Genomic DNA, 114,247 nt, shown 5'->3' with positions numbered 1-114,247 from the left:
GGGCTGGGAGTTCACCTTGAAGACCTTCGCGGCGGTTGGCGCCTGCGGCGCGCTGACCAACCTGTTGCCACGCTGGGCCGACTACGCGCACATGAGTACCGCGTTTTCGGCGATCGTTGGCGGCGCGCTGTCCGGGCTGGGCATCCTGTTCTTCATCCGTCACCGCGGCAGCCTGGGCGGAATCGGCATCCTGGCCGTGTACCTGCAGCGCGAGCGTGGCTGGAGCGCGGGCAAGGTGCAGATGAGCTTCGATGCGATGTTGATGCTGGTGGCATTTGCCATCCTCACCCCGGACAAGGTGCTGTATTCGGCCCTGGGCGCCTTGATGCTCAGTCTGGTGCTGATGTTCAACCATCGCCCGCATCGCTACATGGGCGTGTGATTGGCGCACGCGTCAGACGCCGCCCGCGCGCGCCGGGCAATCGGTCGGCAGGTGCAGGCGTTGCAGCAGGCCGCGCGCGTCGAACGGGGCGTGCACCTTCATGTCGTTGTCGAAGTAGCAATACACATCGCGCGTGGCGCGTTTGAGCGCGCGCGGACCTGCACGGACTGCATCGTCCGGCTCGCTGCCATGCGCCCAGGCGTCGATGCGCGCGGCCCAGCGGTCCAGCGCGCTGTCGCTGTAGCCGCTGGCATAGAGCTGCGCATCGCCATGCAGGCGCAGGTAGACGAAGTCCGCACTCACGTCCTCCAGATACGGGAACTTGCCCGCGGTGTCGGCCACCACCACCGCCACCTTGTGACGGCGTAGCAGGCGCATGCAGGCGGGATCGCAGAAACTGGCGTGGCGCACCTCCAGCGCATGACGGATCGGCCGCTTGCGATCGATCGCAAGCGCACTGCGCCCGTGCATCAGCGCGCTGTCGCGTTTGCGCGCCAACGCCAGTGCGGCCTCGCTGTCGCGCGGCAGGCTGGCGAGAAACCCATCGAGCAACGCGGCATCGAAGCGCAATGTCGGCGGCAGCTGCCACAGGATCGGCCCCAGCTTGGAGCCCAGTCGCAGCACGCCGGAGGCAAAGAAATTGGCCAGCGCCTGCTCGCAGTCGCGCAGGCGCTTCATGTGGGTGATGAAGCGCGGGCCCTTGACCGAAAACACGAAGTCGCCCGGCGTCTCGTCGTGCCAGGCCTGGAAGCTGTCCGGCCGCTGCAGCGAATAGAACGAGCCGTTGATTTCCACGCTTGGGAAGCAGCGCGCCGCGTATTCGAGCTCGCGCCGCTGCGCCAGGCCGCTGGGATAGAAGGTGCCGCGCCAACGCGGGTAGCGCCAGCCGGAAATGCCGATGCGGATAGCCATGCACCCAGCATTTCGTCTGTGCCGTGGAGGAGGCGTCTAGCCGCGCTGGACCGTGCGTTTGGGTGAGGGCGTCTGCGCCCATGGCGGCGACAGCGCCTGGATCTGTGCAAACACCGGGCAATCGGGGTGATGCGCGCCGGGCAGGTAACCCAGGCTCATCAGGAATTCGCCAGTGATCTCGCCACCGGTAAACCGGAAGGTCTTCTTGAACAATTTGACCCAGGCGGGCTTGTCGAGCGGATGCTGTGCATCCAGCCATTGCGCAAAGCTGCCATGCGTGCGGCGCAGCGTCTGGATGACCTGGGCGTTGTGGATGGCTGCCAGGATCTTCAGACGATTGCGGATGATGCCGGCATCGTTCATCAGGCGAGCGATGTCCGCCTCGCCATAGGCCGCGACCGTATCTACGTCGAAGCCGGCATAGGCCCGCTGGAAATTGCCGCGCTTGCGCAGGATGGTCTCCCAGCTCAGACCGGCCTGGTTGATTTCCAGCACCAGGCGCTCGAACAGCTCGCGCTCGTCGCGTTGCGGAAAGCCGTATTCGTGGTCGTGGTAATGGCCGTGCACCGGATGGCCCGGGGCGATGCTGCAGTAGCCGCTCATATGGTTGCCCTTAGGCGCGCGCGCAGGCCGGAGCGCGGCCGCGCGTGGACCGCTTCGGCAGAGGGCGCACGTGCCGGCAGCGGGCGACGCCGTTGGCCCGCCAGCGGCCCGGTTGCACCGCGACGGCTGGCGTTCACTGCAGGGAGGCGCGCGGTCGCGCTGAGCATGCGGGCCTGGCGCGGCGGGCGCCTGCCCGCGGGGCAGCAACTGGCGGTAGGTGTGGTCTGCATTCGCGCTCCGGGGTCACGTCCGGGGCCAAGTATGGCAGCGGCTCTGCGCGCGGCGGAGCGAACGGCTAGAATGCGGGCATGTCCGTTGTTCCCACGCCGCTTGCCAACCAACTGCTGATCGCGCTTCCGGCGCTGTCGGACCCTACCTTTTCGCGCAGCGTCGCGCTGATCTGTCAGCACGACGAAAACGGCGCGATGGGAGTGCTGGTCAACCGCCCCTCCGAGTACACCCTGGGCGAGGTGCTGTCGCAGATGGGCATCGCGACCGAAGATGCGCAGCTGTGCGAGCAGATCGTGCTCAGTGGCGGCCCGGTGCACCCGGAGCGCGGGTTTGTCATCCACGACGACGCGCGCGAATGGGATTCCAGCCTGGAAGTGGGGCAGGGCGTGTTCCTGACCACCTCGCGGGACATCCTCGAAGCGATGGCGGCCGGCGAAGGCCCGCGCAATGCGCTGGTGGCGCTGGGCTGCGCAGGGTGGGGCGCGGGGCAGCTGGAGTTCGAACTGGGCGAGAACAGCTGGCTCACCGCGCCGTCGGACGCCAACGTGCTGTTCGCCACTGCACTGGAGGATCGCTGGCAGACCGCGGCCGGTCGCATTGGCGTGGACCTGTTCCGGCTGACGGATTACTCCGGGCATGCCTGAGGCGGGCACCATCCGCCCCGATGGCACGGTGCTGGGCTTCGACGTAGGGTCGCGCCGGATTGGCGTGGCGGTCGGTACCGCGCTCGGCGCCGGTGCACGCGCGGTCGCCGTCGTCCAGGTGCATGCCAGCGGCCCGGACTGGGCGGCGCTGGATCGCGTGCACAAGGAATGGCGGCCGGACGGTCTGGTGGTTGGCGACCCGCTCACGCTGGACGACAAGGACCAGCCTGCACGCAAGCGGGCGCATGCCTTCGCCCGCGAATTGCGCGAGCGCTACGCGCTGCCGGTCGTGCTGATCGACGAACGCTCCAGCTCGGTCGAAGCCGCGCAGCGGTTCGCCCGCGAACGTGCCGACGGGCGCAAGCGCCGCCGCGATGCCGAGGCGCTGGATGCCATGGCCGCCGCCGTGATCGTCGAACGCTGGTTGGCCGCGCCTGACCAAGCCACTCTTCTCCCTTGATTCCCGACCTGCGATGACCACCATGCAACTCGATTCGGACGGACGCCTGCGTCACCTGCTCACCCTGGAAGGACTGCCGCGCGCGACATTGCTGCAACTGCTCGACCGCGCAGGTCAGATCCGCGATGCCGCGGTCGGCCGCGTCGGCAAGCGCAGCGTGCTGGCCGGCACGGCGGTGTGCACCCTGTTTTTCGAACCGTCCACGCGCACGCGCAGCTCGTTCCATCTTGCTGCACAGCGGCTGGGCGCGGACGTGCTCAACTTCGATGCGTCCACGTCCTCCACCCGCAAGGGCGAGACCGCGCGCGATACCTTGAAGAATCTCGAGGCGATGGGCGTGCGCGGGTTTGTGGTGCGCCACCCCGACGATGGCGCGGTGGAAGCGCTGGCCGCCGCGGCGGGCGAGGGAACTGCATTGATCAACGCCGGCGACGGCCGCAGCGCGCACCCCACCCAGGGCCTGCTCGACATGCTCACCCTGCGCCAGGCCAAGGGCACCGACTTTTCCAAGCTCAAGGTGGTCATCGTCGGCGATGTGAAGCATTCGCGCGTGGCGCGTTCGGACCTGCATGCACTGCGCACCCTGGGCGCCGGCGAGATCCGCGTGTGCGGCCCGGCCAGCCTGTTGCCCGATGACGACATGCTGGACGGCTGCGTGGTTGGTCAGGATTTCGATGCCATGCTCGAAGGCGCCGATGCGCTGATGATGCTGCGCCTGCAACGCGAGCGCATGGAAGAGGGCCTGGTGCCATCGCTGGAGCACTACCACAGCCAATACGGCCTGACCCGCGAGCGCCTGGCGCGCGCCGGCCGCGATGCCGCCGTGCTGCACCCGGGCCCGATCAACCGCGGCGTCGAAATCACCGACGACGTCGCCGACGGCGCGCAATCGTGCGTGCTGCGCCAGGTCGCCAACGGCGTCGCCGTCCGCATGGCGGTATTGGAAACCCTGCTCGGTTAAGCGTTACCGGCAACGCGGCCGCCAGCTAGCGCGGTCGCGTCCGGCGTGTGAAGTCGTCATGGCAAACAGACAGGGTCCTGCCGCCAAGTGCGCCCCGCAGTCCGCTCTTACGATTCCCGATTCCCGATTCCCGAACGCGAGCACCACGCCATAACACCCGCTCGCCTATCGTGGCGGTCCCTTTCATCGCAGGAGACCGCAATGGGTATTTCGCGTCACGCCACCGCTCACTGGGAAGGCGACCTCAAGACCGGCAAGGGCCAGCTCAGCACGCCGCAGAGCGGCTTGATGGACAACACCCGCTATGCCTTCAGCAGCCGCTTCGGTGACGAGAAGGGCACCAACCCCGAAGAGCTCATCGCCGCAGCGCATGCCGGGTGTTTCACCATGGCACTGTCGGCGCAGCTGACCGAAGCGGGCTTTCCGCCCACCTCGCTGGATACCCGCGCCGACGTCGACCTGTCGATGGAAGGCGGCCCGCAGCTGTCGCAGATCCGCCTTAAGCTCACTGCCGTGGTACCGGGCATCGACGAAGCCAAGTTCCGCGAGCTGGCCGATACCGCCAAGAAGAATTGCCCGGTTTCCAAGGCGTTGAGTGCGGTGCCGATCAGCCTGGAAAGCGAGTTTTCCAACTGACCGGCAGCAGGCTGCGCGGCGCCGGTACGACGTGCCGGCGCACGCAGCTGGCGGCGACCTGAATAGGGCTTTCGCCACCCGGGTCGGTTCAGGGCGGTTTCACCGCAGCAGGCCGAGCATCGGCAGCGTGTCCTCCCTGTGAAGCTGCCGCAATGAAAACTCTTGTGCTTGGTGCTCTGGTAATGGGTCTGGCCGTGGCGGGCAACGCCACAGCGCAGCGCTACGACAGCGGCTACCGCGACACCTATCGCGGCGGCTACGAGGACGGTCGTTACGAATATGCGCGCGTGGTGCGCGTGGACCCGATCATCGTGTCCGATTCCTATAACGAACGCAGCAGCGAACGCTGCTACAACCGGCCGTCCGACGGCTACTACACCAGCAATGACGGCTACTACCGCGATGGCGGTAGCTACAGCGGGCCGAATGCGTCCAACCGCGGGGTCGCCGGCGTGATCGGCGGTATTGCCGGTGCGGTGCTTGGCAGCCAGGTGGGCGGCGGCAACGGTCGCCTGGTCGGCACTGCCGTGGGCACCATGGCCGGTGTCGCGGCAGGGCGTTCGATCTACGAGGCCAACCACCGCACCTATCAGGGCAATGTGAGCGTGTGCGAGCCGGTGTCGTACCGCACCACCCGCGAGCGTGTGGACGGGTATGACGTGACCTATGAATATGCCGGCCGCACGTACCACACCCGCAGCGATTACAACCCGGGCGACCGGATCCGCGTGCGCGTGGATGTGCGCCCCGACTGACAACGTGCGGTGTGGCGAATGCGAGAACGCTGCGGGAGACCGCAGCGTTTTTTTATTTCAGGATGACTCTAGCACCGCATTTCGCTGGACTACGCCACAGCCCGATACAACAGGTTTATCAAGGACTTAGGCGAGTTCAACATATGCCGGTGCTTTCTGAAACTTGACCCGGCTTCCCTTCCACTGGCTCCTACAAGGCTCCTGGGAATCGGGTCTTTCCGAGGAGTCATCATGGCTAAGATCAAGCTCACCAAGTCCGCAGTCGATGCGGCACAACCCCAAGCGCAAGCGATCGAGCTGCGCGACACCCTCGTTCCCGGCTTCCTCTGCAAGATTACGCCGGCTGGTCGCAAAGTGTTCATGCTCCAGTATCGGACGAACGCCGGCGAGCGGCGCAAGCCGGCCTTGGGCCTGTTTGGCGAACTGACCGTCGAACAGGCCCGCTCGCTGGCGCAGGAATGGCTTGCCCAGGTGCGCCGGGGCGGCGATCCGGGCGCGGACAAGGCCGAGGCGCGCCAGGCGCCCACCGTTGAGGAGTTGTGCAAGAAGTTCATGGAGGACTACTCCAAGAAGCGCAACAAGCCCAGCACCAGAGTCGGCTACCAAGGCGTCATCGACCGCTGCATCATCCCGCTGCTGGGCCGCAAGAAGGTTCACGACGTAAAGCGGCCGGACGTCGCCGGGTTGATGGAGAAGCTTTCTTACAAGCAGACGGAGGCGAACAAGGCGTTCAGCATCCTGCGCAAGATGTTCAACATGGCGGAGGTATGGGGCTATCGGCCAGACGGCACCAATCCTTGCCGCCATGTCCCGATGTTCCCTGCCGGCAAATCCACCCATCTCATCAGCGACGACGACATGGGCAAGCTGTTCCGGCAGCTCGACAAGATCGAGGCAGACGGGCTTGAGAAATACGTCATCCCCCTGGCGATTCGCCTGCAATTCGAGTTCGCCGCCCGCCGCTCCGAGATCGTCAAGCTCGAATGGCAATGGGTCGATCTGGAGAATCGGCGCGTCGTCTGGCCCGACAGTAAGACCGGCGGCATGTCCAAGCCCATGAGTGAGGAAGCCTACCGGCTGCTATTGACGGCACCGAGGCGGGAAGGAAATCCCTATGTGCTGCCGTCGCCACGACATCCGGGGCAGCACCTGACCACGGGCGAGTATTACGGCGGCTGGTGCCGCGCTCTCAAGGCAGCGGGTGCGGCGCACGTAGGGACGCATGGCATCCGTCATCGCTCTGCGACCGACATTGCCAATTCAGGTATCCCGGTCAAGGTCGGCATGGCGCTGACGGCGCACAAAACCGTCGTGATGTTCATGCGCTATGTCCATACCGAGGACGATCCGGTTCGCGAGGCAGCCGAACTGGTGGCGAACCGGCGCAAGACGATTACCAGCGCCAAGCAACCTCCAGCGGAGGCGACAGCATGACCAGGCGCAAGGTATCCGCACCTTCGCCCGCAGCGCCGGCGGCGCTGTTGGGCGACATTCGAGTGCTGATCGAGGCGGCCCGGCAGCGCGCCGCCTCGGCGGTGAATAGCGAACTGACGATGCTTTACTGGCGCATAGGCCAGCGTATCCACACGCAGGTCTTGGAGGGGCGACGGGCTGACTATGGCGAAGAGGTGGTGTCCACTGTGGCAGCGCAACTGGTACACGAATATGGCAGCAGCTTTTCGGTGAAGAACTTGCGCCGCATGGTGCAGTTCGCCACCACCTTCCCGAATGAGCAGATTGTCGTATCACTGATACGACAATTGAGCTGGACACACCTCATCGCCCTGATTCCGCTGAAAGACCCGCTCCAGCGGGACTACTACGCGCAGATGGCGAGCGCGGAACGCTGGAGCGTGCGGACACTGCGCGAGCGCATCGACTCGATGCTGTACGAGCGCACGGCGCTGTCCAAAAAGCCAGGCGAGATGATCGCGCGGGAACTGGCGACGATGCGCGATGCGCAACGTATGTCGCCCGCCCTCGTCATGCGCGATCCGTACATCCTCGACTTTCTGGGGCTGCGGGACACTTGGCAGGAAGGCGACTTGGAGGCGGCGATCATCCGTGAAATGGAAGCCTTCCTACTGGAGCTGGGCGCGGGGTTCAGCTTCGTGGCCCGACAGAAGCGAATCCCGATTGACGATGACGATTTCCACCTTGACCTGCTGTTCTACAACCGCAAGCTGCGGCGGTTGGTGGCGGTGGAGTTGAAGGTCGGTGACTTCAAAGCGGCTTACAAAGGGCAGATGGAGCTTTACCTTCGCTGGCTGGACAAGCACGAACGCGAGCCGGAAGAAGCCTCGCCGCTGGGGATCATCCTGTGCACTGGTAAAAAGCGCGAACAGATCGAGCTACTGGAACTGGATAAGTCAGGCATCCACGTTGCCGAATACCTGACGAGCTTGCCTCCGCGCGAAATCCTGTCAGAGCGGCTACAGCAAGCAACCGCACGTGCCCGGCTGCAAATAAAAAAGCGTGACGACATAGCTAAGCGATGATTCAGAGCCCAAGTCGATCAGGCTCAACATGCATGAAACACTCGCGCTGATCGGTGCAGGAATGGCGCCTATGATGATCGATATGGCACTCTGCCCAGCTTTATAAGTCTCTTCTTGTGTGGGGCACTTGACCTGCGGTCAGCACCGCAACGCAACGATTAGCGAAGGCGACTGGCACTGCAAGCGCCCCCAGATGCTGAGCACGCGTCAAACCCACGTATAGCACGCGCTTGGCCTCTGCGTCGGCGCGTGCTTCCCACGACCCGAACAGAGCCTCACTCCGGTTTTCAGGAGCACGATTGGGTGGAATCACGACGCACACTGCACCGTACTCACGGCCTTTCGCCTCGTGAATCTTGGCACATGCAATGCCAAGATCGATCGGCAATTGAAGATGGTTCGACCATTGCGCATTGGTTGGTCGCCGAAAAAAATTACGCACGGTCACACCGGCCGGTAGGGGAAGGTTCAGTCGTTCCGTCTCCGCATGCACACGGGCTATCCAGGTGAGCCGATCGGCGTCGGTATTTCCGCACTCTTTGGGAAGGCTCATTAGGAAACTCAGTACACATCTTCGATGCGCTCGGCGATCCATACCGAGGCGTTCGGCGGTTCTCAACAGATGCTCGTTTGGTTGGCGTAGCCCCATAAGGTCCAGTAGAACCGTCTCCACGACTTGAACCACAGCTTCCCTCGATCTCGCCGTCGCGGTTGGTGACCAGAACTCCGCCACTTTGCGAGCAAGCGACTCGATCCGCGAGCTACCGTTCGAATCGTTAGGAGCCGTGCCAGCGGCCCGCTGCGCGACCTTTCCTGAATGCGCCAGGATAATCGCGTCCGTTGAATCCAAGCCAAGTTCAGCAACCCGATCAAGGAAAGCCTGACCGATCGTCGCCGTAGGGCCTCGACCACCGTATGTCAGAAGCAAAATTGGGTGCTCAACATTCGCGGTGTCACCAACAGACTGGTCCACCTGGCCAGCGTCCCTAAGCGTGGCGGCTAACTGACAGACCGCAGGGCTGCTACGAAAATTGCCCGTTAACCTCCGATGCGATTCAACGGGGTACGTTTCCTTGAACTCCTGAATATCTGCAGGATTGCCGTTGCGGAATTCGTAGATCGCCTGGTCAGGGTCACACACGAAGGTGACATGCACGCCGTTTGCTCTTAGCCACGAGAGAATGTGTAGATCGAGCGGATTGCAATCCTGGCCTTCGTCCACCATAACTTCTTGGAAACGTGCAGCAAGTGCGCGGACTAGCGGTCCGCCATGCACTGGATCACGAATCAACCGCAGCGTTTGGACGCGGGCATCGCCAGCACTCAGATAGCCTGCCTGCAGCAAGCCGCGTCGCCGGAGTGCCGCGGCCTGTTGATATCGAGCTTGATGCTGGCGTACATGATTTTGCAATCCGGCGTGCCCGATCTTTGCTGGATCAATGACATTGGTTTCCGGGTCGAATAGATCCAGACTTACCGGATCACCTCGAAAGGCGAATTGTCCAGACAACCGGATCTCGATGCCGAGAGTATCCCAACTATCGAGGATGATCGGTCGCGTCGTGCTTGTTGCCGCGCAACTTGGCAGCACCACGAAACGCCTTACGAAGGCATCAAGCGTTCCCATGAAACTAGGATGCTTCAAGAGAGAGTCGAGCCCTGCGGCCTGGCAGCGTTCGCGAAACTCATCGACGGCGGTGTTTGTGAACGAGAGTACAGCCACACCACGCCGTGGTGGCAACGTAGCGGCGATCCTTGCTAGGCGAGCAATGATCGTGCGGGTCTTTCCGGCACCGGGGCAAGCATGAACGAAGGCACCGCCAACGTGTGCGGCGAATGCTTCCTGCTCTACTGTTAGGCCCTGAATGCCGGTCATGCTTGTGCAGCGCCACGAATCGCATCTGCGAGATAGGGCGGGACAACAAACGGCTCGCCCGCCGCAATGCGTGAAGCCATGGCCTGAGCCAAGTCACCCTTGCGGGTCTTCTTCGTCTCTAGCAGTCTAAGGAACGCATCGGGACGGTCCTGCATTGGAACTCTCTCGATCCGATCTTCCCAGTCACGCCGTGAGTTGCGATGCAGACGAAGAAACGCGCCCTTGAGAAAGGCTTCGTTTCCAGCGCTGAAAACCTCGTGCTCCAACGTGTGTTGATTGGTTAGCACAGTCAGTGCCTGCGGCGCACCATGCGTTGCAGCGAGGTTTTCCAGATCAACCTTCCGGTTGCCCAATACCGTTGGGTCAGCGTCGGTTATCACAATCAGCCGGTCGGCGATGCGTGCATCGCCATGTGGGCGTAGCAGCACCTCTACGTAGGGGCGGAAGTCCACTCCTTCGATCGGCACGATAACCGCACCCTTGAACCGGAGCCATCCATCGGCATCACCGACGAGAACAAGCTTCTGCGCCAACACGGGCAACAGTAGCGCTTCCGCGATTCCTTCCACTAGGATGGCCCTGTTGCCGAACAGCAGCGCGGAGCGCGTCACATCCAGATAGCGGCTGATCTTATCCAGTGTCTTTGGCTTGAGCCCGATTTCAGCAATGGGCACACTGACCGATTCTGACACTGCCACCCCGTTTTGGTCGCGACGACGCGAACGCATGACCACTAGATGCATCGGAGAGACCCATGCTGTCAGGTTCGGCGAATGGGTCGTCACAACGATCTGGATGCGGCCTTCCGGCTTGCCAGGCTCGATGGCGCGACTAGCCGATTGGCGTGCTTGATCCAACAGGAATTCGAGCACCAGCACCTGCAACTGCGGGTGCAGATGTGCTTCGGGTTCTTCAACGAGAAAAATCGTGAGGTCGGCTTCCTTGGCTTTGGCCAATTCGACGACCACCGTTGCCATGTAGAGCAGATTGGAGTAGCCCAGACCAGACGCCCGGATGTCCTCGGGCACTAGACCGGAATCGCCCAGACGAAACCTCAAATCGCGGGCGACATCAAGTAGGGATTCGGCGCCAAAGTCCAGAGCTGCTGTTTGCGGGCGGACCCCATTGGTCAGCAAACCTAAGGCGGTACCAATCTCCGTGTTCATCGTTGTCAGGATCTCAGGCCGATCATCCGCGCGCCTGACACCAGCGAGGAAATCTTGTTCTTGATCCTTTGGCAGGAAGTTGCGCAGTAGCGCCATGACCCGTGTACCGCTACCTGTGCCAAGCGCTTGATGCGCATCGCGTAAAGGAGGCAGATAGACATGCCGGATCAGTTCAGAGGAACCAGCCTCTGGTTCGTTGGCATCGAAGCGCCCGGCCCAAACAGTGGTCTTGCCACGCGGCGCGCGCTCGGACCGTGCCTCATACCGATAGCCGAAGACGGCTTCGTTCTTGGTGGGATCAGGGACCGCCGAGATCAGCAGTCCTTTCAGCGTGTCGCTGAGTTCTCGGAAAGCACCCTCGATCTGAAAGTTCGGGACTGTCGCGTGGCGTCGTACATCTTCATCCTCCGGATACCGCTCCCGGCGTCCGCTCAACGGCAAGGTGAGCAACCGAATCGCATCTACGACGTTTGATTTTCCACCATTGTTCTCACCGACCAAGACCGTCAGATCAGGACGGAGGCTGACGGTCACACTGTCGCAAGACCGAAAGCGCGAAATTGTTATGCCGCCCAAATACATCAAGCCTCCCTTGCCGACTCAAAAAGTAAAGACCAATTTTTAAATGCCTTTTCTCCCTCGCAGTTGGCGCCCAACCGTCATCGAGGCTGTCCTAACTGTCCTTCAAAACGCTTGAAAACATAACTCGATCAACCTCCCAGTAGTCGAGGAGGCAATAGAGCATGCTACGAAGCTCGGGCGTCGCCGTCGCGTCGGAAGAAAAATCCCTGCTCATCGCTAGTTGCTCGAACTCCTTCGCTACAGCGAAGAGCGTTCTGGCGACGTCATGCTTTGCAAAAAACTCGCCGAGGACGGCCGTGTTGAGATCCGCCAATTGGCGTTCAATGCTGGACCGAACTTGCCTGGCCGTGGCAGCCCCATCATTGGCATGCTGCTCGATGAGTCCCATCGAGACAGTCAATATCTTCTTGAGACCCGCACTACCTTTCGAGCCATAGGTGAATCCGTCCTTGATGAGTGCACTGCGCTCCGATTGCTCATGGAACGAAATCTCTTTCATGCAAAAGTCCACTGCGACCGCAATGAACGAACAAACCATGTACAGGCAGCGCAAAGCAACCTCGCGCTGATTGTTCTTCGTTATCGATTGCTCCACGAAGAACTTGCCTTGCATGAGCCATTCATTGCAACTGTCAAACGAAAGTGATTTCGCCAGCAAGCTCTTGGAGTGAGCCATGCGACCGCGCCAATCGCCATCGAGCTTACTCAGAGAGTATTCATCAATCTTTGAGAAGAATTCTTCGTCAGAGAGCCTCAACGCATTGGGGGCATCTGCCTTGTCTAGCTTGCTCAGAAAGGTGCCGTCGAGAACAAGGATTCCCAACTCTCGACCAAAATCCTTTACTTCCTGACGCTTCTCCGTAGTCGCGACAACCGCATTAGTAGCTTTGGTCGCAATGCGAAGCCCATGAACCCAGAATATCCGCTCTATAGCTTGTGGTGTCTTCTTGTTTTTGGCATCCACTAGGGTGATTTCACGTGACACGGATGACGTGCGACTATAGAGCCACAGATCAATATCGGTGACGTCAAAACCTTCATAGACAAACGGAACCCCTCTAACTACGTAGTAGCCGGCTTTGAGGAAATAGCTTCGCAACAACTCCTCCATCCGGGGGCCTTTGAGCAAAACTTGCTGTCCCTTGGTCATATGCCCCCTCCTGTGCGAAGGATAGAGAGCATGTCATTGGTAGCCTTGGGGCTTGCTTTGATTTGTGCTCGCCGAACTTTCTCACGATTGTGTTCAGGGCCGTTGAATATGGTGACTGCCGCAGTCGGAAGTGAGTTGAGCGAATGCTCGCTGACATCGCCTTGCCTGATGGCTTGCAGTGCAAGCTCACCAACTTCCGTTTTTAACAACTTCAGCATTGGGCCGCTGCGACCCTTTTTTGTGCCGTGCTTAACTTCGACAACGCCTTTCAATTCCAGAACTTTATAGTCTTGTGCAATGGCATTCACCGGTCCCACGCTTTCACCCCGAACCAGGGCGCTCAGTAGCGCGTCAACCATCTGAATCTGACCCCTGGCATAACTGCTCTTGGTCATCCCATAGGTCACGGAACTGACAAACGCCTTAGCCAGATCAAATGCATCATCGACCATCGAATTGCTGTACTTCGAGAATGCAGATGGCAGCGTTAGAAACCCGGCATCCTCGGTTGAATTACTGACAACGCTGATATCAAACAGCCCAATTGCCGCGACCTTCTTGAAAAGTGACTCCCCGAGAAGTTGTGTCGCGTAGTCCGTGCTGACGCAGGCGCGTTTTTTCAAAGTATCAGTAAGCTCATTGAGTTTTGCCTGCTCGGCCGATGAAAGCGAGTCAAGAACAGCTTTTATTTTCCGGGTCGTTTCACGACGGAAGAGATTCCCGTTAAATAACAATGTTTGTCCGGCACCGAGGTCCTCGGCGTCCACGAATCCAATTTGTTCAGCATCAGACATCAGTCGCTGAATATCTGGTTTTGCTAGCTTATAAAAGTCAGCCAATTCCGTGGAGACATGGCCGGACAGCACGGGCTCTACCGACGCTTTTTCCGCAAGAGCAATCGAAGCGACCTCAGATGCGCCTGGCATGAGAGCGTCGAATATATCTGATGTATGTTGGAGGGTCTTCGCAGTTGTGACGCCAAGAACAGCAACGCCACCGTTCGCGGTGTCAACCAGTTGCTGCTGCTTCAGAACTTCGATGAGTTTTGGAAGCTCAAAAGTCGTATTGATGTTTGCCGCTTGCGCTAAAACGTTCAGACGATCATTGTTGAGTGTTGCGTGGTTGTTTGACGATATTGCAGAGAGCAAAATGCCAGCCTTACCCGCTAGAAATGTCTTATCGTAGCCGGCTTGATTCGTTATTCCCTGGAGTTTATTGGTGTGGTGAATTAACCACGACCCCTTGGTCTTCTTGTCCATTTAGCCTTCCTATAAGAAAAATCTCGTGCAGCTAGCGGATTGCCGCCGGCCTCTAGATCTAGTCCACCTTGTATTCCTAAGTCATCCAAATCGAATTCCGAACAAGCCTCCGTCTTCAGTGGCGTCGGTTAGGCGCTTGGGCAGTACATAGTCGTTAAGGTCGAAACCATCAATGGTCTCTTTGAAGGCATCGTCCTCATTCATCGTCACGATGTACTGGAAGCCCAGCTCCTGCGCGATCTCCGACCCCAGACGCAACGCGCTGATGACTTGACGTCCATCGACGCCGTCAAACAGATGGCTGTCATGAATCAAGAATCCAGGCCCCATTTGCCGCTTGGCGCACAGCCGCATCAGCATCATGTCAAAGCAGAAAATCTGCATATTCTTGATGCCCTTGCTACGTTGACCCTGCATCGGAAACTTGAACATCGGTCCATTGGACGTTTCGTCCACCGTCATGCTGCCGGCCGATTCGTACAGGCGCTGCGAGGTCTCCTCAAAAGCAACGATGGCTTCCGCAAGTCGTTCTTTCTGCTCGGCGAAATCGCGCCGCAGGCGGATGGTGAGGCGATTGCGCTCAATCTCCAGTTCGTTCTTTGTACCTTCAAGCTGTTCGGCCGCCTCGAAGCGTTGCCGCAGCGACTCCACTTCGGACTCCAGCCGGCCCAGCTCTCCTTGCAGCTTGAGGAACTGTTCTAGCGCACCATGGCTCTTCAGAATGCCCAGCACTTCGCCACGCCGTTGGTCGAGCTGCGCCTTTTTTCCATCGCGCAGTTCGATACGCAACTTTGCAGCTTCGAGTTCACTGGAGAGATAGTCCTTGCGATTGCGGACCACTGATTCATGAAAACTCTTCACGTCTTCATAGCGGCGCTTCACCAGACCGGGAAGCACAACGCCCGCTTCTTGATAGACGGCCTGCAGGTCTTCAAGATCAGGAGGAACCTCGGACGCGAGTGCGCTTTCCAGATCCCGGATCGCTGAAAAGTCGATGGTGTTGGCGTTGGCCAATTCATTGAGCTGACGGGTCAGTGCGGCGCTTTCAACTTCCAGCTCACGGTATTCAGGCAGAACGTGGAACGTCTCTACTTCTGCATGAAGCTTCTTGAGACGTGCCTCGCGCAGCGTCAGCTCAGTGCGCAAGTCGGCCGCCTTGCCGATGATCGATCCGAACGCACCATTCCCAGCCGCCTTCTTCAACTCTTCCAGCGTCTTCTCTCGATCTCGAACTGCTTGCCAATCGCGCGCAATCTGCCAGTCCAATCCAAGCAGAAACATGAGCGCCATTTGCATGTCGCCAGTGCCCTGCATCGTGGCCTGCTTTTCCGGCGTCATGAAGGCTCCACTCGCTTGTCGGCGCACGAAGTAGGCGAACAGCGACCGGAACGACGGCGGCTTGCTGCCGGCAGCTTCCAGGCTGTTCAAACCAAACATCTGCTCGCCGAGGAATGCGCACCACTCAGTAGCCGAAAACTTGACCTTCGCAGCAGGCGGGGCAGTCACAAAGATTTTTGCTTTGGTGCCACCGCTGCGCTCAACGACGGTGCGCTCCGACTTCAGATCGAAGTCCATGCCGAAGGAGTGCTCAACCAGTTCCTGGGTGCGAAAGATCGATTCAGGACCAGCGTCGGCGCCGAGCAGGAAATGCACCAGCTCTACGAAGCTGGTTTTTCCCGCCCGATTGCGCGTCTGCTTGGTGCTTGCACCCTCGGTTTTCTGAGCAAGCAAGACATTCAGACCTGGCTTCAGGTCTTCAAGGCTCTTGAAGCTGGGTAGCGTGCTGAAAATGTGATGAATCAAGGCGCCCTCCGAGCCACGAGGCCGCTTTCGAGTTCGATGGTCCCCATGGCGTAAAGAAGGTCGAGCGCGAGCAAGTACCAGTCATAGGTAATTTTGCGAGGCATCGTGGCTACACTTGGTTCATGCTTGCTCAGTTCCTCCCACAACGCAGAGACGGTCTTTGGCCGCACGAGGTAGGTCAAAACGTGGGCGCCTACGGTCAACAGTGCTCGATCCTGTTGCAGATGCTTGGAGGGCAGAATCATGCAGCCCCCACTGCTTGAGCGTCTTCAAAAATCTCGCATTTGTCGAACAGATATGCCATGACGGCCAGCACTGCCGCCTTATGTGTCGGCGTGGTGTTGGCTGTGCCCCCGGCCCACGTTTCGAGCCGGCCGAATATCTCATCGGGATGCAGTGCAGGAACCTGGTCTCGCAGCATCACGTATTCACTTTTAAACGCCTGCGCGATCTGTTCGCCGTAGGTCGGGTTCTTCCAGTTATTGAAGAACTGCGCCACGAGCGTTGACTTCTGCATACCGATCTTCAGAAAGTCGGCGACGGCCTGCGATAGCAGGTTTGCTTCGATCTTGCCGCGCGATACATCTTTCACTTCGCTGGCCGTGGGCACGGGCGTGATGCTGATGTGCGTGAGGACGGCCACCAGGTCTCCAAATCCCAAATTGACATTCGCTTCCATCGTCAGCGACGGGCCGAACCAGGATTCGAGATCTTGTAAGCTCAACTGGCGAAACTTCGCCAGCATTTCCTCATAACCGCAGTGACCGATTTTGATACTTGGGTTGTCTTGCCTGAGTTTCGCCAGCGCTTCGATTATGTGAGGGCCCAAACGGCCATCCTGCGCATTGTGGACAAAGGTCCACTCATCGAAATATTTCTCCCAGTGCTCTTTGGCGCCGTCGAAATCCTCATTGATCTTCTTGATGGCTTCGGCGGCGGTCAATTCATTGGGAGCGTAACTCTGGTAGAGGATGCGCGCCGAGGGCAGGTACCCATCATTCTTCCGATCGCCAACATTGCCCCACGGGCGGCATGCCATGAAGTCATTGGGATGGGCTTTCGACATCAGCTTCTCGAACAGACGTTGAAAACCATCCCCTTTGGATTCCAGGAAGGCGATGCGGAAATCTTTTTCGTAATTGAGCTGCTGTAAGCGATCCATGGGTTCAAGCCTGTGATTTAGTGTTTTTAGTTATTTTCAGGCGATGCCTCATGGCTTCTTGGTATTCGTCTGCTGCTGCCCCCGGTTCACATCAAATGGGAGCGCCTTATCAGCCGCAATTCGCGTCAGCAGTATCCGGATGGCATCCGATACGGACAAGCCCATCCCGGCCAGCACGTTTGTGGCTTCCTCTTTGATATGCCCGTCAATCCGGGCGCGAACAACGTCACTGGATGCCATAACTGCCTCAAGCATTTTGTAGCTACATTGTGCCTCATTTGTGCCTCAATGTCATTTACATATTGACAAAGAAGGTTGAGCGCCCCGGCGTGCCGCCGTTGGGCTCGCTTGCTATCCCCGCCGCGCTGCGCCTGGTGCCCTGCAAGACCGCCCCGGCTGCGTCAGCGCCGCAATGCCGAAGTCGCAGAGGCCGCTTTTCCACCATCGAAGATCAACGCTGCATCTTCGCAAATGCATGGGCGTCTCCGGCCAAGAAACATGGCCGGTCGCGCTGTCGTGCTGCGCATCGAGCCTCGCTGCGCGAGTCTCGCCCCTGGCGGGCTTCCATCGTTCCCTCGCTCCGCTCGGCTGACGCCTCCGGCCCGGCTTCCAGCTTCGGGCCTGCGCGCTTCGCTTGCGTGCGGTTCGGCACACAGGGACGGCCGTTGCCATGTCCAGCCGTCTCCCCTGACTTCATCACCATCTCCGCGACCGTAGCCCGCTCCCGTGTGCCGTCAAGGCGCGCAGGGCCGTGTCCTCGGCTGCGCCTGCGGGCCGCACCAACCCTGCGCTTGTTTCCTTGACAGCCCCCGTCCGCGCGCTCCTGGCCGTCGCGGGCGATGAACTCAGGAAAGACGGTGGCAACAGGGCCAACCGGGTTCCTCGTGCCGACCGCACCGAACAGCCGAAAGGCTGGGCTCCGAATCTAGGAATCCGGTGTGCGGTGTGAACAGCAAACCTCTTTTGTCAGGAGAAAGACCATGCAACTCGCATCCCGTTTCGCTTCCCGCTCCCCCTCGCTGCGCAGCGATTACCCGCTGTCCGACGACCAGATTCACCGCGTGGCCCCGTCCATCTTCGCGGACGCGCCGCACGAGAGCCGTTCGCAGCGGTATGCCTACATCCCCACCGCCGCCGTGCTGACCGAGCTTCGCAAAGAAGGCTTCCAGCCTTTCATGGTGACGCAAACCCGCGTGCGCGATGAAGGCAAGCGCGAGCACACCAAACACATGATTCGCTTGCGCCACGCCAGCCAGATCAACGGCGCGGAGGCCAACGAAATCGTGCTGCTGAACTCGCACGACGGCACCAGCAGCTATCAGATGCTGGCCGGAATGTTCCGGTTCGTGTGCAGCAATGGCCTCGTCTGCGGCAACGCCGTGGCCGATGTGCGAGTGCCCCATAAAGGCGACGTGGCCGGTCTGGTCATTGAGGGCGCTTACGAAGTCTTGAGCGGTTTCGACCGGGTGAAGGAATCGCGCGATGCCATGCGCGGCATCACCTTGGACGATGGCGAATCCGAAGTGTTCGCCCGCGCCGCGCTCGCCCTCAAGTACGACGACCCGGACAAGCCCGCGCCCATCACGGAATCGCAAATCCTGATGCCGCGCCGCTTCGACGACCGCCGCCCCGACCTGTGGAGCGTGTTCAACCGCACCCAAGAAAACCTGACCCAAGGCGGACTGCGTGGCCGCAGCGCCAACGGGCGCCGCCAGCAAACCCGCCCGGTGCAGGGCATCGACCAAAACATCCGACTGAATCGTGCCCTCTGGCTGCTGGCCGATGGCATGTGCCAGTTGAAAGCCTGAATCCCTACGCGGCAAGGGCAGGCAGCAGCCCTTGTCGCTTTCTTCGCTGCTGCATCCCTGAACAGATAGGAGTTATCACCATGAACGCCGTTACCCAAACCGAAGCCCGCGCCATCAACACCGCCGCCGCTATCCCGCTGGAAGCCGCTGATCCGACCAAGAACCTGATTCTGGTTCCGCTGTCGCGGCTGGTGTCGCGCCCCACTGGCCGCAACGTGCGCAAGACCCCGCGCATGTCCATTCCCGAACTCGCCGCCAGCATCCAGCGTGTCGGCCTGCTGCAAAACCTCATCGTGATTGCCGCCGCCGATGGCGAGCATTACGAAGTCGTGGCCGGTGGCCGTCGCCTCGCAGCGTTGAAGCTGCTGGCGAAGAAGCACCGCATCAGCAAGGAATGGGACGTGCCTTGCCTGCTGGTGGCCGATGGCACCGCACGCACGGCCAGCCTGACCGAGAACGTGCAGCGAGAAGCCATGCACCCCGCCGACCAGTTCGAGGCGTTCGCCGCGCTGGTGGGCGAAGGCCGCAGCATCGAGGATATTGCAGCGGATTTTTCCGTCACGCCGCTGGTGGTGCAGCGCCGCTTGAAACTTGCCAACGTCTCGCCGCGCCTGCTGGCCGACTATCGCGCCGAGGTCGTGAGCCTTGACCAGTTGATGGCCCTTGCCATCACCGACGACCACGCCGCGCAGGAAGCCGCGTTCTACGGTGCGCCGACATGGCAGCGCAGCCCGCACAACCTGCGCGACCGTCTGACCGAACGCGAAATCGACGGCTACCGGCAGCCGCTGGCGCGCTTTGTCGGGCTAGACGGCTACGAGCAGGAAGGCGGTGGCATCCGCCGCGACCTGTTCGCGGAGGGCGACAAAGGCGTGTATCTGACCGATGCCGCACTGCTGGAACGGCTGGCGCAAGACAAGCTGGCAGGTATCGCCGCCATGGTGAAGGCCGAGGGCTGGGCGTGGGTGGATGCCACGCCGGGCATGACCCATGCGGATTTGCAAGCCTTCCAGCGTGCTCCAAGGGAACGCCGCAGCCCGAACAAGCGCGACGCGCAGCGCATCGAGAAGCTGCAAACGAAGCTGCACGAACTGGCCGAGGCGGTGGATGCCGCGCTGGATGACGAGGACGAGGAAAAGGCCGATGCCTTGCAGGAAGAAGGCGAACGCCTGGGCGAGCAGTTGCAGGCGCTGGACGATAGCTTGCTGGACTATGCGGCCAATGTGAAAGCCGCAGCCGGTGCCATCGTCACCATCGACCGCGACGGGCAGGCCGCGATTCATCGCGGGCTGCTGCGCGAAGCGGAGGCCAAGGCACTGCGCACGCTGGAACGGCTGCGGCAGGGTTTCGGCAGCGAAGGCGAAGCCGCGAACGAGGACGAAGGCGAAGGCGAGGACGACGAGCAGCCCAAGACCGCCACAATGTCCGACCGACTGGCGCAGCGGTTGAGCGCGCACCGTACCGCCGCGCTGCAAATCGAAGTGGCCCGGCATCCGCAAGCCGCGCTGGCCGCCGTGGTGCATGGCATGGTGCAGACCGTCTTGCAGGAAAGCCACTACGGCCACGAGCTGCCGCTGGGCGTGCGCCTCACGGTGCAAGACCGGCTGGAAGGCATGGCCCCGGACTGGCCGGAATCACCCGCCGCCGTGGCGCTGCGCGAACTGCAACAGGTGGCAGGCGAAACCTTGCCGGAGGACAGCGCCGAACTGTTCGCTGCGCTGCTGGCGAAATCACAGGATGAACTGGTGCGGCTGCTGGCAGTGTGCGCAGCTTCCACGGTGGACGTGGTGACGCCTCGCGCTACGCCGCACCAGCCCGGCGCGGAACTAGCGCAGGCCGTGGGGCTGGATATGGCCGCGTGGTGGCAGCCCACCAATGAGGGTTATTTCCGGCATGTGCCGAAGGCAGCGATTCTGGAAGCCGTTGGCGAGTTAGCGCCCTCGCACGTCACCCGACTGGCGAAGTTGAAGAAGGGCGACATTGCCAGCGAAGCCGAACGGCTGGCCGCTGGCACCGGCTGGATGCCCGCCATCTTCCGCACCGAAGGCCCGCAGCAGGCCGGGCAGGACGTGCCTGCGGATGGCGAAGCCGAAGCGCTGGAACAAGCGGCCGCCGTGGCGGATGACCAGCCGCAGGTCGAGGCTTTGGCCGCGTGACTTCGCACCGTAGATAGCGCCCCGGTTCCGGCTGGGGCGCTTCATGTCGAGGATGCCTGCCATGACCCACCAACCCGCAAACCGCCCCCGCATGGCGGCGACCTACGCCTCCGGCACGGTGCGTGCCCGCCGCTGGCATGGCGATGGCGACGTGCGCGGCTACCGTCCGTCGCGTGGCTGGACGGCCCGCGCCGACCTGACCGACCTGCATCCGATCACCGGCCGCGCCTTGCCGCGCGCCGTGTGGTGGATCATCGAAACCAAGGAATAACGAGCCGCACCGGCCCCAAGCCGTTCCGCCTTGGGGCCGGTGGTCAAAACTCCGGGCGCGGCGGTGGCCGCGCCCGGTTTCACTGCTCAAAGTCAAAACGCCCCTTCGCCGCCTTCGGTCAGGCGGCGAAGGGGCCGCGCACAACGGCGCTTGTGCGCGAAGAACCCACGAAGCCAGCAAGTGCTGGCGGCGCATCGCGCCGCAGACGATTCGACCGCGCCCCGCCGCAATGGGCGGGGCTTGCGCGGCTACGCCCCGGCTTGCCGCGGCAGGTTGCACGAAAGCGTGCCGTCCCCGACGCTGGCGGTTCGTTGTCTGTACGTCACGAAGGACGGTTCACCGACACGCCGCCCGGCCTCGCTTCTATGGAGCTTCCACACCACGCCTCAAGCATGTGGCCGCGAGCTGCGGCAGGGGCGCTCTTGCCTTGTCATGGGCATTGACCTGGCCGCGTCAGGGCGCAAGCCGGTGCAGCCGTCACGCGGGATGCCGAGTCGGCCACGTCTTCATTCGGGAGCGGTCGGCCTGTGCGTCCTTGTCTTGTTGTGAATCCTGGCGGTGGCGCGGCTGCGCCTTGGGCTTCATGGCCGCAACCTTGCAGCGAAAACAATTTCCCCTGCGCTGCGCGCATTCCTCGCGGGACAAATTCTTTTCGCTTCCAGGTTCTCCACGATGTTGCGACCGCTGCGCGGTGCGACCAGCCCATCCCCCGCCGGCCGGATCACAACAAGGACGCACTGGCGCGACCTTGTTCAACCCGAAAGGAGAAATCATCATGGCTAACATCGGCACCTTCACCGCAGAGAAAGACGGCTTCACCGGCACGCTCCGCACCCTGACGCTCAACGTCAAGGTCAAGCTGGTTCCCAACGACAAGGGCGACGCCGAGAGCGCCCCGGACTTCCGCCTCCAGGCGGTCGGCCACGACATCGGCGCGGCGTGGAAGAAGACCAGCGAGGCTGGGCGGGATTACCTGTCAGTGAGCCTCGACGATCCTTCGTTCCCGGCAACCGTTTATGCCCGCCTGATCGAGAACGAGGATGGCACGCACGACCTGATCTGGTCGCGCAACAAGCCCAAGGCGGCCTGACAGCCGCTTAGCGCGCCCCGCCCACTGCGGCGGGGCGCGATGCTGCTGATTGCAGCACCGCTCGCGCAGGATTTCTGCCGCTGCCGCGTGCTGGACACGCCCATCAGGGCGGGCCTGCATGGGTGCCTTGTGGCTCGCAATCCGTGTCAACGAGCGATCTATGGCGTGTCGGCGCTGTAAGCGCCACCGGGCTTTCGGGCTTCGCCCCGTGCCGGCAAGCCGTCACCGCCATACGGCTTCAATCCCTCACGTCTCCGCGCCTGTGGCGCTGCGCGCTCCGCTTGCTGCAATTCAGCGCCACACGCCAACGCGCTACGGCGTGTCGGGCTCTTCCCATAGCGCCCCAAGTTCCTGGCGCACCTGTGCCAGCAAAAGGTCGGCTTCACGGGTGCTGTCGCCGGCATAAGCCAATGTCAGCAGCGTGAGCGGATGCACTTCCATGACCTCGCACAGATCGGCTAGCTTCTGGATAGTTGGGCTTTTCAGGTCGCGCTCCAGCGTACTCATGTAGGTGCGACTGGACACGTTGGAGAACGCTTCCTGGCTCAAACCACGCGCCTTCCTTACCATCCGAATCGCCGCTGCCAATGAGTTCTTCGCTGCCACCTATGGTTTCCCCCAAAAACCAAGATGACAGCCCATTGCGCCCTATAGGGCTACAATCTATAGTGTTCATTTGGTGATGTTGTTTTCCTTTTCCGTGCTTTTACAGAGATCCGCATCTGCGGATTTCCTCAGACCCAGGGAACCGCATCCGTGTCTTTCCTGACTTCCACCCATACGCCTTCGTGCCTCTCCGCTTTTGCGGATTGGTGCACTTGCGCATCTGTGCGTCCGTCCGCACGCACAGATGCGCCTCGGCGATTGCGTGTATTCGTGGAAGGGGCGCGACCTTGACCACGCTTGTCACCGAGGAAGACCGGGTGCAGCTGCTGGCCCACGGCCTCACACGCACCACAGGGCAGGAATGCGACCCGCTGCCAGTGGTGCGCTTGTTCACACCGGACGCACATGCGACGTGGCTACTGGCCGCGCTCGATCCGACCGATGGCGATACGGCCTACGGCCTGATCGACCTCGGGATCGGAATGCCGGTGCTGGGGACGGTAAAGCTGTCTGATCTGGCGTCCATCATCGGGCCGCACAAGCAGCCGGTGATGCGAGATCGTATTTCCAGCCGACGCGGCCGCTGTCGGAATACGTTCGACTGGCTCAGGAGAACGGTTCAATCACCGATTGACACATTCCAGCGCGACCAGGCCAAAAGTATCGCATTGTGACTATTTCGGTCTTAGCCAAGACCTGGCAAGTCTTGATCCGCATGCTTGCACCAGGGTGGTGCACCCCTGACCAAAACAGTCATGATCCCAGGCGCGCGATCCGGCACGGTGTTCAATGCTGCACCCCATTTCCGGGCGGTGCAGTCGTCGCACTTAGACGATTTCAGCAATGCACTGGAGCGAATCTGTCTTGACACCAGCAGTTAAAGCGTAACCAGAGTTTGATGACCACTTGATGGCGATTCGATAGCTCCCGCACAGCGGAATTGTGGCGACGTTCCCAGAAACAGGGAGGTTTCGCCATGACTGACCGCAGCAGCCAACACTGGTATCCCACGGCGGCGTATCTCTACACGCTGCACCTAGATGGCCCGGCGCTGGCTTGGGAGTATTTGCGCAGGAATCCAAATTACCGGCGCGACTGGCTACGCCGGCGTCGCAAGCCAGACGCGGCGCAGGCCTGGGGCCTGCGTCTGCTGGAAGATCCCGGCCTGGATGCGCGCGATGCACATCCTGCTTGGTTCCCCGATCACGATGCCGTGGTGCAGCTATACCCCGACGCCGACCCACCGCCCAATGCGCACACCTTCGAGTTCTGGCGCATTCCTGGGCGCAAGCAACTGACCCACGACGGCAAGCGCCTGATGCTCGTATCGCATTGGCCAGGCTGCTGCGTTCGGCTGGCACTCGCGCCCGATTTGGAAGAAGGCTCGGCCTACCTCTACGCCGCACGTGCCTGCGCTACGCCCTGTGCGCGCTACCGCACGCTCGCTGCCAAGCTGGATGCGCTATCTGCCGCAACCGTGGCCGCGCCTGTGGCAACAGCCCGCTCTCGCCCCACGCCCGCCGCGCTGCTGGAACTGCATACCTTGCAAGCGCTCGACGCGACCCTCGCGGGAGCCTCCTTGCGCGAGGTGGCCGAAGGTCTTTTCGGCGCGGATGCCGTCGCGGCCGACTGGCAGAAAGACAGTGCATTGCGTGCCCGCGTGCGGCGGCTGGTACGCCGCGGCGATGAGCTGATGCACGGCGGCTACCGCCGACTAGCGCAGCTTCCAATGTTCCCGTCGCATTAGGGGGGGGACGTTTCTCGACCCGTGCGAATCGTCCCTTAGCAAGAAGCCTTGCTTTCTTGAGAGTGCCTCTATCCGGCCGCGTGGTGTGGCCGGGTTTGATGGAGGTACATCCCATGCGACCTGCTCCCTCGCGGCCTGCCGCCGCTGCCGTCACTGCGACCTCGCAGCCTCAACGCTACCTGACAAACGACGAAGCCGCCGACTACCTGCGGCTGTCGCCGCGCACGCTGGAGAAGCAGCGGGTGATCGGCGGCGGCCCCAAGTTCCGCAAGTTCGGCCGACGCGTCATGTACGCGGTGTCCGACCTCGATGCCTGGGCCGACCAGCGCAGCTACGAGGCCACGTCCGATCCCGAATACGCCGAGCGCCACGCGGGCGACTACCGTGATGGCCGCTGACCGTCGGCGCGTGGGTGGCCTTCGCCATGTCCAGCCCGCCAGGGCAAGCCTTGCCGCAGCGCGAACAGCTCGATCTGTTCCGAGCGCTGCCGGGCGACATGGCGCCACGCGATTCCCAGGACTTGATGGCCTTTCCGTTCTTCTCGCTTGCCAAGTCGCGGCGCACGGCGCCGATCGACTTCCGCAGCGGGAACGTCACCATCCGCGTGGAAGGCACGCAGGAGCACGGCATCGCAACGATATGGGATGCCGACGTGCTGATATGGGCCGCCTCGCAGATCGTAGAGGCGCGCGACGCGGGCCTGCGCCCGTCGCGCTGGATACGCGCCACGCCTTACGAGATTCTGCGCTTCATCGGGCGCGGCACGTCCCTCAACGACTACCAGCGCCTGAAGGCCGCCCTCGACCGGCTGCAATCGACCACGGTGGCCACGTCCATCCGCGAAACCACGGGAAGGCGCTTGCATCGCTTCTCGTGGATCAACGAGTGGAAGGAACTGGCCGACGCCAGCGGCACGCCGCTGGGCATCGAGCTGATCTTGCCGGACTGGTTCTACGCCGGCGTGCTCGACGCCGCCCTGGTGCTTACCATCGACCCGGCCTATTTCCGCTTGAAGGGCGGTATCGAACGCTGGCTGTACCGCCTGGTGCGCAAGCATGGCGGGCGGCAGGAGCACGGCTGGCAATTCGACTTCCGACACCTGTACCGCAAATCCGGCAGCGCGGCCCGCTTCTCGGACTTCGCCTACGACGTGCGCGCCCTGGTAGCGCGGCAGTCGCTGCCCGGCTACGTCCTCGGCATCGAGCGGATGCCGGACGACAACACCGAGTTGCTGACCTTCCGGCCCGTGCCGCATACGGCACGGGGATAACTGCGGGAGAACCTGTGGACGGCCTCGTGCTATCAGGAGTACCGGGTATCGTGCTATCAGGAGTACGACTCTCGTGCTATCAGGAGTACGAAAACGCTGGCAAGCCAACAACGGCGCGGGTTTGCGTTCCCTCTAACTTACCTAACAAGAAATACATAACTTTTAGTAGAAGCGCGCCGTTTCGGTGGACAACCACGAAACGGCACGGCCAGGCCGGCTTTCCAGCTCGGAGGGCCGCGCCATGATCTTCGCGTTTCTCAACCAGAAAGGCGGCGTCGGCAAGACCACGCTCGCCACGCACATCGCCGGCGAACTGGCGATGCGCGGCCTGCATGTCATCCTGCTGGATGCCGACCCGCAGGGGTCATCGCTCGACTGGACGCAGCGGCGTAGCCAGCAGGGCCTGCCCCGTCTGTTCAGCGCCGTGGGCCTTGCCCGCGAAACGCTGCATCAGGAAGCGCCAGAACTCGCTAGGCGGGCCGATCACATCATCATCGACGGCCCGCCGCGCATCGCCGCCCTCGCGCGCTCCGCGCTGCTGGCGGCCGAGCGCGTGCTGATCCCCGTGCAGCCCAGCCCCTACGACGTATGGGCTTCTGCCGAGATGGTCGCACTGATCCGCGAAGCACAGGTGTTCCGGCCAGCGCTGCGCGCGGCCTTCGTCATCAACCGGCGCGTCAGCACCACCATCATCGGCAGGGAGGCACGGCAATCGCTGGCCGAACAGCCTCTGCCCGCGCTGCGCTCGGAGATCCACCAGCGCATCGTCTTTGCCGACAGCGTAGCCGCTGGCCGGCTCGCCCGCGAAACCGCGCCCGACAGCGCCGCTGCCCGCGAGATCGCCGCGCTCACCGACGAACTGCTGCGGTGGCCGACATGACTGGAAAGCCATCACCACGCAGCAAGCGCGTCGGCATCGGTGCGCGTCCCCCAGCGAATCCGCACGCCGAAGCGTGGATTCGCCAGGGCGACGCAGATGCCTTGCAGAAAGGCGACCTCTACACCGCTCGACTGACGCTCGACATCACGCCCGCCATGCGGGCGCGCATCAAGGTGTCGGCCTTCACGCGAGGCGTGACCGTAGCCGAACTGCTGCGCGGCCTGCTGGAGCGGGAGTTTCCCCCGGAGGGCACGCCGTGAACGCATCCGCTTCGACCGCCCACACCCCCAAAGCAAGTGCGCCCACGGCTGCACCGCCGCCGGCGCCTTCGACACTCGCCGGCCAGGCCGGCAACGTGCCGCTGACGCGCGTGGCGCTGGCCTACATCGAACCGCGCTTCAAGCTCTACCTGCGCTTCGGCGAACCGGCGCGCACGCTCCAGCTCGACCGCTGGCGGCGCTGCGCCGTGTTCCTGCCGAACGCGGTTCTGTGCCGCATCCGTTGGCAGGCCAACGACTACGGCACGATCCGCTGGCAGCTCATGGTGATGCAGACCGCCACGCCGCTGGACGCCGTGCAGCGCATCCCCGGCGTGCAGCCGGGCGCGCGTCTGCTGCTGCACGCCGAAGGCGATGCCAACGTGCGCGCCGTGCTGGAACGCATCGACGGCATCGAGGCGCTGGGCATCGCAGCCGCAGACACATCGCCCGCGTACTGGCGCACGCTCGCGAACCGGCTCGCAGCGCGCTCGCCGCTACCCACATACACCGCAGAACGGCACGCCGCCTGGCTGGCCGGGAGGGCATTGCCATGACCACGATTTCCACGACCGGCCCCGTGCCGCATCCTCGCTCGCGCCTGCGCGCTCGCCTCGTGCTGGCAGGCTTCGCCACCGTCGGCCTCGCTGCGCTGGCCTGGGCGGCGTTCGTGCAGCCCCTGCCGCGAATGGCCTACAACCCGTCCGACAGCGTGGCGGTCGGTTGGTATCGCATCGAACCGCTCGACCCGCGCACCGCCTCGCGGCCACGTCCGCTGTCCGTGGACAGCATCGTGCTGGTGCCGCTGCCCGACAGGGCCGCCATGCTGGCTGCGCAGCGCGGCTACCTGCCGACCCGCGTTCCGCTGCTCAAACGTGTGGGCGCGGTCGCGCCGCAACACGTTTGCATCGTCGCCGGGCAGGCACGCATCGACGGCGTGCCTGCGGCCGCCGCGCTCCCTGCCGACCGGCTGGGCCGGCCGCTGCCATCCTTGCCGTTTTGCCGCCGCCTCGAACCGGGCGAACTGTTCCTGTTGAGCGTGACCAATCCGGCGTCGTTCGACAGCCGCTATTTCGGCCCGGTCAGCGCATCCGCCGTGATCGGCGTCGCGCACCCGGTCTGGCTGGAGACACGCCCATGATGGCCGCCGATTCGCTGCACGTTGCCGTGCCTCTCATCGTGCCATCGGGCATGTCGTTCCAGTGGCTGCCGCCGTGTCGTCACGCGTGCAGCGCGGGCGCATTCGCGCCGCGCCTCGCCCAACATCCGGCGCAGCCGTCCAGCGTGCAGGCGTCTTGCCTCGAACGCGCCCGGCCTGCGGCCATTGGCGCGTTCGCCGGCGGGCTGGCTGCAAGCAGCGCAGCGCCGCCGGGCCGCCGACGCCCGGAGCGACAGCGAGGGGCAACGGCGGAAGGCAAGACAAAAGGACGCGGCACCGGGCCGCGTCGAAAGCTTGTCTGCACATGGGGGTGGCGCGGCACGGAGCGGCTTCGCCGCCGTGCCGCGTGGGGCGCGAGGGTCGCGCCAATGCAGGCATGTCCGCGTGCTTCGCACGACAGGACTCGCCAGGGCTTGCAGGGAGAACGGCAATGACCGACCGCCGCGACGACGATTTCCGGGTGCGCCCCAGCGCCCCGAAGAACCGGGGCAAGGGCCAGGGGCAGAGCTTCGTTTCCAAGGTGCTCAAGCAGGCCGGCAAAGCCAGCAGCGGCAAGTCGGCGGTGCGCCGTCCTGGGGTGGCCGGCACCGGCCAGCGGCCTGGCTCGCGCCTGGGGCGCGGCCATACGGCGGCGCGCTTTGCCGGGGCGAAGCTAACGCCCATGTCGCGGCGCGTGACCATCAAGACCTTGCTGGTCAATCACCAACGGGCCAGTCCGCAATCGCTCGCCAAGCACCTGCGCTACGTCGAACGCGATGGCGTGGGCCGCGACGGCGAACTGGGCCAAGCCTACGGGCCGCAGACCGACACCGCCGGCCTCGATGCCTTCAAGGAACGCTGCTCTAATGACCGCCACCATTTCCGCTTCATCGTTTCGCCGGAGGACGGGGCTGAACTGGACGACCTGCGCACCTACACCCGGCATCTGGTGGATCGCATGGAAGCCGACCTGGGCACGCGGCTGGATTGGGTGGCGGTCGATCACTGGAACACCGACAACCCGCACACCCACCTGATCGTGCGCGGGCGCGACGACACGGGCAAAGACCTCATCATCGCGGGCGACTACATCGCCCACGGCTTCCGCCATCGGGCCGCCGAGCTAGCGACGGAATGGCTGGGGCCGCGCACCGAACTGGAGATCCAGCAGACTTTGCAGCGCGAAGTGGAGCAAGAGCGGTGGACGAGCATCGACCGCACATTGCAGCGCGAGGTCGGCGACGATGGCCGAGTGCGGATCGAGCGCTTGAACGAACCCCGGCTGCAACGCCAGCGCCTGCTGCTGATCGGCCGCCTGCAACGCTTGCAGCGCCTGGGCCTGGCCGACGAAGTGCAGCCTGGCACCTGGGCCATCCATGCGGATGCGGAGAAGACCTTGCGCGCCCTGGGCGAGCGCGGCGACATCATCCGCACCATGCAGCGGGCGATGAGCGGCCAGCCGCGCGATCTGGCGGTGTTCGAGCCGGGCGACGATGGCCGCACCATCATCGGCCGCGTGGCCGGCAAGGGCTTGGCCGACGAGCTGCACGACCGCGGTTATCTGGTCATCGACGGCGTGGATGGCAAGGCCCACTACGTCGCGTTGAATGCCCGCGACGAGCTGGCGAACTACGCGACCGGAGCCGTGGTGGAGGTACGCGGTGCCGCCGAGATGCGGTCGGCCGACAAGAACATCGCCGCGCTGGCGAGCGATGGCCTGTATCGCACCGATCATCACCTGGCGATCGAGCGAGGCCGAGCCAAGCCCGGCCGCGACCCGCAGGAGGTCGTCGCGGCCCACGTTCGCCGGCTGGAATCCCTGCGCCGGGCCTGCATTGTGGAACGTGTGGCGGACGGACTATGGAAGGTGCCGGACGATCTGGCGGAGCGTGGCCGCCAGTACGACGCGCAACGGCTGGGCGGCGTGGCTGTGGAGCTGAAATCGCATCTGTCGATCGAGCGGCAGGCGCGGGTAATCGGCGCGACCTGGCTGGATCAGCAATTGATCGGCGGCGGCAAGGGGCTGGGCGACCTGGGCTTTGGTGGCGATGCCAAGCAAGCCTTGCAGCAGCGCGCCAACTTCCTCGAAGAAGAGGGGCTGGCCCAGCGGCGCGGGCAGCGGGTGATTCTTGCCCAGAATCTGCTGGAAACGTTGCGCAATCGGGAGCTGGCGCAGGCAGCGAAGGACATTGCCGCCGACACCGGCCTGGAGCATCGCTCCGTCACGGACGGGGAGCGCGTGGCCGGCATCTACCGGCGCTCCGTCATGCTCGCCAGCGGGCGCTACGCGATGCTTGATGACGGCAAGGAATTCAGCCTGGTGCCGTGGCGGCCGGTGATCGAACAGCGGCTGGGGCAGCAGATCGCCGCGACAGTGCGCGGCGGTGGCGCGTTGTGGGAGATTAGCCGGCAGCGCGGGCCTGAACTCTGATAGCGCACATCATCTTCTGCATGTTGCAAGATCGTCGGGGCTAGGTGCGAATACTTCACGATATCAACCTGAACCTTTGGGGTGCACCAAGATTTCCAACTGTCGTGCCACATGATCGAAAGGCGCGACGCTGCGCTCCGCGCGGCATAGCACGATCGCACCTTCAATACTGGCGACGATGAGAGTGGCCAGTTGGGATGCATCGACGTACGTGTGTCCGTGACATTGCAGTGATGCAGACAGTATCGCCTTCCACTGGCCAAATGTCAGCGCAGCGGCCTCCAGTGCTTCTACCGCTTCACCCTCAATCGGTTGTTCGACCGCTGCGGCCATGACCGGGCAACCCTGGCGAAAATCAGAGCGCAGCAGGATTTCGCGCCACAAACCCAAAAACGCACGCAACCCCGGCCGGAGCCCGTCGCGTAAATGACCTTCCAACTGCCGCTGCACTCGGGCACCCGCCTGCAACACCGCCTCAGAAATCACCTGCTGCTTGCCGCCCGGAAAGTAGTGGTAGGTCGAGCCGAAGGGCGCCTGGGCACGCTTGGCCATCTCCCGGATGCTGGTTGCGTTCAAGCCGTGCCGGGCCAGCATCTCGGCGGCCACGGCCACGACACGCTGGCGGCCGTCAGTTTGACGAGGACTCATGGCAAAAACCTTGCTAAGACAGTCGTCATAGTCTAGCCTCGCGAATTCAAGTATGACAGTCGTCATAGATAGCGTGAAATGGCCGTGACTTCGAACCTGATTGAACTGACCGCCGCCGATGGCTACGTACTCGGCGCCACTCGGTATGTGCCAGACATCCCACCCCATGCATGTCTGGTCGTTGCCGGCGCCACCGCCGTACCCCAAGACTTCTACAAGCGCTTCGCCGAGTTTGCCGCCGCCCGGGGCTTCGAGGTCCTGACCTTCGACTACCGGGGGATCGGACGTTCCCATCCCGGCTCCTTGAAGAGCTTCCGCATGGACTTGCTGGACTGGGGGCGACTCGATCTGGCAGCAGCGGTCGATGCTATGGCCCATCCGCAGGTGCCGCTATTCATCGTCGGGCACTCATTTGGCGGCCATGCCTTCGGGTTGCTCCCCAACCACCAGAAAGTGGCAGGCTTTTATGTGTTTGGTACGGGGGCGGGCTGGCATGGCTACATGCCGATGGGTGAACGCCTGCGGGTACTGGCGATGTGGAACCTCGTTCTTCCAGTCCTGACGTGGTGGAAGGGGTACTGCCCTTGGAAGATGCTGGGCATGGGTGAGGATCTTCCCGTTGATGTCTACCGCCAGTGGCGGCACTGGTGCCGCTTTCCCCGTTATTTTTTTGACGACCCTGCCATGTCTGGCATCGAACGTAATTACGCCGAGGTGCGCACGCCGATCGTGGCTGCCAATGCGCTTGACGACCGGTGGGCGATGCCAGCCTCGCGGGATGCCTTCATGGAGGCTTATCGGAATGCACCATTAACGTGCAAGGACCTAAATCCTTCCCAATCCGGCGGCGCGCTCGGACATATGGGCTATTTCCGCCAATCAGCGACATCGCACTGGGAAGACGCGCTGGAATGGTTTGCGGGTCTGTCCCACAGGGCCGAACGGAGATGAACACAGCGCCACACTGACGCTCCTCGCTTCGCTGACTACTTCGCGCCACTTTCGGCAGCAATGCCCTGCTCTAAGCGGCACATCTGCCGCTCTTCGAGCGGCGCCCATATCTACATCTAGATCAGCAAGGGAAGAATTAGCGGACCTTTTTGCTAAGGCGCTTGCGATAAGAAATATAGGAGCAAAGCACGTTACAGCAGTTCAAGCTCGCTCAAGTTTGATTGCACGCTCTGGGCAGGCAGTGACGCATAGGCCACATGCCTCACATGCACTGGCATTCGGCATGAAGGCCTGCTTCCAACCGTGGGCAAAGCCCTTCACCTTGCCAATCCAGGAGAGGCCGTCTCGATCGGACTTGGGAAGGACACCGAGCACGAACACGTCTTTAGGACAGGCGCTGATGCAGTCGCCTTTTCCCTCGCAGCGGTTGCGATCGATGACCGGCACAAACTTGCCAGGCGGATGCTTACACGGCTCAGCCGCGGCTTTCGGTGTTTTTTCCATAGGTCCTTTCTCTGGGTTATGGTTTACCCAGCGGTGCTTTGAAGAGCGGTGCTAAGACCAATTTTACTTCATTGTGGCACCGAGTGCCAGTTGGCGCATTGTGCTCTAATGGCACTAAATGCCATAGATCAGGGCGATTTGAATGACAGAGAAGCACCCCAGCCTTCGTGAAAGGCACAAACAAAGCACTCGAACGGACTTGTCCAACTTCGGACTGGAACTGTTCTTGAAACAAGGCTTCGCCAATACCACCATCGAGCAGATCGTCGAACCCCTGGGCATCGCGCGGCGTACCTTCTTTCGGTACTTCAAGACCAAGGAGGAACTGGTCTTCGCGTGGCACGCAGAGAAGACTGTGGAGTTGGTCGAGGTGTTGAAGAGCAGGCCCGCCAAGGAGCGCCCCTTGGACGCGGTTTGCGCAACCATGGCGACGACCCTCAAGCGCTACGACGCGAATCCAGAGCTTGCCTTCGCTCTGGTACGCCTTCTGAAAGAGACACCGGCCTTGCTCGCCAAGGAATGCGAAAAGCGGATGGACCGGGAACTGGCGCTTGCTGCTGCATTGGTGGAGCGAGAAGGCAAGCAGGGTCTGATCCCCCTCAAAGCGCGCATCATCGTTGGTGCGGTCACGTCAGCGTGGATGGCAGCGCTGGATGAGTGGTATGCCGACGGCGGGCAGGCAGACCTGCGGCCCATCATGGCAAGCGCGTTCGCATTGGTTCACGAGCTGTGATCATCATCCTGGGCGACGCGCCGTATTGTCATTGACCGTGGAGCACTGCCTTGGAGCATGCATGTGCTCCGAAGGCGGCGCTTTCCACGCCGGCTGTTTCGTGTCGTGCCGAAGGCCTTTGCATTTCCTGTCAACAGCCCTCGCAGCGGAGATCGGCTGCGGCCGACAGGAGATGCTCCAGCAGGATGCGGCGTATCTCCAATATCGCCTCTGGCGTTTCCTGCACGCTGTGCCATGACGTGATGACCCTCTCGGATAACGCGCCCTCCAGGTGCGCACTGGCATAGGGCACCACGCCGTCGCTGGACTGCGCCAGTATGTCCTCGGGACGTTCGCGGCCAATGATCGAGTGGTAGCGCACCCTCGGGCTGATCTGCAATTGCGCAGCCGCACGCACGAATGGATCGCGGTCGCTCAGGTTGTCGATGCTGTTCGGGATGTGCAGCGGTTCGCTGCCCTGACCCTGGGGAGAAAGCCGGGCCAGCCGTCTCGTCAGATCGCCCGCCTGCTCCAACATGGCCAGAGGCAAGGTGACGAGATTGGCGGCGTGGCGTGCCAGCCGGTTCTCGGCGAAGGGCGTGCCGCGGTGCGGTGCGGCAATAAAAACGGCGCGTGTGACCTGCGGCATCGGCTGAAACTCCACATATGCGGTCAGATCGCGCTGGAGTTCCGGGTCCGATGCCATGCGCGTTTTCGCTCCCGACGGTAACAACGGCCACATTGCCTGGCCTGCATCGGACACCAACAGCCGCGACAACACGCCACCCATGCTATGGCCGACCAGCACCATGTCGCGTGAGGCGCGGGCCGTGCCCTGGGGGTCGAAGTGGGCCAGTGTCTGTGTCAGCGCCTGCTCGATGGCGTGCCGGTTCAGGGCCAGGGGGGCATTCGTTGGGTAATAGACCTGCCAGATCTGATAGTGCTGGCGCAGCGTCTCGTCGCCCAGCACCTCGTTGGCCACATTGACCCATGCTTCCGGGCTGCTCGCCAGTCCGTGCAGCATGACGACGATCCCCCGTTCCGGGTCATAAGGCTGCATCAACTGGATTTGCGGCCGCACGATGCCGTCGCTCATGCCGAACAGGGTACGCAGCGCTTGTGTGGCGAAGCCCGAGCGCGCGAGCCAAAGGCCATAACCGGCAGTGAAGTTGGCCGCGAGCGGAGCCTGTACCCCGGCCGTGTCGATCTGCTTCGCGCGGTAAGGATCGTAGAGGCGAATATCCACGCGGCGGGTGCCCAGCACCTCTTGCAGGTTCCGGCCCTCGAAGGTGATCAGCGCAGTGATCGCGGGATACCGCATCTCGGTATAAGGCACCGGGGGACTGGTTGGTAGCGGCGGGAGGACCGCCACCAGCGGGGCGCCGAAGCCGTCGCGCCGATAGGTGTTGCGCAGGCCGGAGAAGCGCAGCGAGGAAGCGGTCACCAGCGCCTCTGGCAGCGCCGCACCCTGCGTGCGTGCAAACCCCTCGACGTGGCTGCTTAGACGCCACTGTCCAAGATGGAGGACAGAAGCCCCGGTGTTGCGGGTGGCGGCAACCCGCTCGCGCCAGCGGGCGTTGAACAGGCGTGTCACGGTCTGCTCGACGGCGTAGTTGTAGTAGTCGCGCACTTGGGTCTGGCGGTCCTCGAACGCGCGTTCTCCGGGGCGCCGCTCGGTGAAAAACAGGTAGGCCCAGGCGTGCCGCGCTGCTTCAAGCCACGCGTCCAGCGCCGGGGCTTGCCGGGTCGAGCTGGCAGGCGCCTGGTCGGCCGCGAGTGCCGCTTCCAGCCACAGTTCGGACAGCGCGGACTGGCGCTGCTCCTCGGTGATGCCGCTCGCCTGCGCCAGGGTCTGTCGGCAGGCCTCCTGGCGTTCACGGCAGTCGTCGATGCCGACCACGCGCAGCACCTCCTGCGCGGCCGTGCTCAGCCGGCCCGTGGTGAGCACGTCGCCACGTCGCTCAGCCAGGTACTCCTTGGGTGAGATGGATGAAACGGACACCACCGCGCAGCCTGGCAGCAGCGCGACGAGCAGTACCCACAGCAGTATGTGAAACGGGGGCCGAAGGCGACTCATGAAGCCGCCTCCTGCATATCGGAAAGGTCGCAGCGCGCGGCTCGGCAGCCGAGAGGGTCGGCGTTGGTGGCCTGCGCGCGACCGGGTTCGCACGGCTCAACCGTGGCTCGGGATACGTCTTCCATAGCGCTTCTCTCCCCTGAAGCCAATGAAACGCCGACAGGGGCGGTTCAGCCAAAACTTCAGTCATTGTGACACAAAGTGCCACTTGGCGCATAATGCATTATTGGCACCAAGTGCCAGTTAAGGCAGAATGCACCCATGACACAGAAAAACCCTGGCCTTCGCGAAAGACACAAGGAGAGCACCCGCAGGGAGTTGTCCAACCTCGGGCTCGCGCTGTTTCTGAAGCAAGGCTTCACCCACACCACCATCGAGCAGATCGTCGACCCTCTGGGCATCGCGCGGCGCACCTTCTTTCGCTACTTCAAGACCAAAGAGGATCTGGTCTTTGCCTGGCATGAAGAAAAGACCGTTCAGTTGGCCGACGAGTTGAGGGGCAGGCCCGCCGAGGAGCGCCCCTTGGAAGCGGTCTGCGAAACGCTGGGGACGGTGCTCAAACTCTATGACGCCAATCCCGACATGGCTTTTGCTCTGGTGCGCCTCCTGAAGGAAGCACCGCCCTTGCTCGCGAAGGAGTGCGAGAAGCGGATGGAGCGAGAAGTGGTGCTTGCCGCCGTGCTGGTGGAGCGATACGGCGAACGGGGCCTGAGCCTGCTGGAGGCGCGCATCATCGTGGGCGCGGCGACGTCAGCATGGACGGCCGCCCTGGATGAATGGTACGCCGACGGTGGGCAGGCAAATCTGCGGCCGATCATGGCAAGAGCGTTCTCACTGGTGCGCGAGCTGTGATGGCGACGCTGCACGATCTGACGCATCGCCAAGGTCACCCTGGACCGCGGCTTGGGGCGTGCGTGATGGCCGCAGCGCTTTGCGTCGGTGGTTGCGCGACGCAGCCGCCTTATGCGACGCCACACGTCGATGTGCCGACGGCTTGGGCGAACGCCAAGGCAGGTACGCCCGTCGGTGGCGCCGAGTTGCGCGAGGACTGGTGGACGCATCTGGGCGATCCCGCCATCGACACCCTCGTCGCCTCGGCGTTGATCGACAACCCCACGCTTGCACAAGCAGCCGCACGTGTCGATGAAGCGCGTGCGGGGCTGGGAGCGAGCCGTGCCCGGCGCGCTCCCCAGCTTGGTGGCAACGGATCGCTGTCGCGCGGCAAGTCGCAGGGCCAGACGGGCGGCGCCGAGACAATCAACGCCACTACGGGTTCTTTGGGCGCCAGCCTTGCTTGGGAGCTTGATCTTTGGGGCCGTGCCCGTGCGACGGAAGACGCGGCCCGCAGCCGGCTCGATGCGCGCAACGCGGACGCCGATGACGCCCGGCTGTCCCTGGCCGCGCAGATCGCCGACGGCGTCGTGGCCCTGCGCGCCTGCAACTATTCCCTCGCGATTCGCGGCCAGGACATCGCCTCTCGTGAAACCGAGCTTTCGCTGATCCGTCAGCGCCTCGCGGTTGGCAATGTCGCGCCCGTGGAAGAAGCCAGCGCACTGAGCAATCTTGCCGCCGCGAGAACCAATCGCTTCAGCCAGGAAGAGGCCTGCACGACCCTGGTGGACGCGCTTGCCGCGCTTAGCGGCCGGGAGGCCGCGACGGTACGGCAGCTTGCGATGCAGCCGCCGCTTGTATCGCCCAGCGGTGACTCGTCGCAAGCCGCAGCCATCAGCCGCCCGGCTGGTCCCGCGGCCACCGCCTCCCTCGCGCTCTCGTCGCGCCTGGACCTTCAGGCCATTGTCCACCTCCAGCACGGCGAGGCTCGGCGCCTCGCGATGTCATCTCCCTCCGTGCCGCCCAGTAGTGATTCGTCGGCATCCGCTGCAGTCGAACATCTCGATGATCCCGCGGCCATCGTACCCATCGCGCCGTCATCCCGACTGGATCTGCCGGCAACCGTTCTTCTCCAGCATCCTGCGGTCCGGTCAGCCGAGCGGGAACTCGCCGCCACATATGCCGAGATCGGTGTTGCCCGTGCCGAGCGTCTGCCGCGTGTTGATCTGTCTGCGCTCCTGACGGGCCAGTGGATTCGCGCACTGGGGTCCACGGTCAATTTCGATACCTGGTCCGCCGGCGCCGCGGTGTCCGTGCCCATCTTCGATGCGGGGCTGGGGGCGGCCAACGTCGATGTCGCCGAAGCGCGGTATCGCGCGGCCTTGGCGACCTTGGCAGACACCCTGCGTACAGCGACCCGTGATGTCGAGGACGCTCTGGCTGCGCTGTCGTCGGCGCAGCAGCGCGTGGGCACGTCCCGACAGGCTACCGATGCAGCTCGCATTGCTTTGCAAGCCAACGAAGCCCGATATCGCGCCGGCGCCATCAGCCTGTTCGAGCTGGAAGGCTCGCGACGGCAGTTCAACAGCGCGCAAGAGAGCGCCATTTCGGCTGCTTCCGATCGCGCTCGATCCTGGGTTTCCCTCGTGCGCGCCGCAGGGAATCCGCCACTGTCGGCGGCGGCACCGGAGCCGCCGGTGACCCGAAAGACGACCGATACCCCTATCGCCCGCAACGAAAGTATTCGCAGATGAGCCCAGAACAAGAGCACCCCCGCAATTCGCCCACTCCTGGTCACCTGCGCAGGAACCGGGTCGCGTATGCCATCGGGGCCATCGCCGTCGTTGCGGCGGCGCTGGCGCTCGTCTTCGTGCAGCGCGATCGTAGCCCGGCCGAAGTTACTCCCGCCGCCACGCCAGCGCTCACCGTGACAAGCGCCGCGCCACGCGAGGTGTCCTGGCCGCTGCAAATCAAAGCCACCGGCGCGATTGCCGCATGGGAAGAAGCCAGCATCGGCTCGCAGATCGGCGGCTACCAACTCATCGACGTTCGCGTCAACGTCGGGGACGTTGTGAAAAAGGGCCAGGTGATCGCCCGTTTCGATCGCGCGCTGTTGGAGGCGGAACACGCGCAACTGAAGGCGAATGCCGATCAAGCGGCCGCCAACCGCCAGCGCGGTCTGGCGTTGCAGCGTAGCAGCGCCATGAGCGATCAGGACGTGCTGCAGCTCGTGACCCAATCCAAGACCGCCGATGCCTTGCTCGCGGCCAATGCGCTACGGCTGCGCTACACCGACGTCAGGGCGCCCGATGATGGTGTCATCAGCGCCAGAACGGCGACCCTTGGCACCGTCGTCCCGGTGGGCCAGGAATTGTTCCGGATGATTCGCCAGGGGCGCCTGGAATGGCGTGGCGAGCTGACGGCGGGACAACTGGCCCAAGTCAAGATCGGCCAGGAAGTCACGCTTGAACTTCCCGACGGCAACACCGCGACGGCGACCGTTCGACAGACTTCGCCCGTGCTGGACAGCGCCTCGCGCCTGGCCATCGTCTATGCCGACCTCCGACCAGGTAGCTCGGCCCGGGCTGGCATGTACGCCAGCGGCAGCCTTGGGCTGGGGAGCGGCGCGGCGCTGGTCGTGCCCGCCGAGAGCGTCGTCATTCGCGATGGGCGCAGCCATGTGCTCGCGTTGGCCGACGCCAGCGCAACGCCCCGGGTGTCGCTGCGAAGCGTGACTGTCGGCCGGCGCAATGGCCGGGAGGTCGAGATCACCGACGGGCTTGGCAAAGATGAACACGTCGTCGTCCAGGGCGCAGGGTTCCTCAAGGACCGTGATCTGGTGCGCATCTCCCAAGGCCGTCCGGCAGGAGCGGCCAAGCCATGAACTTCGCCACCTGGTCCATTCGCAATCCCATACCCTCGATCCTGCTGTTCGCGCTGCTGGCGCTCGCCGGATTGTGGGGATTCCAGAAGCTGCCCACGCAGGACTTGCCCGACCTCGATCTGCCGATGGTTACGGTAGCGTTGTCGCAGCCGGGGGCGGCCCCCGCTCAACTCGAAACGGAGGTCGCACGCAAGGTCGAGGACGCGCTCGCGACCTTGAGCGGGCTGAACCATCTGACCACATCAGTCACGGATGGCTTGGTGTCGATCCAGGTGCAATTCGTACTGGAAAAGAATCTGTCGGACGCGCTGATCGAGACCAAGAACGCGGTGGACGGCATTCGCTCCGACCTCCCGCCTGATCTGCTGCAACCGACGGTCAGCGCGTCCAACAGCGTCGGTGCTCCGGTGCTCACCTATGCCATCGCTTCCTCCCGTCTCAGCGAGGAGCAGCTTTCCTGGTTCGTGGACGATACAGTCGCCAAGACCGTGCTCGGCGTGACCGGTGTTGGCCGGTTCGAGCGGCTTGGCGGCATCGAACGCGAGGTTCGGATCGAGGTCGATCCGCTGCGCATGTCTGCCCTTGGCATCACCGCGGCGGATGTCTCCCGAGCGTTGCGCCAGGTACAGCAGCAGTCCTCGGGTGGCCGCGGACAGCTCGGCGGCGAGGAGCAGTCGGTTCGCACGATCGCCACGGTTCGCCAAGCATCGGAGCTTGCGGGCCTGCGGATATCGCTGTCGAACGGCACGAGCTTCAGGCTGGACCAGATCGCGACCATAATCGATGGTCAGGCTGATCCCACGCACGCGGCCTTGCTCGATGGCAAGCACGTGGTCGGCTTCAGCGTGTATCGCGCCAGGGGCTTTGACGAAGTGCGGCTGGCCGAGGGCGTTCGCGAGGCCCTGGCCGGCCTCCAGCAGGCCGATCCGGCGCTCAGCCTGACGGAGATTTCTGGGTCGGTCGGCCAGACGCTGGAGCAGTACGAAGGTTCGATGGCGATGCTGTACGAAGGCGCCATCCTGGCGATGATCGTCGTCTGGCTCTTCCTGCGCGACTGGCGCGCGACACTGATCGCCTCGACCGCGCTACCGCTGTCCATCCTGCCCGCGTTCGCGGCCATGGCCTGGCTGGGCTTCACGCTCAACACCGTCACGCTGCTGGCGCTTGCGGTGGTCGTGGGCATCCTGGTCGATGACGCCATCGTCGAGATCGAGAACATCGAGCGCCACCGGCACATGGGCAAATCGATCCGGAAGGCAGCAGAGGATGCCGTGACCGAGATCGCCCTGGCCGTCATGGCGACCACCATGAGCTTGGTGGTCGTCTTCCTGCCGACCGCCATGATGAGCGGCATTGGCGGCTTGGTCTTCAAGCAGTTCGGCTGGACCGCCGTGATCGCCGTGCTCGCGTCGCTGCTCGTCGCGCGCTTGCTCACGCCAATGATGGCAGCCTACCTGCTCAAGCCCGAGCCGATTCCCGAGAAGGAAGATGGCCGGGTCATGCGCTGGTACATGGCAACGGCGCGCTGGTGCCTGAAGCACCGCAAGACCACCTTGGGCGGCGCGGTCATCTTTCTGGCCGCTTCGCTCGCCCTTGTACCCTTCATCGAGACGGGCTTCATCCCGGCCTCCGACAGTGGCACGACGACCGTGAGCATCGAGTTGCCGCCGGCCAGTTCGATGGCGGACACATTGGCGGTTGCCGAGTCTGCGCGCAAGGCCGTCAGCGATGTGGATGGCATCGCCCACGTCTTCGCCACGGTGGGCACTGCGCAGAGTGCCGGGCCAGGAGGCACGCGTGCTGGCGAGGTTCGGCGGGCGTCGCTCACGCTCACGATGGGGCCGCGTGGCGATCGGCCATCGCAGCAGGTCATTGAGAAAGCTGTGCGAGAGCGCCTGCTCAACGTTGCAGGCGCGCGCTTCGCTGTTGGTGGTGGAGGGCCGGGGGAGAAACTTTCGATCATCCTCGCCAGCGACAATGCCGAGGTGCTCAAGGCGAGCGCAGAGGCAGTGGAATCCGAACTGCGCGACGTCAAGGGCCTCACGGGCATCGCCTCCACCGCAAGCCTGGAACGTCCCGAGATCATCATCCGCCCCGACCCGGAACGCGCGGCCGAGCGTGGCGTGACGACCGCAGCGATCGGCGACGTGGTACGGGTGGCCACGAGCGGCGATTTCGATTCGCAGGTCGCGCGCCTGAACCTGGACAACCGGCAGGTCTATATCCGTGCGCGCATTCCCGATGCAGCACGGCAGGACATTGACACGATCGGCAACATGCGCGTACCGGGCCGCGACGGGCCGGTGCCGCTTGCCAGCGTTGCCAGTCTGTCCGTGGAGAGTGGTCCTGCGCAGATCGACCGCCACGACCGCCTTCGCAACGTCACCATTTCGGCTGACCTGGGGGGCACCGCACTTGGAACGGCGCAAGCAGCAGCCGCCAACCTGCCTTCGATTAAGTCCCTGCCATCCAGCGTGAAGGTGGTCGAGGCCGGCGATGCAGAGATCGTCGCCGAACTCGGCGCGGGCTTCGGTATGGCGCTCGTGGTTGGTGTCCTGTGCATCTACTGCGTGCTGGTGCTGCTGTTTAGGGACTTTCTTCAGCCGATCACCATTCTCTCGGCCATACCGCTGTCCATCGGCGGCGCGTTTCTCGCGCTGCTGGTCACGCGCAGCCAGTTGAGCGTGCCTTCAATGATCGGGCTGGTCATGCTGATGGGGATCGTCACTAAGAACTCCATTCTGCTCGTCGAGTACGCGGTCATCGGCATGCGCGATCGCGGCTTGTCTGTTCACGATGCCTTGCTGGACGCGTGCCACAAGCGAGCGCGGCCCATCGTGATGACCACCATCGCGATGATCGCCGGCATGTTGCCGATCGCGCTGGGGCTTGGCGCAGATTCGAGCTTCCGCCGGCCCATGGCCATGGCGGTGATCGGCGGCCTGATCACATCGACCGCATTGAGCCTGCTCGTCGTGCCTGCCGTGTTCCTGTACGTGGACAAGTTCGAGAAATGGCTGGCATCGCTCGGATTCTTTCGACACACCGAGCGCGCCACCGCCGGCGCGGAAGGCGCTTGAACGATGACACAGCGGCCCTCGCCACGATGCAGCACTCCCGCGGCACGTCCGTCGCCTCCCTTCATGGCGAGCAGCGTGTGGCCGGACTGGTGCGAGACGACGTCGGGTCGTCAAAACGAGATGGAAGTCAGGCAGACGGTGAAGTGCGGCCGTCTGCCGACGGTCCGCGAGCCTATCGGCGCAGTTCGATGGCGCGGTCCGCCAGCAGCCGATCCCCTGCATGGGGAGAGGCATTCTTCACGTTCTCCTTGAAAGGGATCAATCATGTCATCACGCCTTCATTGCGCAGCCCGGCTGCGACGCCAGCCGTCTTATGCGGCGCTGCCGATTCTGGTCGCCGGCATTTTCTCCACTCCCGCCGCCGTTGCTCAGACCGACGATACGAAGAGGTCCGCGAGAGGCCAGGCCATGGCCGAAGCCGAGCGCAGTGAATCGACATGGGGGATCGGCGTCGCCGGTGGCATGCAGTACCGCGTTTACCGGGACTTCGATAACCGCGTGCGTGGCTTGCCGATGATCACCTATGAGAATAAGTGGATTCAGGTGGCCGGCCCTGGCCTGGACGTCAAGCTCCCGTCGTTGGGGCCGGTGTCTTTCAGGCTGCGTGGCCGGTATGCCATGGATGAGTTCGATTCTGGCGACTCGCCGTACTTCGCGGGTATGCGCGACCGGGATTCCAGCTTCTGGGTCGGCGGTGCCGCCATCTGGCGCAGCGGCATTGCCAACCTGTCTGCCGAAGTGCTGACCGATGCCATGAGCAACAGCAAGGGAACGCGGGCGACGCTGCAGATCGATCGGCGTTTCACCGCAGGCCCGATCGGTTTGACACCGCGGCTCGCGGCCGAGTGGGTGGACAGCAAGTACGTGGATTACTACTACGGCGTGAGGTCGGACGAAGCGCAAAGCTGGCGCCCGGCGTACAGCGGCAGTTCCTCGGTCAATACCGAAATCGGACTGCGCGTTGACTGGCAGCCTGTGCCCAAGCACACGGTGTTCCTCGATATGGGCGCCAAGCACATGGGCAGTTCGATCCGCAACAGCCCGCTGGTCGAAAAGAGCACGCAGTACGGCGTGGGACTCGGCTACCTGTATCGGTTCTGAGAAGGCGATTCATGGCATGGCCCGTTGCTGGGCTTTTGCTGTGTTTCGGATTCGACTCGAAATGAGCGGGACGCAGGGCATTGGGAATGTGTGCTGGAGCGCGTTATCTGGCCAGCCACTGCCAACTGCGTTCATCTCGATCTTCTTTTTGTGGGAGGGGTAGCTATGGCAACTCGCAATGGCTCCAGACGTTTCAGGAATCTCGACGGCAGCGCGGCCCCTGGTACTGTGCTGCCGGCATTTCGCATGTTGGTCCTGGACAGCCTAGCCGGGCGTGGCCGCGGTGTTCCAAGAAAAGCACCCGTCCCATGTGTCGAGACCGACCTCGTAGCGATCGCCAGTCCGCCGGGACCGGGCGAAGGCGCTCGCCTCACCTGGATTGGACATGCAAGCTGGCTGGTGCAGCTAGAGGGCAAGTCGTTCCTCATCGATCCGATCTTTGGCGACCTTGCCCTGGGCCCGGGGGGACGAAATGTTCCGGCCGGCGTGCTGCCCGAAAACCTGCCGCCCATCGATGCCGTGCTGATCACGCACAACCACTACGACCACCTCGATCTTCCCTCCGTACAGCAGGTCGGTGCGCCGGTGATCGCCGGGCTGGGCATGCAGGCGTTCCTGGCGAAGAAGGGCATTCCCGCAAGCGAACTGAATTGGTGGGAATCCGCTGAACTTGGCTCCGCCAAAGTGTCTTTTGTGCCTGCTCAGCACTACAGCCGTCGTGGCCTCACCGACGCCAACGAAACGCTATGGGGCGGATTCGTCGTCGAGGGGCCATCCGCCAGCATTTATCACTCGGGCGATACGGGATATTTCGACGGCTTCCGGGAGATCGGTCGTCGCTTTCCGGCGATTGACGCGGCGCTTCTACCGATCGGCGCCTACGACCCGGCATGGTTCATGCGGGCGCAACACATGAATCCAGAGGAAGCTGTCCAAGCCTATCTAGACTTGGGTGCGCGGAGCTTTTTCGCCATGCACTGGGGGACGTTCAAGTTGACCTACGAACCGCTCGATGAACCTCCAGTTCGCCTGGCGGCGGAGTGGAAAAGACTGGGGCTGACTGCTTCAGAAAAGCGGGTTCTCGCCGTTGGCGAAACTGCAGAAGTGCGACGTCCAAATGAATAAGCCGGCTCTACAGCGGCGACCCACGCCGTCACCCACTGCAACGCCACGCCATCATCGCTTTATCGACGGCGCATGCGAACCTGCCATGTGCCAGGCAGAAGTGCCTGGGCTGGAAACGCTGTGTTCCGTTCGCTTGGCGGCGAAGCGCTCTGGCCGCTTGCCGCATGTAGCGAGTGAATCCCCTGCGTGGAAAGGCTGGATGGCGATTGGGGCAATGCTCTGGAGTGGCTCGGCGCTGGCTGAGGAGCGCTGCGACCGCAAAGGCATTGCGGCCGAATCCACGGTGAATCTGCGAATCGACAACGACATGTTCGGCGGCCTCGGGCAGGACCAGGGGTACTCCAATGGCTTCCTGCTCACGCTGGTTTCGCCGAATCTAATCCACCGTGCGGATGACCCGAGCCTGCCCGATATCGCCAGACGGTTGAACCACGCGTTCTCCGGCTTGCAGCCTGGCGGGTTCGATGAGTTGAACATGACTATTGGGCTCGGTCAGACGATGTACACGCCCACCGACCGCGAGCCGCACGAACTGATTGCAGACGACCGGCCTTACGCCGGCGCATTGATGTTCAGCGTGGGCTACAACGCTCGAAAAGGCGACGACCTGCGGACTTCGCAACTACGGTTAGGCATCGTGGGGCCTGCTGCCAAAGCCGGAGAAGTTCAGGACTGGTGGCACGGCGTCATTGGCGTGGACAGGTTCAATGGCTGGGACAACCAACTGCAAAACGAACCTGTGGTGCAGTTCATTCACGAGCGACGAAAGCGGTTCGCGCTGCAGCAGCCTGCCGGGCCATGGCGGTGGGACGCGATTACCCATTGGGGCGGCAGCCTGGGCAACTTCGCCACTTACGCCAACACCGGGATCGAGTTCCGTTTCGGCTATTTGCTGCCGGACGACTTTGGTACAGCGCCAATGCGGCCGGCCGGCGAGAACACATCCCCGATCCGCACGAGCGCGACGCAGGGGTGGCGCGGCCATTTCTTCGTCGCTGCCGATGCGCGTTGGGTCCTGCGCGACATCACGCTCGACGGAAATACCTTCCGCTCCAGCCACAGCGTGGACAAGCGCCCACTGGTTGCAGACATCGGCTTCGGTATCGCATTTACCCATGGCCACTGGCGTTTCGCCTTCGCGCGCTACCACCGGACCCGCGAGTTCGATGGACAGCGCGAGCGACCGGCCTTTGGGAGCTTCACCATTGGCAGGCGGTTCTGATGGAAGAAATCGCGTTCTCGATACAGCGACTAGACCGTCGCGCAGGTGGCCTGACTCAAGGAGAAACGAGGTGAGACCGATGAACTCGAAGTACGTCGTCGTGATGACCGGAGCCACAAGTGGGTTTGGCCAATTCACGCTGCAGGATCTGGCCGCTTCCCCTGACACAAGGGTCATCATAGGCGCTCGTGGAGAAAATCGCGCCGTGCCGAAAGGCGTTGATGTCTTGCCGCTTGATCTTGCCTCTCTGGCCAGCGTCCGCGACTTTGCCGGCGCCGTGATACGGCAGCTTGGGGATGAACGTATTGACATCCTTGTCCTCAATGCAGGCCTGCATGGCACACCCGCCGATCAGCGTAGCGCCGAGGGTTATGGCCTCACGTTCGCCGTGAATCACCTTGCTCACTATCTGCTGGCGCGTCTGCTGCTGCCGCATATCGCTGAGCGGGGTCGAGTGGTGATCACGTCGAGCAACATGCACAACCCGCCCATCAAAGCGATCGGTCCCAAGACGCTCGACCTTCAGGAGTGGGCGTATCCGCCGAAAGGCGGTTCGGGTGACGGCATACGCTCCTACACGGCGTCGAAATTGTGCAACCTCATGACGGCACTGTCCCTGGCCCGGCATGACACGGTGGTGGCGCGCCAGATCGAGGTCATCGCCTTCAACCCGGGCCTAACGGGTGGCGCTGCCGGCCGCGAGGCGTCTGCGTTGCAGAAGGCGCTCCTTAGCATCGTGATGCGCACGATCTTCCCTCTGGTCGGTATCTTCCGCCCCGAGTTCGTGATGAATGCGCCCGAGCACTCGGGTCGGATGCTGGCCGACGTGGCGCTCGGAACGCTTTCCCTGCCGGAGGGGCGCATTTACATCTCCCTCGTCAAGGGAAATCCCACCTTTCCCGATCCCTCGGAGCTGGCTCGCAACCGTGAGGCCCAGGAGCGCTTGTGGCGCGAGAGTGCCGTAATGGTGGGCGTGGAGGAGTCGTCTCCATGAGTTTCTTGAGAGAACCGATTCGCCCAATAGACAACCAAACCGCGAGCTTCTTGTAGTGGACAACCTGACTCACACTTTGGTCGGCGCCGCTTTGGGGCAGGCCGGGCTCAAGCGGCGAACGGCGCTCGCGATGCCGGCATTGATGATCGGCGCGAATCTGTCCGACGTGGATGTCTTGTGTATCGCTTTCGGCGAGGCTCTCTCGTGCAGGCGTGGCTGGACACATGGCCCGATCGGGTTGCTCGTGCTGCCAGCGGTTCTAACGCTCGTGCTGCTGTGGTTCGACAGATGGCAAACCCGTAGAGGTTCACGACCAGGCGCGCGCCCCGCCGTTCAGCCGGGGCAGCTCTTGTTGCTCAGCTATATCGGCGCGCTTTCGCACCCCTTGCTGGACTGGATGAATAGCTGGGGCATCCGGCTTCTGATGCCGTTCTCGGAGCGTTGGTTTTATGGCGATGCGCTTTTCATCGCCGATCCATGGATCTGGCTCGCCCTTGGCATAGGAATCTGGCTATCACGGCGCCGCGAGCGCTCGGGCGCAGGTCGGACATCCAGCCCGGCGATAGTGGCCCTTCTGGTAACCACACTCTATAGCGGCGCAATGGTCGCGAGTGGGCGAGTTGTGGAAGAACGTGTAGCCCGCGAGTTCAAGGAGTCTGGTCTGGGTCAACCGCAGCAGGTTCTGGCGAATCCGGTATTTGCCGACCCGTTCAGGCGGAGGATCGTCGTGCAGACAGAGCATCAGTATGGCTTTGGTGATTTTCGCTGGCTTCCCAACCCTCATGTATCGCTGGACCAGGAACTTGTTTCCTCTCACATGGACCAGTCGGCGATTGCTCTGGTGGCTGGGCAGAGCAAGCAGATGGCCGATTTCCTGTACTGGTCTCGGTTCCCCTTCGCGATGATCAAAGGAAATGGTGAGAACACCAACGTCACTGTTGGGGATGCGCGGTTCGGAACGCGCCCGGATACGGGGGTTTTCTCGGTTAAAGCAGCGTTTCCACTGGAACTGACGAAGCAGAGCGACCCTGAGAGGTTGGTCGATTCGTGTGATAAAAAGTGCCCGGAGAATTGACTCCGCACACTTTGGCGTTCTCACCCTCAGAAATTAAATGCGGATAGCCTCAAGCGCGATCTATAGATTCGGCAAAATCAGAAAATTGGCTTTCACTCCAGGTACGCTTACATGATCAACACGATTCGGCCTGGCGGGCGCCGGCCGACTTCCGTGTCCTTGATCATTGACAGCGCATCGGCAAACGGCGCTTCCAGACCAATGGAAGAACGCAGCTTTCCGTCGCCGGCTAACTTGGCGATTTCCTCCAGATTCTTGAAACCGCCTGTCGAGAACGTCATCCGGTAGCGCCCGGAGATGAGGCCGCGCAGCATCCTGGCCGGAGTCGGATTGATGTCGATGAAGCGGCCCTTGGGCTTGAGCATCGCCAGTCCATCAGCGACGGCCAGCGTACCGAGCGTGTCGAACACCGCGTCGTAGAGGCCGTCGGATGCAAACGAGGCCTTCTCCGAGTAAGGAAACACCGGATTGACGCCAGCAGCCCTCGCTGCAGCGATCGAAGCATCGCCGCACGCGCCGCACACCTGCGCGCCATGCGCCTGCGCGAGTTGGACCGCGCTGCTGCCTACGGCGCCGCTGCAGCCGTGGATGAAGATTCTCGAACCGTGGCCCACGCGCGCGACGCCGACGACGGCCGCCCAGGCGGTTGCCGCCGGGATGGGGAGGCACGCGGCTTCGCTGAACGTGAGCGAGGCGGGCTTGCGGACAATGAGCTTGGCGTCGGCATCGACGACCTCGGCAAACGCACCTTGCCTCTTAATCTCGACCGTGCCGAAAACTTCGTCGCCCACACGGAAGTCGGTGACATCGGTGCCGACTTCTTCCACTACCCCAGCGAAGTCCGAACCCATACCCTGGGGAAACTTCCGTCCGGTGACGAACTTCATGACACCGCGCCGCAGCTTCCAATCCAGCGGATTGATCGCAGCGGCTTTCACGCGCACGCGCACCCGTCGGGCTTCGAGTGGGGGAAGTGTATATTCGGCGAATGCCATCGTCTCGGGGCCGCCGTAGCTGCTGAACTGCACTCTTTTCATGGTGTCTCTTTACCTTTCGGCTGCTTTTGGAATGTCAATGGATCGAGGGGGCGATGCTGGCCGGGAGCGTTCGCTCGTGGAGGTCTTCAACGTGACGTCCTGCGAGATGACGGATGTGGTTGCGGTGTCAAGCATCGCCAGCATCACCGAGGTCTGCCACTCGAAATACGGGTTGAAGGTGAGCCGTGCGTGGATCTTCCCTTCCTCTCGATAGCCCCAGTCCGAGTACCAGACGGGCTCCCCCTTTTCGCAGGCCTGCGTGTCGCCTTCACGCAAGCCGTTCAGGCACAGGCGCAGGCTGCCGCCGTCCCCATAAACAGTGTTAGCGGGAGAGAACGTGACGCTCATGTGCGAGAACTGGCTGATGCGCCATTCGGGCAGCCGGTCCTGCCGGACCAGAACGCGCCGGCGATCCGTCAGTCCGTCCGGCTCGCCTCCGTACCAGACCAAGCGGCTGTCCGGGTGCGTGAAGCGCTGCTGGAAGACATCGAACAGATAGTCGGTATCCAGCACGGAATCGTGCTCGGCAACGACCATGAAGACCGGCTTCTCATAGGCCCGGTCGCGCAGCAGCCGGCGTGCGTTGGCGCTGGTCCGATAGAACTGTGCGAACCCGTTGGACGGGACGTTGAAGTACTTGACGGCGTTCTGCATCGGAATCGTCCCGTCAGGCTTGATGAGCCAGGGCCGGACACGGGCCGCCAGCGGCGCAAGCCAATCGAAGGGCATGCTCTTGAAGCCGGGCGAGAACAGCACCAGTCCTGCGATCTCGGGATGCGAATACGCGTAGTCAAGGACCAGGTTCGCTCCCGTGGAGAACCCTCCTAGGTACACCTCGCCATCGACGTCGCGCTGCAGCGCCATGGCCTGTTCCCAGACCACTTGGCGCCATTGCTCCGCCGTTGTCGTCAGCAAGTCGTCGGGCCGCGTGCCGTGGCCGGGGAGGAGCACCGTTCGCACGAGGAATCCTTGGCTCGCCAGTGGCGGCCCCACGTCGTGGAAGGACCAGGGCGAATCGCCGAGGCCATGCACGAACAGAATCCCTTTTCGCGGACGCGCTCCCGCCTCGGATTCAGCGGGCCGCCACTCCTGTGGGGCATTCCACGCCAACTCGGCATCCCGGTCGGCAAGCTGGAAACTGCGGCCGGCCTGGATTTGAGCGATCGTGTCGCGTCGATACTTTTCAAAGCTCACCGAGCCGACCGGAGACTCGCTGAAATCCACCGTTGCGCACCCGGACGACAGGCTGACTGCTCCGAGAACCACGGCGAGCAGCGCGGCACCTCGCGCTAAGCGCGAGATGACCGAGCGGACGCCGAATTCATGCCAGTTCGGCATGGTCTTCCTCGGTGAGGGAAATGCCACCGGCGGCGACGTTCTCCTGAAGGTGCTCGACGGAGCCCGTGCCGGGGATCGCCAGCATCACCGGGGAGGATGCCAACAACCAGGCCAGCGCGATCTGGGACGGCGTGGCACCATGCCTTCCGGCGACCCGGGCCAGCCGCCCGTCGTCGATCTCCCCCATGCCCCCACCGAGCGGGAAGAACGGGCAGAACGCGATGCCGGCTTCTTCGCAGGCCTTCAGCAGGCTCAGGTCCTCGCGCTTGGCGATATGGAAGTTGTTCTGCACGGCCGCGATCGGGGCGATGGCGCGGGCCTCGTTGAAGTGCCCGATATCGACGTTGCTGATGCCCAGATGCCGAATCAGGCCTTCTGCACGCAGTGCGGCCAGCGCCTCGAAGCGTTCGGCCAGCGACTCGCCGTGAGGCACCGTCATCTCGCCGATGCGCAGGTACACCAGATCGAGACGGTCCAGGCCAAGACTCGACAGGTTCTCTTCGACGAGCCTGCGCATGTCGGCACCGGTGGCCGGTCGATGGCTGCCATCCGGGTTGAACACGACCCCGACCTTGGTCGCGATCACCAGGTTGGACCGATAGGGATACAACGCCTCACGGATGAGCGCATTGGCGCGTACCGAACCATCGGTGCTCTGGTAGAACTCGGCCGTATCGATGTGGTTGACGCCGAGTTCGACTGCGCGGCGCAGCACGGCACGCCCGGTTTCCGGGTCTCGCGCCGGACCACGGAAGCCGTTGCAAGGCAGGCGCATGGCGCCAAAGCCCAGCCGGTTGATGGGCAGCTCTCCGCCAAGGCGGAACTCATTGGTACTGGGAAGCGAAGAATTCATTTCGTGTTCCTGATGGGAGTTGCGTGAGGTTGTCAGGTCGAGCGGGACGCGCGGATCACGCGCAACCCAACCGTTCGACGATCCGGTCGAAGATGTACTCGGTGGCCGTCGCATAACCGCCGATCTGGCAGTGCGACTGCGCCGTCGAGGTCTCGTCGAACAACAGGTATTCCTTGGGGCCTTGCAAGGCGTCGTAGAACGGCTTGGCTCCATGGAAGACCTCGCCGGTGCCGTCCAGCACGAGCGTCTCGCAGGTCACCTTGTCCAGAACGGCCGAGTTGTCGTAGGGCTGGAGGGCCTGCACCACATCCTTGATCGTGTTCGGCACGCCGTGCTTCCAGGCGTAGTCACGCACCAGGTTGCGCATCTGCTCCGGAATCTGGTCCAGCGGGTGGTCAGCGAAGCGCTCCAGTTGCGCGATGATCTGGCGGCCCCAACTGATGTTGCCGGGATCGGTGATGCAGAGCTTGATGCGCTTGTCGAACGCGGCCACGCGCGGCGCCAGATAGCCGCCGAAGCTCAGTCCCATCAGCGCGATGTTGGAGGCGTCGATTTCCGGGAATTTTTCCAGCGCGAAGTCGATCAGCGGGCTGACGACCTTTTCCCAATCCGGGCGGAAGGTGAGATTGTTCAGTCGCAGCGCGAATCCCTGTCCCGGACCATCGTAGGTCAGGCAGTGGATACCCCGTTGCAGCGCGCCTTCGCACACCCAGCGGGTGTCTTCGGCCCAGGTATCCCGGCCAGGCGTGACGATGAGCAGTGGTGCCTTTGCGCCCGCATGGGGCGACCGGTAGAAGTAGCCGGGAAGGAAGTCGCCCTCGTAGGGGATTTCGATGCGCTCGCCGGGGTAGCCCGACAGCTTGATGTAGCGCTCGTAGCACGAGGCGCTGGCGACCGCGTACTCCTTCATGCGCTTGTCCTCGAAGTCGCTGAAATACAGGAGCGCGCAGCGCCAGTAGGTGGAGGCCCGAAGAAAGGCGCTGGCGGCGGTGACGCGCTTGCCTTTTTGGTCAGCCGCTTCGGCCCTGTCCTGCAGCCGGCCTGCCAGCGCGGCCCAGGCACTGACCCAAGCCTCTTCGTCGCTGCCCTTGAGCTGGTGCACCACGTCCATGACCTCGCCGAAATCGGTCATGCCGTAGGGCATCAGGCTCAGGATGTGCTTGATCAGTGCGTCAAGCAGTACGTTGTCATTGAAAAAACCAGGGTCTGCCCAATGCTTTCCGGCCTGTGCTGAAGTCGCCGCGCTGGCCTTTGCGCCGTGTACTTGTTTAGTGTCAAATTTATCTTTCTGATCGATCATGATGTGTGTACCTCATCCTTAATGTTGACAAATTGATCTCGCCTTGGACTCGGCCGGATCGCTCTCTCCGTTGGAGGTAGAGGACCGATTCATGGAGTGAGTGCTAACCCCGGACTAGAAAAATTCAGTTGTTATTTCTTCTCTCTACGCTCCACTCCACGGCTCAATGAGCCATGAAGAAAGGTCTGGACGGCGTGGCCCACAATTCGGTCGATCTCGCTGTTGGACAAAGGTGACGAACGGAGTCCTGAAGCTGCCAGCAGCTTGGCATGGCCGGCTACCAGGCCAATGAAATGTTCGGCAAGCACTTTGGCTGGAACCGCGCCAGACAGGTCTTTTCCCGATTGCTGTTGCGTCTCGATCCAGTCGGAGAGGATCTCGATGGCCTTGCCGTAACTCACTTCCCACATTGCCTGTGCAACATCGGGAAAGCGCCTGCCTTCATTGACTAAGAGACGGTGCAGGGCAAGCGTGCGTGGGGACAGTGCGGACTGTAGTAGCCGCTTGCCGAGCAATGGAAGCACTTCTTCTGGCCCGCCATTCCCGATTCGCAACTGCTCCAGCGGCTTCGCCACGTCTGCGCACAGACTGATCATGGCCTCCTTGAACAGTCCTTCCTTGCCGCCGAAGTGGCTATAGATGTTGCTGCGTGAACCTCCCACGCGGGCGATCAAGTCATCCACGGCGACGCTGTCGAAACCGCGTTCGAGGAATAGCTCAGCCGCAACGGAGATTAGATCCTGAAGGCGTTGTGCGCCCTTTGCGGTTCGATGCTTCGTCGGCGATGTGCGCTGATCCTTTACCACTTCGATTGTCCTTGGCTTCATCGTTTATGTAACGTACTATACAGTACACTTTCGGGCGTGACAACTGCACAGGCGCCAGCCGATAGGAAACATATGCCACCTCCGGCTGTGCGCTAACCAAAGTAAGGACTACAAAATGGAACTACGGCACCTGCGTTGCTTTGTCGCCGTTGCGGAAGAACTCCACTTCGCTCGTGCAGCGGAAAAGCTGCACATCGAGCAATCGCCCCTGTCGCGCACGATCAAGGAGCTGGAGGAAGAACTAGGGGAACAGTTGTTCATCCGCTCCAGCCGAAGCACGCGCCTGACACGGGCAGGCAAGCTGTTTCTAGAGCATGTGCCACGCGTGTTCACGGCCTTGCAGCAAGCGCGCGACAGTGTGAAAGCAGCATCCAACGGCTTCCACGGCCAGTTGAGAATCGCCGTTTCCGACGGCATCACGTCTTCGCGTCTCCCGAGCTTGCTGGCGATGTGCAGGCAGGAGGAACCCGAGGTGGATATTCGGCTTTTCCAAGTGCCGCTGTCACACCAACTCAAGGGCCTGCAAGACGATCTGTACGACTTGGGGTTTGCTCAATCCGATGAAGTGGGTGACGGCATAACCGCCGAGGCCGTATGGAGCGATCCGCTCATGGTGGCTGTGCCCGCGCGGCATCACCTGCTCAAGCACAAGCGAATCCCATTGGATGAATTGCTGCAATTTCCGCTGGTGCTCTGCGATCCGCAGGCGTGCGAGGGCCATGCTCGCCAGGTGGAACGCATGCTGCGTCGATCCGACCGCGAGCCGCTGATCGCAGAACGTGTCGCTTCGTTCGAGCTGATGATGGTGGTGGTTTCCGCTGGCTTCGCCTTGGGTCTAGCCGGCTTGCCGCATATCGTGGCGAGCCGGGAATGCGGCGTGGTGGCCCGGCCATTGGCCGGGCGCTCCCCTATGCTGACCACCTACCTTCTGCGGCGCGAAGGGGAAGAGTCTGAAGTGCTGACTCGATTCGTCGAACGGGTACAGGCAATCGACTTGCCCGAAGGCGCAAGGCCCGTGCCGTCAGCCGAATCTGACCCACAGGAGGAAATCGAGCTATGAAGCGAATGACGCTATTGCTGCTGGCCGGCTTGCTCACGGCCTGCGGCCCATCTGAGACGCCCAAGCAGGCCAACATCCCGACCGTCGAGGAACTGGCTGCCGATCCTGCACGGTTGAAGGAGTTGCGTCAGCAGTGCAAGACCGACCGTGCGACGCTTGGCGACGTACTCTGCAACCGCGTGGCAGAAGCCACGCGCAAGCGGTTCTATGGCGACGGCAACACGCCCTATACCCCGCCGGAGGCGCCACCTAAGTTCTAGTCGCTAGTCCTTCACAAATTATTTTCCCTCTTAACCAAACACGCCGCAGCGCGCTCGCGCCTGCGGCGTTTCTATTGGTTTCGCTCCAGCCTGGAACGATGCTTTTTGCATCATCTTGCTTCCGATAACGGTCTTTGACCGGCACCTACCCGGCACCGATCCTCCCTCTATGCGGCACGTCCCTGTGCCGCTTTTGAACGAGGAATCAGCGCAGGGAAATCGGAGGCCAGTCGATGCAAGCTCAGGGCGTACTGTTCGGGCAGATCGCCGCCGTATTCGGCATCGTGATCGCCGGCGTGTGGAGTGCAACGCAATGGACAGCCGCCGCCCTGGGCTATCAACTATGCCTTGGCTCGCCGTGGTTCGACTTCTTTGGAACTCCGGTCTATCACCCTTGGCGGCTGTTCGAGTGGTGGTTCTTCTTTGACGCCTACGCGCCGCACGTCTTCGATATCGGCGGGGCTATCGCGGGTGGCAGCGGTCTGGTGGCCGTGGGGGTCGCCATCGCCATGTCGGTGTGGCGCTCGCGGCAAGCGCGCCTTGTCACCACCTACGGTTCGGCACGTTGGGCCGATGCGGACGACATACGCAAAGCCGGTCTGATCCAGCCCGACGGGGTTTTCCTCGGGCTGCATCGCGGCCAGTACCTTCGCCATGAAGGCCCGGAACACGTCCTGACCTTCGCCCCCACACGCTCGGGCAAGGGTGTGGGCCTGGTCGTTCCCACCTTGTTGAGTTGGCCCGCATCCGTCGTCGTTCACGACATCAAAGGCGAGAACTGGACGCTCACCGCAGGCTGGCGTTCGCGGTTTAGCCACTGCCTCCTGTTCAACCCCACGGATGCGCAGTCGGCAGCCTACAACCCGCTGCTCGAAGTCCGGCGCGGCGCGCATGAAGTCCGCGACGTGCAAAACGTGGCGGACATTCTGGTCGATCCCGATGGTGCGCTTGAGCGCAGGAACCATTGGGAAAAGACCAGTCATGCGCTGCTGGTCGGCGCGATCCTGCATGTGCTCTACGCGGGCGAGGACAAAACGCTACGCGGCGTCGCCAACTTCCTCAGCGACCCTGCTTGTCCCTTCGAGCTGACGCTGCACCGGATGATGACGACGAAGCACCTGGGCGATGCGCCTCACCCGGTTGTCGCATCCGCTGCGCGCGAAGTGCTGAACAAGTCAGACAACGAGCGGTCGGGCGTGCTCTCCACCGCCATGTCGTTTCTCGGTCTGTACCGCGACCCGACCGTGGCCGAAGTCACGTCGCGCTGCGACTGGCGCATCGCCGACCTGATTTCCGCCGAGCATCCGGTATCGCTCTATCTGGTCGTGCCGCCTTCCGACATCAGCCGCACCAAGCCGCTGATCCGGCTCATCTTGAACCAGATCGGGCGGCGGCTGACCGAATCGCTCGATGGCAGCGACGGCATCGCGCGCCGCCACAAGCTGCTGCTGATGCTGGACGAATTTCCGGCGCTGGGTCGTCTGGACTTCTTCGAGTCCGCACTTGCCTTCATGGCCGGCTACGGCATCCGCAGCTTTCTCATCGCTCAGAGCCTGAACCAGATCGACAAGGCGTATGGGCAGAACCATTCCATCCTCGACAACTGCCATGTCCGGGTGACTTTCGCCACCAACGACGAAAGGACGGCGAAAAGGATTTCCGAAACCCTCGGCACTGCCACCGAGCTTCGCGCGCAGCGCAACTACGCCGGCCACCGGCTCGCTCCATGGCTGGGGCACCTGATGGTGTCGCGTCAGGAAACCGCGCGTCCGCTGCTGACGCCCGGCGAGGTGATGCAGCTTCCGCCCGATGACGCCGTGGTCATGGTGTCCAGCGTCGCCCCGATCCGCGCGAAGAAGCTGCGCTACTACGCCGACGCCAATTTCAAGAATTGCGTCCTGCCACCGCCCGCGCTCGCAGTCGGGAGGTACGCCGACGCGCCGCCAGCCCACCCCGACGACTGGAGCGGCTTGGCGATCCCGGCCGTACCTGCGGCGCCGGCCTCGGCATCCGCCGATGGCCTGGGCGGCACCGATGACGGCGGCCCGCGCCGCCAGCCCGAACTCTCCGAAACCGTCGCCTACGACCCCGAGCCTGACGCACATGCGAACGACCTGGCTCTGCTCGATGACGACGACCTGGTGCTGCCACTTCCCGGCCAGCTCGACCCGTCCATGCAGCGCACGGCCCGGCTGGCTTCCCTCGACCCCAACGACGGAATCGACCTATGAGCCAATACCGCCTCAACCTTTTCATCCAGCCCGAGCACGCCAAGCGCCTGGACGAACTGGCCGCCAAGAAAGGTGTGTCCAAGTCCTCCATCGTCGCAGCGGCCTTGGCGTCCTGGCTGTCACCGGATGCTGGCGACCAGCGTGAGGCCGCTATTGCCAAGCGGCTGGATCGACTGTCGCGGCAGACCGAACGCCTGGAGCGCGACCAGAACATCCAGATCGAAACGCTGGCGCTGTTCATCCGCTATTTCCTGACCGTCAGCACGCCAGTGCCAGAAGCCCACCAGGACGCGGCCCGCGTCCAGGGCAAGGCGCGCTTCGAGCAGTTCGTCGAGCAGTTGGGCCGTCACCTGCTGCGTGGCCGCAGTCTGGTGCGCGACGTGGTGGAGGAATTGCACCCCGATCCGATGCGGATGGATGACGCAGCAGCGATGGCGTCCGCCCATGAACGAACTGCGGAGCGTGCATCATGAGTGCCGTTCCGCAGATCCCGCCCGAACCCCGGTCATCCGCAGCGGCGTCCCAGGATCGCCGCATCCAGATGCTGCGCACGGCGATGGGGCCGCTGATCGCCGCTGCGCTCGAAGACCCGGACGTGGTGGAAATCATGCTCAACCCGGATCGCACCCTGTGGGTGGATCGGTTGTCGTCGGGTCGCTCGCCGCTGGGCGTGGAACTGCCCGAAGCAGATGGCGAACGCATCATCCGCCTGGTAGCCGCGCATGTCGGTGCGGAGGTGCATCGCAGCCAGCCGCTCTTGACCGCCGAGCTGCCGGAAACCGGCGAGCGTTTCGAGGGCATCCTGCCACCGGCCGCCCCGGGGCCAGCCTTCGCGCTGCGCAAGCGGGCCGTGAGCATCATCGGTCTGGATCGCTACGTGGCCGACGGCATCCTGACCGCCGGGCAGGCCGAGTTCCTGCGCCGCGCCGTGCGCGAGCGGCAGAACATCCTGATCGCCGGCGGCACTAGCACCGGCAAGACCACGCTGGCGAACGCGCTGCTGGCCGAGATCGCCGCCACAGGCGACCGCGTGCTGGTGCTCGAAGACACCATCGAGCTGCAATGCGCGGCCCGCGACCATGTGCCGCTGCGCACCCGCGCCGGCGTCGTCACCATGACCGAGCTGGTGCGGGCCACGATGCGCCTGCGGCCTGACCGCGTGATCGTCGGCGAGGTGCGCGGCGGCGAGGCCCTCGACCTCATCAAAGTGTGGGGCACCGGCCACCCCGGCGGCATTGCAACCATCCACGCCGGCTCCGCGCTGGGCGCCTTGCTGCGCCTCGAACAGTTGATTCTCGAAGTCGCTGTGAATCCGCCGCGGGCGCTGATCGCCGAGGCGGTCAACGTCGTCATTCACATCGCCGGACGCGGCCGCAAGCGCCACGTCGAAACCATCGCCCGTGTCGTCGGCTTCGACGGCACCGGCTATCGCCTGGCGGACGCGCTGGAAACGCCGTTTCCCAAGCTGACGCCGGCTCCTCTCGCAGCCGACGCCGCTGCACATCCCCGTCCCCCAACCAACTTGGAGAACTGCCATGACGCACGTTGATTCTTTCCGCTTTTCCGTAAATCCGCTTCCTCACCTGTCCGGCCTAGCGCGACTGCGCAGCCTCGCCCGCCCTGCGGGGCAAGGGCTGCTGCTGGCCGCGCTGCTGCTGTTGCTGGCGGGCACGGCGCAAGCCGCCGGTTCCTCGATGCCGTGGGAGGGGCCCTTGCAGTCGATTCTGGATTCGATCCAGGGGCCGGTGGCACGCATCGTCGCGGTCATCATCATCATCGCCACGGGCCTGGCGCTGGCCTTCGGCGACACCAGCGGCGGCTTTCGCAAGCTGATCCAGATCGTGTTCGGGTTGAGCATCGCGTTCGCCGCTTCCTCGTTCTTCCTGTCGTTCTTCTCGTTCTCCGGCGGGGCCGTCGTATGAGTACGGCCAGCGACCTTCCGGGCTTCGAGGTGCCGCTGCATCGCTCGCTGACCGAGCCAATCCTGCTGGGCGGCGCGCCGCGCACCGTGGCAATTGCCAACGGCACGCTGGCCGCCGCCGTCGGACTGGGCCTGCAACTGTGGATTCCCGGCGTGGTGCTCTGGATCGTCGGCCACTCGCTGGCCGTATGGGGTGCTCGCGTCGATCCGCAGTTCATGCAGGTCTTCGCGCGGCATATCAAACACCGCCCGCTTCTGGACGTGTGAGGGGAGGACGCCATGCTGAACCTTGCCGAATATCGTCAGCGCCCGGCCTTGCTTGCCGACTGGCTGCCCTGGGCCGGGCTGGTCGCGCCGGGCGTTGTACTGAACAAAGATGGTTCGTTTCAACGCACGTTCCAGTTTCGCGGTCCCGACCTGGACAGTGCGACACAGGGCGAACTGATTGCCACGTCGGCGCGGCAGAACAACGCGCTTCGCCGTACCGGGTCTGGCTGGGCCTTCTATATCGAGGCCGAGCGAATGCGGGCATCGAGCTATCCGCAGTCCTCCTTTCCCGAACCACTGTCCTGGCTGGTGGATGAGGAGCGACGCGCGGCGTTCGAGGAGTCGGATGGCCATTTCGAGAGCGTCTATCACTTCACGTTGCAACACCTACCGCCGCAAGAGTCTCGCGCCCGTGCGGCTGGGATGCTGTACGAGAACCGGCCCACCGAGGGCGTGGACTGGCGCGGTCGGCTCGATTCCTTCGTGGCAGAGACCGATCGCGTGTTCGACCTGCTCGATGGTGTGATGCCGGAGATTGCCTGGCTGGACGACAGCCAGACGCTGACCTACCTGCATGCCACAGTCTCCACGCGCCGCTATCGCGTCGGCGTGCCCGACGTGCCGTTCCATATCGACGCGCTGCTGGCCGATGCCGCGCTGGTCGGCGGCCTGGCGCCCATGCTGGGCGATCAGCACCTGCGCGTGGTGTCGGTACGAGGCTTCCCGACCTCGACCTGGCCGGGGATTTTGGACGACCTCAACCGCCTGGGCTTTGCGTATCGCTGGAATACGCGCTTCCTGTGTCTCGACAAAGCCGAGGCGGAACGGGAGTTGGGGCGCTTGCGGCGCCAATGGTTCGCCAAGCGCAAGAACGTCATCGCGCTGCTGCGCGAAACGATCTTTCAGCAGGAAAGCCCGCTGGTCGATACCGATGCCAGCAACAAGGCCGCCGACGCCGATGCCGCCTTGCAGGAGCTGGGCAGCGATCAAGTCGCCTTCGGCTACCTCACCGCCACGGTGACGGTGCTCGACGCCGACCCGGCCGTGGCCGACGAGAAGCTGCGCATGGTGGAGCGCGTTATCCAAGGCCGGGGCTTCGTGACGATCCCCGAAACCCTCAACGCGGTCGATGCCTGGCTGTCGTCCGTCCCCGGCAACGCATACGCGAACGTGCGTCAGCCCATCGTTTCGACGCTGAACCTGGCGCACATGATGCCGATGTCAGCGGTATGGGCCGGGCCGAAGAAGAACGACCACCTCGACGGCCCGCCGCTGATCGTGACACGCACCGATGGTGCGACGCCGTTCCGGCTGGTAACGCACATCGGCGACGTGGGCCACACCCTTGTCGCCGGGCCGACTGGCATGGGCAAGTCGGTGCTGCTCGCCATCCTGGCCATGCAGTTCCGGCGCTACTTCGGCTCGCGGATCTTCGCCTTCGACATGGGGCGCTCGATGCGCGCCACCATCCTCGGCCTTGGCGGTGAGCACTACGACCTCGGTGCCGATGGCGGCATCGCCTTCCAGCCACTCGCGCGAATTGCCCACGAGGGCTACCGCACCTGGGCCGCGGAATGGGTGGAGGGCCGGCTGCTGCACGAAGGCGTGACGGTCGGCCCGGACGAGAAGGCTGCCATCTGGTCGGCGCTGAGAAGCCTTGCCGGTGCGCCGGTGGAGCAGCGCACCATGACCGGCTTGTCGGTGTTATTGCAGTCCAACGCGCTGCGCCAAGCGCTCGCGCCCTATGTGCTGGGCGGCGCACACGGCAAGCTGCTGGACGCTGACCACGACCGGCTGGGCATGGCCGACGTGCAGGGCTTCGAGATGGAAGAACTGATGCACAGCCCCGCCGCCGTGCAAGCGGTGCTGCGCTACCTGTTCGCCCGCTTCGACGAGCGTTTCGACGGTGCGCCGACGCTGCTGATCCTCGATGAAGCGTGGCTATTCCTTGATGAGCCATCTTTCGCGGCCCGCATCCGGCAATGGCTCAAGACGCTCAGGAAAAAAAACGTCAGCGTCATCTTCGCCACGCAGTCGCTGGCCGACATCAAGGATTCGACCATCGCGCCCGCGATCATCGAGAGTTGCGCCAGTCGGATTTTCTTACCTAATCCGCAGGCGACCGAGCCGCAGATTCGCACGATCTACGAGGGCTTCGGGCTCAACAGCCGGCAGATCGAGATCGTCGCCACCGCGCAGCCCAAGCGCGACTACTACTACCAGTCGCGCCTCGGCAACCGCCTATTCGACCTCGACCTGGGGCCTGTCGCGCTCGCATTCGCGGGCGCATCCACCCCTCAAGACCAACGCGATATTGACCGCGTGCTGACGCAGGCCGGCGCTCCCGGCTTCGCCGGCGCGTGGCTGCGCCATCGCGGCCTCGGCTGGGCCGCCGACCTGCTGCCGTCCGCTCCGGCGGCAGCTTCCTTTCTCGCTTCTCAACCGCTGGAGGTTTCACTATGAAGACCAAGCCCCGTTTGCTCTCTGTCTCACTCGCTGCTGTGTTGTCGGTATTGCTGCTGGCCATGCAGCCCGCATCCGCGCTGACGGTGTTCGACCCGTCCAACTTCGTGCAGAACACGCTGACCGCCGTGCGCACGCTGGAACAGATCAACAACCAGATCAACCAGCTCCAGAACGAGGCGCAGATGTTGATGAACCAGGCCAGGAATCTGGCAAACCTCGACTTCAACATCGTCAACCGCCTGCGCTCGACGCTCGCCACCACCGAGCGCCTGATCGCCGAGGCGCGCGGCTTGGCCTACGACGTGCAGAGCATGGATGCCACGTTCGCCCGCCTGTACCCGGAACAGTACGCCGCCACCATCAGCGGCGACCGCTTGGCGCAGGACGCCCGCGAACGCTGGCAGAACACCTTGAACGGCCTGCACACCGCGATGCGGATGCAGGCGCAGGTGTCGCAGAACCTCGCCCAAGACGAAAGCGCGCTGGCCGACCTCGTGAACCAGAGCCAATCGGCGACCGGCGCGCTGCAAGCGATGCAGGCGACGAACCAGCTCCTGGCTTTGCAGGCCAAGCAGTCGATCCAGGGGCAGCAGCTCCAGATCACGCAAGACCGGGCCGCTTCGCTGGAACTGGCGCGGCAAGCGGCGGCTATGGAGCGCGCCCGCGAAGTGCGGCGGCGCTTCCTCGGCACCGGCACGCCGTACACGCCGCAGTCCGTCAACTTCTACAACAACTGACCGGAGGCGGCCATGCGAAGCGCTTCCGTCCTGCTGGCCGTGCTGCTGACCGCGTGCGGCCAGCAGCCGGCCGAGAACCTGGCCGACGCCCTGGCCGCAGATCCGGTGCGGCTCAAGGCATTGCGCGGGCAATGCGCGGCCGACCGGCAGGCCGTGGGCGAGGATGCCTGCCGCGCCGCCGCCGAAGCCTTCCGGCGGCGCTTTTTCGCCGGCCATACCGGGCCGGACGAATACAACTCGCTGGCTGAACTTCCGCCGATTCCGCCGAGCTTCGATACGCCCGCAGATGAATTGCCAGAGGGCGCCGTTCTGCTCACTCCGTCCGAGGATTCGCCATGAACGACGTGACCATCATCGACCGTTTCCTCGATACGTTCTCGCGCTACATCGACTCGGGCTTCGGTTTGTTGCAGGGCGAAGTGGCGTTTCTCACCGCCACACTCATCGTCATCGACATGACGATCGCTGGTCTTTATTGGGCCATGAGCCACGCCACCGGCCAGGGCGATGACGTGATCGCCAAGCTGCTGCGCAAGGTGCTCTATGTCGGCGCGTTCGCCTACATCATCGGCAACTTCAACTGGCTGGCGAGCATCGTGTTCCGCTCGTTCGCCGGCTTGGGGATCACCGCGACCGGCTCGGCCATCACGATGGAGAACTTCCTTCAGCCTGGCCGGCTGGCGAAGACCGGCATCGACGCTGCCGCGCCGATTCTGGAACAGATCGGGGACATGGCTGGGTTCCCCGAGGTGTTCGTGAACATCGACCCCATCGTGGTGCTGTTCATCGCCTGGCTGGTGGTGATCCTCTGCTTCTTCGTGCTGGCGGTACAGCTTTTCATCACGCTGATCGAGTTCAAGCTGACCACGCTCGCCGGCTTCGTCTTGATCCCGTTTGCACTCTGGAACAAGACCTCGTTCCTCGCGGAAAAGGTGCTGGGCAACGTGGTGTCGTCAGGCATCAAGGTCTTGGTGCTGGCCGTCATCGTCGGCATCGGTTCCGGCCTGTTCGCCGAGTTCCAGGTGCATCCCGACGAGCCATCCATCGACCACGCGCTGGTCGTGATGCTGGCCTCGCTCGCGCTGCTTGCGCTGGGCATTTTCGGACCCGGTATCGCCACCGGCCTGGTGTCCGGTGCGCCGCAGCTTGGTGCGGGCGCGATGGCTGGTGCTGCGGTCGGCGCTGTCGGCACCGGCGTTGCCATCGGCGCCGCCGCAACGGGCGTGGGCGGCGCCGTCATGGCCGGTGCACGAATGGCCCCGGCGGCCGCAAAGCTGGCCGGTGCCGGGGCGCGTGCCGCGACTTCGGCGGCCGGCAGTGCCCGATCGGCGTTCCAGGCCGGTTCCACTGCGGCCGGCGGCGGTGCCAAGGGCGCGGCGGCTGGCCTCGGCAATGTCGCCAAGACCGGCGCACAAGCCGCAGGCCGCCGCGTCGCCTCTGGAGCTTCCGCTGCGGGGCAGAAGATGGCCGATTTCTTCCGCGCTGGCTGGAACGGCACAGAAGCCGGCAGCGACGGTGCTGGCCCCGGCCAGACCGCAGACGGCGCCGCAGGCTCGCAGAAGCAAGAGCAACCGGCCTGGGCCAAGCGGATGCACCGGCGCCAGCAGGCCACCCATGCCGCGACCACTGCTGCCCACACGCTGCGCGGCGGCGACGGCGGCGGCTCCGGGCAAGGCCCGAGCCTGCGGGATTCCGATACCTAACCTTCAAGGAGAACACCCATGCGATTCAAACGCCCGCAGGTGCGCTACGCCGATACGCCGCAGCCTGCCACCCCGTATCAAGCCGCCGCCCAGGTATGGGACGACCGTATCGGCTCGGCTCGCATGCAGGCCAAGAACTGGCGACTGATGGCCTTCGGCTGCCTGGTGCTCGCGCTGCTGATGGCCGGCGGCCTGGTGTGGCGCTCGGCGCAGTCCATCGTGACGCCCTATGTCATCGAGGTCGATCAGGCCGGGCAGGTGCGCGCCGTAGGTGAGGCCGCCACGCCGTACCGGCCCGGCGACGCGCAGATCGCGCACCACCTGGCGCGCTTCGTGACGCTGGTTCGCTCGCTGTCCATCGATCCCATCGTGGTGCGGCAGAACTGGCTCGATGCCTACGACTACACCACCGACAAGGGCGCGGCGGTGCTCAACGACTACGCCCGCACCAATGACCCATTCGCCCGCATCGGCAAGGAATCGGTGACGGTGCAGATCACCAGCGTGGTTCGCGCCAGCGACACGTCTTTCAACGTGCGCTGGACAGAGCAGCGCTACGTCAACGGTGCGCCCGCCGGCACCGAACGCTGGAACGCCGTGCTTTCGACCGTCCTGCAAACCCCGCGTACCGAACAGCGCCTGCGCAAGAACCCATTGGGTATCTACGTCAACGGACTGTCATGGAGCCGCGAACTGGATTCTTCCGAAGGAGCCAAACCATGAAACTTCGTTTCCGCCTTTACGTTTTTCCTTTGACGCTGCTGGCCCTCGCGGGCTGCGCCTCGCAGGGCAAGCCGCCGCCGTCCATCTCGCTCGACGAGCCGGTGCTGGCCCAGCCGTTGCCCGAACCGCCCAAGCCCGTCGAAGTCGTCGCCGTCCCTGAACCGCTGGCGCTGCCAGCGCAGTTGAAGCCGCTGCCGGAAGTCGATGAAGCCCCCGCTGCGCCGGAGCCGGCCGACGAAAAGGTGCGCGTTTCCCGTGCCAATGCAGAAGCGCGTATCGCGCCTACCCGTGAGGGCTACGTCAACGCGATTCAGGTGTGGCCGTTCACCGATGGCGCGCTTTATCAGGTCTATGCGTCGCCGGGGCGCGTGACGGTGGTTTCGCTTCAACCGGGCGAGGAACTGGTGACGGTCGCCGCCGGCGATACCGTGCGCTGGATCGTGGGCGACACGTCCAGCGGCGGCGGGGCCGATCTGCGCGTCAATGTGCTGGTCAAGCCCATCCGTTCCGGTCTGAAAACCAATCTCGTCATCACCACCAGTCGGCGCACCTACCTGCTGGAGCTGACCTCGACCGAGAAGGCATGGATGGCGTCGGTATCCTGGGACTACCCGAAAGACCGGATGCTCGCGTTGCAGCGCCAGGCGCAGGCTGCGCAGGCGACAACGCCTGTCGATACGGGCCTGTCGCTGGACAAGATCCGCTTCCGCTACGCGGTATCGGGCAGCAACCCGCCGTGGAAGCCGCTACGCGCCTTCGATGATGGAGAGAAGGTCTATATCCAGTTTCCGGCCGGCATTGCTCAGGGTGAGTTGCCGCCGCTGTTTGTCATCGGCGCGCAGGGCGACGGGCAATTGGTGAACTACCGTTTCCGCGCGCCGTACTACGTCGTGGATCGCCTGTTCGGCGCGGCCGAACTGCGGCTGGGCGGCGACGGCGGCGACTTGGTGCGGATCGAGCGCACCGATGGCGTTGCGCGGAGGAACTGACCATGAGCCAGGATGACACTCCCGACCTTGCCGCGCCGCAGGCGGCGGGCAAGATCGCTCCCGAGGCGGTGGCGCTGCGCGCCCAGCCGCGCCCGGTCACGCGCCTGAATCGGCGCACGCTGGCCATCCTCGCCGGCGTCCTGGCGGTGGCCGTGCCCGGCGCGCTGATGTGGTCGCTGCAACCTCAGCGGCGCGGTCCGGGCGAGCAGACCGAGCTTTACAACGTCGATCGTGTCTCGAAGTCGGAAGGACTGGATGCACTGCCGACGGACTACTCCAAGCTGCCGCCGGCGTTGCCGCCTGCCGTTCCCGAACTGGGGCCGCCGCTGCCGGGCGATCTTGGCCCTGCCATCGTGAAGTCGCAGCAGCCGGCGACGGCCGCCTACGCGGCCCCCGGCCACGACCCGAACGATGCTCTGCGCAAAGAAGCCGAAGCGGCCGCGGCCTCGTCCGTGTTCTTCCGCTCGGGAGGGCAGAATGCGGCGCCGGTGGCGCAGACACAGGTGGCCGCTGCGCCGGGCTTCGCCGCCAATGCGGCGTTTGACACGCTGGCGGCCGGGCCGGCCTCCACGGCGGCCCAGCCTGCTGACCCGACAGCGGTGCAAAACCGGCAAGACCAGAAAGAGGCTTTCCTGAAAGGTGGCTCCACTGAAACCCGTAATTCCGGCAATCTGACCCTGCCAACTTCGCCGTATCAGGTCATGGCCGGAACGGTGGTCGCAGGTGCCTTGGTGACGGGCATCAAGTCGGACTTGCCCGGCGACGTGATCGCCACGGTGACGGAGCCGGTCTATGACACAGCCACCGGGCGCTTCCTGCTGATTCCGCAGGGTTCGCGCATCCTGGGCAAATACAACAGCCAGGTCAGCTACGGGCAGAGCCGCGTTCAAGTCGTCTGGAACCGGATCATCCTGCCGGACACGTCTTCGCTCACGCTCGACAACCTGGCCGGCACCGACCCAGCCGGCTATGCCGGGCTGGAGGACGATGTGGACTACCACTGGGGCCGCATCTTTGCCGGTGCGGCACTCACCACGCTGCTGGGCGTCGGTGCCGAGCTGGCCGCGCCGGAGAACCGGCAGGATGGTGATCGCGTCATCATCGCTGGGCGCGACAGCGCGCAAGACAGCATCAATCAGGTCGGCCAGGAGATGACCCGGCGCAACCTCAACATCCAGCCGACCTTAACGCAACGGCCGGGCCTACCGGTTCGCATCATCGTCAACCGGGATCTGGTGCTGCGGCCGTATCAGCCGCTGTTCTTCAACCGGGGGACTTCACGATGAGCACGACCAAGAAGCTGCGGCTCGGGCCGCTGCCGAAAACCGAATCTACTAAGCTCACCTTCACTTGCCCAACCAGCCTGAAAGCCGACCTTGACCGCTACGCCGGGCTTCACGCGCAGGCGTATGGCGAGGCGGTCGATGCCCTGACGCTGATTCCGCACATGCTGGAGGCGTTCATGGCTGGAGACCGGGGATTCAGGAAGGGAGGAACGAGCAAGACCGAGCCCCCGAAGTCAAGTTGACGATGCCAGCGCAGCCACCACTGCCCACAATGAAAGCGCAGCCAGTGGGCTGCGCTTTCGCTTTTGAGGAAGTCTTGTGGCAGGTCAGGGCTGTGATACCGATGCGATCTTGCACGCTGCGACGCTCTTACGCTTTCCACCTCCAAGCGCCTATACGACACCTAGCTCGAAAAGCGACAACCGCACACAGAAGCCAGAAACTGGCCTAACCTGTTGTCCCACAAGCCTTATAGCCGCGCTGCATCCCTCATCAAAGAGCTTGACAGCGGACATTTTTTATTCCTGCGAGGTGCCAGGGAGCGCAGATCCAGTTTTCTCCTCGCAGGCGACGTTCGATCCCGTCGAATCTCGCCACGTCTGCTTGCTGGCGATGCGGCGGCGATCGTGTGCAACGCGACGCGTCGAGCCTTCTTCCCGGCCTGGCGACGCTCGCCGCAGCCGGCACACTGCTACGTTGCCGGCCCAGCGTCGGCCGCGCTCAGGCCCAGTCCAAGGTGCCGCGAATCACCGTCTGGACCTGGCCGCCCGACCACACGGCACCGTCGCCGTCGATGCGTAGTTCCAGCAGGGCATCGAAGCCGATTTCGCGCCCCTGGCTGACCACGTAGCGGCGGTCCTTGCCGGGCAGTGCGTGGCGGCTGTCCAGCCAGGCGGCGAGCACGGCATTGGCCGCGCCAGAGGCGGCATCTTCAAAACGCCGGCCGTTGCCGACAAAGGCGCGCACAGCCAGATCGTAGGCACCGGCGGTGGCGGCGCGCGCATACGCAAACACGCCCATGCTGCCGGTGGATTCGGCCAACGCGGCGATCGCCTCCCACTCCGGCTGCAGGCCGCGCAGCGCGGCCTCGCTGGCCAGCTCCACCACCCACCAGGTGCGGCCGCCGTCCATCAGTGCGGGCGGCAGGGTACCCAACGACCAGCCATGCAGTGCGTCGCGCAGGCGCGGGTCATCGGCCTGCACCTGCTCGGCGACGCGCGCGCGCGGGGTGCGGATGGCGATGCTGCGGTGGCCATCGATCTGCTCCACGCGCAGCGGCAACTGGCCGGCGATGCCGTCCTGCACCAGCACGCCGTCGTCGGGCGCGGCCAGGCCGGCCTCGAGCACCGCATGCGCCGTGCCCACGCTGGGGTGGCCGGCGAACGGCACCTCCTTGTGCGGGGAAAACATGCGCAGCCGGTAGCTGCTGTGCGCGTCCGCCGCGGGGAACACAAAGGTGGTCTCCGGCAGCTTGGTCCAGCGCGCAATCGCCTGCATGGCCACATCGTCCAGGCCCTGCGCATCCAGCACCACCGCCAGCGGATTGCCGCTGCCGGGGCGGGCGGAGAACACATCCAGTTGCAGGAAACGGCGGGTGGTCATGAGGGCGGATCCGCGGACAGGGCGCGGCAGCTTACCAATCGATGCGTCCGTCGATCACCTGCAGGGTCGTACCGCCGATCCAGACCTCCCCTGCAGCGTCCACTTCGATGTGGATGCGGCCATCGCGGCCGACTTCGCGGCCCTGGCTGGCGACGTAGTGCAGCCCCGCGCCCGGCAGGCGGTTTTCGCCGTGCAGTCGCGCGGCAATGCACGCATTGGCACTGCCGGTGACCGGGTCTTCCGGGATGCCATCGCCAGGGCAGAACGCACGCACCACCAGGTCTTCGCTGCCGCCAGCTGCGGGCGCGTAAATCGTCAGCCCGGTGGCGGCGCTGGCCTGGGTCAGGCGGGTGATGGCGGCAAGATCGGGCACTGCCTGGCGCACCGCCGCCGCATCGGCCAGTTCCAGCAGCCACCAGTTCGGGCCATTGTTCCAGAGCGCTGCCGGGTGAGGGGCGGTGCGCAGGCCGGCAGCGGCTGCCTGCAGCGCTACCGCGTGGGTGTCACCGGTTGCGATGACGCGGGCACGCGGTGCGCGCAGTCGCACCTGCACGCTGCCGTGGCGGTCGAACACATCCACCGGCAGCACGCCGGCCGCGCATTGCTGACGCAGCCGGCCGTCGGCCTGGTAGCTGGTGAGTCCATGGGTCGCTGCGGCCCACGCCGCACCCACGCTGGGGTGGCCGGCAAACGGCAGTTCCGCGCGCGGGGTGAAGATACGGATGTGATAGTCGGCGTCGGGCACGCTCACGGGCACGAAGAAAATCGTCTCCGACAGGTTCAGCCATGCGGCGATCTGCTGCATCTGTTCGCCGGACAATGTGCCTGCATCGAACACCACGCCCAGTGGATTGCCGCCGCCGGTGCGGCTTGCGAAGACGTCCAGTTGCAGATAGCGGTGCTTGCTCATGATCGATGCGGACTCGGTGGTGGGAAGAGGTGCGGATGGTTGCAGCGCAAACCGTTGCCGCAAGATGCAACGCGCTGCGGACTGCGACCAGGCACGGGGTCATGCGGGCGGTATTGGCAGTAGAATCGGGGATTCCGCCCGGCATACCGGCTTTTCCCCCATCTTAAACGCCTACCCCATGTCAGCTCCCCACATTACCGATCGTTGGATCGTCCTCAAGTTCGGCGGCACCTCGGTGTCGCGTCGTCATCGCTGGGACACGATTGGAAAACTGGCGGGCAAACGGGCGAACGAAACCGGCGGCCGCGTGCTGGTGGTGGTGTCTGCACTGTCGGGCGTGACCAACGAGCTCACCGCCATTGCCGATGGTGCCGCCGACAGCGCGCAGCGGGTGGCAGCGCTGGAACAACGCCATCGCGACTTCCTTGCCGAGCTGGAGCTCGACGTCGATGCGGTGCTGGGCGAGCGTCTGGCCGCGCTGCATGCGCTGGTGGGCGATGCACGCGCCGCCACGCGCACGCTCGACTGGCAGGCCGAGGTGCTGGGGCAGGGCGAGTTGCTGTCCTCCACCATCGGCGCGGCGTATCTGCATGCCAGTGGCCTGGACATGGGCTGGCTGGATGCGCGCCAGTGGTTGTCGGCACTGCCGCCGCAACCCAATCAGAGCGAGTGGTCCAAGCGCCTGTCGGTGTCGTGCCAGTGGCAGTCCGATGCCGACTGGCGCGCGCGCTTCGATGCGCAACCCACGCGCTTGCTGATCACCCAGGGCTTCATTTCGCGGCACGCCGATGGCGGTACCGCCATTCTGGGGCGCGGTGGTTCGGATACCTCGGCGGCGTACTTCGGCGCGTTGCTGGGTGCCAGCCGGGTGGAAATCTGGACCGACGTGCCCGGCATGTTCAGCGCCAACCCGAAGGAAGTGCCGGACGCGCGCCTGCTGACCCGGCTGGACTATTACGAAGCGCAGGAAATCGCCACCACCGGCGCCAAAGTGCTGCATCCGCGCTCGATCAAGCCCTGCCGCGATTCCGGCGTGCCGATGGCGATCCTGGACACCGAGCGCCCCGATCTGCCCGGCACCAGCATCGACGGCAATGCCGAGCCGGTGCTGGGCGTGAAGGCAATCAGCCGCCGCAACGGCATCGTGCTGGTGTCGATGGAAGGCATCGGCATGTGGCAGCAGGTGGGCTTCCTCGCTGATGTGTTTACGCTGTTCAAGAAGCACGGTTTGTCGGTGGATCTGATCGGCTCGGCCGAAACCAACGTCACCGTGTCGCTGGATCCGTCGGAGAACCTGGTCAACACCGATGTGCTGGCGGCGTTGTCGGCGGACCTGTCGCAGATCTGCAAGGTCAAGATCATTGTTCCCTGCGCGGCCATCACCCTGGTCGGGCGCGGCATGCGTTCGCTGCTGCACAAGCTGTCCGACGTGTGGGCCACGTTCGGGCAGGAGCGCGTGCACATGATTTCGCAATCGTCCAACGACTTGAACCTGACCTTCGTCATCGACGAGGCCGATGCCGATGGTTTGCTGCCGATCCTGCATGCCGAGTTGATCGACAGCGGCGCGATGCCGGTGAGCGAAGGCGACGTGTTCGGCCCGCGTTGGCGCGAGATCATCGGCTCGGTGCGTCCGCGCCCCACGCCGTGGTGGCATGCCGAGCGCGCGCATCTGTTGTCGCTGTCCAGCGCCGGCACGCCGCGTTACGTCTATCACCTGCCCACGGTGCGCGCGCGGGCGCAGGCGCTGGCGCAGATCGCGGCGGTGGACCAGCGCTATTACGCGATCAAGGCCAATGCGCATCCGGCCATCCTGATAGCGCTGGAGCAGGCCGGTTTCGGTCTGGAATGCGTCTCGCATGGCGAATTGCGCCGTGTGTTCCAGACGCTGCCGGAGCTGTCGCCGCGCCGCGTGTTGTTCACGCCGAGCTTTGCGCCCAGGGCCGAGTACGAAGCGGCATTCGCGTTGGGTGTGACGGTGACCGTGGACAACGTCGAAGCGCTGCGCAACTGGCCGGAGGTGTTCCGCGGCCGCAACGTGTGGCTGCGCATCGACCTGGGTCATGGCGATGGCCATCACGAGAAGGTCAATACCGGCGGCAAGGCGTCCAAGTTCGGCCTGTCGTCCACGCGCGTGGATGAGTTCGTCGAGGTGGCGCGCACGCTGGAGGTCACCATCACCGGCGTGCACGCGCACCTGGGCAGTGGCGTGGAAACCGGCGAGCACTGGCGGATGATGTACGACGAACTGGCCGGTTTTGCACGGCGCATCGGCACCGTGGAAACCATCGATATCGGTGGTGGTCTGCCGATTCCGTACAGCGCCGAGGACGAACCGTTCGACCTGGAGGTGTGGGCCAAGGGCCTGGCCGAGGTCAAGGCCGTGCATCCGGGCTATCGCCTGGCGATCGAGCCGGGCCGTTACCTGGTGGCCGAAGCCGGCGTGCTGCTGGCGCAGGTGACCCAGGTGATCGAAAAGGACGGCGTGCAGCGCGTAGGCCTGGATGCGGGCATGAATACCTTGATCCGCCCGGCGTTGTACGACGCCTGGCACGACATCGAAAACCTCAGCCGGCTCGATGCGCCGGCCGATGGCAGCTTCGATATCGTCGGGCCGATCTGCGAATCGTCGGATGTATTCGGCAAGCGCCGCCGTCTGCCGGCGGCCACCGCGCCGGGCGATGTGGTGCTGGTGGCCGACGCCGGTGCGTACGGCTATTCGATGGCCAGCACCTACAACCAGCGCGAATTGCCGCGCGAAGAGGTGATCGATGCGCCCGCTGGCTGAGTTCGTGGCGCTCAGCACGCTGGCCGGTGGTGTGGCGATGGTGTTTTCCACCGCCATCGACATGGCCGGGCAGCCGGCGCCGTGGACCGACAGCCTGAAGTGGCTGCTGCCTGCATTGCTCGCTGCCGGCCTCGGTGCGTGGGGCGCGGCGCGTTGGCAGCGACGCCGCCAGGACCGCTCGCTGGCGCAGCACGCCGGTGGCATGGCGCTGCGCACGGTGCTGTTGAGCGCACTCGGCTATCTGCCGGCGTTGCTGCTGTACTTGCTGGTCGCACTGCTGGTCACCGGCGATGCGAAGGCGATCCGTGCGGACGTGATGCTGCTGTTGTTCCTGATCGGCTGCCTGCCGCTGCTGTGGGCGGCGGTGCCGTTTTCCATGATTGAATATGCCTTGTGCCGGCGTTATCTACGCCGTCAACGAGGTCTTGCAGGGTGTCCATGAGCGCTTTCGACAAACATCAGGTATCCACTTTCCGTTTCGTGCGCTGCGCGCTCGACGCGCAGACCGGCGTGGCGACGCTGGTGTATGCCTTCGACCAGGGCCCGGAACTGGTGGAGACGGTGGCCGTGCCGGGCGCACCGTTCGTGCTGGACGGCGCGCGCGCTGCCGCCGTGCAGCAGGCGCTGCAGCTGCTGCACCTGATCGCCGGCGTGAGCTACTACAAGGCCGCGGTGCCGCCGGCCATCGCCATCGACAGCTACAGCATCGATGCCGGCACCGCTGCGCTGGTGGAAAGCGTCTATCTGCATGGCCTGGGCGAGTTTGCCTACCGCAACGGCCTGAACCTGCACGGCAAGATCAATTTCCCGGTCGCAGCACACGCGCCCGCCGATGCGCCTGCGCTCGGCCTGCGCGAGCATGCGCTGGTGGCCATCGGTGGCGGCAAGGATTCGCTGGTCAGCATCGAGGCCCTGCGCCACGCCGGCGTGGCGCAGACCGTCAGCTGGATCGGCGGCTCGCAACTGATCCGCGCCTGCGCCGAACGTACCGGCCTGCCGGTGCTCAACATCGGCCGTGTGCTGGCGCCGGAATTGTTCGAGCTCAACCGCCAGGGCGCCTGGAATGGGCACATCCCGGTGACCGCGGTGAATTCGGCCATCCTGGTGCTGTCGGCGCTGCTGACCGGCGTGGATCAGGTGGTGTTCTCCAACGAACGCTCGGCCAGCTATGGCAGCCAGATTCCCGGCACCGGCGAGGTCAACCACCAGTGGTCCAAGGGCTGGGCGTTCGAGCAGGCCTTCGGCGATTACGTGCAACGGCACGTGGCAGCCGACCTGCGGTACTACTCGTTGCTGCGGCCGTTGTCGGAGCTGGCGGTGGCGCGGCAGTTTGCCAAGACCGATCACTACGACGCGCATTTTTCCAGCTGCAACCGCAACTTCCACATCATGGGCGAGCGGCCGGTGCATCGCTGGTGCGGTGTCTGCCCCAAGTGCCATTTCGTCTTTCTGGCGCTGGCACCGTTCATGCCCAAGACGCGTCTGGTCAAGATCTTCGGGCGCAACCTGATCGACGATGCCAGCCAGGCCGGCGGCTACGATGCGCTGCTGGAATTCCAGGATCACAAGCCGTTCGAATGCGTCGGCGAAGGCCGCGAATCGCGTGCGGCGATGGCGCTGCTGGCAACGCGCGCGGAGTGGAAGGAAGACGCGCTGGTGATGCGCTTCATCCGTGAGATCCAGCCGCAGCTGGATGCGCAGGCGTTGCAGATGGAGCCATTGATGGCCATCGATGGCGAGCACCGCATTCCTTCGGCGCTGTGGGAGCGCGTGCGTGCGAATTTCGCAGCTTGAGGGCAGGGCGGTTGCGTTGTGGGGTTGGGGGCGCGAGGGGCGCGCCGCCTATCGCGCGCTGCGGAGTGCCTTGCCCACCCAGCCGCTGACGGTGTTCTGCACCAACGAAGAGGCACGTGAGCTGGCTGCGCTGGCCGACGCGGCGCTGCAGGTGGAGACCGACGCCAGCGCGCAGGCCTTGGGCCGGTTCGAGATCGTGGTGAAGTCGCCGGGAATCAGCCCGTACCGCCCCGAGGCGCTCACCGCTGCAGCCGCGCACGGCACGCAGTTCATCGGCGGCACCGCGCTGTGGTTTGCCGAACATGCGCAGGCCGACGGCGCCGTGACGGGCGCCATCTGCGTCACCGGAACCAAGGGCAAAAGCACCACCACCGCGTTGCTGGCGCATCTGCTGCGCTGCGCCGGGCATCGCACCGCCCTGGTCGGCAATATCGGCCAACCCTTGCTGGAAGTGCTGGCACCGCAGCCGCCGCCGGCGTACTGGGCGATCGAACTGTCCAGCTACCAGACCGGCGAGGTCGGGCGCAGCGGCGCACGTCCGCAACTGGCGGTGGTGCTGAACCTGTTTCCCGAACATCTGGACTGGCACGGCGATGAAGCGCGCTACGTGCGCGACAAGCTGTCGCTGGTGACCGAAGGCCGGCCGCGGATCGCGTTGCTCAATGCTGCCGACCCGCTGCTGCGCGGACTGCAACTGCCCGACAGCGAGGTGCGCTGGTTCAACCATCCCGATGGCTGGCATCTGCGCGGCGATATGGTCTACCGCGGCGCGCAGGCGGTGTTCGATACCGCCGATGTGCCGCTGCCCGGCGAGCACAATCGACGCAACCTGTGCGCGGTGCTGGCTGCGGTGGAAGCGCTCGGCCTGGATGCCGCCGCGCTGGCGCCGGCGGCGCGGAGCTTTCGTCCGTTGCCCAATCGCCTGCAGCTGCTCGGCAGTGTGGATGGCATCAGTTACGTCAACGACTCGATCAGCACCACCCCGCATGCGTCGCTGGCTGCGCTGGCCTGTTTTGCGCAGCGTCGCGTTGCGTTGCTGGTTGGCGGGCATGACCGCGGGCTGGACTGGCAGGAGTTTGCCGCGCACATGGCGCAGCAGGCGCCGCTGGAGATCGTCACCATGGGCGCCAATGGCCCCCGCATCCATGCGCTGCTGGCGCCACTGGCCGCGACGGGACGGTTCGGCCTGCATGCCGCCGCCGACCTGGAACACGCCATGCAGCTGGCGCGCGATGCACTGGGCGAGCAGGGCGGCGTGGTGCTGCTGTCGCCGGGCGCGCCCAGCTTCGGCGCCTACAGCGATTACGTGGCGCGTGGCCGGCATTTCGCCCAGCTGGCGGGGTTCGACCCTGCGGCGATCAGCGCGATCCCGGGCCTGGGCGTGCAGTAAGAACGTTGTTCGCCTGCCCGCGCCACCGCATCGCTTGCGGTCAGGTGGCAGTGCGGCCGACTCGTCGCGCAGCTGACTGAGGTCAGCGAGTCCATGCCTGCGCACTTCCAGGCGGTGTGCAGTGAAGCGCGTTGCTCCGGCGTCTGCGGCCAACCCGCCCATCGTATCGGCGCGAACCGTTAGCCGGTTCACGACCAGCCGGTGATCGGGCAGGCCATTTTGCTACCGCCGCGCATCGCGACCACGCCTGCACGGCGGCTGGGCCTACACTCGCGGCAAATCCCCGGAGCAAGCGCATGCACAAGCAATGGTCGTGGAGCGGTGTGGGTCTGGTCGGCGTTCTGGCGTCGTTGGCACTGCCGGCGATGGCGGCGATGCAGGCCAGGCCGCTGGAATGGAAGATCGGCAAGGACACCTATAGCGGCGTGCTGGTCTACGACGATGCCGGCGCTGCCACGCGCCCCGGCCTGGTGATGGTGCCCAACTGGCGCGGCGTCAACGATTCGGCGGTGACCAAGGCCAAACAGCTGGCTGGCGACGATTACGTGGTGCTGGTGGCCGACGTATACGGCAAGGGCATCCGCCCCAAGGACGACACCGAAGCCGGTGCCCAGGCCAAGAAGCTGCGCGATGACCGGCCCACCTTGCAGGCACGTGCGCTCAAGGCGGTGGATGTGCTCAAGGCGCAGGCCGGCAAGGCGCCGCTGGACGCGTCACGGATCGGCGCGGTGGGCTTCTGTTTCGGCGGCACCACGGTACTGGAGCTGGTCCGCGCCGGCGCGCAGCTGGCTGGCGTGGTCAGCCTGCACGGCGGCATCGCCACGCCCGCTCCTGCTGCTGCCGGTTCGGCCAAAACACCGCTGCTGGTGCTCAATGGCGCCGACGACAAGAGCGTGACCAAGGCGGATATTGCGGCGTTCGAAACCGAAATGAATGGCGCCGGCGCCGATTGGCAGTTCGTCAATTTCAGCGGGGCGGTGCATTGCTTTGCCGAAGCCGATGCCAACAGCCCGCCGGGCTGCCTATATAACCCGCGCGCGGCCAAACGCGCCTACCGCATGCTGGGCGATTTCTTTGAGGAGCGGTTTGGTCGATAGCGGAGATTGGTGATTCGGGATTTGGGATTCGCAAAGGCGCGGTCCCGTCCTTCGAATCTTCCCGTGAGGCTGTGCTCAGGGGCTTGTGTTGAACCTTGCTGTGCCATCGAGTGCCGGGATTCGTCAACGTGCGGCCAAGCCGCCGTTGCGAATCCCCATTCCCGAATCCCGTCCGGCGCGCGCAGCGCGCTGGATCAATGCGTACGTTCGACCGCGTAACGTGCCAGTCCGCGCAAGGCGGCCACCGCCGGGCTGTGCGGCAGGCTGTCCAGCGCGCGTTCTGCGGCGGCGGCATATTCGGCCGCGCGCGCGCGGCTGTAATCCAGGCCGCCGGTGGCGTGGATGGCGGCCAGCACCTCGGGCATCGCTGCTGCATCGCCTTGTTCGACGATGGTGCGCAGGCGCTGCTGGGTGGGCGCGTCCGAATGCGCCATGGCGTGGATCAGCGGCAGCGTGGCCTTGCCTTCGGCCAGGTCGTCGCCCAGGTTCTTGCCCAGGTCGGCTGCCTCCGCGGCGTAGTCCAGCACGTCGTCGGCAATCTGGAACGCAAAGCCCAACTGCATGCCGTAGTCGTACAGCTGCTGCTGCACCGCGGCGTCCGCACCGGAGGCCAGTGCGCCCAGGCGCGTGCCGGCAGCGAACAGCACCGCAGTCTTGCGCTCGATCACGCGCAGGTAGGCGGCTTCGTCGGTGTCGGGGTTGTGCACGTGCAGCAGCTGCAGCACCTCGCCTTCGGCGATGCGGTTGGTGGTGTCGGCCAGGATCTGCATCACCTCCATGCGGTCCAGCTCCACCATCAACTGGAAGCTGCGCGAGTACAGGAAGTCGCCGACCAGCACGCTGGGCGCGTTGCCCCACAGTGCGTTGGCGGTGCTGCGGCCGCGGCGCAGGTCCGACTCGTCCACCACGTCGTCATGCAGCAGCGTGGAGGTGTGGATGAATTCGATGATCGCCGCCAGTTGGTGGTGCTCCGGGCCAGAGCCGCCGGCGGCGTGGCCGGCCAGCATCACCAGCATCGGACGCAGGCGTTTGCCGCCGGCGGAGATGATGTGATCGGCGATCTGGTTGATCAGCACGACGTCCGAGGCCAGGCGGCGACGGATCAGTGCATCGACCGCCGCCATGTCTGGCGCGGCGAGGGACTGGATCTGGGGTAGGCCCAGCACGGTGGGGAGGTCTTCGGCGATGGTCATGCGCAGGCGTTCGTGATGTGCATCGATTATAGGTGCCCGGGCCGGATCCGTCCCGCCGGACCCAACCGGTCGCTTCACATTTGCGGCCCCTGTGGCCGGGCCGGCCCCCGCAAAGGCCCGCCTGGGCTGGATTTCCGACCCCCGGCAGGGCGCTCGCCCGGCAGCGCCGCGCGGCAACCTGCCACGACCGCCGACAGGCAGGTGCGGTAACATTGCCGCACAGACATTCATCGTTGCGCGCTCCCGGCGCCAGCGCATCATCTCGGAAGCACCTATGGCCCGCGGCATCAACAAAGTCATCCTCGTCGGCAACCTCGGCAACGATCCCGACACCAAGTACACCCAGGCCGGCATGGCCATCACCCGTGTGAGCCTTGCCACCACCAGCGTGCGCAAGGACCGCGACGGCAACAACCAGGAACGCACCGAGTGGCACCGCGTGGTCTTTTTTGGAAAGCTGGGTGAAATCGCCGGCGAGTACCTGCGCAAGGGCTCGCAGGTGTATGTCGAAGGCGAGCTGCGCTACGACAAGTACACCGGGCAGGACGGCGTGGAAAAGTACAGCACCGACATCGTCGCCAACGAGATGCAGATGCTCGGCGGCCGTGGTGAAGGTGGCGGTGGTGGCATGGGCGGAGATCGTCCGCAGCGCTCGCAGGCCCCGCGTCAGCAGCAAGGCGGCGGCGGTGGCGGGCAGGGCGGTGGCGGATACGGCGGTGGGCAGGGCGGCGGGCAGGATTACGCGCCGCGTCGTCAGCAGCCGGCCCAGCAGCAATCGGCGCCGCCGATGGACGATTTCGCGGACGACGACATCCCGTTCTGAGCCGCGTTGTCGCCCTCGTCATCCGGAAGGCCCGCCATGTGCGGGCCTTCTGCATTCAGCGTCATCGGGAACCAGGCGTCACCGGCTGGCGGGACGGGTCGCTGTCCAGCAGCGGCTGACGTTGTCGGCGAAGCAGCGACCGGACCGGCGCCTGCTCACGCCGATGTGCGATCCCGCCCGCTTTGCTTGGCGCGGTAGAGCGCCGAATCGGCGTCGTGCACGATGGCGTCCGGCGTCTGCGGTGTTTCGCCCGGTTCGAAGGTCGCGGCGCCCACGCTGACGGTGACATGCGCGCTGGTCGGGCTGGACAGATGCATCAGGCCCAGGCCGGCCACGGCGCTGCGCACGGCATCGGCCAGGCGCAACGCGCCGGCGGCATCGGTATGCGGCAGGATCATGCCGAACTCTTCGCCACCGTAGCGGGCCGCCACGTCTTCGCTGCGGCGCGAGCAGGCCGCGATGGCGCCGGCAATCAGGCGCAGGCAGGCATCGCCATTCACATGGCCATAGGTGTCGTTGTAGAGCTTGAAGTGGTCCACATCGATCATCAGCACCGATAACGGCGACTGCTGGTGCACGGCTTCGCGCAATGCTTGCGACAGGCGGTAGTCGAACGCGCGCCGGTTGGCGATGCCGGTCAGTGCATCCACCCAGGCTTCGGAGCTGAGCTTGGCCTCGTTGCGATGCATGCGGCGCAGTTGCAGGTCCAGCCAGATGCCCACGCCCAGCAGCACGATGCAGCCGAGTGCGGCAATCACGATCCGCTGGGTTGCTGCCTGCCGCCAATTGGCCAGCGCATCGTCCACCGACACACCCGTCAGCACGGTCAACGGATACGGGCGCGCCGGAGCGAAACTGGAGATGCGCTCCACGCCGTCGATCGGCGAACGATAGGTCGCAGTGCCGTGCTTGCGCGCGCGCATGGAGACGTAGATCGAGGTGCCCGCGATCGAGGTGCCGATGACGTCGTGTTTGTCGGGCCGGCGTACCAGCACGATGCCATCGTCGTTGGTCATGCCGATGGTGCCGTTCGGGCCGACTTCGAAGGTGCTGTAGTAATTCTGGAAATACTTCAGCTGCAGCGTCACCAGCACCACACCGGCAAATTCGCCATCGCTGTCGTTGAGCCGGCGACTGAGGGTCATCACCCAGCTGCCATCGGAACGGCTCCGCACGGGTGGGCCCGCCAGCGACAATGCATCGCGGTGGTCGCGGTGATATCTGAAATAGGCGCGGTCGGCGTTGTTGTGGGTGCGGGGCGTGCTGTCCAGCGATGAGCTGACCCAGCTGCCGTCGGCCGCATAGATGAAGATGCCATGCAGGCGGTCCGAGCGCCTGGCCTCACGGACCAGAAACTCGTGCATCGCCGAGTGCGCGCCGTTGTTGCCTTGATCGTGTTCGACCCGCGAGACCAGGCCCGACAGCACCGCGTCGGCGATGGACAGGGTGTCGCTGGCATGCTGAGCCAGCGAATTGGCCAGATTCAACGACTGCGCCTCGGCGCTGCGCAGGGCGCTCGCGCGCTCCTCGTGGATGGACCAGTACTCCGAACCGAGCAGCAGTAGCCACGAAATGGTCAGCACGAAGTGCAACGCGATGCGTTGTGCACGTTGGCGCCACCGCTTGGTTGTTGACGTCACTGTGGCTACCTGTATGGACACCAGGGCGATGCAACCGGTGTGCCAGCCTACGCGTGGCCGCAGTGGCAACCGTGTGCAGTCGCGCAACCACAGCGCCGATCTGTGATTGGCAGCGCACTGCTGCGCTGCAGTCCGCTTGCCACGTGCGGCCGTCACTCGGTGGTGCGCATCAGCATCCGGCGTGACCGCCGTTGCAGTGCAAGCCAGCTCGACTGCATCCGCATCACGGTGCGCGTGGTATTCCGGGAGTCGATTCGTTATCCGAGGAGCTCTCATGCGCGCCATTCGTCTCTCGCAACCCGGCGGTCTGGATGCATTGCAATCAGTCGATGTGGCCGACCCGGGGCAGCCCGCACGTGGACAGATCCGTGTGCGTCTGCATGCCAGTTCGCTCAACTTCCACGACCTGGGCATCGTGCTCGGCCAGATGCCGACGGCGGACGGACGCATCCCCATGTCCGATGGCGCCGGGGTGATCGAAGCGGTCGGCCCGGACGTCAGCGAGTTCGCAGTGGGCGACCACGTGGTGTCCACCTTCTTTCCGTCCTGGCTGGACGGCGAGCCGCTGCATGCGGGCTTCGCCACCACCCCGGGCGACGGGGTCGATGGATACGCGCGCTCGGCGGTGGTCACCGCTGCGCACGCGTTCACCCATGCACCGGCCGGCTACAGTCATGCCGAAGCCGCCACCCTGACCACGGCCGGCGTCACCGCCTGGCGGGCCCTGGTAGCCAATGGTGGCCTGAAGGCAGGCGACACGGTGCTGGTGCTCGGCACCGGCGGCGTATCGATCTTTGCGCTGCAGTTCGCCAAGGCCATGGGCGCGACCGTGATCGCCACCTCGTCCTCGGACGAGAAGCTGGACAAGGTGCGGGCGCTGGGCGCCGACCACCTGATCAATTACCGCCAGCATGCCGAATGGTCGAAGCAGGTGCTGGAGATCACCGACGGGCGTGGTGTGGACCATGTGGTCGAGGTCGGTGGGCCTGGCACGCTCGCGCAATCGATCCGCGCGGCGCGTGTGGGCGGGCACATCGCCTTGATCGGCGTATTGACCGGCGCCGCCGGGCCGGTGCCGACAGCGGAGATGATGGGCCGCCAGCAGCGTCTGCAGGGGCTGGTCGTGGGCAGCCGCCGGCATCAGCAGGCACTGGTGCGGGCGCTCGACAGCTTGCCGCTGCGTCCGGTGATCGACCGGGCCTACGCACTCGACGACATCGGCGAAGCATTCGCCTTGCAGAAGTCCGGAGGCCATCTGGGCAAGATCGTACTGGAGTTCTGACGCCTTGGCCCACCCGGCGATGCCGGCTCACCAACACCGGAGCCGGCACGCTGATAAAACGCACACTGCGCATTGCATCACAGCATCAGGACCGCGAGGCGTAGCGAAGAATGTCTGCGGTGCTGCAGCAACCTGCGTCGATGGCTCCAACGCCGTCGACGCTGAATGACGCGGCTTCATCGTTGCATGCAAGACACTGCGTCCGCGCATGCGCATGCGCATGCGCTGGCGCTGCGCCGTGATGAGCACGTTCCATGGATGTATGCAGACGCAACCATCGCTGCAGTTGTACGTGCCGGCACTGGACCGGTCGTTCCCCGGAGTGTGAGCAACAGGCGTCGGTGCTCACGCGCTTGTGACCGGCGGCGCTGCACATTGATAAAGAACTGAACAAGCCAGCATTGTTGGAGATGCCAGCCATGAGAGATATCAAGATGACCCGTCGCGAGGTACTGATCGCTGGCACGGCATCGGCAGCCAGCGTTGCCGCAACCCAGTCGATGGCCGCCACTGCTGCCACTGCCATGTCGCAGCGGAAGGCAGTCGAGCCGGCCAACGCCTCCAGCCAGGTTGCCTTCGAAGTCAACGGCAAGCCGGTGACACTGACCCTGGATAACCGCACCACGTTGCTGGACGCACTGCGTGAGCATCTGCAGCTGACCGGCACCAAGAAAGGCTGCGATCACGGCCAGTGCGGCGCGTGCACGGTCATCGTCGATGGGCAGCGCATGAATTCCTGCCTGTCGCTGGCGGTGATGCATCAGGGCGCCAAGGTCACCACCATCGAAGGCCTGGGTACACCGGACAAGCTGCATCCGATGCAGGCGGCCTTCGTCAAGCACGACGGCTACCAATGCGGCTATTGCACGCCCGGCCAGATCTGCTCGGCAGTGGCCGTGCTCGACGAAGTGAAGCGCGGCATCCCCAGCCATGTCACTGAAGACCTCACCGCCAGGACCCGGCTGACCACGCCGGAACTGCAGGAACGCATGAGCGGCAACATCTGCCGCTGCGGTGCGTATTCCAACATCGTCGATGCGATCAACGATGTCGCAGGAGACCGCGCATGAAGGCTTTCAGTTACGAGCGCGCCACCTCGCCTGCGGATGCGGCCGCCAAGGCGGCGCGGCAGCCCGGTGCGAAGTTCATCGCCGGCGGCACCAACCTGCTGGATCTGATGAAGCTGCAGATCGAAACCCCGTCGCATCTGATCGATGTCAACGGCTTGAGCCTGGACACCATCGAGGCCACGCCCGATGGCGGCTTGCGCATCGGGGCCCTGGTGCGCAATACCGACCTGGCCGCAGATGCACGCGTGCGCCGCGATTACGCGGTGCTGTCGCGTGCGTTGCTGGCGGGCGCGTCGGGCCAGCTGCGCAATCGCGCCACCACCGCAGGCAATTTGTTGCAGCGCACGCGCTGCCCGTATTTCTACGACACCAATCAACCGTGCAACAAGCGGCTGCCCGGCAGCGGGTGCGCGGCCATTGGCGGCTTCAACCGGCAGTTGGCCGTGATCGGTGCCAGCGAGGCCTGCATCGCCACCCATTCCAGCGACATGGCCATTGCCATGCGCGTGCTGGACGCGGTGGTGGAGACGGTCCGTCCGGATGGACAGACGCGCGCGCTGCCGCTGGCCGATTTCTATCGCGCCCCGGGCACCACACCGCATCTGGAAACCGTCCTGGAGCGCGGCGAACTGATCACCGCGGTGACCCTGCCCAAGCCGCTGGGTGGAACGCATGTGTATCGCAAGGTGCGTGACCGCGCCTCGTATGCATTCGCGCTGGTTTCGGTGGCCGCTGTCGTACAGCGCGACGGCAGCGTCCGCGTTGGCGTGGGCGGCGTGGCGCACAAGCCCTGGCGCAGCGAAGCAGCCGAGGCGCAGTCGCGGCAGGGCGCACGTGCCATCGCCGCTGTGCTGTTGGACGGCGCACAGCCCACCGAACACAACGCCTTCAAGGTGCCGCTGGTCGAGCGCACCCTGACCGCGATCCTGGCCGACACGAGGGCCTGATATGAAATTTGACACTCCCGCCGGTACCAACCCCATCGATCAACTCAAGCTCGTCGGCAAGCCCGTCGACCGCATCGACGGGCCGCTCAAGACCACCGGCCAGGCGCCGTATGCGTACGAGCACCACGACCTGCCCGGACATGCCGCGTACGGGCACGTGGTGGGCGCCGGAATTGCCAAGGGCACCATCCGCAGCATCGATCTGAGCGCTGCACGCGCGGCGCCGGGCGTGCTTGGCATCATCACTGCGCAGAACGCTGGCAAGCTGCAGAAGGGCAAGCGCAACACGGCCAAGCTGCTGGGTGGGCCGGAGATTCAGCACTACCACCAGGCGATTGCGGTGGTGGTCGCGGAAACCTTCGAGCAGGCACGCGCAGCCGGTCAGCTGATCAAGGTGGACTACGGCCGCCATGTCGGTGTGTACGATCTGGGCAAGGTACGCGACAGCGCAAAGGTCACCAAGGCCGGCGGTGCGCCGAACAGCGACGTCGGCGACTTCAACGGCGCGTTCGCCGCTGCGCCGGTGCAACTGGATGCCGAATACACCACGCCGGATCACTCGCACGCGATGATGGAACCGCACGCCTCGATTGCGATGTGGGAAGGCGACAAGCTCAGCGTGTGGACCTCCAACCAGATGATCAACTGGGGCGCCGGCGATCTGGCCACCACGCTCGGTATCCCGCGGGAAAACGTGCGCATCATGTCGCCCTATGTCGGCGGCGGGTTTGGCGGCAAGTTGTTCCTGCGCGCCGACGCTTTGCTGGCATCGCTGGCGGCCCGCGAGGTCGGCCGGCCGGTCAAGGTGATGCTGCCGCGGCCGTTGATCGCCAACAACACGACCCATCGCCCGGCCACGGTGCAGCGCATCCGTATCGGCGCCGAGCGCAACGGCAAGATCACGGCAATCGGCCACGACAGCTGGTCTGGCGACCTTCCCGATGGCGAGCCGGAAATCGCTGCGGCGCAGACGCAGCTGCTGTATGCGGGTGCCAATCGCCTGATCACCACCCGGCTGGCGGTGCTCGACCTGCCCGAAGGCAACGCGATGCGTGCCCCTGGCGAGGCGCCCGGCCTGATGGCGCTGGAAATTGCCATGGATGAAATGGCCGAGAAGCTGGAGATGGACCCGGTTACCTTCCGCGTCGTCAACGACACCCAAGTGGACCCGGAAAATCCGCAGCGCCCGTTCTCGCAGCGGCAGCTGGTGAAGTGCCTGGAGGACGGTGCCAAGCGGTTCGATTGGTCCAGGCGCAAGGCCAAACCGGCTGCTACCCGTGACGGGCGCTGGTTGGTCGGCATGGGCGTAGCCGCGGCGTTTCGCAACGCGCCGGTCATGACCTCGGGCGCGCGCATGCGGCTGGAGCAGGGCGGCCGCGTGGTGGTGGAAACCGACATGACCGATATCGGTACAGGCTCCTACACCATCATTGCGCAGACCGCCGCCGAAATGCTCGGCGTGCCGCTGAACTGGGTGGACGTGCGCCTGGGCGATTCCAGCTTCCCGGCATCGGCCGGTTCCGGCGGCCAGTGGGGCGCCAACAGTTCCACTGCCGGCGTCTACGCGGCCGCCGTCAAGCTGCGCGAGGCCATCGCCACGCGACTGGGTCTGGACCCGGCCAAGGCCGAGTTTGCCGATGGCCACGTGCGTGCCGGCGGCAAGCGCATCGCGCTCGGCGATGCCGCTGCCAACGGTGCGTTGGTGGTGGAGGACAAGATCGAGTTCGGCGACCTGGCCAAGCAGCAGCAGCTGTCGACCTTCGGCGCGCACTTTGTCGAGGTGGGCGTGGATGTCGCCACCGCCGAAGTGCGCATCCGGCGCATGCTCGCGGTATGCGCAGCTGGACGCATCCTCAACCCCAAGTCTGCGCGCAGCCAGGTGATCGGCGGCATGACCATGGGCGCGGGTGCGGCATTGATGGAAGAACTGGCGGTGGACAAGCGCTTCGGCTTCTTCGTCAACCACGACCTGGCCGGCTATGAAGTCCCGGTGCATGCGGACATCCCGCATCAGGACGTGGTGTTCCTGGAAGAGAGCGACCCGATGTCGTCACCCATGAAGGCCAAGGGCGTGGGCGAGCTGGGGATCTGCGGCGTGGCAGCGGCGATCGCCAATGCGGTCTATAACGCCACCGGCGTGCGGGTGCGTGATTACCCGGTCACGCTGGAAAAGTTGCTGCCGCATCTGCCTGCGTTGCTGCGCGCGTGAGCGCAGTCGTCGCTCCGGCCACGCATGTCACGCCGGCCGAATCGGCGTGGCCGGCATGGCCGGGCTATGCACTGCACGACGATCTTTTGCCGGTGTTGACCGCCTGGCATCGCGCCGGGCAGCGCGTGGCGATCGCCACGCTGATCGACGTGCAAGGCTCCTCGCCGCGCCCGCTGGGCAGCGAGATGGCGATCGGTGCCGATGGCCGGGTTGCCGGGTATGTGTCGGGCGGGTGCGTTGAGGCGGCAGTGGCGCACGAGGCGATGGCGGCCCTGTGCGACGGGCAGCCACGCTGGCTGGATTATGGCGAGGGCAGCGAGGTGCTGGACATCCAGCTCAGCTGCGGTGGCCGTATCGGTGTACTGGTCTGGCCGGTGCCCGATCTCGCCGAGCATCTGGCGCGCTGGCGCAACGCGCGTCAGCATCGTCGGGCATTCCATGTCGCGCTGGATCGCACCAGCGGGGCAGTGCGCTATCCCGCCACTGCGCACGAGGTACGTCCCGGCGAGTTCCTGCGCATGCATCGCCCGCCGTTGCGGCTGGTGGTGGTCGGCGCGGATCCGGCGTTGCTGGTGTTGATAACGCTGGCCAGCCAGATGGGTATCGAGCTGCGTGTGCTGCGACCGCACGGCCCGGGCGAGCCGCCCCCCGGCCTGGCGGCCGAGCACTACGACCGCCGCGCGCTCGGCGATGCCTTGAACGACGTCCAGCTGGATGCAAGCACTGCCTTGTACAGCCTTGCGCACGACAGCGCGATCGATGTGCAGGTGGCCAGCCGTGGCCTGGCATCGGATGTGGCGTGCATCGGCATCCTGGGCAGTCGACATAAACGCGAGCAGCGTCTGCAGGCATTGCGCGCACTCGGGCACGACGATGCGGCGCTGGCACGCCTGCGCCTGCCTGCTGGCTGGCGCATGGGTCGCTCCTCGCCGCACACCATTGCGCTGGGCATCATCGCCGAGGCAACACAGGCGGTGGCGGATGTGCAGGCGGGTGTGGTGGCGGGGTAACTTGTTGCGCTTCGACGCGTCGGGCGACCTGGCCCGGCGGCCAACCATGGTTGTGCACGATCCATGGATCATATGTCCCGCTGTTGCCGATCCTGCACCTGGCGGATGAGCGCTCCTCGATCCCATCACCGGCGATCGCCTGAACGCCACACGCGTTCGATCAGCCAGGCACGAGCTGCGTCGATGCATGTGGCAATCGATGCGGCCAATGCCGCAGCAAACAGCGCGCGCACAGCACGCAGTCACTCCGCACGCACGGTCCGGCTTCTACGCTGAGGTCGTCTCCACTCCGTAGCACGTCGCCATGTCACCAGCTCCTCGTTATGACGACGCATTGCGCAACAGGGTCGATGCCGCACCGTCCCGGCCGCCGCATGCCCACGCCTCCCGCGCATGCGCACGCGCCGCCGCGTCGATCACCCAGGTGCAAGCACGTCCATCTAGCGGGTCGTGCGCAACACCGAGCGTGAGCCCATGAGCGGCGATCACGCCGCATTGGTGTTGGCGGCCGGGGCAGGCAGCCGGCTGGGACGCTCCAAGCAGTTGCTGCGGCGCGATGGCGAGCCGTTGCTGCGCCGCGCCGTACGCATCGCGCTGCAGACCGCGCCACGCCGCTGCGTGGTGGTGCTGGGTGCGGATGCGGAAGCACTCGCCGACGTGCTGCAGGGGCTGGAGGTGGACGTGCTGGTGCACGCCGGGTGGGCCGCCGGCATGGGTTCCAGCCTGGCGGCGCTGCGGCAGCATGTGCAGGGCGACCCGGACGTGCGCCGCAGCCTGATTCTGGGGTGCGATCAACCGGCGCTGGACGCACCACACCTGCGCGCGTTGCTGGAAGAGGCCGACCGAGCGACCTCGGGCTGCGCCACCAGTGGCTACGCCGGCGTGCGCGGCATTCCCGCGGTAGTGACCCACGCGGCCTGGGCCGATGTGGCACTTCAGGCCGACACCGGCTTGCGCGGCCTGTTTGCCGGTCTGGATGTGCAAGCGCTTGGCTGCGTCAGCGCCCCGGCGCTGGCGCTGGATGTGGACACCCCGGCCGATCTGGTCGCCGCACAGCAACGGGGCTGGGTCGACCGGGAGTGAGACGCGATGACGGGTAACGCCTGGCGCAATCGGTCAGCCTGGGACGCACGGGGCAGATGGGCGTCGGCGCCTCAGGACCACAGCACCAGCGCTTCCCTGATCACCAGGACATAGCCCACCACCATCGCGGTCTTGACCGGAAACTGGAATTTTCTGAGCAGATACATGCCAACCCCTTCCCCAAGGATGTGTCCAAGCGCCCCTGCAACTCATGCTGCATCGCCCGCGCCCTGGTGGCGGCAGCTGTGACGATGTCCTCACTGCGTTTGGCGGAATGTAGCGGCGGGCGTCAGCGGTGTCACGTGAGAATTTTCCTACCCAGGTGCCAGTGTCCGCCTGACAGTGCCGTCATTCCCAAACCTGCATGCTGCCTATGCCAAACGCGGGGCCCTCGGCCACTCTCCCGCGGCCCCTTGAGTAAGGGCATGTTGGCGTGATTGCAGCCGTACGGCATCCCCGATGCCGGTGCCGGGCGCCTTGATGCGCTGCAGTGCACCACCGTTCCAGCGCAGCACCTACCGGCCGGAGGCCACATGGACGAGTCCCGTTATGTCGTACGCATTCACCCCGAGCAGGGCGGTTGGTGGGTCACCCGCCCACAGTGGTCGCCGCTGCGCTACCTGCGCGAGCAGGGCGCGCTGGAAAACGCAGAACTGATGGCCAAACTGCATTGCCTGACCACTGGCCAGCCGAGCGGCGTGGTGCTGAATACGGCCGACGGCGAGCGCCTGGTGCGACGTTACGGCTGAGGTTCCAACCGCAGGTCTGCAGCGCTCGTCGCTGCCGGCCTGTTCGCCAGGTGCCACTTGCGGCAGTTGCAGTGGGTCGCCACCGCGATTGCCGCCAGAGCCGGTGGTGGCCGCCGTCGGCGATGGCGTCGCCGGTGCGCTGATCAACGTCGTTGCGGATCCGGGCGCTGCCATTGGCCGCCGTGGGGCACCCACCGCGTTGACCGCCGGAATTGCACGGCTGATCACTGCGGTCATGCGCCCGACCTGACCCACGGGGTTTGCGCGGCCGGCATGGTCGGCTAGATTCGTCGTCATCGGCCGCTCCCGGTTCGATCCGCATTGGCGGCCCCTTGTCCGGATACCTGCCCGCGGTGACTGCACCTGCTTCTGCCCTGATTCAAAACGATATCGTCGTCTTTGGCTTGATCGCCGCCACGCTTGGCGCGGTGTTTTGGACGTCGTCGCGCGAGCAGGGCCCGTGGCGACGGTTTTATTCCGTCGTACCGGCGTTGTTGCTGTGCTATCTGCTACCCGGCATCTATAACACCGTAGGCCTGATCGACGGCGCCACGACGCGGCTCTACAACCCCATCGCCCGTGACGTGTTGCTGCCGGCGGCGTTGATCCTGCTCACCTTGAGCATCGACCTGCGCGCGATCCTGGGGCTGGGGCCCAAGCTGGTCGCCATGTATCTGGGCGCCTCGCTGAGCATCATGCTGGGCGCAGTGGTGGCGTTCTGGGTCATGGGCTGGCTGCACCCGGCCACCGTGGCCGGCGATACCTGGGCGGGCATGGCGGCGCTGGCCGGCAGCTGGATCGGCGGGGGCGCCAACATGCTGGCGATGCGGGAAGTGTTCAACGTGGACGCCACCACCTTCGGCCAGTTTGCGGTGGTCGATGTCGGTGTCGGGTATGTCTGGATGGCGGCGCTGATCTTCCTGGCCGGGCGCGCCCGGACCATCGATGCGCGCAGTGGGGCGGACACCCGTGCGCTGGATGCCTTGCAGGAACGCATGGCGCGCTTTCAGGCCGAGCATGCGCGTATTCCCAGCCTGACCGACCTGATGGTGATCGTGGCGGTGGCGTTCGGTGGGGTCGGCCTGGCGCATGCGCTGGCCAACCCGCTGGCAGCGTGGTGCAAGGCGCACCTGAGCTGGGCCAGCCAGTTCAGTCTGGACACGCCCTTTGTCTGGGTGGTGGTTCTGGCCACCAGTGTGGGGTTGTCGTTGAGCTTTACCCGCGCACGCAACCTGGAGGGCGCCGGTGCGTCCAAGATCGGTTCGCTGCTGCTGTATTTCCTGATCGCCTGCATCGGCATGCAGATGGATCTGCTGGCGCTACTGGATCGCCCCTGGCTGTTCCTGCTCGGCCTGATCTGGATCGCCGTCCACATCGCATTGCTGTGGGGCCTGGGCCGCTGGCTGCGGGTGCCGTTCTTTTATTTTGCGATCGGTTCGCAGTCCAACATCGGCGGTCCGGCTTCGGCACCGGTGGTGGCCGCCGCCTTCCACCCCGCATTGGCGCCGGTGGGCGTCTTGCTGGGCACGATGGGCTACGCCACCGGCACTTACCTGGCGTACCTGGTCGGCATCACGCTGCGTGCGATGGCCGGGGCAGGGTAGCGGTGATCGGCCGATGGTCCGGCCGGCCCAGCGTGGCAGGGTCAGCGCATGCGGCATGGAGATCTCTCTGCATGCCACTGCCGTTGTCTGCACCGCAGGCGGCAGTGTGCCGCCTGCGGTGAGACGGGGCGCCGATTACTGCTGAATGACGCGGCGCTGTTCTTCCTGCTGTTGCGCAGGCGGGTGGGCGTGTTGCTGGTTTTGCTGCTGCAGCTGACTGACATTGCCGTGCGCGGGTTCGTGTGCGGCCGAGGCGGTCTGGACATGGCTACGCAAATGCGTCGGGTCGTCCATGCGCCCCTGCACCGCGATCAGGCTATCGCCATTGCGGTTGGGCACCAGATGGTCGATGCGCTGCAGGCCGTCGCTGCCTGCGCGTGCAGCCACACTGGCGGCCGTGTTGATAAACGCCGTGTCATCGCGCAGCCCCAGCCGGTCGCGTTGGCCATCCAGCTGCACCACCGCGTCGTTGAACAGCTGACTGCCGGGCTGCAGTGGTGCGGCCCGCGCCTGGTCGGGCGCCTGCATGTCCTGGGCCTTGATCACCGAGTCCATGCCGTGCAGATCCAGGCGATGCTTGAGCATCAAGCCGGGCACCAGACGCTGGCCGAACGATAGCGGGTCCGGTTCCGGCAACTCGATCTGGTGGCCGGCCGCGTCGGGCATCGTCCACTTCAGCGGAATGCTGTCTTCCTGCAGGTGGGTCAGGATTTCGTTCTTGACGTGGTAGCCGCGGATCAATTCGCTGCTGGCGTAATCCTTGGCTGCCGATGCATCCAGGCCCGCGCGTTCGAGCGTGCGGTCGTTGACGCCGGCGGCGTTGTACGTCACTGCGGGAATGTCGTTGACCATGGCCGACGCCGCGGCCAGTCCGCCGCCCAGCGAATGCCCCGCGATGACCACCTGGTCGCCGAATGCCTGCCTGGCCTGGCTGCCCAGCTGGATCGCCGACGCATATTGCGCATCGTCAAAGCCCAGGCCCTGGCCGATGTTGTGCTTCCAGTCCTTGCCTTCGTCGGTGCCGCAAAAGCCGAGCACGACCTGGCCTTGATCGTTGCGATAGAACGCGGCATCGAAGCCGCTCTTGGCATCGTGCAGCAGCGCCGGGTCGATACCGGCCTGCTGCAGCGCGCTGTCGTCCATGCGCGACCAGCCATTGGCCAGCGGGGCGATGGTTTCGGCGCCGCCTTCGCGGCGCTGATTGGCGGTGCTGTAGAGATCTTGCAGCAGCTCCGGAAACTGGCGGTCTTGCGGCTGCGGTTGTTGACCGCGCATCGACTCTGCGAAGGGAGTGGTTGCAGCGGTGGAAGATGTGGATTCTGACGGGCTCATGCGCGGCTCCTTGCGTTCGTCGTACGGAAAGCGCGCTTAGCGGCTGCTTTCCACGGGAATGTTGTGGGCGCTCAACCACGCGCGCACGTCCGATCTGACCTGTTGGCCGCTGGCATTGAGCAAACGATCCGGCGTGGTGAAAAAATAGGCCTGGAAGGTTTTCTGCTGTGCATTGCGCAGCGTGGGGTCCACGCCGGCCTTGAGCAGCTGCAGCACGGCCGGGCTGGCGGCGCCGCTCTGGGCAGCCAGGTGCAGCAGGCTATTGCCGGTATGGTCGACGCGCTGGACGTCGGCGCCGGCGTCCAGCAGCAGGCCGATCTGCGCATCGCGCTTGCTCTGCACCGCACGGAACAGCGGCGTCCAGCCGGCACGTGCACTGACCACATCAATCGGTGCCTTGTGCTGCAGCAGAATCTTCAGATAGTCCGGGTCCTTGGCCATGGCAGCCATGTGCACGACCGTTTCCTGGTCCATGCCCGGCAGCGATGGGTCCGCGCCTGCGTCGAGCAGGGCCTGCAGTGCGCGCGGTTGTTCGTTCCAGATCGCCCATTCCAGCAGGGTCACCTGCTGATCGCCGTGTGCGGCCAGATCGACGGTGGGGGCGAGTGCCTTGATACGAGCGACGTCGCCCTGCGCGATGGCGTTGGCGATGTCGGTCAGGGCTGGGTCGCGGAAGGCGACGGTATGGTCCTGCAGCGTAGCTGACATGGTGGTTTGCTCCTTGGCACCGGGTGAGGCGGTGCATGAGACCGCGAAGAACGAGGTCGCAAGAACGAGCAGGGTGGGGAATCGCGTCTTCATCGAAATCTCCTTGTCCTGATCGCATTCCTGGTGGCGCCGCAGCACGTCCCGCTGCAGCGGGGCCGATCCTACCAGCTGCCAAAATCGGGCGCGGTAAGATTTCGTGACATGGCCAAGGCGTGCATGGGTGGTCCAGCCTGCTTGCTCATCCGTTTGCCTCTGTCGCAGTCGTGCGATAGCTGCCGTCACACGCACGTGCGTGGCACCACAGCCGGCGGTCACGCCACGGCCCGCATAATGGCGCTTTGCGAGCAGATGGGTGCAATGGTCTACGAGCTACTGATCAGTGATTGCGACGGGGTTCTTGTCGACAGCGAGATACTGGCCGACCGGGTGATGCGCGAGGCGCTGGCAGCATTCGTGCCGGCCGAGCCGCTGGAACATCTGCTGGAAAGCACGTTCGGGCAAACCACGCGCGAGGTATTGCGGCGCGTGGAAGAATGCTTTGCGCTGCAGTTGCCGGAGACCTTGCTGGCGCAGATCCAGGCGCGCAGCGAGGCACTGATCCAGGCAGAGGTGCAACCCATACCCGGTGTGCGCGAGGCGCTGGAACAGATTCCGCTGCCGTTGGCAGTAGCGTCCAACAGCCGCCGCCACAACGTGATCGCATCGGTGGAACGGGCCGGGCTGACCGCGCGTGCGGCGGGGCGCGTGTTCAGTGCCGACATGGTGGAGCGGCCCAAGCCGGCACCGGATGTCTATCTGCTGGCAGCACGCACGGCAGGCGTGGCGCCGGAGCGCTGCCTGGTGATCGAAGACAGCCCCACCGGTACCACGGCCGCCGTGGCGGCAGGCATGCAGGTACTGGGGTTTATCGGTGCCAGCCACATTCCGCCTGGCCACGGTGACACCCTGCGCCGCCTCGGTGTGCTTGAAGTGTTCGACCAAATGCGTCATTTGCCTGCGTTGTTCGCACGGCTGGCGCAACGGCGCGCTGGTTGAGTGAAAGGCTCGGTGAGTAGGGCGCAGGCAACGCGCGACGCTGCACTCTGCAGCTGACCTGCCAGTATCGAGCAATCAGGTCAAGACTTCTGCACTGTGCGCATTGCGATCACTTGGCTGTCTTCACGTCTGGTCGAGGGCGCGGCGCCCTCACCGCTCGCGGGACACGCCGCAAGTACGTCCCTGTAGTCTCGGTGGCGGCATCCATGCCGCCACACGGTCCCGCAATCGGCGAGGACACCACGCCAGACTGTTGGTCGGTGGTTTTGTTGAAAAGCTAAAGACACCGCGTCGCAGCTTGCGAGTCGCTGTTGAAATCCATGCAGACCGACCATCTCGACTGGTCCTTGCCCGCCCGCCGTCGCGGGACCCTTGGCGGCATGGATGCCGCCAAGGAGCTACATGGATGTACTTGCGGCGTGTCCTGCGATGGTGGGCGGGCAAGGGCCCTGCAGCAGAGGCACAGATCATCCGCTTTGCGCCTGATTTGTCCGTAGCGAGCAATCAGGTCGAGACGCCTTCACTGTGCATATTGCGATCACTTGGCTGTCTTCAAATCTGGTCGAGGGCGCGGTGCCCTCACCACTCGCGGGACACGCCGTCAACCCGTCCATGGGGGCTCGTTGGCGGCATCCATGCCGCCACACGGTCCCGCAATCGGCGAGGACACCACGCTAGACTGTTGGTCGGTGGTTTTGTTGAAAAGCTAAAGACACCGCGTCGCAGCTCGCTAGTCGCTGTTGAAATCCATGCAGACCGACCATCTCCACTGGTCCTTGCCCGCCCGCCGTCGCGGGACCCTTGGCGGCATGGATGCCGTCAAGGAGCTACATGGATGTACTTGCGGCGTGTCCTGCGATGGTGGGCGGGCAAGGGCCCTGCAGCAAAGGCGCAGACCATCCACTCTCCTCCTGATCTGCCGGTATTGAGCAATCAGGTCGAGACGCCTTCACTGTGCATATTGCGATCACTTGGCTGTCTTCAAATCTGGTCGAGGGCGCGGTGCCCTCACCGCTCGCGGGACACGCCGTCAACCCGTCCATGGGGGCTCGTTGGCGGCATCCATGCCGCCACACGGTCCCGCAATCGGCGAGGACACCACGCCAGACAGTTGGTTGGTAGTTTTGTTGAAGAGCAAAGGCACCGCGTCGCCAGTTTGCCAAGCGACTGGTTGAGAGCCATGCGCACCGACCATCTCGACTGGTCCTTGCCTGCCCACCGTCGCGGGACCCTTGGCGGCATGGATGCCGCCAAGGAGCTACATGGATGTACTTGCGGCGTGTCCTGCGATGGTGGGCGGGCAAGGGCCCTGCAGCCAAGTCACAGCGTCAAGGGCGCGGTGCCCTCACCGCTTGCAGGACACGCCGTGAATCCGTGTGTCCCTCGATGGTGGGCGGGCAAGTGCCCTGCAGCAAAGCCGCAGCCTCCAACAAAGCAACGGGGCGCGATTTGCATCGCGCCCTGTTGCTTTTTCAACGTCTTGTTTGACCGGTCAACCGATCGCGAATCGATCGATCACCCATCAGCAACAGCGAAACCCGCTCTTGCCGCCGTAGCGTGCATCCTGCCGCTCGCGGAAGAAGGCAGGGTAGTCCATTACCGGCTTGTCCGGATGTTTTTCCAGCATGTGGCGCACGTAGTTGTCGTAGTCGGGAATGCCGCAGCACAAGCGCGCGGTCTGGATCAGGCGTCGCCAGATGCGGCGGTGCACCTGATATTGGCTGGCCAGAACGAGTTGGGTGCCCATTACAGATCCGCCATCTGGTGTGGCTGCAAGGCCACGTATGGCGTTTCACGGTCGCTCCGCTGCGGATTGCGGCGTGCGGCGATGATCGTCTTGATTGCGTACACAAGGATCGAAGCCACCACGAACAGGAACAGCACCGTCAGCCCGGTGTTGACGTAGGCGTTGGTGACGATTTGCTGCATCTGCGGCACCGTTTTGGCCGGTGCGGTGATGGTGTTGCTGGCGATGGCGGCCTGGAACTTGTGCGCCTGCGCCAGGAAGCCCTGTGCCGGGTTGCTATCGAAGATCTTGATCAACCCCGCGTAGGTCGTGCACAGCAGCAGCCACAGCGCCGGCACGATGGTGACCCAGGCATAGCGGTCGCGCTTCATCTTGAACAGCACCACCGTGCCCAGCATCAGCGCGATACCGGCCAGCATCTGGTTGGAGATGCCGAACAACGGCCACAAGGTCTGGATGCCGCCGAACGGATCGATCACCCCGGTGTAGAGCAGATAGCCCCACAGTGCCACGCACCCGGCGGTGGCGATGATGTTGGCGGTCCACGATTCGGTCTTTTTCAGCGCCGGGATGAAGTTGCCCAGCAGGTCCTGCAGCATGAAGCGCCCAGCGCGCGTGCCGGCATCCACTGCGGTCAGGATGAACAAGGCTTCGAACAGGATGGCGAAGTGGTACCAGAACGCCATGGTGTCTTCGCCTGGCAGCAGTTGATGCAGGATCTGTGCGATGCCCACGGCCAGCGTGGGTGCACCGCCGGCACGCGCCAGGATGCTGTGCTCGCCGATATCGCGCGCGGTGGCCTCCAGCACTTCGGGAGTGATCGCAAAGCCCCATTCGGACACCTTGGCCGCGACCGCCACCGTGTCGGTGCCGACCAGCGAGGCTGGGCTGTTCATCGCGAAGTAGATGCCGGGCTCGATGATCGAGGCGGCCACCAGCGCCATGATGGCCACGAACGATTCCATCAACATGCCGCCGTAGCCGATGTAGCGCATGTGGCCTTCATTGGCGAGCAGCTTGGGCGTGGTGCCGGAGGCGATCAGGGCATGGAAGCCGGACACTGCACCACAGGCAATGGTGATGAACAGGAACGGGAAGATGCCGCCCTTCCACACCGGGCCGTCGCCAGTGGACGCGAACTGGGTCAGCGCCGGCATCTTGAGGTCCGGCATCACCACAAGAATGCCGATGGCCAGGGCCAGGATGGTGCCGATCTTGAGGAAGGTGGACAGGTAGTCGCGCGGTGCCAGCAGCAGCCACACCGGCAGCACCGAGGCGACGAAGCCGTAGCCGATCAGCATCCAGGTGATCTGCTTGGCAGTGAAGGTGAAGGCAGGGCCCCAGGTCGGGTCGGCGGCGACCTTGCCACCCAGCCAGATCGCGCCCAGCAGCAGAATCAATCCCACCACCGAGATCTCGCCGATCTTGCCGACGCGGATGTAGCGCATGTACACGCCCATCATCAGCGCGATGGGCATGGTGGCGATCACCGTGAACATGCCCCAGGGGCTCTCGGCCAATGCCTTGACCACCACCATCGCCAGCACCGCCAGGATAATGATCATGATCAGGAATGCGCCGAACAAGGCGATGGTGCCGGGCACCTGGCCCATCTCTTCGCGCACCAGATCGCCCAGCGAGCGCCCGTTGCGGCGGCTGGACAGGAACAGCACCACGAAGTCCTGCACCGCACCGGCAAACACCACGCCCACCACCAGCCACAGCAGCCCGGGCAGGTAGCCCATCTGCGCGGCAAGCACCGGGCCCACCAACGGCCCGGCCCCGGCGATGGCGGCGAAGTGATGGCCGAACAGCACGTGCTTGTTGGTGGGCACGTAATCCAGGCCGTCGTTGTTGGCCACCGCCGGCGTGGCGCGGGTGATGTCCAGCTGCATCACCTTGTCGGCGATGAACAGGCTGTAGAACCGGTAGGCGATCAGATAGATCGACACCGCCGCCACCACGATCCACAACGCGTTGATGTGCTCGCCACGCCGCAATGCCACGGTACCCAGGCAGAACGCGGCCAGCAGCGCCAGCGCGCCCCAGGCCAGCTTCGAGAACCCTTTCATGCATATCCCTCAGGAACGATTCACTCAAGGGTCCCCCCGTGCCCGCCTGCGGTCAATGGCGGGGGTCAGCGGCGGGGTAAAACTTTGGTCGTAGAGTGATTGCCTGCATGCGGCGCTGGCGGCGCCAGCGGGACAGGCGTTTGGAACGGTCGGTTGCAACGGCCGCGGTTGGGCGCCGCATCCCGGGCACCCATGATGGGCGCACGACACCTTGCACAGGGACACTGCCATGAGCACTACCACCACCACAGCGGCGCATGTGCTGCGCACCATCCGCGGCCAACCGACCTCCGACGGCGCCGGCGTCAAGCTGACCCGCGTCATCGGCACCCCGCAATTGCCGGAGCTGGACCCGTTTTTGATGCTGGACGAGTTCGGTACCGAAAAGGCCGAGGACTACATCGGCGGCTTCCCCAGCCACCCGCATCGCGGCTTCGAGACGGTGACCTACATGCTCGACGGGCGCATGCGGCACAAGGACAACCACGGCAACGAAGGCCTGCTGACCCCGGGCAGCGTGCAGTGGATGACCGCCGGGCGCGGCCTGATCCATTCGGAAATGCCCGAACAGGAATCCGGGCGCATGCGCGGCTTTCAGCTGTGGGTGAACCTGCCGGCGCGCGACAAAATGACCGACCCCAGGTACCAGGAATACGCGCCGGACCACATTCCGGTAGCGCACCCGGCGCCCGGCGTCACGGTCAAGGTGATAGCCGGAGCGGTGGGCGATGTCGTCGGCCCGATCGTGCAGCCTGCGACCAGCCCGGTGTATCTGGATATCGCCTTGGAGCCGAACGTGGAGTGGGATTACCTGCTGCCCAGCGGGCACAACGCGTTTGCGTATGCGTTCGAGGGCGCGGCGGTCGTGGGCGAGGGCGACGCCTCGCGCCCCTTGCCCGCGCAGGAACTGGCGGTGCTGGGCGGCGGCGAGCGGCTGACGCTGCGCGCAGGGGCACAGGGCGCGCAACTGATCGTGGTGGCCGGCCGCCCGCTCAACGAGCCGGTGATCCGGCACGGGCCGTTCGTGATGAACACCAAGCAGGAATTGATGCAGGCGTTCGTCGATTTCCAGGAAGGCCGGTTCTGAGCCCGGCCACCTCATCCAGCGCAGGAGAGGGACATGAGTGATCGCCCGGTCAGCGTCGGCACCACTGCGGTGCCATATACCGTCACCATCCACGACGGCCAGCACCGCTGGCTCGGCGATACCCAGCCGGCCAACGGCGGCGCCGATGCCGGGCCAGATCCGGAATCGCAGGTGCTCGGCGCCCTGGGTGCCTGCACGGCGATCACGCTGTCGATGGTGGCCACACGCAAGCAGTGGCCGTTGACGGCGGTGCATGTGCATCTGCATTACACCCAGCGCGGTGCCGCCGGCACGGCGATCACCCGCGAGATCGTGCTCGACGGTGCACTGGATGACGACCAGCGCGCACGCTTGCTGGAGGTGGCCGACAAGTGCCCGATCCATCGCCTGCTGACTGGCGAAGTGCGCATCGACAGCCAGCTGCAGGCGGCCGGCGTGGGTGACCAAGCAACGACGCTGGCAGGCTGACAAACGCTTGCCAGTCGCTCCGGGGAGGCGGTGACGCGATCGGCATGGAACGCGCGATCGCGACGCTGATGCCGATCGCCAGTCGCGGCGCCTTGGCTCAGGGCTGCAGCGGGTAGGTTTTCGCTCGCGCCGGCACGACGCTGGCGCGACGATGCGCGCACGTGGGGCGATTCGTGGCGGCAAGGCCGGCTGCAGCAGGCCGCCTGATGTGACCTACAGCGCGCCGGGCAAGCCGGCGCGCTGCAAGGTTGCTGTATCGACAGCCAGCAATGCGGCGACGCGCTGCCTCAGCGCTGCAACGCAAGACTGGCCGGCTGCAGATCCATCGACTGCACCAACGACTGCATCGAGGCCAGTTCCTCGGTGCTGGCGCCGTCGATCCACAGCTGCGCATACCGTTTCTTGCCCAGCTCCACCACGGTGACGCGGCGCGATTCCATGCCGGGCATCTCGCGGCCGCCCAGATCGAGCTTGTACCAGTAGAAGTCTTCCTGCTGGATCTGGCCCTTTTCGGCGCGGCGGTCGCGTGCCAGCGTCATGGCCGGGTCGCGGGTGGTGAGCATCACCCCGACGACCTGCCGGCCATCGGCGGTCACTGCCTTGCAGACCAGGTAGTCGGCACCTGCCAGCTCGTTCCACTGCAGGCCGGAGGCGGGCGGCAGCGGTGGGCAGACCGGCGAGGTCTGGGCGTGGGTGGTCGCGGCGGCCAGCAGCAGGCTCAGGCCGACTAGGCAGGATGCAGACTTCATGCAAGGTTCCCCGGGCAGTGGATGATGAGACGGAGCGACGTCGACCCCGTGCCGCTGCATCGCCTCAGGCTCCCCGCCTGGGCATGCCGTCCACTCGACGTGCGCCTACGCCTGCATCACTACCACAGTTTTGCGAGCTGGCTCAAGCCATGTCGCATTTCGGTGTGGCATGGCCTGTGCGGCAGGGCACTCCCATTGCGAGACCTGGTGACGGGCGGCGAAGCGCGCCGCTCGCCGCGCACGGTTTCAAGGGTAATTAACCGGTTTGGGCGCCGGTGTTTGCGGCAGCGGAATGAAGTCCTGGTCGTCGCCCGGGATGGTGCCGAAGCGACCGGCCTGCCAGTCGTCCTTGGCCTGCTCGATGCGCTCACTGGAGCTGGACACGAAGTTCCACCACAGATGGCGCGGCCCATCCAGCGGCTCGCCGCCGAGCAGCATGGCCTTGAGCGGCGTCCTGGCGCGCAGGCGGCCGCGGGCGCCGGGCGAGGGCACGATCAGGTGGCGCGCCGGTACATCGGCGCCATCCAGCTGCGCCTCGCCTTGCAGGATGTACAGGGCGCGCTCGGCGTGGCCGGCATCCAGGTCGATCTCCGCGTCCGGTGCCAGGTCCAGCGCCACATTGAGCGTGCCGCTGAACACCTGCACCGGCGATTCCTCGCCATAGGCGCGCCCGGCGATCACGCGCAACCAGACGCCATCGCGGCGCTGCTGCGGCAGGCTGGCGGCGGCGTGGTGATGGAAGGCCGGCGCGGTTTCTTCGGCCGAGCGCGGTAGTGCGATCCAGGTCTGCATGCCGTGCAGTGCGTGCTGGCGTGCACGCTCGGGGCCGGGCGTGCGTTCGGAATGGGCGATGCCGCGACCGGCGGTCATCCAGTTGACGTCGCCGGGGCGGATCACCTGATCAGACCCCAGCGTGTCGCGGTGCCCGATCTCGCCGGCCCACAGGAAGGTGACCGTGGCCAGGCCGATATGCGGGTGTGGGCGGACATCGATGCCATGCTCCGGCTCCAGCACGGCCGGGCCCATGTGATCGACGAAGACGAACGGGCCCACGCTGCGCGCCTGCAAGGTGGGCACGGCGCGGCGCACTTCCAGCCCGCCGATGTCATGTACGCGTGGGGCGATCAGAGTGGTCATGGCGGTGGCTCGTGACTGACTGGGAGCCAAAGCGTCGCATGCACATCAGGCGCTGTGCAGCGCATCGGCCAAGATGGAATGTTCCGTATGCAGGTGATGTCGCCGAGCGTCGCGCGCGAGGTGGTGATCACCTACCAGGCGTGCCCTATAGCAGGCGCGTCTGTGCAGGCAGCTCGACCTCGCCACGACGCGAGGCGATGCGGTCGGCCAGGCGCGTGGGTTCGGGCAGGCGATAGGCGCGCAAGGTGCGCATCGTCCAGTCGAGGGCGCCGTGCATGGAAACGCGATGGCCGGGCGAAACGATCAAGGGGTTGCAGCGCGGCTTGCTGCGCAGCGCCCAGCCGATCTGTGCACCGGCAAGCAGGATCGGGCTGTGATCGCCGCGTGCGGGGCCGGGTTCGCTGAAGCTGCCGGCCAGGCGTTGCTTGGCCACGCCGATGCAGGGCAGGCCGGTCACCACGCCGAAGTGCGCCGCGATGCCGAGCTTGCGTGGATGCGCAATGCCCTGGCCGTCGATGAAGACCAGGTGCGGCGTGCGCGACAGCAGCGCCAGGGCCTGCAGCAATGCCGGCAGTTCGCGAAAACTGAGCAGGCCGGGCACGTACGGCATCGAGGTGGGCACGCGTGCGACATGCGTTTCCAGTGGCAGCAGCGTATGCGCATCCAGCAACACCGCGGCCGCACGCGTCGTCTGGCCGTCGTCTTCGAACCCGACGTCGAAGCCTGCAAGCAGCTGCGGCGTTGCGCTCACCTCATCCTGTAGCACCACGCGCTGTGCCAGTTGCTGTTGCAACTGTCGCGCCTGGGTCGTGCTGCCGTCCCAACCGGCGAAGACGGGGTCGTTGGTGTGCATGGCCACAGCATCGCGTGCGGGCCGTGGCGATCTCGTGCACGCCTGCGATGCACGCGCTGCCGCTACAATCGCAGGCTGATCGGCCCCCAATCGGAGAACCGTAGTGACCCGTAAACTCGTACTGCTGCGCCATGGCCAGAGCCAATGGAACCTGGACAACCGTTTCACCGGCTGGGTGGATGTGGAACTCACCGAGCAGGGCCGCCAGGAAGCGACGGCGGCCGGCAAGCTGATGAAGGACGAAGGGCTGCAGTTCGATGTTGCCCACACCTCGGTCCTCAAGCGCGCCATCCACACGCTGCAGGGCGCGTTGAAGGAGCTCGACCAGGACTGGCTGCCGGTGTCCAAGAGCTGGCGCCTCAACGAGCGCCACTACGGTGGCCTGCAAGGCCTGGACAAGGCCGAAACCGCGGCCAAGCATGGCGAGGAGCAGGTCAAGATCTGGCGCCGTTCCTACGACATCCCGCCGCCGGCGATGGACGTTGCCGACCCGGGCCACCCGTGTCACGACCGTCGTTACGCCACGCTCGACCGCAATGCGTTGCCGGGGACCGAGTCGCTGGCAACCACGCTGGTGCGCGTGCTGCCGTACTGGCACGACGCGATTGCGCCGCAGTTGAAGGCCGGGCAGACCGTGCTGGTGACCGCGCACGGCAACTCGTTGCGCGCGTTGTACAAGTACCTCAACGGCGTCTCCAACGAGCAGATCCTGGAGCTCAACATCCCCACCGGCATCCCGCTGCTGTTCGAGCTGGACGACAACCTGCAGGTGCGCAGCTTCCGTTACCTGGGCGACCCGGAAGCGGCCAAGCGTGCGGCCGAAGCAGTGGCCAACCAGGGCAAGGCGAAGTAAGCGCTGCCGGCGGTTGAAGCCCTGCATGCGTTGCGCGCAGCGCTTGTCGTGTGTAGCGCGCCGCCGCACGAGGCTGCGCGCCGTGGTGAATGGAAGCGGTGCGTGGGCGTGGATCGCGCACGCGCCGCGTCAGTGCAGGCGAGACATGATGTCCGGCAAACGTAGAACCCAGCAGATGACGGCCACGTACTGTCGCGCGTATCTGGTGACCGTGGGGACGTTGTTGGCCGGTGGAAGCGGTGCAGTTGCGGTGTTGACCGACGCCAGCATCTCCGGCCCCGGGCTGGCACTGGCCTTGCTGATCTGCGTGCTCGGTGCGGTGTTGCTGGCGATGGGTCTGTTCGGACCGGTACGGCGGATGGAAGCGTGGGCCGATGCGGCGTCCGGGCATGAGGTTGCCCTGGTGCTGATGGTGTTGGCGTATCCGGTGTACGTGGTGATGGCACCGTTCTACGCGCGTCGGTGACTGCCTGCGACGGCGCGTTGCGCCGGGATGCAGGGTTGGGTGAAGCAGACGGTCGCGGCGTCAGTGGCAGACGCGCCAGCGGCCTGTCGTTGCAATGACGTTTCTATAAAGCGCGGCAACGGACGTTAGGGCGTTGTGGTGCCGCTGCAGTGATCTGGTGTGGCCGGTTGCAGAGCGACTGGCGAAGGAGCGCACGCCGCCTGATGCGCTGCGATTCGCCGGCGGCTCCCGATGGGCTGCCGACTTTTTTCGACCGCGCATGCGCGGTCATGCCTTGGAGAATTCAATGAAGTTGAGCAAGTTCGCGCCACTGTCGCTTGCGGTGGCCATCGTGGTCGCGTTGTCTGCATGCGGCGCCTCCGACGACACTGCCAAGGGGGCGCCCACCACCCCGCAGGCTGCACCGACCAAGGTCGATGTGTCCAAGCTCGACGCGCCGATCGTGGCGTTCGGCAGCGGCGATCTGGATCCGGCCATCAACGCGTGCCAGGACCTCAACGGCTTCGTCAACGCCAGGTGGCTCAAGGCCAACCCGGTGCCGTCCGATCGCACCAGCTGGGGTAGCTTCGAAGTGCTGGCCGAGCGCTCGCTGACCATCCAGCACGCGTTGGTGGAGCAGCTGGCGCGCGGCAATCTTTCGGCTGGTTCGGTGGACGCCAAGATCGCCGACCTGTGGCGCACCGGGTCGGACGAGGCGGCCATCGACACCGCCGGCATCACCCCGCTGCAGCCGCAGTTGAAAGCGATCGATGCGCTGACCGATGCGCCGTCCATCGCCGCGTGGCTGCGCGACAGCTATGCCAAGGGCCAGGGCTTCATGTTCTCGTTCGGCGCCAATGCCGACTACAAGAATTCCGAGCAGATGATCGCCTATGCGGGGCAGGGCGGCCTGGGCCTGCCCGAGAAGGGCTACTACACCGATCCGGCGCAAGCCAAGATCCGCGAACAGTACGTGGCCTACATCGCACGCGTGCTGGAGCTGTCCGGCATTCCGGCCGCGCAGGCGGCGACCCAGGCCAAGGCGGTCATGGCGTTCGAGACGCGGCTGGCCGCTGCCTCGTTGTCGCGGATCGAACTGCGCGACCCGGCCAAGCGTTACAACCCGGTCGATGTGGCCGGCGCCAATGTGGTGACGCCGCACTTCGACTGGCAGGCGTTCTTCGGCGCGCTCAAGGTGCCGGCCGGCACCTTTTCGCTCAGCCAGCCTGGGTACTTTGCCGAGCTCGATGCGATGCTCGCCGACACCCCGGTGGACACCTGGAAGGCGTATCTGCGCTTCCACGCCGTGGACGAGGCGGCGCCGTACCTGGCCAAGCCGTTCGAGCAGGCCAACTTCGATTTCTATTCCAGGACGCTGCGCGGTCAGCAGGACATGCTGCCGCGCTGGAAGCGCACCTTGAACGCGGTCAACGAGGCCATGGGCGAGGCGCTGGGCCAGCTCTACGTGCAGTCTGCATTTCCGGCCGAGTCGAAGGAGCAGATGCAGCAACTGGTGCAGAACCTGTCGGCCGCGTTGAAGGCGCGCCTGGAAAAGCTCGACTGGATGAGCGCCGAGACCAAGCAGCGCGCGCTGGAGAAGTGGGCCAGCTTCACGCCCAAGATCGGTTACCCGGATCAATGGCGTGACTGGTCCGGGCTGCAGACGCGCGGCGATGGTTTCCTGGCCAACATGCAGGCCGCGCAGGCGTTCAACTATCGCTACATGCTCGACAAGATCGGCAAGCCGGTGGACAAGCGCGAGTGGCACATGACGCCGCAGACGGTGAATGCGTACTACAACGCCACCCGCAACGAGATCGTGTTTCCCGCTGCCATCCTGCAGCCGCCGTTCTTCGATCCCAAGGCCGATCCGGCGCTCAATTACGGCGGCATCGGTGCGGTGATCGGGCACGAGATGATGCACGGCTACGACGACTCCGGCAGCCAGTTCGATGCCAAGGGCAACTTCGCCAGTTGGTGGACGGATGCGGACCGCAAGCTGTTCACCCAGCGCACCGATCAACTGGTGGCACAGTTCGACGGCTATGAAGCCATCCCCGGCGTGCACGTCAAAGGCAAGCTGACGCTGGGTGAAAATATCGGTGACCTGGGCGGGCTGACCGTGGCCTACGATGCCCTGCAAATGGCGTTGAAGGAACAGCCCGATGCCAACAGGGACATCGAAGGCTATTCGCAGGATCAGCGTTTCTTCATGAACTGGGCGACCGTGTGGCGTCGCAACTTCACCGATGGCGAATTGCGTGTGCGCCTGAACACCGATCCGCACGCGCCAGCCAATTTCCGCGCCAACGGTGCGCCGTCGAACATGCCGGTGTTTGCGCAAGCGTTCCAGTGCAAGCCGGGCGACGCGATGGTGCGCGGTGACAAGGCGCGTGTCGCCATCTGGTAGGCGGCCGCTGCACGACTGCGTTCTGCGACAGCGGGCGCAGTCGGTGATGGTGGGGGTCCCTGCAGTTGCGCGTGGCTGCGTGCAGCTGGGTTGCGTCGAGTGGGGCCTGGTCGCGTCGTCCCGGAGGTGCGTGCGTTGCCGTTTGGCATGCACGCCGCTTGCGCAGGCGATGCCGGCAAGAGCGATCAAGAAACCCTTATTTTCCAAGGTTGTCGAGCCCGCTTGCGTAGCAGGCCCTGCACGCGCCGCTGCAGGGGCAGCATCTACACTGGCGCGTCGTGAATGTCAGGGCCGGCAGTGAGCAAGCGTAACGTCTTCAAGTGGATGGGCATCGGCATCGCCGTGTTCGTGCTGGGCAGTGCGCTGTCGTTGTACGGGTATGGCCGCTTCGCCGACCGCCAGCGCGGCCCGGTAAGCCATGCGTTGCCGGCCACTGTCGTCAGCACGCCGATCGATCAGGTGGTGGCGCCCTTGCAGCGGGCGCATGCCGATCAGACCGGCATGGTGATCCTGTCCGACAATATCGATGCGTTTGCAGTGCGTGCGCTCACCGCGCGTGCGGCCGGGCGCAGCCTGGATCTGCAGTACTACATCTGGCATGCCGATTTCACCGGCAATCTGCTGCACAACGAGTTGCTGCGTGCTGCCGACCGCGGCGTGCGCGTGCGCCTGCTGCTGGACGACATGAACATCCATGGCAGCGATTCGGTGCTGGCCGCGCTCGACAGCCATCCGATGATCGAGATCCGCCTGTTCAACCCCACCCGTGCGCGCGAAGGCACCCTGATGCGCGGCGTGGAGATGGTGCTGCGCATGTTCAGCATCAACCGGCGCATGCACAACAAGGCCTGGATTGCCGATGGCCGCATCGCGGTGGTGGGTGGGCGCAACGTGGGCGACGAATATTTCGATGCCGCGCGCGATACCAACTTCATGGACATGGATGCAGCGCTGATGGGGCCGACGGTGCAGCAGGCCGAAGGCAACTTCGATGCGTACTGGAACAGCCCCAATGCCTTGCCGCTGGCCGCCCTGGTGACGGCAAAGCCGCAGGCGCTGGAGGCGTTGCGTGGCAGCCTGGATGCCGGCATGGCCTCGGCGCGCGCGCACCCGTACGTGGAGCGGCTGCGCCGCTCGCCGAGCGTGCATGCGCTGATGCAGGGCGATCGTGCGGTGCATTGGCTGGACCATGCACGCATCGTCTCCGATCCGCCGGAGAAGGCCGAAGGCGCACCGCCGCAGGCCGACTGGATGACGCCGGTGTTGATCGGCGAGATGGCGCGCGCGCAGCGCGAGTTGAAAGTGATCTCGCCCTACTTCGTGCCCGGCGACGAGGGCATGCGCTGGATCGGCGAGCTGCGTCGGCGCAATGTCCGGGTCAATATCCTGACCAATTCGCTGGCGGCAAACGATGTAGTCGCCGTGCACAGTGGCTACGCCGACTATCGGGTGCCACTGCTGCAGCAGGGCGTGCGCCTGCACGAGCTCAAGCCGATGGGCAAACCCGATGGCAGCCTGTTCGGCTCCAGCGGCGCCAGCCTGCACACCAAGGCGTTTGTGGTGGACGACAGCAGCGGTTTCATCGGCTCGTTCAACCTGGACCCGCGCTCGATGAACCTCAATACCGAAATGGGGCTGCTGTTCGACGACCGGGTGGTCACTGCAGAGCTCGAACGGCTGTACAACCATAAGGTCAGTGCGCCGGTGAGTTACCGCGTGACGCTGGACCAGGGTGAGCTGCGCTGGCACGACGACGCCGCAACGCCGCCGGAGGTGTGGTCACGCGAGCCGGCCGCGAGCGCGTGGCGGCGCGGCGCGGCAACGGTGATGGGCTGGTTCCCGCTGGAGTCGCAGTTGTAGCTGGTTGGTCGGCGGTTGCCCTCATCCGCCCTTCGGGCACCTTCTCCCGCGGGCGGGAGAAGGGAGTGTGGCGGCCTTGTTGGATTCGTTCGCGCGTGACGCGGACGTCCGTTGGGCTATTGCAGCTGCGTCACGATCTCGCGTGCCATCGCGCCCAGCGGCAGGATGCGGTCCGCGCCTCCGCGCTTGATCGCTTCCTTGGGCATGCCGAACACGATGCTGGTGTGCTCGTCCTGCGCCACCGTGCGTGCGCCGGCCTGACGCATTTCCAGCAGTCCGGCGGCGCCGTCATCGCCCATGCCGGTCATGATGATGCCCAGCGCGTTGCTGCCGGCCGCACGTGCAGCGGAGCGGAACAGCACATCCACCGACGGGCGGTGCCGGTTCACTGGTGGGCCTTCCATCACTTCGACGAAATATTGCGCGCCACTGCGCCGCAGCAGCAGGTGTTTGCCACCGGGCGCGATCAGGGCGCGGCCCGGCATCACGCGGTCGTTGTTGGCAGCCTCTTTCACGGCGATCTGGCACAGGCCGTTGAGGCGCGCAGCGAAGGCGGCGGTGAACTTCTCCGGCATGTGCTGCACGATCACGATGCCCGGGCACACGCGCGGCAACGCGGTCAGCACTTCTTCCAGCGCCTGGGTGCCGCCGGTGGAGGTGCCGATGGCGACGATGCGCTCGGTGGTCTGCGCCAGGGCGCGCCCGCTCTGCGCCGGCAGGATCACGTCGGCGGTGTGTTTGACTTCCGGCTCCAGCGGTGCGGCGGTGACGCGTGCGGCCAGCCGCTTGACGTTGGCGCGTGCGGCGCTACGCACGGTGGCCACCAGTTCGTCGGCCGAATCGGTGAGGAACTGCTTGAGCCCCAGGCGCGGCTTGGTCACCACTGCCACGGCGCCGGCGGCCAGCGCGTCCATGGTGACGCGCGCGCCCTTTTCGGTGAGCGTGGAGCAGATCACCACCGGGGTGGGCCGCTCGCTCATGATCTTGCGCAGGAAGGTGATGCCGTCCATGCGTGGCATTTCCACGTCCAGCACGATCACATCCGGCCAATGCTGGCGCATCTTGTCGATGGCCAGCAGCGGGTCGGCGGCAGTGGCGATCACCTCGATGCCTTGCGCGTCGTTGAGCACGCCCACCAGCACCTGGCGCACCACTGCCGAGTCGTCGACCACCATGGCCTTGATGGTGGCGGGATTGGCGGTGGGGCGGTTGAGCGCTGTCGACACGGTGAATCCTTGGGTCATGCCTTGCGGAAAATCGAGGGTGCCACCTGGACCAGATCGATGTCGAGTTCGCTCAGGCTTTCCGAGTGGCCGATGCAGAAATGCCCGCCCGGCTTGAGGGCGGCCAGCACGCGCAGGATCACCTCGCGTTTGGTCTGCCCGTTGAAATAGATCATGACATTGCGCAGGAAGATCGCATCGAAGCTGCCCAGCGGCGGCAGCGCAGCGTTGAGGTTGGCGTGCACGAACTGCACGCGGTCGCGCAGGCGGCGCTCCACCAGCAAGGTGCCGGCGTACTCGCCCTGACCACGCAGGCAGTAGCGTTTGAGATAGGGCTGCGGGATGCCGTCGATGCGTTGCAGCGCGTAATGCCCGGTGCGCGCCTTGGCCAGGACGCGCGTGCTGATGTCGGTGCCCACGACCTCGAACGGGCGCCCCTGCAGGGTGTCGTCCAGCACCATCGCCATGCTGTAGGCCTCCTCGCCGCTGGAGCTGGCCGCGCTCCAGCAGCGGAACGGCAGCCCGCCGCGATGCTCTGCGGCCAGCTTGCGCAGCAACTCGAAGTGCTTGGGCTCGCGGAAGAAATAGGTTTCGTTGGTGGTCAGCAGATCGATCGCGGTCTGGATTTCCGCACGGTCCTGGCGGCTTTCCAGCAGCTGCAGATACTGGGTGTAGCTGCTGAACTGGTGCTCGCGCAGGCGCTTGCCCAGGCGGCCGCACAGCATGGCTTTCTTGCCGGAGGAAATGCTGATGCCGGCCGCTTCGAAGATGAAACGCTGAAAGCGGCCGAACTCCTGTTCGGTGATGGCGGTTGCGGTGCTCATCGGCTCAGGCCACGTCCGCATCGCTGGGCACGCTGCTGTCGCTCAGGCGCGCAATGCGCACGGCGTGCTCGCGCCACCAGTCCGACAGCATCGGGCCGGGCATCGGCGAGCCCATCAGATAGCCCTGCGCCAGATCGCAGCCCAGCTCGCGCAGCAGCCGCCAGTCGTCCGGGGTTTCCACCCCTTCGGCCACGGCGGTCAGCTCCAGGCGATGCGCCAGCTCCAGCGTGGATTCGAGCACGGTGCGCTGGCTGCGGCTGCGATGCGCGGCCTGCACGAAGCTGCGGTCCAGCTTGAGTTCGGTGAACGGGATGCTGGCCAGGCGCTGCAGCGAGGAGAACCCGGTGCCGTAGTCGTCGATGGACAGACCGAAGCCGTGCAGGCGCAAACGCGCCAGCATGCTCAGCGCATTGGCCGGCTCCACGATGGCGCTTTCGGTCAGTTCCAGCACCAGGTCGGCCGGGCTCAGGCCGTTGTCGCTCAGCTTGCCGCACAGCTGTTCGAGAAAATCCTCTTCGCTCAGCAGGCGCGGCGACAGGTTCAAGGCCAGGCTCAGCTCGAAGCCTTCGGCACGCCAGTCCACCAGCTGCGCGATGGCCTTGTCGATGACCTGTTGGGTCAGCGCATGGATCAGCCCTTCGCGTTCGGCCAGCGGGATGAAGCGGTCCGGGCCGATCATGTCGCCCTGCGGCCGGCGCCAGCGTGCCAGCGCTTCCACACCGCGCAGGCAGCCATCCTTCAGGTCGAGCTTGGGTTGGTAGGCCACGCGGATTTCGCCGCGCCGCATCGCGCGGTCCAGGCGGGAGGCGGCCGCGCCGCCGCTGGACATCAACGGCGAGATCGCCGCCGCCGATGCGACGGGCGCCGTGGTACCGCTGTCCGGCTCGCAATCCAGCACGGTGGCCAGGTCCTGCAGGTTCATCGGTTTTTCGATCCCGCCCAGCACGCGCACGCCGGCACTGCGGCTGAGCTGCATCACCGCATCGATCAGCGCGCCGCCGCGTTGCGACACCACCACGACCGGCACGCCGTACTGGCCGCGGGCCAGCGCGTCGAGCAGTTGCACGCCGTCCATGCCGGGCATTTCCAGATCGATCAGCAGCAGCGACGGCGCCGTGGCGTGGCTCAGCCAGTCCAGCGCCGCGTGACCGTCGCCGGCGCCATCGACCTGCGTGGCGCCAAGCTGGCGGCATAACGCCATGGCGTGTTCGCGCTGGACCACGCTGTCGTCGACCACCAGTACCGGGCCGGCCAGCGTGCAGTTGCAGGAGAGAAGGGCGGGGCGCATGGGAATCCTTGCGTGCATGCGAAAGTCAGGCCGCCAGCGCGGCGGCAGGAAGCTGGGCGAGCGCATCGTGGCCCAGCACGGCATCGGCATCGAGCAGGATCACGAAGCGCTCGCCGATCTTGCCCATGGCCTGGATGAAGTCGCGCGCGATGCCGGCGCCGAAACTCGGTGTGTCGACGATATCGCCCGCGGCGATCTCCAGCACTTCGCTCACCGCATCCACCAGCAGCCCGAGCACCTGCTGCGTGTCGGCGTGCGCGATCTCCACGATCACGATGCAACTGCGCTTGGTGATTGCGCTGGCGCTGCGTCCGAAGCGCTGCTGCAGGTCCACCACCGGCACCACCGCGCCGCGCAGGTTGATCACGCCACGTAATGCCGGCGGCATCATCGGCACATCGGTGGGCGCGCGGTATTCGATGATCTCCTTGATGCCGAGAATCCCCAGGCCGAACATCTCCCCACCCAGGGTAAAGGTGAGGTATTGCTGCGGGGCCGTCGGCGACGGTGCGGTGCTGTTGGCAGTGTGCGTGTGCATCGTCGGCTCCTCAGAAGCTGGCGAACTGCGATTCGTCGATGGCATCGGCAGTGGCCGCCGCCATGCCGATCTGGCGTACGTTGGTGCGGCGTGCCGGTACGCTGACCACCTGCGCGTGGCCGGGCTGCACCACACGTCGCGGCCCGCTCTTGCTGGCCGGCACGGCGCCACGTCCGCCGTTGCCCAGCCGGAAGAAGCCCATCAACTGCTGCAGCTGTTCGGCCTGCGCGCTCATTTCTTCGGACGTGGCGGCCAATTCTTCGGCATTGGCCGCGGCCGACTGGGTGGTCTGGTTCAACTGGCCGACCGCGGTGTTGATCTGGCTGACGCCGGCGGTCTGCTCTTCGGAAGCGGCGGCGATTTCCTGCACCAGGTCGGAGGTGCGGCGGATCGAAGGCACCATCTCGCCCAGCACGCGGCCGGCGCTTTCGGCCAGTTCCACGCTGGAGCCGGCCACTTCGCCGATCTCCTGCGCGGCAATCTGGCTACGCTCGGCCAGCTTGCGCACTTCGGCGGCCACCACGGCAAAGCCCTTGCCGTGTTCGCCGGCACGCGCCGCTTCGATGGCGGCGTTGAGCGCCAGCAGGTTGGTCTGGTACGCGATGTCGTCGATGATGCTGATCTTCCTGGCGATGTCCTTCATCGCCATCACGGTGGCGCGCACGGTGTCGCCACCGTCGGCCGCTTCGCTGGCGGCCTTGGCGGCCATGCTGTCGGTGACGCGGGCGTTTTCGGTGTTCTGCGCGATGGAGGCGGTCATCTGCTCCAGCGAGGCGCTGGTTTCTTCCACGCCGGCGGCCTGTTCGCTGGCGGCCTGCGCAAGCGCCTGCGCGGTGGCGCTGACCTCTTCCGACGCACTGGCCAGGTTCTCGGCGTTGCGATTGACCTCGTCCACGATCTCGGTCAGGCGGGTCATGGTGGTGTTGACGTAGCGCTGCATGTCGGCGAACGCGCCTTCGTAGCGGCCTTCCACGGTGTGGGTGAGGTCGCCTTCGGCCATCGCGCCCATCACCTGGATCACTTCGGAGATACTGCGCAGGTTGCCGCGCGCACGTTCCACGGTGTCGTTGATGAAGGCCTTCTTGCCGGGCAGCTGCGCCAGCGGGGCATCGAAGTTGCCGCGGCCGAATTCGGCCACTACACCCATCGCCAGCTTCTTCACCGCGATATGCGCGCCCACCATCTGGTTGATGCCCAGCGCCATGCTGCGGAAGTCGCCGTCGAAACGTGCGCTGTCGATGACCACGTCGATATCGCCGGCCTCGTGTTCGGCCGACATGTGGTTGATCTCGCCGATCAGCCCGGTGAGGTTGCCGCGTACCTGTTCGATGGTGTCATTGATGAAGCGCTTCTTGCCCGGCAGCAGCGGCAGCTGCGCGGTGAAGTTGCCGCGACCGAATTCGCCGACGCAGGCAATGGCCTGTTTCTTGACCGCGATGTGGCCGGCGACCATGGCGTTGATGCCCTCCGCCATGCGGCGGAAATCGCCGGTGAAGCGCTGCGTGTCGATGACCACGTCGATGTCGCCGGCATCGTGCTCGGCGGACATGTGGTTGACCTCGGCGACCATGCCGGTGAGGTTGCCGCGGATCTGGTCCACGACGTCGTTGATGAAGGACTTCTGGCCCGGCAGGCGCTCCAGCTCGGCGGCGAAGTTACCGCGGCCGAACTCGGCCACGCACGCCATGGCCTGCTTGTTCACGGCGATATGGCTGGCCACCATGCGGTTGATGCCATCGCCCAGGGTGCGGAAATCGCCGTCGAAGCGCGCCACGTCGATGCGCGCCTCGATCTGCCCGGCATCGTGTTCGCGCCAGACGCGGTTGATCTCTTCGTTGACGTGACGGATGCCGCTCTGCACCTTGCGCAGCCCGCGCAGCACGTCGCCGGCCTGCTCGTCGCGTGTCTGCGGCAGGGCGACATCGAAGTTGCCGCGCGAGAACGCGTCCAGCGTGGTGGTGGCTAGCTCCAGCGAGTCGCTGGCCAGGCGGATTGCCCACACCAGCAAGGCGCCGCTGATCAGTGCGGCCACGATGCTGGCGCCGAGCAGGGCCGCATGCGAGAGCGTCAGCGCAAAGCCGGCGACGATCACGAGGACGGGCAGGGCCACCGCAAGCGCGGCGGTGAACCAGAGTTGGGTGGCGATCGGAAGACGGTGTGACATGGCGAGTGTCCTGGGGTCAGGTAACGACGAACGATGCGGATGGCGGGAGCGGGACTGCGAACGCTCAGGCCGCCAAGGCATCCTGGTTGGGATGCAACTGCTGAAGCAGGCTGGGCACATCCAGGATCAGCGCGACATCGCCGCTGCCCAGGATGCTGGAGCCACTGATGCCCCTGACCTGGGCGAAGACCTTGGACAACGGCTTGATGACGGTCTGCCATTCGCCGAGCAAGGTATCCACCACCAGGCCGAAGCGCTGTGCGCCCTGGCGGATCACCACGATGCTTTCGCGCGCGGGGGTCTTGCCGCCAAGCGCGAACAGTTCACGCAGGCGCACATACGGCAGCACGCTGCCGCGCAGGTCGATGTAGTCGCTGGCGTAGTCGGGCGTGAATTCCACGCATTCCTCCACCACATCCAGCGGCACCACGAACACGGATTTGCCCACGCCCACCTGGAAGCCGTTGATGATGGCCAGGGTCAGCGGCAGGCGCACCGAAATGGTGGTGCCCACGCCGGCCGCGCTGTCGATATCGACCGTGCCACGCAATGCGGTGATGTTGCGCTTGACCACGTCCATGCCGACACCGCGGCCGGACAGGTTGGTGACCTTTTCGGCAGTGGAAAAGCCCGGCTCGAAGATCATCGCGAATACCTCGCGGTCACTGAGCTGGCGGCCGGCTTCGGCCAGCCCGCGTTCGAGCGCCTTGGCCAGGATGCGGTCGCGGTTCAAGCCGCCGCCGTCGTCGGTGATCTGGATGACGATGCTGCCGGAGTCGTGGTACGCATTGAGCCCGACGGTGCCGCGTGCGGGCTTGCCGCGCGCCACGCGCACGTCCGCCGGCTCGATGCCGTGGTCCATCGCGTTGCGCACCAGATGGGTGAGCGGGTCGCCGATCTTTTCCACCACCGACTTGTCCAGTTCGGTGTCTTCGCCGGCAACGACCAGTGCGATGTCCTTGCCCAGTTCGCGCGCCACGTCATGCACCACGCGCTGGAAGCGGCTGAAGGTGCCGCCGATCTTGACCATGCGCAGCTGCAGCGCGCTTTCGCGTACGTCTTCCACCAGGCCGGCCAGGATCGAGGCCGATTCCAGCAATTGCGCATCGCCGCTGCGTTGCGCATTGGCATTGGTGCTGGCCACGGCGATGATGAGTTCGCCCACCAGGTCGATCATGCGATCGAGCTTGTCGGCATCCACGCGGATGGAGCGTGCGTCGGCGTTGCGCGCACCAGCATCGGGCGCAGCCCGCGCAGGCGCTGCGGCAGCGGACGGCACGGCGGCCAGCGCGTTGCTCGGCGTGGCAACGGCCAGCGGCTCGGCCGC

Annotated in this window: 104 protein-coding genes (2 of these 104 cut by a window edge); 68 read left to right on the top strand and 36 right to left on the bottom strand. The window is 64.8% G+C overall.

The genetic code is table 11. From position 1 onward, the window contains the following. Positions 1-382, top strand: partial view of a YitT family protein gene (locus ACCQ10_RS14430; protein ID WP_039566430.1) — the 3' portion only. The gene continues 293 nt to the left of window position 1, outside the view; only the last 382 of its 675 coding nucleotides appear in the window; its start codon lies beyond the left edge, outside the window; it ends in the stop codon at positions 380-382. Between the two features lie 12 nt (positions 383-394). Here the strand turns inward: ACCQ10_RS14430 and ACCQ10_RS14425 are convergent, their stop codons facing one another. Continuing rightward, positions 395-1,294 carry a DUF72 domain-containing protein gene (locus ACCQ10_RS14425; RefSeq protein WP_355604317.1) on the bottom strand — a complete coding sequence of 300 codons (900 nt, stop codon included), beginning with the start codon at positions 1,292-1,294 and terminating at the stop codon, positions 395-397. A gap of 36 nt (positions 1,295-1,330) precedes the next feature. Then, complete coding sequence (locus ACCQ10_RS14420) at positions 1,331-1,897, bottom strand: DNA-3-methyladenine glycosylase I (protein WP_372361070.1); 567 nt, start codon at positions 1,895-1,897, stop codon at positions 1,331-1,333. 308 nt (positions 1,898-2,205) lie between these two features. Between ACCQ10_RS14420 and ACCQ10_RS14415 the strand changes: the two genes are divergently transcribed. From ACCQ10_RS14415 to ACCQ10_RS14385, 7 genes are all read left to right on the top strand, one after another. Further along, on the top strand, positions 2,206-2,772 hold the full coding sequence (locus tag ACCQ10_RS14415) for a YqgE/AlgH family protein (protein WP_039404799.1): 567 nt from the start codon (positions 2,206-2,208) through the stop codon (positions 2,770-2,772). Beyond that, positions 2,765-3,232: a Holliday junction resolvase RuvX gene (gene ruvX, locus ACCQ10_RS14410; RefSeq protein ID WP_039404802.1), complete on the top strand. Its 468-nt coding sequence runs from the start codon at positions 2,765-2,767 to the stop codon at positions 3,230-3,232. The genes ACCQ10_RS14415 and ruvX overlap by 8 nt, the downstream gene beginning before the upstream one ends. Positions 3,233-3,245: 13 nt before the next feature. Further along, positions 3,246-4,193 (top strand): aspartate carbamoyltransferase catalytic subunit, encoded by a 948-nt coding sequence (locus ACCQ10_RS14405; RefSeq protein ID WP_039404804.1) that lies wholly within the window; start codon positions 3,246-3,248, stop codon positions 4,191-4,193. Between the two features lie 201 nt (positions 4,194-4,394). Continuing rightward, positions 4,395-4,829 carry an OsmC family protein gene (locus tag ACCQ10_RS14400; RefSeq protein WP_039404806.1) on the top strand — a complete coding sequence of 145 codons (435 nt, stop codon included), beginning with the start codon at positions 4,395-4,397 and terminating at the stop codon, positions 4,827-4,829. Positions 4,830-4,981: 152 nt separating this feature from the next. Beyond that, complete coding sequence (locus tag ACCQ10_RS14395; protein ID WP_372361069.1) at positions 4,982-5,584, top strand: glycine zipper 2TM domain-containing protein; 603 nt, start codon at positions 4,982-4,984, stop codon at positions 5,582-5,584. A 231-nt stretch (positions 5,585-5,815) separates the two neighbouring features. Continuing rightward, positions 5,816-7,018, top strand: a complete 1,203-nt coding sequence (locus ACCQ10_RS14390) for a tyrosine-type recombinase/integrase (protein ID WP_372361068.1) — start codon at positions 5,816-5,818, stop codon at positions 7,016-7,018. Further along, a complete protein-coding gene (locus ACCQ10_RS14385; protein ID WP_372361067.1) occupies positions 7,015-8,082 on the top strand; it encodes a PDDEXK nuclease domain-containing protein in 1,068 nt (355 codons plus the stop codon). The genes ACCQ10_RS14390 and ACCQ10_RS14385 overlap by 4 nt, the downstream gene beginning before the upstream one ends. 100 nt (positions 8,083-8,182) lie before the next feature. Here the strand turns inward: ACCQ10_RS14385 and ACCQ10_RS14380 are convergent, their stop codons facing one another. From ACCQ10_RS14380 to ACCQ10_RS14345, 8 genes are all read right to left on the bottom strand, one after another. Further along, positions 8,183-9,958 carry a UvrD-helicase domain-containing protein gene (locus tag ACCQ10_RS14380; RefSeq protein WP_372361066.1) on the bottom strand — a complete coding sequence of 592 codons (1,776 nt, stop codon included), beginning with the start codon at positions 9,956-9,958 and terminating at the stop codon, positions 8,183-8,185. After that, on the bottom strand, positions 9,955-11,658 hold the full coding sequence (locus tag ACCQ10_RS14375) for an ATP-dependent nuclease (protein ID WP_372361065.1): 1,704 nt from the start codon (positions 11,656-11,658) through the stop codon (positions 9,955-9,957). The genes ACCQ10_RS14380 and ACCQ10_RS14375 overlap by 4 nt, the downstream gene beginning before the upstream one ends. 139 nt (positions 11,659-11,797) lie before the next feature. After that, a complete protein-coding gene (locus tag ACCQ10_RS14370) occupies positions 11,798-12,856 on the bottom strand; it encodes a hypothetical protein (protein WP_319902376.1) in 1,059 nt (352 codons plus the stop codon). Continuing rightward, the gene (locus tag ACCQ10_RS14365; RefSeq protein ID WP_372361064.1) at positions 12,853-14,115 is read right to left on the bottom strand and encodes a hypothetical protein; all 1,263 of its coding nucleotides are present in this window, start codon (positions 14,113-14,115) and stop codon (positions 12,853-12,855) included. The genes ACCQ10_RS14370 and ACCQ10_RS14365 overlap by 4 nt, the downstream gene beginning before the upstream one ends. 81 nt (positions 14,116-14,196) lie before the next feature. Beyond that, positions 14,197-15,918, bottom strand: a complete 1,722-nt coding sequence (locus tag ACCQ10_RS14360) for an ABC-three component system protein (RefSeq protein WP_372361063.1) — start codon at positions 15,916-15,918, stop codon at positions 14,197-14,199. Further along, complete coding sequence (locus ACCQ10_RS14355) at positions 15,915-16,163, bottom strand: ABC-three component system middle component 6 (protein ID WP_372361062.1); 249 nt, start codon at positions 16,161-16,163, stop codon at positions 15,915-15,917. The genes ACCQ10_RS14360 and ACCQ10_RS14355 overlap by 4 nt, the downstream gene beginning before the upstream one ends. Continuing rightward, positions 16,160-17,080 (bottom strand): ABC-three component system protein, encoded by a 921-nt coding sequence (locus ACCQ10_RS14350; protein ID WP_372361061.1) that lies wholly within the window; start codon positions 17,078-17,080, stop codon positions 16,160-16,162. Before ACCQ10_RS14350 ends, ACCQ10_RS14355 begins: the two co-directional genes overlap by 4 nt. A gap of 48 nt (positions 17,081-17,128) precedes the next feature. Beyond that, a complete protein-coding gene (locus ACCQ10_RS14345) occupies positions 17,129-17,320 on the bottom strand; it encodes a type II toxin-antitoxin system RelB/DinJ family antitoxin (RefSeq protein WP_372361060.1) in 192 nt (63 codons plus the stop codon). A gap of 740 nt (positions 17,321-18,060) precedes the next feature. On the opposite strand from ACCQ10_RS14345, the gene ACCQ10_RS14340 reads away from it, so the two are divergent. The 4 genes from ACCQ10_RS14340 (at position 18,061) to ACCQ10_RS14325 (ending at position 22,405) form a co-directional block, all read left to right on the top strand. Further along, positions 18,061-18,888 carry a DUF932 domain-containing protein gene (locus ACCQ10_RS14340; protein ID WP_204124479.1) on the top strand — a complete coding sequence of 276 codons (828 nt, stop codon included), beginning with the start codon at positions 18,061-18,063 and terminating at the stop codon, positions 18,886-18,888. A gap of 80 nt (positions 18,889-18,968) precedes the next feature. Then, on the top strand, positions 18,969-21,044 hold the full coding sequence (locus ACCQ10_RS14335; RefSeq protein ID WP_372361059.1) for a ParB/RepB/Spo0J family partition protein: 2,076 nt from the start codon (positions 18,969-18,971) through the stop codon (positions 21,042-21,044). Between the two features lie 61 nt (positions 21,045-21,105). Further along, positions 21,106-21,315, top strand: coding sequence for a hypothetical protein (locus tag ACCQ10_RS14330; RefSeq protein ID WP_372361058.1), 210 nt, complete (start codon positions 21,106-21,108; stop codon positions 21,313-21,315). Positions 21,316-22,090: 775 nt separating this feature from the next. After that, on the top strand, positions 22,091-22,405 hold the full coding sequence (locus ACCQ10_RS14325) for a DUF736 domain-containing protein (RefSeq protein ID WP_038862364.1): 315 nt from the start codon (positions 22,091-22,093) through the stop codon (positions 22,403-22,405). Between the two features lie 312 nt (positions 22,406-22,717). On the opposite strand, the gene ACCQ10_RS14320 is transcribed toward ACCQ10_RS14325, so the two are convergent. Further along, the gene (locus tag ACCQ10_RS14320; RefSeq protein ID WP_372361057.1) at positions 22,718-23,011 is read right to left on the bottom strand and encodes a helix-turn-helix domain-containing protein; all 294 of its coding nucleotides are present in this window, start codon (positions 23,009-23,011) and stop codon (positions 22,718-22,720) included. A gap of 287 nt (positions 23,012-23,298) precedes the next feature. Between ACCQ10_RS14320 and ACCQ10_RS14315 the strand changes: the two genes are divergently transcribed. The 9 genes from ACCQ10_RS14315 to ACCQ10_RS14275 all read left to right on the top strand — a co-directional run bounded on the left by ACCQ10_RS14315 (position 23,299) and on the right by ACCQ10_RS14275 (position 30,734). Next, positions 23,299-23,685 (top strand): DUF2958 domain-containing protein, encoded by a 387-nt coding sequence (locus ACCQ10_RS14315; RefSeq protein ID WP_506191959.1) that lies wholly within the window; start codon positions 23,299-23,301, stop codon positions 23,683-23,685. A 302-nt stretch (positions 23,686-23,987) separates the two neighbouring features. After that, positions 23,988-24,758 (top strand): DUF2285 domain-containing protein, encoded by a 771-nt coding sequence (locus ACCQ10_RS14310; RefSeq protein ID WP_372363130.1) that lies wholly within the window; start codon positions 23,988-23,990, stop codon positions 24,756-24,758. A gap of 113 nt (positions 24,759-24,871) precedes the next feature. After that, positions 24,872-25,156, top strand: a complete 285-nt coding sequence (locus ACCQ10_RS14305; protein ID WP_001247107.1) for a helix-turn-helix transcriptional regulator — start codon at positions 24,872-24,874, stop codon at positions 25,154-25,156. Between the two features lie 14 nt (positions 25,157-25,170). After that, positions 25,171-26,028, top strand: a complete 858-nt coding sequence (locus tag ACCQ10_RS14300; RefSeq protein WP_506191958.1) for a replication initiator protein A — start codon at positions 25,171-25,173, stop codon at positions 26,026-26,028. 241 nt (positions 26,029-26,269) lie between these two features. Continuing rightward, positions 26,270-26,908, top strand: coding sequence for a ParA family partition ATPase (gene parA, locus ACCQ10_RS14295; protein WP_003092312.1), 639 nt, complete (start codon positions 26,270-26,272; stop codon positions 26,906-26,908). Continuing rightward, entirely contained in the window at positions 26,905-27,168 is a 264-nt protein-coding gene (locus ACCQ10_RS14290) for a hypothetical protein (RefSeq protein ID WP_038858321.1), read from the top strand. The genes parA and ACCQ10_RS14290 overlap by 4 nt, the downstream gene beginning before the upstream one ends. Then, positions 27,165-27,722 (top strand): DUF2840 domain-containing protein, encoded by a 558-nt coding sequence (locus ACCQ10_RS14285; protein WP_038858323.1) that lies wholly within the window; start codon positions 27,165-27,167, stop codon positions 27,720-27,722. The genes ACCQ10_RS14290 and ACCQ10_RS14285 overlap by 4 nt, the downstream gene beginning before the upstream one ends. Further along, on the top strand, positions 27,719-28,306 hold the full coding sequence (locus tag ACCQ10_RS14280; protein WP_372361055.1) for a S26 family signal peptidase: 588 nt from the start codon (positions 27,719-27,721) through the stop codon (positions 28,304-28,306). The genes ACCQ10_RS14285 and ACCQ10_RS14280 overlap by 4 nt, the downstream gene beginning before the upstream one ends. Positions 28,307-28,754: 448 nt before the next feature. Next, positions 28,755-30,734, top strand: a complete 1,980-nt coding sequence (locus ACCQ10_RS14275; RefSeq protein WP_372363129.1) for a relaxase/mobilization nuclease domain-containing protein — start codon at positions 28,755-28,757, stop codon at positions 30,732-30,734. A gap of 63 nt (positions 30,735-30,797) precedes the next feature. On the opposite strand, the gene ACCQ10_RS14270 is transcribed toward ACCQ10_RS14275, so the two are convergent. Beyond that, positions 30,798-31,382 carry a TetR/AcrR family transcriptional regulator gene (locus ACCQ10_RS14270; RefSeq protein WP_372361054.1) on the bottom strand — a complete coding sequence of 195 codons (585 nt, stop codon included), beginning with the start codon at positions 31,380-31,382 and terminating at the stop codon, positions 30,798-30,800. Between the two features lie 78 nt (positions 31,383-31,460). Here ACCQ10_RS14270 and ACCQ10_RS14265 point away from each other — a divergent pair, with 78 nt between their 5' ends. Further along, on the top strand, positions 31,461-32,333 hold the full coding sequence (locus tag ACCQ10_RS14265; protein WP_372361053.1) for an alpha/beta hydrolase family protein: 873 nt from the start codon (positions 31,461-31,463) through the stop codon (positions 32,331-32,333). A 201-nt stretch (positions 32,334-32,534) separates the two neighbouring features. On the opposite strand, the gene ACCQ10_RS14260 is transcribed toward ACCQ10_RS14265, so the two are convergent. Beyond that, on the bottom strand, positions 32,535-32,837 hold the full coding sequence (locus ACCQ10_RS14260; RefSeq protein WP_032805136.1) for a 4Fe-4S dicluster domain-containing protein: 303 nt from the start codon (positions 32,835-32,837) through the stop codon (positions 32,535-32,537). A 199-nt stretch (positions 32,838-33,036) separates the two neighbouring features. On the opposite strand from ACCQ10_RS14260, the gene ACCQ10_RS14255 reads away from it, so the two are divergent. Next, on the top strand, positions 33,037-33,570 hold the full coding sequence (locus ACCQ10_RS14255) for a TetR/AcrR family transcriptional regulator (RefSeq protein WP_238378495.1): 534 nt from the start codon (positions 33,037-33,039) through the stop codon (positions 33,568-33,570). A gap of 130 nt (positions 33,571-33,700) precedes the next feature. Here the strand turns inward: ACCQ10_RS14255 and ACCQ10_RS14250 are convergent, their stop codons facing one another. After that, the gene (locus tag ACCQ10_RS14250) at positions 33,701-35,626 is read right to left on the bottom strand and encodes an esterase/lipase family protein (protein ID WP_372361052.1); all 1,926 of its coding nucleotides are present in this window, start codon (positions 35,624-35,626) and stop codon (positions 33,701-33,703) included. A gap of 261 nt (positions 35,627-35,887) precedes the next feature. Between ACCQ10_RS14250 and ACCQ10_RS14245 the strand changes: the two genes are divergently transcribed. The 9 genes from ACCQ10_RS14245 to ACCQ10_RS14205 all read left to right on the top strand — a co-directional run bounded on the left by ACCQ10_RS14245 (position 35,888) and on the right by ACCQ10_RS14205 (position 47,938). After that, positions 35,888-36,478: a TetR/AcrR family transcriptional regulator gene (locus tag ACCQ10_RS14245; protein ID WP_372361051.1), complete on the top strand. Its 591-nt coding sequence runs from the start codon at positions 35,888-35,890 to the stop codon at positions 36,476-36,478. Beyond that, positions 36,478-38,211 carry a TolC family protein gene (locus ACCQ10_RS14240; protein ID WP_372361050.1) on the top strand — a complete coding sequence of 578 codons (1,734 nt, stop codon included), beginning with the start codon at positions 36,478-36,480 and terminating at the stop codon, positions 38,209-38,211. The genes ACCQ10_RS14245 and ACCQ10_RS14240 overlap by 1 nt, the downstream gene beginning before the upstream one ends. Beyond that, the gene (locus ACCQ10_RS14235) at positions 38,208-39,341 is read left to right on the top strand and encodes an efflux RND transporter periplasmic adaptor subunit (RefSeq protein WP_007704425.1); all 1,134 of its coding nucleotides are present in this window, start codon (positions 38,208-38,210) and stop codon (positions 39,339-39,341) included. Before ACCQ10_RS14240 ends, ACCQ10_RS14235 begins: the two co-directional genes overlap by 4 nt. Continuing rightward, entirely contained in the window at positions 39,338-42,421 is a 3,084-nt protein-coding gene (locus ACCQ10_RS14230) for an efflux RND transporter permease subunit (RefSeq protein ID WP_372361049.1), read from the top strand. Before ACCQ10_RS14235 ends, ACCQ10_RS14230 begins: the two co-directional genes overlap by 4 nt. Before the next feature lie 264 nt (positions 42,422-42,685). After that, the gene (locus tag ACCQ10_RS14225; RefSeq protein WP_233209862.1) at positions 42,686-43,522 is read left to right on the top strand and encodes a MipA/OmpV family protein; all 837 of its coding nucleotides are present in this window, start codon (positions 42,686-42,688) and stop codon (positions 43,520-43,522) included. A 165-nt stretch (positions 43,523-43,687) separates the two neighbouring features. Continuing rightward, positions 43,688-44,647, top strand: a complete 960-nt coding sequence (locus ACCQ10_RS14220) for an MBL fold metallo-hydrolase (protein WP_032805126.1) — start codon at positions 43,688-43,690, stop codon at positions 44,645-44,647. Positions 44,648-44,846: 199 nt separating this feature from the next. Next, positions 44,847-45,869, top strand: a complete 1,023-nt coding sequence (locus tag ACCQ10_RS14215; RefSeq protein ID WP_050555886.1) for a lipid A deacylase LpxR family protein — start codon at positions 44,847-44,849, stop codon at positions 45,867-45,869. Between the two features lie 79 nt (positions 45,870-45,948). Then, positions 45,949-46,863, top strand: a complete 915-nt coding sequence (locus ACCQ10_RS14210) for an SDR family NAD(P)-dependent oxidoreductase (protein WP_032805798.1) — start codon at positions 45,949-45,951, stop codon at positions 46,861-46,863. Positions 46,864-46,918: 55 nt separating this feature from the next. Beyond that, positions 46,919-47,938 carry a metal-dependent hydrolase gene (locus ACCQ10_RS14205; RefSeq protein WP_053531607.1) on the top strand — a complete coding sequence of 340 codons (1,020 nt, stop codon included), beginning with the start codon at positions 46,919-46,921 and terminating at the stop codon, positions 47,936-47,938. A 107-nt stretch (positions 47,939-48,045) separates the two neighbouring features. On the opposite strand, the gene ACCQ10_RS14200 is transcribed toward ACCQ10_RS14205, so the two are convergent. From ACCQ10_RS14200 to ACCQ10_RS14180, 5 genes are all read right to left on the bottom strand, one after another. Beyond that, positions 48,046-48,975: an NADP-dependent oxidoreductase gene (locus tag ACCQ10_RS14200; protein WP_032805122.1), complete on the bottom strand. Its 930-nt coding sequence runs from the start codon at positions 48,973-48,975 to the stop codon at positions 48,046-48,048. Positions 48,976-48,984: 9 nt separating this feature from the next. Further along, positions 48,985-50,313 (bottom strand): alpha/beta hydrolase, encoded by a 1,329-nt coding sequence (locus ACCQ10_RS14195; protein ID WP_372361048.1) that lies wholly within the window; start codon positions 50,311-50,313, stop codon positions 48,985-48,987. Beyond that, complete coding sequence (locus ACCQ10_RS14190) at positions 50,297-51,166, bottom strand: aldo/keto reductase (protein ID WP_007704388.1); 870 nt, start codon at positions 51,164-51,166, stop codon at positions 50,297-50,299. The genes ACCQ10_RS14195 and ACCQ10_RS14190 overlap by 17 nt, the downstream gene beginning before the upstream one ends. A 55-nt stretch (positions 51,167-51,221) precedes the next feature. After that, the gene (locus ACCQ10_RS14185; protein ID WP_372361047.1) at positions 51,222-52,466 is read right to left on the bottom strand and encodes an alpha/beta hydrolase family protein; all 1,245 of its coding nucleotides are present in this window, start codon (positions 52,464-52,466) and stop codon (positions 51,222-51,224) included. Between the two features lie 131 nt (positions 52,467-52,597). Beyond that, entirely contained in the window at positions 52,598-53,293 is a 696-nt protein-coding gene (locus ACCQ10_RS14180; protein WP_049874103.1) for a TetR/AcrR family transcriptional regulator, read from the bottom strand. A 115-nt stretch (positions 53,294-53,408) separates the two neighbouring features. Between ACCQ10_RS14180 and ACCQ10_RS14175 the strand changes: the two genes are divergently transcribed. The 15 genes from ACCQ10_RS14175 to ACCQ10_RS14105 all read left to right on the top strand — a co-directional run bounded on the left by ACCQ10_RS14175 (position 53,409) and on the right by ACCQ10_RS14105 (position 67,178). Next, complete coding sequence (locus ACCQ10_RS14175; protein ID WP_372361046.1) at positions 53,409-54,353, top strand: LysR family transcriptional regulator; 945 nt, start codon at positions 53,409-53,411, stop codon at positions 54,351-54,353. Further along, on the top strand, positions 54,350-54,613 hold the full coding sequence (locus ACCQ10_RS14170) for an EexN family lipoprotein (protein WP_038862368.1): 264 nt from the start codon (positions 54,350-54,352) through the stop codon (positions 54,611-54,613). Before ACCQ10_RS14175 ends, ACCQ10_RS14170 begins: the two co-directional genes overlap by 4 nt. 233 nt (positions 54,614-54,846) lie before the next feature. Next, complete coding sequence (locus tag ACCQ10_RS14165) at positions 54,847-56,844, top strand: conjugal transfer protein TraG (protein WP_372361044.1); 1,998 nt, start codon at positions 54,847-54,849, stop codon at positions 56,842-56,844. Next, a complete protein-coding gene (locus tag ACCQ10_RS14160; RefSeq protein WP_372361043.1) occupies positions 56,841-57,317 on the top strand; it encodes a CopG family transcriptional regulator in 477 nt (158 codons plus the stop codon). The genes ACCQ10_RS14165 and ACCQ10_RS14160 overlap by 4 nt, the downstream gene beginning before the upstream one ends. Then, positions 57,314-58,393: a P-type conjugative transfer ATPase TrbB gene (trbB, locus tag ACCQ10_RS14155; RefSeq protein ID WP_032805118.1), complete on the top strand. Its 1,080-nt coding sequence runs from the start codon at positions 57,314-57,316 to the stop codon at positions 58,391-58,393. The genes ACCQ10_RS14160 and trbB overlap by 4 nt, the downstream gene beginning before the upstream one ends. After that, a complete protein-coding gene (locus ACCQ10_RS14150) occupies positions 58,380-58,766 on the top strand; it encodes a TrbC/VirB2 family type IV secretion system protein (protein ID WP_007704369.1) in 387 nt (128 codons plus the stop codon). Before trbB ends, ACCQ10_RS14150 begins: the two co-directional genes overlap by 14 nt. Then, positions 58,763-59,032 carry a VirB3 family type IV secretion system protein gene (locus ACCQ10_RS14145; RefSeq protein ID WP_006378802.1) on the top strand — a complete coding sequence of 90 codons (270 nt, stop codon included), beginning with the start codon at positions 58,763-58,765 and terminating at the stop codon, positions 59,030-59,032. Before ACCQ10_RS14150 ends, ACCQ10_RS14145 begins: the two co-directional genes overlap by 4 nt. 12 nt (positions 59,033-59,044) lie before the next feature. Further along, positions 59,045-61,495: a conjugal transfer protein TrbE gene (gene trbE, locus ACCQ10_RS14140; protein WP_038862369.1), complete on the top strand. Its 2,451-nt coding sequence runs from the start codon at positions 59,045-59,047 to the stop codon at positions 61,493-61,495. Then, the gene (trbJ, locus tag ACCQ10_RS14135; RefSeq protein ID WP_372363128.1) at positions 61,492-62,235 is read left to right on the top strand and encodes a P-type conjugative transfer protein TrbJ; all 744 of its coding nucleotides are present in this window, start codon (positions 61,492-61,494) and stop codon (positions 62,233-62,235) included. The genes trbE and trbJ overlap by 4 nt, the downstream gene beginning before the upstream one ends. 12 nt (positions 62,236-62,247) lie before the next feature. Then, positions 62,248-62,574, top strand: coding sequence for a hypothetical protein (locus tag ACCQ10_RS14130; RefSeq protein WP_038858343.1), 327 nt, complete (start codon positions 62,248-62,250; stop codon positions 62,572-62,574). Then, positions 62,571-63,938: a P-type conjugative transfer protein TrbL gene (gene trbL / locus ACCQ10_RS14125; RefSeq protein WP_053531560.1), complete on the top strand. Its 1,368-nt coding sequence runs from the start codon at positions 62,571-62,573 to the stop codon at positions 63,936-63,938. The genes ACCQ10_RS14130 and trbL overlap by 4 nt, the downstream gene beginning before the upstream one ends. An 18-nt stretch (positions 63,939-63,956) precedes the next feature. Then, positions 63,957-64,661, top strand: a complete 705-nt coding sequence (gene trbF, locus ACCQ10_RS14120; RefSeq protein WP_007704357.1) for a conjugal transfer protein TrbF — start codon at positions 63,957-63,959, stop codon at positions 64,659-64,661. Further along, positions 64,658-65,650 carry a P-type conjugative transfer protein TrbG gene (trbG, locus tag ACCQ10_RS14115; protein ID WP_038858346.1) on the top strand — a complete coding sequence of 331 codons (993 nt, stop codon included), beginning with the start codon at positions 64,658-64,660 and terminating at the stop codon, positions 65,648-65,650. The genes trbF and trbG overlap by 4 nt, the downstream gene beginning before the upstream one ends. Before the next feature lie 2 nt (positions 65,651-65,652). Next, positions 65,653-66,936, top strand: coding sequence for a TraB/TrbI/VirB10 family type IV secretion system protein (locus ACCQ10_RS14110; protein WP_372361042.1), 1,284 nt, complete (start codon positions 65,653-65,655; stop codon positions 66,934-66,936). Then, positions 66,933-67,178, top strand: a complete 246-nt coding sequence (locus tag ACCQ10_RS14105) for a DUF2274 domain-containing protein (RefSeq protein ID WP_218503014.1) — start codon at positions 66,933-66,935, stop codon at positions 67,176-67,178. The genes ACCQ10_RS14110 and ACCQ10_RS14105 overlap by 4 nt, the downstream gene beginning before the upstream one ends. Positions 67,179-67,656: 478 nt before the next feature. On the opposite strand, the gene ACCQ10_RS14100 is transcribed toward ACCQ10_RS14105, so the two are convergent. Beyond that, positions 67,657-68,538: a PhzF family phenazine biosynthesis protein gene (locus ACCQ10_RS14100; protein WP_166751898.1), complete on the bottom strand. Its 882-nt coding sequence runs from the start codon at positions 68,536-68,538 to the stop codon at positions 67,657-67,659. 31 nt (positions 68,539-68,569) lie between these two features. Continuing rightward, a complete protein-coding gene (locus ACCQ10_RS14095) occupies positions 68,570-69,448 on the bottom strand; it encodes a PhzF family phenazine biosynthesis protein (protein WP_372361041.1) in 879 nt (292 codons plus the stop codon). Between the two features lie 178 nt (positions 69,449-69,626). Between ACCQ10_RS14095 and ACCQ10_RS14090 the strand changes: the two genes are divergently transcribed. The 5 genes from ACCQ10_RS14090 to ACCQ10_RS14070 all read left to right on the top strand — a co-directional run bounded on the left by ACCQ10_RS14090 (position 69,627) and on the right by ACCQ10_RS14070 (position 76,517). Continuing rightward, entirely contained in the window at positions 69,627-72,236 is a 2,610-nt protein-coding gene (locus ACCQ10_RS14090; RefSeq protein ID WP_372361040.1) for a bifunctional aspartate kinase/diaminopimelate decarboxylase, read from the top strand. Then, a complete protein-coding gene (locus ACCQ10_RS14085; protein ID WP_184374930.1) occupies positions 72,220-72,678 on the top strand; it encodes a hypothetical protein in 459 nt (152 codons plus the stop codon). The genes ACCQ10_RS14090 and ACCQ10_RS14085 overlap by 17 nt, the downstream gene beginning before the upstream one ends. After that, positions 72,675-74,030 carry a UDP-N-acetyl-alpha-D-muramoyl-L-alanyl-L-glutamate epimerase gene (murL, locus tag ACCQ10_RS14080; RefSeq protein WP_372361039.1) on the top strand — a complete coding sequence of 452 codons (1,356 nt, stop codon included), beginning with the start codon at positions 72,675-72,677 and terminating at the stop codon, positions 74,028-74,030. The genes ACCQ10_RS14085 and murL overlap by 4 nt, the downstream gene beginning before the upstream one ends. Continuing rightward, positions 74,011-75,420 (top strand): UDP-N-acetylmuramoyl-L-alanine--D-glutamate ligase, encoded by a 1,410-nt coding sequence (murD, locus tag ACCQ10_RS14075; protein WP_372361038.1) that lies wholly within the window; start codon positions 74,011-74,013, stop codon positions 75,418-75,420. The genes murL and murD overlap by 20 nt, the downstream gene beginning before the upstream one ends. Positions 75,421-75,716: 296 nt before the next feature. Continuing rightward, on the top strand, positions 75,717-76,517 hold the full coding sequence (locus ACCQ10_RS14070) for a dienelactone hydrolase family protein (RefSeq protein ID WP_372361037.1): 801 nt from the start codon (positions 75,717-75,719) through the stop codon (positions 76,515-76,517). 194 nt (positions 76,518-76,711) lie between these two features. Here the strand turns inward: ACCQ10_RS14070 and ACCQ10_RS14065 are convergent, their stop codons facing one another. Continuing rightward, complete coding sequence (locus ACCQ10_RS14065) at positions 76,712-77,710, bottom strand: polyprenyl synthetase family protein (protein WP_104579817.1); 999 nt, start codon at positions 77,708-77,710, stop codon at positions 76,712-76,714. Positions 77,711-77,984: 274 nt separating this feature from the next. Between ACCQ10_RS14065 and ACCQ10_RS14060 the strand changes: the two genes are divergently transcribed. After that, complete coding sequence (locus ACCQ10_RS14060; RefSeq protein WP_372361036.1) at positions 77,985-78,533, top strand: single-stranded DNA-binding protein; 549 nt, start codon at positions 77,985-77,987, stop codon at positions 78,531-78,533. 155 nt (positions 78,534-78,688) lie between these two features. Here ACCQ10_RS14060 and ACCQ10_RS14055 read toward each other — a convergent pair whose 3' ends face one another. After that, complete coding sequence (locus tag ACCQ10_RS14055; protein ID WP_372363127.1) at positions 78,689-80,236, bottom strand: GGDEF domain-containing protein; 1,548 nt, start codon at positions 80,234-80,236, stop codon at positions 78,689-78,691. A 211-nt stretch (positions 80,237-80,447) separates the two neighbouring features. Here ACCQ10_RS14055 and ACCQ10_RS14050 point away from each other — a divergent pair, with 211 nt between their 5' ends. From ACCQ10_RS14050 to ACCQ10_RS14015, 8 genes are all read left to right on the top strand, one after another. Further along, the gene (locus ACCQ10_RS14050; protein ID WP_184384959.1) at positions 80,448-81,455 is read left to right on the top strand and encodes a zinc-dependent alcohol dehydrogenase family protein; all 1,008 of its coding nucleotides are present in this window, start codon (positions 80,448-80,450) and stop codon (positions 81,453-81,455) included. Between the two features lie 419 nt (positions 81,456-81,874). Then, a complete protein-coding gene (gene paoA / locus ACCQ10_RS14045) occupies positions 81,875-82,525 on the top strand; it encodes an aldehyde dehydrogenase iron-sulfur subunit PaoA (protein WP_184438978.1) in 651 nt (216 codons plus the stop codon). After that, positions 82,522-83,472: an FAD binding domain-containing protein gene (locus ACCQ10_RS14040; protein ID WP_372361035.1), complete on the top strand. Its 951-nt coding sequence runs from the start codon at positions 82,522-82,524 to the stop codon at positions 83,470-83,472. The genes paoA and ACCQ10_RS14040 overlap by 4 nt, the downstream gene beginning before the upstream one ends. A gap of 1 nt (position 83,473) precedes the next feature. Beyond that, complete coding sequence (gene paoC / locus ACCQ10_RS14035) at positions 83,474-85,681, top strand: aldehyde oxidoreductase molybdenum-binding subunit PaoC (protein ID WP_372361034.1); 2,208 nt, start codon at positions 83,474-83,476, stop codon at positions 85,679-85,681. Beyond that, a complete protein-coding gene (locus ACCQ10_RS14030; protein WP_372361033.1) occupies positions 85,678-86,691 on the top strand; it encodes an XdhC family protein in 1,014 nt (337 codons plus the stop codon). The genes paoC and ACCQ10_RS14030 overlap by 4 nt, the downstream gene beginning before the upstream one ends. A gap of 474 nt (positions 86,692-87,165) precedes the next feature. Continuing rightward, positions 87,166-87,774, top strand: a complete 609-nt coding sequence (locus ACCQ10_RS14025; RefSeq protein WP_372361032.1) for a nucleotidyltransferase family protein — start codon at positions 87,166-87,168, stop codon at positions 87,772-87,774. A 533-nt stretch (positions 87,775-88,307) separates the two neighbouring features. Continuing rightward, positions 88,308-88,523, top strand: a complete 216-nt coding sequence (locus tag ACCQ10_RS14020; RefSeq protein WP_039414022.1) for a hypothetical protein — start codon at positions 88,308-88,310, stop codon at positions 88,521-88,523. A gap of 353 nt (positions 88,524-88,876) precedes the next feature. Then, the gene (locus ACCQ10_RS14015) at positions 88,877-90,127 is read left to right on the top strand and encodes a DUF819 family protein (RefSeq protein ID WP_047697497.1); all 1,251 of its coding nucleotides are present in this window, start codon (positions 88,877-88,879) and stop codon (positions 90,125-90,127) included. Between the two features lie 135 nt (positions 90,128-90,262). Here the strand turns inward: ACCQ10_RS14015 and ACCQ10_RS14010 are convergent, their stop codons facing one another. Beyond that, entirely contained in the window at positions 90,263-91,459 is a 1,197-nt protein-coding gene (locus ACCQ10_RS14010) for a Tle-like phospholipase domain-containing protein (RefSeq protein ID WP_228314125.1), read from the bottom strand. Between the two features lie 36 nt (positions 91,460-91,495). Continuing rightward, a complete protein-coding gene (locus tag ACCQ10_RS14005; RefSeq protein WP_199680038.1) occupies positions 91,496-92,305 on the bottom strand; it encodes an ankyrin repeat domain-containing protein in 810 nt (269 codons plus the stop codon). A 192-nt stretch (positions 92,306-92,497) separates the two neighbouring features. Between ACCQ10_RS14005 and ACCQ10_RS14000 the strand changes: the two genes are divergently transcribed. Then, positions 92,498-93,202: an HAD family hydrolase gene (locus tag ACCQ10_RS14000; protein ID WP_372361030.1), complete on the top strand. Its 705-nt coding sequence runs from the start codon at positions 92,498-92,500 to the stop codon at positions 93,200-93,202. A 1,522-nt stretch (positions 93,203-94,724) separates the two neighbouring features. Here ACCQ10_RS14000 and ACCQ10_RS13995 read toward each other — a convergent pair. Both ACCQ10_RS13995 and ACCQ10_RS13990 read right to left on the bottom strand, forming a co-directional pair. Beyond that, a complete protein-coding gene (locus tag ACCQ10_RS13995) occupies positions 94,725-94,949 on the bottom strand; it encodes a YbdD/YjiX family protein (RefSeq protein ID WP_005926176.1) in 225 nt (74 codons plus the stop codon). After that, positions 94,949-97,021, bottom strand: coding sequence for a carbon starvation CstA family protein (locus ACCQ10_RS13990; protein ID WP_104581724.1), 2,073 nt, complete (start codon positions 97,019-97,021; stop codon positions 94,949-94,951). The genes ACCQ10_RS13995 and ACCQ10_RS13990 overlap by 1 nt, the downstream gene beginning before the upstream one ends. 229 nt (positions 97,022-97,250) lie before the next feature. Here ACCQ10_RS13990 and ACCQ10_RS13985 point away from each other — a divergent pair, with 229 nt between their 5' ends. Both ACCQ10_RS13985 and ACCQ10_RS13980 read left to right on the top strand, forming a co-directional pair. After that, positions 97,251-98,108 carry a pirin family protein gene (locus tag ACCQ10_RS13985; RefSeq protein WP_372361029.1) on the top strand — a complete coding sequence of 286 codons (858 nt, stop codon included), beginning with the start codon at positions 97,251-97,253 and terminating at the stop codon, positions 98,106-98,108. A gap of 33 nt (positions 98,109-98,141) precedes the next feature. Then, positions 98,142-98,576 (top strand): OsmC family protein, encoded by a 435-nt coding sequence (locus ACCQ10_RS13980; RefSeq protein WP_184555385.1) that lies wholly within the window; start codon positions 98,142-98,144, stop codon positions 98,574-98,576. 287 nt (positions 98,577-98,863) lie between these two features. On the opposite strand, the gene ACCQ10_RS13975 is transcribed toward ACCQ10_RS13980, so the two are convergent. The 3 genes from ACCQ10_RS13975 to nfi all read right to left on the bottom strand — a co-directional run bounded on the left by ACCQ10_RS13975 (position 98,864) and on the right by nfi (position 101,315). Beyond that, positions 98,864-99,325, bottom strand: a complete 462-nt coding sequence (locus tag ACCQ10_RS13975; protein WP_184555383.1) for a hypothetical protein — start codon at positions 99,323-99,325, stop codon at positions 98,864-98,866. Between the two features lie 246 nt (positions 99,326-99,571). Then, positions 99,572-100,462, bottom strand: coding sequence for a pirin family protein (locus ACCQ10_RS13970; protein ID WP_372361028.1), 891 nt, complete (start codon positions 100,460-100,462; stop codon positions 99,572-99,574). A gap of 145 nt (positions 100,463-100,607) precedes the next feature. Further along, the gene (nfi, locus tag ACCQ10_RS13965) at positions 100,608-101,315 is read right to left on the bottom strand and encodes a deoxyribonuclease V (RefSeq protein WP_372361027.1); all 708 of its coding nucleotides are present in this window, start codon (positions 101,313-101,315) and stop codon (positions 100,608-100,610) included. A 103-nt stretch (positions 101,316-101,418) separates the two neighbouring features. Here nfi and gpmA point away from each other — a divergent pair, with 103 nt between their 5' ends. From gpmA to ACCQ10_RS13945, 4 genes are all read left to right on the top strand, one after another. After that, positions 101,419-102,168 (top strand): 2,3-diphosphoglycerate-dependent phosphoglycerate mutase, encoded by a 750-nt coding sequence (gene gpmA, locus ACCQ10_RS13960; RefSeq protein WP_372361026.1) that lies wholly within the window; start codon positions 101,419-101,421, stop codon positions 102,166-102,168. Positions 102,169-102,316: 148 nt separating this feature from the next. After that, positions 102,317-102,634: a hypothetical protein gene (locus ACCQ10_RS13955; RefSeq protein ID WP_372361025.1), complete on the top strand. Its 318-nt coding sequence runs from the start codon at positions 102,317-102,319 to the stop codon at positions 102,632-102,634. A gap of 286 nt (positions 102,635-102,920) precedes the next feature. Continuing rightward, positions 102,921-105,023 (top strand): M13 family metallopeptidase, encoded by a 2,103-nt coding sequence (locus ACCQ10_RS13950; protein WP_372361024.1) that lies wholly within the window; start codon positions 102,921-102,923, stop codon positions 105,021-105,023. A 297-nt stretch (positions 105,024-105,320) separates the two neighbouring features. Beyond that, positions 105,321-106,883: a phospholipase D family protein gene (locus ACCQ10_RS13945; protein WP_372361023.1), complete on the top strand. Its 1,563-nt coding sequence runs from the start codon at positions 105,321-105,323 to the stop codon at positions 106,881-106,883. Between the two features lie 116 nt (positions 106,884-106,999). Here ACCQ10_RS13945 and ACCQ10_RS13940 read toward each other — a convergent pair whose 3' ends face one another. From ACCQ10_RS13940 to ACCQ10_RS13915, 6 genes are all read right to left on the bottom strand, one after another. Next, positions 107,000-108,127 carry a protein-glutamate methylesterase/protein-glutamine glutaminase gene (locus ACCQ10_RS13940; protein WP_372361022.1) on the bottom strand — a complete coding sequence of 376 codons (1,128 nt, stop codon included), beginning with the start codon at positions 108,125-108,127 and terminating at the stop codon, positions 107,000-107,002. Beyond that, a complete protein-coding gene (locus tag ACCQ10_RS13935) occupies positions 108,124-108,930 on the bottom strand; it encodes a CheR family methyltransferase (protein ID WP_166751880.1) in 807 nt (268 codons plus the stop codon). Before ACCQ10_RS13935 ends, ACCQ10_RS13940 begins: the two co-directional genes overlap by 4 nt. Before the next feature lie 4 nt (positions 108,931-108,934). Then, complete coding sequence (locus tag ACCQ10_RS13930; RefSeq protein ID WP_372361021.1) at positions 108,935-110,218, bottom strand: EAL domain-containing response regulator; 1,284 nt, start codon at positions 110,216-110,218, stop codon at positions 108,935-108,937. Positions 110,219-110,243: 25 nt separating this feature from the next. Continuing rightward, positions 110,244-110,756, bottom strand: a complete 513-nt coding sequence (locus ACCQ10_RS13925) for a chemotaxis protein CheW (protein WP_372361020.1) — start codon at positions 110,754-110,756, stop codon at positions 110,244-110,246. A gap of 10 nt (positions 110,757-110,766) precedes the next feature. Continuing rightward, entirely contained in the window at positions 110,767-112,920 is a 2,154-nt protein-coding gene (locus tag ACCQ10_RS13920) for a methyl-accepting chemotaxis protein (protein WP_372361019.1), read from the bottom strand. A 64-nt stretch (positions 112,921-112,984) separates the two neighbouring features. After that, positions 112,985-114,247, bottom strand: partial view of a chemotaxis protein CheA gene (locus ACCQ10_RS13915; protein WP_372361018.1) — the 3' portion only. The gene runs 747 nt beyond the window's last position; 1,263 of the gene's 2,010 nt are visible here — the last part of the coding sequence; its start codon lies off the right edge, out of view; its stop codon occupies positions 112,985-112,987.

The sequence above is a fragment of the Xanthomonas sp. NCPPB 1325 genome (assembly GCF_041477645.2).
Classification (GTDB): domain Bacteria; phylum Pseudomonadota; class Gammaproteobacteria; order Xanthomonadales; family Xanthomonadaceae; genus Xanthomonas; species Xanthomonas cannabis.
This window is presented reverse-complemented; position numbering and strand designations above follow the sequence as displayed.

Bases quoted from the DNA above. Each gene is read 5' to 3' on its own strand.
- ACCQ10_RS14365 (WP_372361064.1), bottom strand. From the start codon at position 14,115: ATGGACAAGAAGACCAAGGGGTCGTGGTTAATTCACCACACCAATAAA.
- ACCQ10_RS14305 (WP_001247107.1), top strand. From the start codon at position 24,872: ATGCGACCTGCTCCCTCGCGGCCTGCCGCCGCTGCCGTCACTGCGACC.
- ACCQ10_RS14245 (WP_372361051.1), top strand. From the start codon at position 35,888: ATGACACAGAAAAACCCTGGCCTTCGCGAAAGACACAAGGAGAGCACC.
- ACCQ10_RS13980 (WP_184555385.1), top strand. From the start codon at position 98,142: ATGAGTGATCGCCCGGTCAGCGTCGGCACCACTGCGGTGCCATATACC.
- ACCQ10_RS14230 (WP_372361049.1), top strand. From the start codon at position 39,338: ATGAACTTCGCCACCTGGTCCATTCGCAATCCCATACCCTCGATCCTG.
- ACCQ10_RS14400 (WP_039404806.1), top strand. From the start codon at position 4,395: ATGGGTATTTCGCGTCACGCCACCGCTCACTGGGAAGGCGACCTCAAG.
- ACCQ10_RS14050 (WP_184384959.1), top strand. From the start codon at position 80,448: ATGCGCGCCATTCGTCTCTCGCAACCCGGCGGTCTGGATGCATTGCAA.
- ACCQ10_RS14215 (WP_050555886.1), top strand. From the start codon at position 44,847: ATGGCGATTGGGGCAATGCTCTGGAGTGGCTCGGCGCTGGCTGAGGAG.
- ACCQ10_RS14105 (WP_218503014.1), top strand. From the start codon at position 66,933: ATGAGCACGACCAAGAAGCTGCGGCTCGGGCCGCTGCCGAAAACCGAA.
- ACCQ10_RS14180 (WP_049874103.1), bottom strand. From the start codon at position 53,293: ATGAAGCCAAGGACAATCGAAGTGGTAAAGGATCAGCGCACATCGCCG.
- ACCQ10_RS14345 (WP_372361060.1), bottom strand. From the start codon at position 17,320: ATGGCATCCAGTGACGTTGTTCGCGCCCGGATTGACGGGCATATCAAA.
- ACCQ10_RS14185 (WP_372361047.1), bottom strand. From the start codon at position 52,466: ATGATCGATCAGAAAGATAAATTTGACACTAAACAAGTACACGGCGCA.
- trbE (WP_038862369.1), top strand. From the start codon at position 59,045: ATGCTGAACCTTGCCGAATATCGTCAGCGCCCGGCCTTGCTTGCCGAC.
- ruvX (WP_039404802.1), top strand. From the start codon at position 2,765: ATGCCTGAGGCGGGCACCATCCGCCCCGATGGCACGGTGCTGGGCTTC.
- ACCQ10_RS14095 (WP_372361041.1), bottom strand. From the start codon at position 69,448: ATGAGCAAGCACCGCTATCTGCAACTGGACGTCTTCGCAAGCCGCACC.
- ACCQ10_RS13990 (WP_104581724.1), bottom strand. From the start codon at position 97,021: ATGAAAGGGTTCTCGAAGCTGGCCTGGGGCGCGCTGGCGCTGCTGGCC.
- ACCQ10_RS14260 (WP_032805136.1), bottom strand. From the start codon at position 32,837: ATGGAAAAAACACCGAAAGCCGCGGCTGAGCCGTGTAAGCATCCGCCT.
- ACCQ10_RS14060 (WP_372361036.1), top strand. From the start codon at position 77,985: ATGGCCCGCGGCATCAACAAAGTCATCCTCGTCGGCAACCTCGGCAAC.
- ACCQ10_RS14325 (WP_038862364.1), top strand. From the start codon at position 22,091: ATGGCTAACATCGGCACCTTCACCGCAGAGAAAGACGGCTTCACCGGC.
- ACCQ10_RS13935 (WP_166751880.1), bottom strand. From the start codon at position 108,930: ATGAGCACCGCAACCGCCATCACCGAACAGGAGTTCGGCCGCTTTCAG.
- ACCQ10_RS14160 (WP_372361043.1), top strand. From the start codon at position 56,841: ATGAGCCAATACCGCCTCAACCTTTTCATCCAGCCCGAGCACGCCAAG.
- ACCQ10_RS14380 (WP_372361066.1), bottom strand. From the start codon at position 9,958: ATGACCGGCATTCAGGGCCTAACAGTAGAGCAGGAAGCATTCGCCGCA.
- ACCQ10_RS14240 (WP_372361050.1), top strand. From the start codon at position 36,478: ATGGCGACGCTGCACGATCTGACGCATCGCCAAGGTCACCCTGGACCG.
- ACCQ10_RS14010 (WP_228314125.1), bottom strand. From the start codon at position 91,459: ATGAGCCCGTCAGAATCCACATCTTCCACCGCTGCAACCACTCCCTTC.
- ACCQ10_RS14275 (WP_372363129.1), top strand. From the start codon at position 28,755: ATGACCGACCGCCGCGACGACGATTTCCGGGTGCGCCCCAGCGCCCCG.
- parA (WP_003092312.1), top strand. From the start codon at position 26,270: ATGATCTTCGCGTTTCTCAACCAGAAAGGCGGCGTCGGCAAGACCACG.
- ACCQ10_RS14090 (WP_372361040.1), top strand. From the start codon at position 69,627: ATGTCAGCTCCCCACATTACCGATCGTTGGATCGTCCTCAAGTTCGGC.
- ACCQ10_RS14290 (WP_038858321.1), top strand. From the start codon at position 26,905: ATGACTGGAAAGCCATCACCACGCAGCAAGCGCGTCGGCATCGGTGCG.
- ACCQ10_RS14265 (WP_372361053.1), top strand. From the start codon at position 31,461: ATGGCCGTGACTTCGAACCTGATTGAACTGACCGCCGCCGATGGCTAC.
- ACCQ10_RS14335 (WP_372361059.1), top strand. From the start codon at position 18,969: ATGAACGCCGTTACCCAAACCGAAGCCCGCGCCATCAACACCGCCGCC.
- ACCQ10_RS14250 (WP_372361052.1), bottom strand. From the start codon at position 35,626: ATGAGTCGCCTTCGGCCCCCGTTTCACATACTGCTGTGGGTACTGCTC.
- ACCQ10_RS14390 (WP_372361068.1), top strand. From the start codon at position 5,816: ATGGCTAAGATCAAGCTCACCAAGTCCGCAGTCGATGCGGCACAACCC.
- ACCQ10_RS14405 (WP_039404804.1), top strand. From the start codon at position 3,246: ATGACCACCATGCAACTCGATTCGGACGGACGCCTGCGTCACCTGCTC.
- ACCQ10_RS14170 (WP_038862368.1), top strand. From the start codon at position 54,350: ATGAAGCGAATGACGCTATTGCTGCTGGCCGGCTTGCTCACGGCCTGC.
- ACCQ10_RS14200 (WP_032805122.1), bottom strand. From the start codon at position 48,975: ATGAAAAGAGTGCAGTTCAGCAGCTACGGCGGCCCCGAGACGATGGCA.
- ACCQ10_RS14270 (WP_372361054.1), bottom strand. From the start codon at position 31,382: ATGAGTCCTCGTCAAACTGACGGCCGCCAGCGTGTCGTGGCCGTGGCC.
- ACCQ10_RS14395 (WP_372361069.1), top strand. From the start codon at position 4,982: ATGAAAACTCTTGTGCTTGGTGCTCTGGTAATGGGTCTGGCCGTGGCG.
- ACCQ10_RS14085 (WP_184374930.1), top strand. From the start codon at position 72,220: ATGCGCCCGCTGGCTGAGTTCGTGGCGCTCAGCACGCTGGCCGGTGGT.
- ACCQ10_RS14130 (WP_038858343.1), top strand. From the start codon at position 62,248: ATGCGAAGCGCTTCCGTCCTGCTGGCCGTGCTGCTGACCGCGTGCGGC.
- ACCQ10_RS13950 (WP_372361024.1), top strand. From the start codon at position 102,921: ATGAAGTTGAGCAAGTTCGCGCCACTGTCGCTTGCGGTGGCCATCGTG.
- ACCQ10_RS13985 (WP_372361029.1), top strand. From the start codon at position 97,251: ATGAGCACTACCACCACCACAGCGGCGCATGTGCTGCGCACCATCCGC.
- ACCQ10_RS14195 (WP_372361048.1), bottom strand. From the start codon at position 50,313: ATGCCGAACTGGCATGAATTCGGCGTCCGCTCGGTCATCTCGCGCTTA.
- ACCQ10_RS14425 (WP_355604317.1), bottom strand. From the start codon at position 1,294: ATGGCTATCCGCATCGGCATTTCCGGCTGGCGCTACCCGCGTTGGCGC.
- paoA (WP_184438978.1), top strand. From the start codon at position 81,875: ATGAGAGATATCAAGATGACCCGTCGCGAGGTACTGATCGCTGGCACG.
- ACCQ10_RS14415 (WP_039404799.1), top strand. From the start codon at position 2,206: ATGTCCGTTGTTCCCACGCCGCTTGCCAACCAACTGCTGATCGCGCTT.
- ACCQ10_RS14025 (WP_372361032.1), top strand. From the start codon at position 87,166: ATGAGCGGCGATCACGCCGCATTGGTGTTGGCGGCCGGGGCAGGCAGC.
- paoC (WP_372361034.1), top strand. From the start codon at position 83,474: ATGAAATTTGACACTCCCGCCGGTACCAACCCCATCGATCAACTCAAG.
- trbL (WP_053531560.1), top strand. From the start codon at position 62,571: ATGAACGACGTGACCATCATCGACCGTTTCCTCGATACGTTCTCGCGC.
- ACCQ10_RS14235 (WP_007704425.1), top strand. From the start codon at position 38,208: ATGAGCCCAGAACAAGAGCACCCCCGCAATTCGCCCACTCCTGGTCAC.
- ACCQ10_RS14420 (WP_372361070.1), bottom strand. From the start codon at position 1,897: ATGAGCGGCTACTGCAGCATCGCCCCGGGCCATCCGGTGCACGGCCAT.
- ACCQ10_RS14175 (WP_372361046.1), top strand. From the start codon at position 53,409: ATGGAACTACGGCACCTGCGTTGCTTTGTCGCCGTTGCGGAAGAACTC.
- ACCQ10_RS13955 (WP_372361025.1), top strand. From the start codon at position 102,317: ATGTCCGGCAAACGTAGAACCCAGCAGATGACGGCCACGTACTGTCGC.
- ACCQ10_RS14065 (WP_104579817.1), bottom strand. From the start codon at position 77,710: ATGACCATCGCCGAAGACCTCCCCACCGTGCTGGGCCTACCCCAGATC.
- trbJ (WP_372363128.1), top strand. From the start codon at position 61,492: ATGAAGACCAAGCCCCGTTTGCTCTCTGTCTCACTCGCTGCTGTGTTG.
- ACCQ10_RS13940 (WP_372361022.1), bottom strand. From the start codon at position 108,127: ATGACCCAAGGATTCACCGTGTCGACAGCGCTCAACCGCCCCACCGCC.
- ACCQ10_RS14145 (WP_006378802.1), top strand. From the start codon at position 58,763: ATGAGTACGGCCAGCGACCTTCCGGGCTTCGAGGTGCCGCTGCATCGC.
- ACCQ10_RS14165 (WP_372361044.1), top strand. From the start codon at position 54,847: ATGCAAGCTCAGGGCGTACTGTTCGGGCAGATCGCCGCCGTATTCGGC.
- ACCQ10_RS13925 (WP_372361020.1), bottom strand. From the start codon at position 110,756: ATGCACACGCACACTGCCAACAGCACCGCACCGTCGCCGACGGCCCCG.
- ACCQ10_RS14350 (WP_372361061.1), bottom strand. From the start codon at position 17,080: ATGGATCGCTTACAGCAGCTCAATTACGAAAAAGATTTCCGCATCGCC.
- ACCQ10_RS13920 (WP_372361019.1), bottom strand. From the start codon at position 112,920: ATGTCACACCGTCTTCCGATCGCCACCCAACTCTGGTTCACCGCCGCG.
- nfi (WP_372361027.1), bottom strand. From the start codon at position 101,315: ATGCACACCAACGACCCCGTCTTCGCCGGTTGGGACGGCAGCACGACC.
- ACCQ10_RS14340 (WP_204124479.1), top strand. From the start codon at position 18,061: ATGCAACTCGCATCCCGTTTCGCTTCCCGCTCCCCCTCGCTGCGCAGC.
- murL (WP_372361039.1), top strand. From the start codon at position 72,675: ATGAGCGCTTTCGACAAACATCAGGTATCCACTTTCCGTTTCGTGCGC.
- ACCQ10_RS14110 (WP_372361042.1), top strand. From the start codon at position 65,653: ATGAGCCAGGATGACACTCCCGACCTTGCCGCGCCGCAGGCGGCGGGC.
- ACCQ10_RS14330 (WP_372361058.1), top strand. From the start codon at position 21,106: ATGACCCACCAACCCGCAAACCGCCCCCGCATGGCGGCGACCTACGCC.
- ACCQ10_RS13995 (WP_005926176.1), bottom strand. From the start codon at position 94,949: ATGGGCACCCAACTCGTTCTGGCCAGCCAATATCAGGTGCACCGCCGC.
- ACCQ10_RS14190 (WP_007704388.1), bottom strand. From the start codon at position 51,166: ATGAATTCTTCGCTTCCCAGTACCAATGAGTTCCGCCTTGGCGGAGAG.
- trbF (WP_007704357.1), top strand. From the start codon at position 63,957: ATGCGATTCAAACGCCCGCAGGTGCGCTACGCCGATACGCCGCAGCCT.
- ACCQ10_RS14220 (WP_032805126.1), top strand. From the start codon at position 43,688: ATGGCAACTCGCAATGGCTCCAGACGTTTCAGGAATCTCGACGGCAGC.
- ACCQ10_RS14370 (WP_319902376.1), bottom strand. From the start codon at position 12,856: ATGACCAAGGGACAGCAAGTTTTGCTCAAAGGCCCCCGGATGGAGGAG.
- ACCQ10_RS13930 (WP_372361021.1), bottom strand. From the start codon at position 110,218: ATGCGCCCCGCCCTTCTCTCCTGCAACTGCACGCTGGCCGGCCCGGTA.
- ACCQ10_RS14210 (WP_032805798.1), top strand. From the start codon at position 45,949: ATGAACTCGAAGTACGTCGTCGTGATGACCGGAGCCACAAGTGGGTTT.
- trbG (WP_038858346.1), top strand. From the start codon at position 64,658: ATGAAACTTCGTTTCCGCCTTTACGTTTTTCCTTTGACGCTGCTGGCC.
- trbB (WP_032805118.1), top strand. From the start codon at position 57,314: ATGAGTGCCGTTCCGCAGATCCCGCCCGAACCCCGGTCATCCGCAGCG.
- ACCQ10_RS14280 (WP_372361055.1), top strand. From the start codon at position 27,719: ATGACCACGATTTCCACGACCGGCCCCGTGCCGCATCCTCGCTCGCGC.
- ACCQ10_RS14150 (WP_007704369.1), top strand. From the start codon at position 58,380: ATGACGCACGTTGATTCTTTCCGCTTTTCCGTAAATCCGCTTCCTCAC.
- ACCQ10_RS14020 (WP_039414022.1), top strand. From the start codon at position 88,308: ATGGACGAGTCCCGTTATGTCGTACGCATTCACCCCGAGCAGGGCGGT.
- ACCQ10_RS13975 (WP_184555383.1), bottom strand. From the start codon at position 99,325: ATGAAGTCTGCATCCTGCCTAGTCGGCCTGAGCCTGCTGCTGGCCGCC.
- ACCQ10_RS14040 (WP_372361035.1), top strand. From the start codon at position 82,522: ATGAAGGCTTTCAGTTACGAGCGCGCCACCTCGCCTGCGGATGCGGCC.
- ACCQ10_RS14385 (WP_372361067.1), top strand. From the start codon at position 7,015: ATGACCAGGCGCAAGGTATCCGCACCTTCGCCCGCAGCGCCGGCGGCG.
- ACCQ10_RS13970 (WP_372361028.1), bottom strand. From the start codon at position 100,462: ATGACCACTCTGATCGCCCCACGCGTACATGACATCGGCGGGCTGGAA.
- ACCQ10_RS14355 (WP_372361062.1), bottom strand. From the start codon at position 16,163: ATGATTCTGCCCTCCAAGCATCTGCAACAGGATCGAGCACTGTTGACC.
- ACCQ10_RS14070 (WP_372361037.1), top strand. From the start codon at position 75,717: ATGCACAAGCAATGGTCGTGGAGCGGTGTGGGTCTGGTCGGCGTTCTG.
- ACCQ10_RS14100 (WP_166751898.1), bottom strand. From the start codon at position 68,538: ATGACCACCCGCCGTTTCCTGCAACTGGATGTGTTCTCCGCCCGCCCC.
- ACCQ10_RS14225 (WP_233209862.1), top strand. From the start codon at position 42,686: ATGTCATCACGCCTTCATTGCGCAGCCCGGCTGCGACGCCAGCCGTCT.
- ACCQ10_RS14000 (WP_372361030.1), top strand. From the start codon at position 92,498: ATGGCGCTTTGCGAGCAGATGGGTGCAATGGTCTACGAGCTACTGATC.
- ACCQ10_RS14310 (WP_372363130.1), top strand. From the start codon at position 23,988: ATGACTGACCGCAGCAGCCAACACTGGTATCCCACGGCGGCGTATCTC.